Source organism: Bradyrhizobium sp. BR2003, from assembly GCF_009720285.1.
GTDB lineage: Bacteria > Pseudomonadota > Alphaproteobacteria > Rhizobiales > Xanthobacteraceae > Bradyrhizobium > Bradyrhizobium elkanii.
Genome location: NZ_SMYJ01000014.1, coordinates 166917 through 279552, shown reverse-complemented (window position 1 = coordinate 279552; position 112636 = coordinate 166917). Strand labels below are relative to the sequence as shown.

The window sequence follows — 112636 nt, the reverse complement described above, 5'->3', positions numbered from 1 at the left end:
GCCGCCGAAAAAGGCGCTTCGTCTCCCACCATCCCGCAAGGCCTCGCAATGACAACGACATCGAAGCAGGACCGGATCGCCGGGCTGATCCGTCAGGCCACCGTGATCCCGGTGCTGACCATCGAGCGGCTCGAGGACGCGGTGCCGCTGGCGAAGGCGCTGGTCGCCGGCGGCGTGCGGACGCTCGAGGTGACGCTGCGGACGGCGGTCGCGGTCGACGCGGCCAGGGCCATCATCGCCGGTGTGCCGGAGGCGATCGTCGGGATCGGCACGATCCTCAATGGTGACGACCTGGCGCGCGCCGAGGCGCTGGGCGCCAAATTCGGCATCAGCCCGGGGGCGACGCCCGAGCTGTTGACGGCGGCAGCCTCCAGCCGGCTGCCCTTCGCGCCGGGGATCGCAACCGCCTCCGAGCTGATGCAGGCGCTGGCCCACGGCTTCGACGTCGTCAAATTCTTCCCGGCCGAGCAGGCGGGCGGTATCAAGGCACTGCGGGCTCTGGCCGGACCATTTCCGCAGGTCAGGGTGTGCCCGACTGGTGGGGTCAGTGAGGTCAATGCGGCGACCTGGCTCGCCGAGCCGAATGTGCTGGCGGTCGGTGGTTCCTGGTTGTGCCCGGCGGCCGATATCCGCGCCGGCAACTGGGCCGGCATAACCGCCATGTGCGCGACGGCGATGAAAACGCTGAAAGCCGCCTGAAGATACGCTACATAAACCTCCGAACAGGAACAGGGAGATACAGCCATGACCGCCAGCATCGTGGGTTGGGCGCACACGCCATTCGGAAAGTTCGACGCGGAGACCGTCGAGGGTCTCGTGGTCAAGGTCGCCAACGAGGCGCTGGCTGACGCCGGCATCGCTGCGTCCGATGTCGACGAGATCATGCTCGGTCATTTCAACGCCGGCTTCTCGCCGCAGGATTTTACGGCCTCGCTGGTGCTGCAGGCCAATCCGGCGCTGCGCTTCAAGCCGACCACCCGCGTCGAGAATGCCTGCGCCACGGGCTCCGCCGCCGTGCATCAGGGCATCCGCGCCATCGAAGCCGGCGCCGCGAAGATCGTGCTGGTGGTCGGCGTCGAGCAGATGACGAAGACGCCGGGCCCGGAGATCGGCAAGAACCTGCTCAAGGCCTCGTATCTGCCAGAGGACGGCGACACGGTCGGCGGCTTCGCCGGCGTGTTCGGCAAGATCGCGCAGGCCTATTTCCAGAAATACGGCGACCAGTCCGATGCGCTGGCGATGATCGCCGCCAAGAACCACAAGAACGGCGTCGCCAATCCCTATGCGCAGATGCGCAAGGATTTCGGCTTCGAGTTCTGCCGCGCCGAGAGCGACAAGAACCCGTTCGTCGCCGGTCCCTTGAAGCGCACCGACTGCTCGCTGGTCTCGGACGGCGCCGCCGCGCTGGTGCTGACCGATGCCGAGACCGCCAAAACCATGGGCAAGGCGGTGAACATCCGGGCCACCGCGCATGCGCAGGATTTCCTGCCGATGTCCAAGCGCGACATCCTGCAGTTCGAAGGCTGCACCACCGCCTGGCAGCGCGCGCTGCAGAAGGCCGGCCTGCAGCTCTCCGACCTGTCCTTTGTCGAGACCCATGACTGCTTCACCGTCGCCGAGCTGATCGAATATGAAGCGATGGGCCTGACGCCGAAGGGACAGGGCGCGCGTGCGATCATGGAAGGCTGGACCCAGAAGGACGGCAAGCTGCCGGTCAATCCGTCCGGCGGTCTCAAGGCCAAGGGCCACCCGATCGGCGCCACCGGCGTCTCCATGCATGTGATGAGCGCTATGCAGCTCACGGGGCAAGCACCCGAGGGCATGCAGCTCAAGAACCCGCAGATCGGCGGCATCTTCAACATGGGCGGCGCCGCGGTCGCCAACTACGTCTCGATCCTCGAGCCGGCGAAGTAGCTTGAACATTGCCGAATGGCTGGCGGCGACGGCACGGGCGCGTCCCGACGCGCCGGCGCTGCTGACCGGATTCGATCTCGACGCCGACTACGCCACCTTTGCCCGCCGCGCCGCCTCGATCGGGGCGGCGCTGGCACGCGATCACGGCATTGCCGCCGGCGACCGCATCGCGCTGTTTGCGTCGAACTGCACGCAATATCTCGAATGCCTTTACGGCATCTGGTGGATCGGCGCCGCCGCGATCCCGATCAACGCCAAGCTGCACGGCCGCGAGGCGGCGTGGATTTGCGGCAATGGCGGTGCCAAACTCGCCTTCGTCTCCGATGACACGATCGATGCGTTGAACGAGGCGAAGGACGACTGCCCCGCCGGCATGACCACGCTGTCGGTCGGCAGCGACGCCTACAAGACGATGCGAGGCGGCGAGGGACCACCAGCGCCGCTGCCGCGCGAGAGCAATGATCTCGCCTGGCTGTTCTACACATCGGGCACCACGGGCCGTCCCAAGGGCGTGATGCTCAGCCACGGCAATCTGGTCGCAATGTCGCTGTGCTATCTCGCCGACGTCGATCCGGCGACGCCGCACGATGCCTCGCTCTATGCCGCGCCGATCTCGCATGGCGCCGGCCTCTACAATTTCCCGCACGTCCGGATGGGCGGCCGCCACGTCGTGCCGGAGTCCGGCGGCTTTGATCCGGATGAGGTGCTCAACCTCGGCCGCCAGCTCGACAATGTCGTGATGTTCGCGGCCCCCACCATGGTGCGCCGCCTGGTCGATGCCGCCAAGAGGGGCGGTGAGAACGGCGAGGGGCTGCGCACCATCATCTATGGCGGCGGTCCGATGTACACGGCCGACATCCTTGATGCGATCGCGACGATGGGCCAGCGCTTCGTTCAGATCTACGGCCAGGGCGAGTCGCCGATGACGATCACGGCGCTGTCGCGCAGCTGGTACGCCCGGAGCGATCATCCGCGCTATCTCGAACGGCTGGCCTCGGTCGGGCTGGCACAGAGCGTCGTCACGGTGCGCATCACCGACAAGGACGGTAAGCCACTGCCTGCCGGTGAGACCGGCGAGATCGAGGTCAAGGGCGCGACCGTGATGCTGGGCTACTGGAACAATCCGAAGGCCAATGCCGAGACGCTGAAGGACGGCTGGCTGCGCACCGGCGATGTCGGCCGGCTCGACGCCGATGGCTTCCTCACGCTGTCGGACCGCTCCAAGGACGTGATCATCTCCGGCGGCACCAACATCTATCCGCGCGAGGTCGAGGAAGCCCTGCTGACCCATCCCGATGTCCGCGAGGTCTCGGCCGTCGGTGTGCCGGATCCGGAATGGGGCGAAATCGTCGTCGCCTGCGTCGTGCTCGCGGACGGCGCCGCCGCTGACGACGGCAGGCTCGACGCGCATTGCCTTGCCTCGATCGCCCGCTTCAAGCGGCCGAAGCGCTATGTCTATCTCGATGCACTGCCGAAGAACAATTATGGCAAGGTGCTGAAGACCGCGCTGCGGGAGATGCTGGCCAAAGGCATGGGCTAAATCGCGGCGAGGCTGGGTTGGATCGAAAACATCGAAAACAACCCCATGCACAGTAAGGATTGGGGCCACCAGAGCGGTTAAGGGATAGGCCGCCGCCTCCCGCCGCGCTAAGCTGCCTGCGCTTGTCACCGGGAGAACGGACCATGGGAATCGAGACGTCTCTGTCGCTGTCGGAAGTGAACGATCGCATCGCGATCCTCCGGGACAATATCAGGCAGCTGATCGAGCAGGCCGCGGGCGCAGCCGGCGCCGAAGTCGAGGAGCGCATTGCCGAGCGGCTCGAGCAGCAGAATGCGGAACTGGAAAAGCTCCTGAAGGCGCGCGAGGTGATGACGGGGCAGTCGCCGGCATAGGGGCGGCGGTGAATACGCTTCGTTTGCTCGCCCCGCGTTCCGCCGCACGGAAGCGGCCCGGCCGCCGCCATGCATACGCCCATACGCCCGGTGCAGCTTGATCTCTTTGAGAAGCTCCCGTTACTAGCTCCATAACCACGACATCCGGGAGCGAACAGGACGATGGGACCACTGCAGGGTATCAAGGTCGTCGACATGACGACCGTGCTGATGGGACCCTACGCCACGCAGATGCTTGGCGATTACGGCGCCGACGTCATCAAGGTGGAATCGCCCGATGGCGACGTGACGCGTCAGATCGGCCCGACACGGCATCCCGGCATGGGACCGGTGTTCCTCAACACCAACCGCAGCAAGCGCTCGATTTGCCTCGATCTGAAGAAGCCGGCGGGGCGCGAGGCGGTGCTGCGGCTGATCGCGAAGGCCGACGTGCTGGTCTACAATGTGCGCCCGCAGGCGATGGCGCGGCTGCAGCTCGGCTATGACGTCGTTTCCGAGGTCAACCCGCGGCTGATCTATGCCGGCGTGTTCGGCTTCGGCCAGGAGGGACCTTATGCTGCCAAGCCCGCCTATGACGACCTGATCCAGGGCGCGACCGCGTTGCCCGCGCTGATGGCGCAAACCTCGGACGGCGTGCCGCGCTATGTGCCGAACGCGCTGGTCGATCGCATCGTCGGCCTCACCGCGGTCGGCGCGATCTGTGCGAGCCTCGTGCATCGCGACCGCACCGGGCAGGGCCAGCGCGTCGACATTCCGATGTTCGAGACCATGGCCGGCTTCGTCATGGGCGATCACATGGGCGGCCTGACCTACGATCCGCCGCTCGACAAGGGCGGCTATGCGCGGCATCTGTCGCCCGACCGGCGACCGTACAAGACGCTCGACGGCTATATCTGCGTGATCGTCTACAACGATAAGCAGTGGGAGAATTTCTTCAAGGCAACCGGCCGCGACGATCTGCGCAGCGATCCGAAATTCGCGACCTTCGCCGGCCGCGCCAGCAATATCGATGTCGTCTACGCCGAGCTCGCACGTATTCTCCAGACCAGGACCACTGCCGAGTGGAACGCGATCCTCGAAAAGGCCGACGTGCCCGTGATGCCGATGCACGATCTCGAGAGCCTGCTCGAGGACCCGCATATGGTCGCGACCGGCGTCTTCCCCGTGGTCGATCATCCGACCGAAGGCCGGATCCGCAGCATGACGCCGTCGGCGCGCTGGTCGGAGACCAGGGTCGAACCAAGCCGGCTGGCGCCGCGGCTCGGCGAGCACAGCGAAGAGATCCTGCGCGAGGCGGGTTTCTCCACCGAGGAGATCGCGGCGATGCTGCGCGACGGCGCGGCCAAGGCGGCGAACGCATAGGAGACGACAGATGGACTTCGCACTGTCCGCCAATCAGGAATCGATCCGCGACGCGGTGGCAAAAATCTGCTCGCGCTTTGACGAGGCCTACTGGCTGAAGAAGGACAAGGAGGGCGGCTATCCGGCCGACTTCCACCGCGCGCTGGCCGATGCCGGCTGGCTCGGCATCTGCATTCCCGAGGAGTATGGCGGCTCCGGGCTCGGCATCACCGATGCCGCGATCATGATGCGCACGATCTCCGAATCCGGCGCCGGCATGTCCGGCGCGTCCGCGGTGCATATGAACGTGTTCGGGCTCAATCCGGTGGTGGTGTTTGGCACCAGCGAGCAGTGCCAGCGCATGCTGCCGCCGATCATCGACGGTCGCGACAAGTCCTGCTTCGCGGTGACCGAGCCCAATACCGGCCTCAATACCACGCAGCTCAAGACCCGCGCGGTGCGCCAGGGCGACAAATACATCGTCAACGGCCAGAAGGTGTGGATCTCGACCGCGCAGGTCGCCAACAAGATCCTGCTGCTCGCGCGCACCACGCCGCTGGAGGAGGTGCGCAGCCCGACCCATGGCCTCAGCCTGTTCTACACCGATTTCGACCGCAAGCGCGTCACCGTGCACGAGATCGAGAAGATGGGCCGCAAGCCGGTCGATTCCAACGAGCTGTTCTTCGAGAATTTCGAGATCCCGGTCGAAGACCGCATCGGCGAGGAAGGCCGCGGCTTCGAATACATCCTTCACGGCATGAATCCGGAGCGCATCCTGATCGCGGCCGAAGCGGTCGGCCTCGGCCAGATCGCGCTGAAGCGGGCGTCGGAATACGCCAAGGGCCGCATCGTGTTCAACCGGCCGATTGGCATGAACCAGGCGATCCAGCATCCGCTGGCGAAGTGCTGGATGGAGCTGGAGGCTGCCTGGCTGATGGTGCTGCGCGCCGGCTGGCAATATGACCAGAACCTGCCGTGCGGCCCCGCGGCGAACTCGGCAAAATATCTCGCCGCGGAAGCCGGCTTCCATGCCTGCGAGCAGGCGGTGATGACCCACGGCGGCTTCGGTTACGCCAAGGAGTATCACGTCGAGCGCTATTTGCGGGAATCGCTGATCCCACGCATCGCGCCGATCAGCCCGCAGCTGATCCTCAGCTTCATCGGCGAGAAGGTGCTCGGCCTTCCGAAGTCGTATTGATGTTAAGCCGTCATTCCGGGCGCATCAAACATGCGAGCCCGGAATCTCGAGATTCCCCGGTTCGCAATTGCGCACCTGCGGTCTGGTCCTACGGTCCATCCCGGAATGACGTGGAAAGAGAGAGTACGCTGACATGAGCTTCGTCACCGGCGTCGGCCTCACGTCCTACGGCAAGCATGAGGGCCTGTCCTCGCTCGACCTGATGAGCAGGGCGGCCCAGCTTGCGATCTCGGATGCCGGGCTGAAGCGCTCCGACATCGACGGCATCCTCTGCGGCTACTCCACGGTCTCGCCGCACATCATGCTGGCCACGGTATTCGCCGAGCACTTCGGCATTCGCCCGTCTTACGCGCACGCCGTGCAGGTCGGCGGCGCCACCGGCCTTGCGATGACCATGCTGGCGCATCACCTGGTCGACGCCGGCGTCGCAAAGCACGTGCTGGTGGTCGGCGGCGAGAACCGGCTGACCGGGCAGAGCCGCGACGCCTCGATCCAGGCGCTGGCGCAGGTCGGGCATCCCGATTACGAGGTGACGCTGGGGCCGACGATCCCGGCCTATTACGGCCTCGTCGCGACGCGCTACATGCATGAATATGGCGTCACGCAGGAAGACCTTGCCGAGTTCGCGGTGCTGATGCGCAAGCACGCGCTGACGCATCCCGGCGCGCAATTCCACGAGCCGATCACGGTTGCCGACGTGATGGCCTCCAAGCCCGTAGCGATGCCGCTCAAGCTGCTCGACTGCTGTCCGGTGTCGGACGGCGGCGCGGCGTGCGTGATCAGCCGCGAGCCGACCGGCGAGCGGCAGGTCCGCGTCCGCGGCTGCGCCCAGGCGCATACCCATCAGCATATCACCGCCGCGCCCGCGCTCAGCGAACTCGGCGCCGAGATTTCGATCGCGAAGGCGAAAGAGGTGTCGGGGATCGCGATCCCGGACGTGCGCTACGCCGCGGTCTATGACAGCTTCACGATCACGCTCGCGATGCTGCTGGAGGATCTCGGCCTTGCCGGACGCGGCGAGGCGGCGGCGCGGGTGCGCGCCGGCTATTTCAATCAGGATGGCGAGATGCTGCTCAACACCCATGGCGGCCTGCTCAGCTATGGCCATTGCGGCGTCGGCGGCGCGATGGCGCATCTGGTCGAAACCCATCTGCAGATGACCGGCCGCGCCGAAAATCGTCAGGTGCGCGACGCCTCGGTCGCGCTGCTGCACGGTGACGGCGGGGTGCTGTCGTCGCATGTCAGCATGTTCCTGGAGCGCGTGCGATGAGCGGACCGATCGTGGACTGGACCAAGGCCACTGAAGCCATCGTCTACCAGACCTGCAACGGCTGTGGCGCGCGGCAATATTTCCGCCGCAGCTTTTGCGCCGCCTGCGGTTCGCCCGATCTTGCCGAGCATCGCGCGAGCGGGGCAGGGACGGTGTATGCGACCTCGCTGGTCTGCCGCGCCGCGACGCCGGAGACGCGGGCGCATGTGCCGTACAACATCGTGCTTGTCGATGCCGACGAGGGCTTTCGCATGATGGCCCATGGCGACAACGACCTCGCCATCGGCGACAAGGTCGCGGCGCGCTTCACGCAATTCGCGGGACGGCTGGTTCCATATTTCGCAAAGGCGAAATGAGGGGCTGAACGATCCAATCAGAACGCGAGACCAGGCTGAACTGGTTCGCTCTTGCCCCTCATAGTTTGCGGATACTAAAGCGCGATGAGATTAGGCTGAATCATCATCGCGCTTTAGCACCTTGTTTGAGCATGATCTTTTCGGAAAACCGCTTCGCACTTTTCCGGATCATGCTTTAGTGCCAATAAAAGATGACGCTGGCGATGACGAGCATCGCCGTCACCGCCAGCATTTGCGCAAGCGCTTCCGAGGCCGCCCTCTTGGTGGCTTCTTTCATGCGTTTCCCCTAGACTTGGGCGTGACTCATCGTTGCGCGAATTGCGCGCAAGACGGCCGGATTTTTTACTCGGAACACCCCGCGTCGAGCATTCGCTTTGACGAGTCCCCACTCAGCGAATATCGACTGTGACAAGGTTGTCTGGGAATGCGGCGGCAATTTGACTCGCGCGTGTTGCTCCTGCGACAGCAGCCCGTACAAAGCGTTTTCGAGCGAAGTGGATACCGGTTCGCGTGAAGAAAACGCGTCAAAACAAAGATCTAGAGCCCCGTTCCGATTTCATCGGAACGGAAAAGGCTCTAGTGTTTCGGAACCCGACAGAAACGACAGCAAGATCAAGGTTAGGAAATGGCCCGTATCGACTACTCCGATCCCGCGAAGGCAAGCCCGCGTACCCGCGAGATCCTCGACAAGAACCGCAACGCCAACATCTTTCGCATGATGGCGCATTCGCCAAGCTACTTTGAACAGTACTGCCGGCTCGGCGGCGCGATCCGCCACAAGGGCGAGCTCGATCCCGTCGTCCGCGAGCTTGCGATCACGCGCACCGGCATTCTCTGCGAGGCGCCCTACGAGATCGTCGCGCACAAGCGCATCGGCAAGAATGTCGGCGTCACCGACGAGCAGAACGCTGCGCTCGAAGACTGGCAATCGGCGACCTGCTTCAACGAGGTGCAGCGCGCGGCGCTCGCCTTCACCGACGAGATCGTCAAGCTGAAGAAGCCGACCGACGCGACCTTCAAGACGATCGCGGCGAAGCTGACGCCGGCCGCGCTGATCGAGCTGCAGCTCTCGGTCGGCTTCTACATCATGACGTCGAAATTTCTCGAGACCTTCGAGATCGACTTGCAGCCGGTGACGGAAGTGGTGAGCTAGGCGCGAGCACGACACTCGAGCCTGTCTCCACTTGCATTGTTGCTAACATTGCTGGACTAGCGCTTACCGCACGTCATGGCCGGGCTTGACCCGGCCATCCAGGCCTTTCTTCAAGAGGAGGACAAGACGTGGATGCCCGGGTCAAGCCCGGGCATGACGAGTTGCGAGAGCGAGACGAGCTCACAAGCGTCCTCGGACGAGAAGACCTACCCCGACGTCAACAGATCCACCTTGGCATTCGCCACGATCAGCCGATCGGCGAGGATCTGCGCGAGGTTGCGCATGATCCGCTCGCCGGCGCGCGGGTGCTGCTCGCGGAAGCGCTCGAAATCCCTGATCGCGAACTCATAGGCGGTCGCCGACATGTCGGCGAGCACGTCCGCGGAGCGCATCGGCTCCAGGAGCGCCATCTCCCCGAATGCCATGCCGGCCGTCAGCGTCGCGAGCCGGATGCCGTCGGGCAGGGTGACGTGAACCACGCCGCTGCGCAGGAAGAACAGCGAGGTCGCCTCACTCCCCGCGGCGATGACCTTTTCATTCTGCTGGTAGGTCCGGACGGTGCAGAGCGCGGCGAGATCGGCGATCTCGGCTTCGCTCAATCCGGCGAGCAGCGGCTGCTCGGAAAGCTCCGTGGTCTCGAGGAAGTCGATCGAGCCGCCATAGCGGTAGACGATCTGGTCCTCGGCCCACTCGATCGCGGTGTCGAGCAGATAGAAATCCCTGATATTGCCGAGCCGCCTGGTCCACTCGCTGATCGTCGCCCATGCGCGCGAGGTCCGTTTGATGCCGGAGAGGATCACCGTGACGCCGAGCTCGGCGAGCTCCTGGAACGCCTCGGCCACCAGCCTTGCACCCGCGCGGGTCGTCGCGGTGACGCGGCGCAGATCGAAGATCACGAATTCGGGCCGCGGGCTTCCGGCGAGGCGGCGCGAGACATAGTCGACATTGGAGAGCGACAGCGTGCCGACCAGCTCGATCACGCGCACCTCCTGGAAGTGCCTTGCCAGGATCTCCTGCTCCTGCGGCCGGCGCACTCGCCGCGACGGGTTCTTGCCGATATTGTAGTCGGCGATGATGCTGTGGCGGGCGTCGTCGCTGCGGTTCAGTATATGCAGGTCGTAATGCGCCGACAGCGTCTCGCACACCTTGATGCCGCGCACGCTGTTGCCGTGCTTGTCGAGTTTTGGCGAATAGCTGCCGAGCCCGAGCCGCGCCGGCAGCGCCGCCAGAATGCCGCCGCCGACGCCGCTCTTGGCGGGAATGCCGACGCGGTAGATCCATTCGCCGGCGTAGTCGTACATGCCCGACGAGGTCATCACCGAGAGCGTGCGCGCGATCGCGTAGGGCGTCACCACCTGCTCCTCGGTCAGCGGGTTGATGCCGCGGTTGGCGAGCGTCGCCGCCATCACGGCGGTGTCGCGCGCGGTGACCAGGATGGAGCATTGCCGGAAATAGACGTCGAGCACCGCAGGCACGTTCTCGGTGATCACGCTGTTGGTGCGCAGGAGATAGCCGATCGCCCGGTTGCGGTCGCCGGTGGCGCTCTCGGAAGCATAGACCGCCTCGTCGACATCGAGCTCACGCCCGGCGAAGCGGCCGAGCGCCTGGCGGATATAGTCGAACGCGCCGTCGCCCTTGTCGGTGTGGAGCAGGCCGGAGCAGGCGATCGCGCCGGCATTGACCATCGCATTGAACGGGTGGTTCTCGGCATTGAGCCGGATCGAATTGAAGGGGTCGCCGGACGGTTCGACGCCGATCACGCTTTCCACCCGTTCGGCGCCCAGCGTGTCCAGCGCCAGCGCGAACACGAACGGCTTCGACATCGACTGGATGGTGAACGGCACTCTGGTGTCGCCAACCTCGTAGACGTGGCCGTCGAGCGTCGCCAGGCTGATACCAAAATGGGCAGGGTCGGCCTTGCCGAGCTCGGGGATGTAGTCGGCAACCGCGCCGGCGGCCTCCGGCAGGAAGTCTGCGTAACAAGTGTGCAGAAACCGCAGCAGCGGCGGCTTCGAGCTGGACCAGGCCGTGGTGGTGGCGGTGACGGGAGGAGGCGATCGTTTCATCGCCTCTTGTTGTGCAACGCAATCAGGGCGCGCGCAACTGGTTCGGAACCAGCGCCTGACGGCGGACCAGCACCAAGGCGATCAGCACCGTCGGGGCGAGGATCGCGAGCCCCAGCAGCGATACCTGCAGCTGCGACAGCGGGTTGATGCCGCCGCCGGGCGTCGCGAGCACGAAGCCGCCGATCACCAGCAGCACCCGGAGCGGCCATTCCAGGGCGCCGGCGCCACGGAGGTCGCCGACGAAGGCCTGGTAGCCCTGGATGCCGCCACAGATGAACAGCGTGCCGCACGCCGCGAGCGCCATCAGGCCGAGGCCGGCGAGATAGGGGCTCGGCCCCTGCATCACCAGCGCGGGGTTCAGCACGAAGAAGAACGGGATGAAATAGATGATGCTGCCGACCCACATCGATTCCCACCCGGTCTTCATCGCGGGCGAGCCGGCGATACCGGCCGCAGCGAAGGAGGCGATCGCGACCGGCGGCGTGATCGACGACAGCATGCCCCAATAGAAGATGAACATGTGCACCGCCATCCGGTTCAGCCCGAGCTTCTCCAGCGCGGGCGCAACCAGGATGGCGAGGAAGATGTAGCAGGCGGTGGTGGTCAGCCCGAGGCCGAGGATCAGGCTGGTCAAGGCGCACATCGCGAGCAGCAGGAGCGCGTTGTCGCCTGCCAGCGTCAGGAGGTCGTTGGCAAGGCTCGAGACCACGCCGGTCATCGAGAACGCCCCGATCAGCAGGCCGCAACCGGCGAGGATGCCGACCAGCTCCACGAAGGTGCGGCCGTTGACCTCGAGGAATTTTCCGATCGTCCCGAGCGTCCAGCGGCTCTCCTTGGAGAAGATCTGGTTCAGCACCAAGAGCAGCGCGGTGGCGTAGAACGGCGCGTGGCTCTCGCGCTTGAAATACAGCAGCATCACGATCAATAGCGCGATCACGAAGACGTAGTACCAGCCGTTCTTGATCGTATCCATCACCCGCGGCAGCTCGGCGCGCGGAATGCCCTTCAGCCCGTGGCGCGCGGCGTAGGAGTCCACCTGCATGAACAGGCCGACATAGTAGAGCGCCGCCGGGACGATCGCGGCCACCGCGACCTCCGCGTAGCTGATATTAAGGAACTGCGCGATCACGAACGCGGTGGCGCCCATCACCGGCGGCGCCAGCACGGCGCCGGTCGAGGCACAGGCCTCGATCGCGCCGGCATAGGAGGCGCGGAAGCCGCTCTTCTTCATGACCGGGATCGTCATGGTGCCGGCGGTCAGCACGTTGGAGACGATCGAGCCCGACATCATGCCGAGCAGGCCGGAGGCGAAGATGCAGACCTTGGCGGCGCCGCCGCGGAACGTGCCGCACAGCGCGAAGGCGAGGTTGATGAAGAATTTTCCGGCGCCGGTCATCATCAGCGCGGTGCCGAACACCAAAAAGCCGATCACGGTGTCGGCGAAAGCCTGGATCGGAATGCCGAGCAGGCTCTCGCCGGACAGCACGTGATAGGCCGTGGTCTGGTCGAGCGTCAGCTGCGAGCCGCGGAACGGGCCGAGCCAGCTGGCCTCGGCGAACAGCGGATAGACGGTGAAGGGCAGCACGCTGAGCAGGAGGCTCCAGCCGCCGGTCCGGCGCAGCGCCTCCATCAGCATCACCCACATCACGAGGCCGGCAATGATGACGTTCCTCGGGGCGCCGTCGGACTCCCAGCCATATTGCGCCGCCTTGCGCACGTTCAGCATCAGCCAGATCGAGGCGGCGAAGGTCGCGACGGCAAGCGCGAAATCATACCAGGGAATGCGGTTCAGCGGCGCGCGCTCCGATCCGGGGAAGATAAGGAACGTGAAGGGCAGCATCAGCGCGATCAGCAGGTAGAAGTACTCGGTGTTGAGCTGGGTGTAGTCGATGAAGAAGCGCAGCGAGAACTGCTGGTTGATGCAGAGCAGGATGGTTGCGGCGGTTGCAACCACCAGCGCCCAGCGCCACACGCCGCGCAGGGTGCGCACGCGCGTGACCTCGGCTTCCTGCAGATTGTCGAGGCCGGCATGCGGATCCTCAAACTCGATTCTTTTCGCAGGCGCAGCCGCGGCGTTCTCGGGCATTACGCATCCCCCAATGTTGTCCGTTTTGCCCGTAGCCTAGAGCATGATCCGGAAAAGCGCGAAGCGGTTTTCCGGAAGCACCATGCTCAAACGGGCGGAAGCGCGATGACGATCAACCCGATCTCATCGCGCGTTGGCGGGTCTCACTCAAAGCCGTTGGGCATATTGGCTTTCGCAAGCGCGGCCGCGCGTGCCTTCATCCAGCCATCGAGGAAGGCCTTGTCATCCGACGGCGGGTTCGACTTGCCGTAATCCGCCCAGGCGGCGGCCAGCACCTCCTGGCGCTTGTAAAGCGCGTTATTGTGCGCCTCCTGATCGTCGCTCCAGTGGCCGGCTTCCTTGAGCGCCTTCACCGCGCCGGGATGCACGGGGACGACCCAGTTCTTGGTCTGCCGGTCGGCGCCGAGCCCGGCGGCGCCCGGCGCCGAGTCCTTGTAGGCGTCGTAGTTGACGATCATCGCCTTGGTGATCGCATAGATCTGGTCGGCCGGCTGCGCAGCATAGGCGACGAAGATCGGATAGGGGTAATTGCCGAGCTGGATCGGCTTGTCCGGCGAGATGCCGGCGCCGCATGTTGCGGTTTGCGGGAAGAAGAACGAGCCGACCTTTTTCACCCGTGCCCAGCCTTCCTTGTCGTCGGCGGGCAGCGGCGGCCACATCAGGCCGCGCGGCGAGGTCTCGGCTTCCTTGGCGGGGCCGGTGATCGTGGTGCCGAAGGCGGCATCGGTGTCGTTGTTGATCAGGCCTTTCCACATCGCGCCGTAGCTTGCGAACTCGACGATCTTGACGTCCTTCTGGGTGAGGCCGCCGAACGCGAGCATCGCGAGCGAGTTCTGGTTCAGCGCCGGCGAACCGACCACGAAGCCGACGCGCTTGCCGCGAAGGTCCTTCATTTCCTTGACGCCGGCATCGGCTGCCACGCCAAGCGCGCCGCAGTTGCAGTCCACCGACGACAACATGAGCTGCAGCGGCTGCGGGCCCCATTCCTTGGCGCCGAACTCGAACACGCCTTCCTGCGCGAAATAGGTGCCCGATCCCATCGCCGAGGAGACCGCGCGCTTGGCGCGCAGCGGTGCGAGCCGGGCGACGTCGTTGCCGGCCGGCAGCACGCGGACGTCGGTGCCGTATTTGTCCTTCATCATCTTGCCGACGCCGACCGCGATGTTGAAGCCGGCGGTGCCGGTGTCGTAGGCGGTCACCGCCATGGTCGGCGGCAGCTTGATGTCCTCGGCCGAGGCGGGCAGGGCAGCGAAGATCGAAATGCCGGCAAGAGCGGCGGGCGCGAGCGCCATCAGCCGATGGATCATAATTCCTCCCTTTGTTTCGCTGTGCGAAACTTTTGCGGGCGGGATGATTGCATCGTGATCCGACGATGGCAACGCTACCTCCGGCGCAAGCCGGCGATTTCGGCCGCTACATCACCGGACAGATTGTCGCGGCCGGACGGCAGGGGTGGGATCTCAGGTCTCGACGATCGCGACCGCCTGGCCTTCGGCGATGACATCGTCGATCTTGACCAGAATCGACTTGATTTTGCCTGCTGTCGTCGACGTGACCGGTATTTCCATCTTCATCGCTTCGACGAACGCAATCTCGTCGCCATTGCCGATGCTGCTGCCGGTCTCGACAGGAAGCGCGCAAACGCGCCCGGCAACTTCGGTCACAACCTTGATCTCTGGCATTCCACTCTCCGATACCGTCTTGCGGAAATTTCATCCGGCGAACGGCTTTTTGTTGTGGCGGCAGATTGCCTGAGGTAGATTCTTCTGCAAGTGGAATTTTATTCCGCAAGACGGAATGGAGCCAAATAGATGGGAAGGCGCTCGGAACGGCTTAGCAGGCAGGGAATGCTCGCCAGCGAGACAGGCGATGGCGATGTCATCCAGGTGGTGTCGCGCGCCTTTGACGTGTTGCGGTGCTTCGAGGGACACGAGGCCCGGCTCGGCAATCTCGAGATCTCGAACCGCTGCGGCCTGCCGCGTTCAACGGTGTCGCGATTGACGCACACGCTGACGCGGATGGGACAGCTGGTCTATCTGCCGCGCGACCAGAAATATCGCATCGGCCCGAGCGCGGTCGCGATGAGCACCACGATGATGAAGGGGCTGCAGCTGCGCAATCTGATCCGGCTGCGCCTGCAGGATGTCGCCGATCAGTTGCCCGGCACGGTGGGCTTCGTCATCCCCGACCGCTTTCATCTGGTCTATCTGGAGTTCGCCCGCGCGGCCAACGCGCTCGGCCTGCATGAGGCCACCGGCAGCCGGATCTCGATGGCGACCACCGCGGCCGGCCACGCCTATACGGCTGCGCTCGATCCCGCGGTCGGCGACGCGCTGATCGCGGAGATGGAAGGCGAGCTGCCCGACAGCGCCAAAATGCTGACGCCGCGCATCGAGGCCAACCGCCGGCATTTGCAGGAGCACGGCTACGTCGTCGCCTGCGGCCTGTGGAGCCCGCACATCAACGGCGTCGCGGTGCCGCTGTGGTCGCCGCAGTACCAGACCTATGTGGTCACCACGATCGGCCTGCTCTCGGCGATGTATGACGAGGCGCGGCTGCATCGCGAGGTCGCACCGCAAATGGTCGAGCTCGCCGCCGCACTCGGCAGCCTGCTCGAAGGCGCCGACGGCGACATCTTCAGCAATCGGATCGAACGCAAGTCGCTTCCGGTGACCGCCCATAACAACAACAAAATCCTCAAGACGGGAGCAGTGAATGAACTGGAAGCCGGAACTCGACGACCTCGCCCGCCGCGAAGCGTTCGCGCGGGAGATGGGAGGCGTTGACAAGGTCAAGCGGCAACGCGACCAGGGCCGGCTCACGGTTCGTGAGCGTATCGACAAGCTCGTCGACCAGAACAGCTTTCACGAGGTCGGTGCCATCTCCGGCATCGCCGAATACGACGAGAACAACGAACTCAAGCAGCTGACGCCGGCGAACTGCGTGTTCGGCCGCGCCAGGGTCGACGGCCGCACCGTGGTCGTGGTCGGCGACGACTTCACCGTGCGCGGCGGCTCGGCGGATGCATCGATCTCCACCAAGCCGCTGATGGCGGAGGAGATGGCGCATGACTTCCGCCTGCCGATCGTTCGCATGATCGAAGGCTCGGGCGGCGGCGGCTCGGTGAAGACGATCGAGACCAGGGGCGCGGCCAATCTGCCCGGCGGCGTCGGCGGCACGCGCTGGTACTGGTACACGACCGCCAATTTGGCGCGCGTGCCGGTGGTCGGTCTCGGGCTCGGCTCGGTCGCGGGCCTTGGTGCCGCGCGGCTTGCCGCCACGCATTACTCTGTCATGACCAAGAGCTCCGCGATGTTCGTCGCCGGCCCGCCGGTGGTGAAGCGCCTGGGGCAGGATCTGACCAAGCAGGAGCTTGGCGGCGCCGACATCCAGACCCGCGCCGGCGCGATCGACCAGGCCGTCGAAACGGAAGAGGATGCGTTCGATTACGCGCGGCGTTTCCTGTCCTATCTGCCGTCGTCGGTCTACGACCTGCCGCCGACCGTTCCCTGCACCGACGACCCGGAACGTGCCGAGGAATCGCTGCTGAAAGCCGTGCCGCGCAACCGCAAGCAGGTCTACAAGATGCGGCCGATCATCGATGCCGTCGTCGACAAGGGCTCGTTCTTCGAGGTCGCGAGCAATTTCGGCCGGCCTGTGATCACCGGGCTGGCGCGGCTCGAGGGCAGGGCGGTGCTGCTGCTCGCCAGCGATCCCTTCCACTATGGCGGCTCGTGGACCGCAGACGCCTGCCAGAAGGTGGTGCGCTGGGTCGACTTCGCCGAGACCTTCCATCTGCCGGTGGTCTATCTGATGGACTGCCCCGGCTTCATGATCGGGCTCGAGGCGGAGAAGACGGCGACCATCCGCCATGGCGTGCGGGCGATGGCGGCGGTCAACCAGAGCACGGTGCCGTGGTGCACCATCATCATCCGCAACGCCTTCGGCGTCGCCGGCGTGGTGCATCAGCCGGCCAACCGCTTCTCGATGCGCTATGCGTGGCCGTCGGCCTATTGGGGCTCGCTGCCGCTCGAGGGCGGCATCGAGGCGGCCTATCGCGCCGAGATCGATGCGGCCGCCGATCCCGCCGCCAAGCTGCGCGAGATCGAGGATCGCCTCAACAAGCTGCGCTCGCCGTTCCGCTCGGCCGAGAAGTTCTGGGTCGAGGAGGTGATCGACCCGCGCAAGACACGCTCGCTGCTCTGCGAGTTCGCGCGCCTCGCCGAACCGATCCGCACGGCCGGGCCGCCGAGCAACATGTCGACGCGACCATAAGGGCTCCTCAGACTCAACGCGTCATGCGCGGGCTTGACCCGCGCTCCATCGAATGAGCCATTCTAAGCGGATGGATTGCCCGGTCGAGCCCGGCAATGACGGCCTTGTCCTACTCCGCTTCCCGATGCACGTCGTGGATCACGATGCCCATGCCGTTTTCGGGCATCTTGATCCATTCGCGCCGCTTCAGCGAGCGCTTGGTGTCCTCGTGCCCGCTCACCCAGTGCTCGCGCATCGAGGTGCCGGAGAATTCGTGGTCCTTGGCGTCGCCCTCATATGCCTTCTGCTGATAGATCAGCTGCAACAGCGTGATGCCCGGCAGCCGGGCGTTTGCCTTCTTGAGCTGGCGCTCCTCGTCCGAGAGCTGATCGTCGGGGATTTTTCCCAGCGCGTTGTGCAGGGCGGTGCGCAGATTGTAGGTCTTGCGATAGACGTCGGTGTTGTAACGGGTACGCGACGAATACATGATGTCCTTGTGCCTGGCCATCACGTCCTGGATGTCGCGCGGCAGCGCGCCGCGCGCCGAGAACAGGTCGACCTGGAACACCAGCGAGTTCATGTTGTCTTCCTGGTCGAGCAGATGCTGCAGCGGCGTGTTGGAGACGATGCCGCCGTCCCAGAAATGATCGGTGCCGACCTTCACCATCGGCAGTGCCGGCGGCAGTGCGCCGCTCGCCATGATGTGCTCGGGAATGATCTCGTCATGGGCATTGTCGAAATAGATGAAGTTGCCGGACAGCACGTTCACCGCGCCGACCGCAAAGCGCATTGTCTTGGAATTGATGCGGTCGAAATCGACCAGCTCGAGCAAGGACTCGCGCAGCGGCGTGGTGTCGTAGTAGCTGGTGGCGGTGCGCGCGCCGGCCAGGCTGAACCACGGATTGGTCTGATGCGGGGTGAAGAAGCCGGGCTGCCCCAGCGTCGTCGTCAGCCATGAGCTGGTGAGATTGCGCGCCTTGCGGAAGATGTCGCCGTCCGGCGTGTAGTGCCAGATCTTGCGGTTGGTGATGCGATCCCAGAATGTGTGCAGCCGCTCCAGCCGCTTTTCGGGCGGATTGCCGGCGATGATCGCCGAGTTGATTGCGCCGATCGAGACGCCGCACACCCAGTCGGGCTCGATGTTGGATTCATGCAGCGCCTGATAGACGCCGGCCTGATAGGCACCGAGTGCGCCGCCGCCCTGCAGGACCAGGGCCACGCGATCGCAGCCTTCCGGACGCCAGCCGGGCGTCGCGTGATCGATATCGTCGAAATGTGGGGTTCGCGCGTCCATATCAGACACTCCAAAAATTCGCGGCGAGAATTCAGCGTGCCGATGACGCGGTGATGACAATTGCGGCGCTCACGCTCGGCGCATCCGGCATGCCTGCCTGCATGGTTAGCGTTGGCCTCGGCAGCGCGACCCGGGTCAACGCAAGCGCAACCTGGGTCACGCAGGCGTAACCTGGGTCACGCAGGCGTAACCGAGGTCATGCACCTGACGGAAATCCCTCACATCGCTGTCAATCTCGGCCGTTAGCTTCCGGGCAAATTTTTCAAACAGGGGGTTATTGCGATGCGCAGGGAAGATCTGCTCAAGCTTCCGTCGATGCCGGCCGCCGGCCCGAGCTATCCCGCCGGTCCGTATCGCTTCATCGATCGCGAATTCCTCGTCATCACCTATGAGACCGATCCGGAGTTGATCCGCGCCGGTCTGCCCGAGCCGCTGGAGCCGATCGAGCAGGCGATCGTGCATTACGAATGGATCAAGATGCCCGACAGCTCCGGCTTCGGCAGCTACACCGAGTCCGGCCTCGTGATCCCCGCGCGCCTGCATGGCGAAGAGGTCAACTTCGTCTGCCAGATGTATCTCGACGATGATCCGCCGATCGCGGCCGGCCGCGAGATCTGGGGCTTTCCGAAGAAGTACGCCCATCCCAAGCTCGAGATCGTCAAGGACACGCTGACCGGCACGCTGGAATATGCCGGCCAGCTCGTTGCGATGGGCACGATGGGCTACAAGCACGAGAGCATGGCAGGCAATGGCGACGTCACCCGCGCCACGCTTTCGAAGACGCAGGTTAATCTGAAGATGATCCCCGGCGTCGACGGTCATCTCGAGGTCTGCCAGCTGGTCGCGATCAACCTGACCGACATCGTCGTCAAGGGCTCCTGGATCGGACCGGGCCGGCTGCATCTGGTGCCGCATGTCAATGCACCGGTCGCCGATTTTCCGGTCAAGCGTGTCGTCGGCGCGCATCACTTCCTCGCCGATCTGACGCTGCCGTTCGGCCGCGTCGTGCACGACTACAACAAGGAGGCCGCGGAGGCGGCGGCGCCGACCGGTCTTGCGGCAGAGTAGGGCGGTCGCTGACATAAAACTGTAACAGGCGCGTCCTCCTATGTTGCGTCGAAGGGACGCGCTTGCTCAGCGTTGCGCGTGGGCGAGGTTTTGAAGATGTCATGTCGCGCGGTTGCGTCGTCGATTGCCCTGGGGGCCGGCCATGCTGGCTGACCCACCTCCCGCTCCGGTCGGGGCGCTGCTGACCCGCGAGGCGGTCCCCGGTCTGGTCTGGGCGTTCCGCCTGCATCACGACGGCCGCGCCGAGGCGCTTCCGATCGATGCGCCGATCGAGCCGAGCCATGACGGAAGGCTGTGGCTGCACTTCAACCTGACCGACGTCCGCACCCGGGCATGGCTCGCCAATATGCACATCCCGCAGCTCGCGCGGGACCTCTTGCTGTCGAATGACAATTTCCAGCAGATCCACGTCGTCGACAATTGCGTCTACGGCGTGTTTTCCGACCTGGTGCGGGATGTTGAAGCCGCGACCCGCGAGACCGGCTTCCTCCGCTTTGCGATGACCGAGCGTCTCCTGATCAGCGGCCGTCATCAGGCGTTGTGCTCCGCCGATGCGACGCGCCGCGTGCTCGAGGGCGGCCATCGCGTCGGCAGTGTCGCGGCGCTGCTGGAGAAGATCGTCGACGAGATCGCCGACACCATGGACCGCATGGCGGACAAGATCGGCACCGATATCGACGCGATCGAGGAGCGGGTGCTCGCCGAGGATACCGGATCCGAGCTGCGCAAGAATCTGAGCCGAATGCGCCGCACCTGTGTGCGCCTGCATCGCCAGCTTGCCGGCCTGCGCGTGCTGTTCCACCGGCTCGAGCAGAAGAATACCGACAATCTCAGCCCGGCGCTGCGGCTGCAGGCCGGCAAGCTCGCGCAGCGGCTCGACGGCCTCGACCACGACATCGTCGAACTGCACGAACGCAGCCGCCTGCTGGAGGAGGAGCTGCGCTTCAAGCTCGAGGAGGAGAGCAACAAGCACCTCCACGCCTTGTCCGTCGTCACCATGATGCTGCTGCCGCCGACGCTCGTCACCGGCATCTTCGGCATGAACACCAAGGGATTGCCGCTGACCGACGTCGACAGCGGATTCCTGGTCGCGGCCGGCCTCCTGGTCGGGTCGGCGCTGCTGGCCTATCTGCTGATGCGGCGGCTTGGCATCGTCAAATAGCGCGAGCGCACCGCGGCAATCCCGATGTGCAGAGCTATTTCCCGCGCGATGTTGGTGGCCGCGGCCCTCGCGCTCGGCGCGCCGGCGCATGCGGAAGACAAGCCCGTCGCCGATCGGATTGCGGATACGCGGGCTGCCCTCGAGGAGGCCGGCTACCAGTTCAGCCTGACCTATATCGGTGAGGGGTTTTCCAACGTCTCCGGCGGCGTCAGCAATGGCGCGGCCTATACCGGCCGTCTCGATCTCGGCACCACCATCGACCTCGAGAAGGCGATGGGCTGGACCGGCGCGACCTTCCACGCCAACATGTACCAGATCCACGGCGATGGGCTGTCGCGGAGCTATGTCGGCAATTTGTTCCTGGTGTCCGGCGTCGAGTCGCTGCCGGCGACGCGGCTCTATGAATTTTGGATCGAGCAGAAGCTGCTCGGCGGCAAACTCTCGGTGCGCGTCGGCCAGCAGGGTTCGGACGTCGAGTTCATCGACAGCCAGTACGACGACATCTTCATCAATTCGGCGCTGGGCTGGCCCGGCATTGTCGGCACCATTCTGCCGGCCGGCGGACCGTCGCCGCCACTTGCCGTGCCCGGCATCCGGATCAAGGCCAATCTGTCCGACCGCATCACCGCCTATCTGGCTCTGTTCGACGGTTCGGCTTCGCCGCCGCAGGGGACCGACGATCCGCAGATCTTGAACGCCCACGGGCTGAATTTCCGCGTCAACGATCCGCCATGGTGGATCGGCCAGCTCAAATACAAGCTCGAGATCGGTGAGAGCAGGCTGCCGGCGACCATCACCGGCGGCGCCTGGTATCACATGGGCTCGTTCGCCGACCAGCGCTTCTCGGCCGACGGGCTGTCGCTCGCCGATCCCGACAGCTCCGGCGACACGCGATGGCTGCGGCGGGACAACGGCATCTTCATGGTCTATGAGCAGCTGCTTGCGCGCGCCAGGCCGGACGCTGACAAGGGCGTCGCGTTCTTCATGCGCGCCTCGGTCAGCCCGTCGGACCGCAATCTGATCAGCACCTATGTCGACGGCGGCTTCCTGTTCTCCGGCTTCAGCGAGACCTATCCGGACGATCGGTTCGGCATCGCCGCGATCTATGCCAGGATTTCGGACGCCGCGCGCGCGCTCGACCGCGACACCCAGATCTTCACGGGCACGCCGTATCCGATCCGCGACTACGAGGCGATCCTCGAAATCACCTACCAGCACGTGGTGAACCCGAATTTCACCATGCAGCCGATGTTTCAATATATCGCCCATCCCGGCGGCGGCGCCGTCGATCCCAACGATCCGACGCAAACGCATCGGATCAAGGACAGCATGGTGTTCGGGATGCGCACCATCCTGTCGTACTGACCGGCGCACGCAGCGCAGGCAGCGGCCTCAGGCCGCGACCGGCTTCGGCTCCGCCACCGATTTCGGCTGCGGCCGTGCGATCGCCAGCGCGATCAGCGCGGCAAAGATGCACAGCGCACCGGCAATGAAGAACGCCGGCAGGTAGCTCTGATAGATCGTGCGCGACAGTCCGGCGCCGAACGCGGCGGCGCCGGCGCCGAGCTGGTGGCCGGCGAAGATCCACCCGAACACCAGATTGGCGCGCTCGGCGCCGAAGCGCTGCGCGGTGAGGCGCACCGTCGGCGGCACCGTCGCGATCCAGTCGAGGCCATAGAACATCGCGAACAGCGACAGCCCGTAGAACGTGAAGTCGGAGAACGGCAGGAATAGCAGCGACAGGCCGCGCAGGCCGTAATACCAGAACAGCAGATAGCGGTTGTCGTAGCGGTCCGACAGCCAGCCCGAGACGATGGTGCCGAAGAAATCGAAGATCCCCATCGCGGCGAGCAGGCTTGCCGCCTGCACCTGCGGGATGCCGTAGTCGAGGCACATCGGGATCAGGTGGACCTGGACCAGGCCGTTGGTCGAGGCGCCGCAGACGAAGAAGGTCGCGAACAGGATCCAGAACACCGAGGATTTCGCGCAGTCGCGCAGCGTGCCGAGCGCGGCGGTCACGATCGGCGCATTGGCCGGCGGCGGCGCGGGAAGCGGCGCGGTGCCCTCATCGCCGAACGGACGCAGGCCGACGTCGCTCGGCCGGTCGCGCATCACCATCAGCACGGCAAAGGCGGCAACGGCGAGCATGACGCAGACCAGCCCAAGCGCGACACGCCAGCCGAAGCGCTCGGTCAGCGTCGCGAGCAGGGGCAGGAAGGCGAGCTGTCCCGTCGCGACGCTCGCCGTGAGGATACCGACCACGAGGCCGCGTCGCGCCACGAACCAGCGCGCCGCGATGGTCGCGCCGAGCACCAGCGCGGTCATCCCGGTGCCGATTCCGATCACGACACCCCACAGCAGGATGAGCTGCCAGACCTGCGTCATGGCGAGCGAGGCCAATAATCCGGAGACCACGATCAGCTGCGCCGCCAGCGTCACGTTACGCAGGCCGTAACGGTTCATCAGCGCGGCGGCGAACGGCGCCATCAGCCCGAACAGGATGAAGCGGATCGACAGCGCGGAGGAAATCTCGGCGGTGGACCAGCCGAACTCCTTCTGCAGCGGCACGATGAACACCCCGGGCGCGCCGACGGTGCCGGCGGAGATCAGCGCGGCAAGGAAAGTCACGGCCACCATCACCCAGCCGTAGTGGATGTTGCGGCGGGCGAGGGTGGAAGCAAGCCAGTTCGAGATCATTGTGTTCCGGATCGATTGCGGTGAAAGCTTTGCGTGATGCGCAATATGGCACAAGGGAGCCATGGCTAAAATGCCATAGTTCCCTCGTTTTAGGACTCATGTAGCGGGTTAGTGCGCGACCCGCTCGACGGCGATCGCGGTGGCTTCGCCGCCGCCGATGCACAGCGCGGCAACGCCGCGCTTCAGGTTCTGCGCCTCCAGCGCGTGTAGCAGCGTCACGATCAGCCGCGCGCCGGTGGCGCCGATCGGATGGCCGAGCGCGCAGGCGCCGCCATTGATGTTCAGCCTGTCCCTGGAAATCCCGAGGTCGCGCTGCGCCGCCATCGCGACCACCGCAAACGCCTCGTTGATCTCGAACAGGTCGACATCGCCGACGCTCCAGCCGACCTTGTCGAGCAGTTTTCTGATCGCCGGGATCGGCGCTGTCGTGAACCACTGCGGCTCCTGGCTGTGGGTGGCGTGGCCCTTGATCTCGGCCAGAACGGGCAGTCCATCGCGATCGGCGAGCGAGCGCCGGCTGAGGATCAGCGCTGCCGCGCCGTCGGCATTGGCGGAGGAGGCGGCCGGCGTGATGGTGCCGCCCGCGCGGAATGCCGGCTTCAGGCCGGGGATTTTTGCCGGATCGACCTTCAGCGGGTGCTCGTCATTGGCGACGATGCGCGGGCCGGCCTTCTCGGCGAGTGTGATCGGCGCGATCTCCGCCTTGAAGGCGCCGCCCTCGACCGCCTTGCGGGCACGGCTCAGCGTCTCCATCGCGAACGCGTCCTGGTCGGCACGGGTGAACTGGTAGGCCTCCGCGGTCGCCTCGCCGAAATCGCCCATCGAGCGGCCGGTCTCGTAGGCGTCCTCGAGCCCGTCCATCATCATGTGGTCGATGATGCGGTCGTGGCCGGCGCGATAGCCGCCGCGCGCCTTCTGCAACAGATACGGCGCATTGCTCATGCTTTCCATGCCGCCGGACAGCACGATCTCGGCCGAGCCGGCCTTGATGATGTCGTGGGCCAGCATGGTCGCCTTCATGCCGGAGCCGCAGACCTTGTTGACGGTGGTGGCGCCGGTGGCGTCCGGCAGTCTGGCGCCGCGGGCGGCCTGGCGGGCAGGGGCCTGGCCCTGGCCGGCGGGCAGCACGTTGCCCATGAACACCTCGTCGATGCGCTCGGGCGCGAGTTTTGCGCGCTCCAGCGCAGCCCCGATCACGTGCGAGCCGAGCTTGTGCGCCGGCAGCGGCGCGAGCTCGCCCATGAAGCGGCCGAGCGGGGTGCGGGCGGCGGAGAGGATGACGACGGGATCGGTGCTGGTTGCCATGGCAGGAGTCCCTTTTTATGTCTGGGATTTGATTGAATTATTGTCATCATATGATGCAATGCAAAAAATGCAACTGCGGCTCTCATGACAAAATGTCGTGTTCGCATGAGTTGGGCCGGGATCGTTCCACCCTAACCAATGTCGCCCTGGCGAAAGCTAGGACACACAACCACTGCGTTCAGTGATGAACCGGATCGCGACCCCAGCGTCGCGCAACAACGGAGATTTGGGGTAATAGGTCCTGGCTTTCGCCGGCGAAGGCCGGGACCCATACGCCGCGGCGAATGTTGTAGGTGGGACTCGTCGTTGCAATCGTGCTTGAAATTTGCATCGGTGCTGGTTGCCAACAATCCGACGCGTTGAGGCAAGCTTCTAAGCACTTGAAGAGGCAAGCCGGTCTAGACGGCGTTGCATTAATCTTAGGAGCGCCAATGACCACGCTTCGAATCCATGACGATCGCAATGGAGCCCTCGCGCTTGATCTTCGCGATCTGATTGATCTGCTTGCTCCGCGCTCGCTGCAAGCCAGCTGGATGGTTTCGCCGGTCGTGCTGCATCAACCGGTGCTCGACCGCGCCTTTGAAGAATTCATGGTCGCCGGGGAAAACCAGCTCGCGGTGTTCGCAGCCAGCGGTGCGCCGGTCAGTGGTGCAGCGCTCTCGAAAGCCGCGCACGAAGCATCCCAGGTCATTTGGGGGCAGTTCGTCGGCACTCTCCAGCAACAGGACGGCACATGGATCATGATCCGCGCGGTCGACAGCACGTTCTACGAGGTCACGTCCTCTGATGAAGAGGTGCTCAGCGCCATCCGCTCGGCCTACAAGGACGTGCGAATTGCGTCCGGTCCGGTCACGTCAACACCGATTGCACCGGTTTGATGCAGTGTCGGCGTCGATCCATTCGCTCGCGCGGCTGACCTAATCCGACCGCCAGGCGCCGAGCAGAAATCGTCGCTTCGGCGCGGAGCCCGCTTGTTTCTGCAGGTCCGGCAGGTCGACGGCATGGCGCTGCATCAGCAGCCGGATTGCGACCGCGATGATCACAAAGGGCGTCAGGTAGATCGCGAAAACTTCGAAGGCGTTCATGTCGTCCTCCGCGGCTTCGGAACAGGCATGCTAGCACGATCATCTCGCGCGGGCGCCTAAAACTGTACCGGCGCCGCTGAGTTGGCGTTAACCGAATTCCCGAACGTCGATCAATTCAAGGTTGCGGAATACGGGTCTGTTTACCGATCCGGCGCTAGGGCTGGCGGATTGTGCAACAGTCCCGCCGCAATGTCCGTGATCGCCGTCGCTGCTGATTTCCTGCTACTGTTCCTGGTCTGGCGGCTCGGCTATGACCAGCGCGCGCTGATCGCCTGGAGCGTGCTGGCATGGGCGCTGCTGCTGACCTGCTACTTTGTGATGCCGGGACCGCGGCAGGACCTGGGCATGACCCCGGTCAACATCAACTACGTCTTCGGCACCAGCGACAGGGCGGCGCAAGGCTTCGTGCCGCCGCTGGTATGGCTGGCCGGCCTGATGATCGGCCTGCCGCTGCTCGCTTTCATACCCACCCATTTCATGCTGCGGCGCGCCGTGCCGCCGATGTAGGGCCTGCGACTCGCGAGGCTACGCCATCCCGTCGTTGCGGATACCATCGCGCATGGCCGCATGCGGCGGCTTCGATTGACACCAATCGGCTCGGCGCTACGCTGCTAGAACAGGGCATTTTCCTAAGCGACTCAAGACAGATTCAAAGCGCCGCAAGCACGACCAAGAACCAGAAGAACAAGGAAAAAGGGCAGGACACGCCGTGACACGCGTCATCGCGTCTTGAGCGGGGCCACGCGGACCTCCGCGCTCGCGCCGTTTCGTATCCGCAGCTATCGCTTTCAATGGCCGTCCGATCTGCTCACCTCCTGGGCGTTCGAGGTCGAGACGCTGGTGCTCGGCTGGTACATCATGGTCGAGACCGGCTCGGTGCTGCTGCTGACCGTGCTGGCGTCGCTGCAATATGTCGGCACGCTGGTCGCGCCGGTCGTCGGCATGATCGGCGACCGCATGGGGCACCGCGATCTCCTCGCCGTGATGCGCTTTGCCTATACGGCGCTCGCCGGCACCATCATGACGCTGGCGCTGACCGGGCATCTCGCCCCGCTGAACGTCATGATCATCGTCGCGATCATGGGCGTGATCCGCCCGTCGGATCTCGGCGTGCGTGGCGCGCTGCTCGCCGATATCATGCCGCCGGAGCAGCTGGTCGGCGCCATCAGCCTGGCGCGAACCACGCAGGACTCGGCGCGCATCGCAGGAGCCCTGACCGGGGCCGGATTGTTCGCGGCGCTCGGCATCGGCTATGTCTATGTCGGGATCGCCGGCTTCTATTTCGTCGCCGCCATCCTGATGCTCTGCATGAGCCGCCCGAAGTCGCACGGCGCGACCGATCTCGCGGCCGACGCGCCGGGTTCGAAGCTGCTGCGCGACCTCAAGGAGGGCATCGTCTATGCCTGGAGCGGCCCGGGGATGCGCGCCGCGCTCTGCGTCGCGTTCCTCGCCAACCTCACCGCGTTCCCGCTCACCAATGGTCTGTTGCCCTATGTCGCGCGCGACATCTTCCATACCGACCAGACCGGGCTCGGCTATCTCTCGGCAAGCTTCGCGGTGGGCTCGCTGATCGGCTCGATCACGCTCAGCATGGCCGGCGGGGTACGCATCGCGCGACTCCTGATCGGCGCGACGCTCGCCTGGTACGCCATGCTCCTGGTGTTCGTCGAGCTCCGGACCATGCCGGTGGCGATGGCCTGTCTGCTGCTCGCCGGCATCGCGCAGAGCATGTCGATGATTTCGGCCGCCGTGATGCTGATGCGCAATGCCAGCGCGCATCTGCGCGGCCGCGTCATGGGTGTGCGCATGATGGTGATCTACGGCCTGCCGCTCGGGCTGCTCGCCGCCGGCAGCCTGATCGACCTGATCGGCTACACCGCGACCGGCACGCTGCTCGCCGCCGCCGGCTTCATCGCCATGCTGGCGATCGCGCTGCACTGGCGCGCCGACCTTTGGCCGACCCACGCCCCGGCCAACGCAAGGTGAGGGGCGCGGCGCGATGCCGCGCCGCGGTCGCCGACGCGCCAAAAGGACGCGACAGCGCAGGCAAGCTGTCGTAGATCATTTTCAACGCTCCCATTCCAGCACCAAGACCTTTCATACTTTAGTACCGTAATGCTCCGTCTTTTGACCCGCCTTGGACTGCGCTTCGACGACATCGTCGAGGAGCGCCGATTTGTCGACCAGTACGTGAGGGGCAATATCGGCTGGACCCAGGTCGCGATGCTGCTCGGCGCTTTCACCTATGCCGGATATGCGTTCTGGGATTGGGTGCTCTATCCCGACGTCGTGGCGACCACGCTGGCAATCCGCGGCGGGGTCGCCGTGCTGGTCCTGCTGCCGCTCACCGCCTTGCTCTCGCTGCCCGCGATGAAGCCGTGGGCCGAGACGATCTTCCTCGTCTATTGCGTCATTCCAGGCTGCGTGCTGCCGAGCGTCTACCTCGTGCTGCCCTCGGGATTCACCTATGCGGCGCCCGGCATGATCATGGTGATCCTGTTCGTCTCGACCATGCTGCCGCTGCGGATCGGGCCGCTGGCGGTGTTCTGTCTCACGACATGGATTGCGCTGTGCACCGCTGAATCGCTCGGGCCTGCGTTGCCACCGGGCTTGCGCTTCATCAATCATTCGCTCGTCATCAACGCCTATGCGCTGTCGCTCTACGCCGTCGCCGCCCGCGAGTTCCGCGCGCGCCAGCAGTTCCGGACGGCGCAGGCGCTGAAGCAGGAAAAGGAGCGCTCGGAAGCCTCGTTGCGCGATTTGCACGCGACGCAATCGCACCTCGTGCAGGCCGAGAAGCTGGCCTCGCTCGGGCAACTCGTCGCCGGTGTCGCACACGAGGTCAGCACGCCGCTCGGCCTCGCGCTGACCACGTCAACCACCATGGAGGCGGACCTTCGCGCGATGAGCGAGGCGCTGAACGGCACCGCCGTCCGGCGCTCCGACCTGACAAGGGGCATTGCACGGATCGGGAACGGCCTTCGGCTGACCTCGGAAAACCTGCATCGGGCATCCGAGATGGTGCACAGCTTCAAGCAGGTCGCCATCCATCAGGCCGACGAGGAGCGTCACACGTTCGAACTCGGCGGCTGGCTCTCTGATCTGATCTCAAAGCTTGGGCCGCTGCTGTCCCGTCAGGGATTGGTCGTCGAAGTCACGTGCCCGCAAGGCATCATCCTCAACAGCTATCCCGGCGCGCTGGCGCAGGTGATCAGCAACCTGGCGTTCAACGCGGCGGCGCACGCCTATCCCGACGGCGGCGGCGGACGCTTCACCATGACGGTGACGCAGCCGGATCAGGCGCTCGCCCGGATCGCCTGCGCCGATCAGGGCGTCGGCATCCGCGAGGATTTGCAGGCCCGCGTGTTCGATCCGTTCTTCACCACCGGGCGGGAGCGGGGCAATATCGGGCTCGGTTTGCACATCGCCTTCAATACCGTGGTGTCGTCGTTGAGCGGCCGGATCGCGCTGGAGAGCGAGCCGGGCCGCGGCACGCTGGTCCTGATCGAGATCCCCGTCTCGAGCTGAGCGGGCCGCCTACCGCTTCCGGTCCAGGAATCCCTGCAGCAGCCGCTGCGGCTCGCCGGTCTGGAACGACTTTCCGAACACGCCGACGCTGACGTTGACCGATTCGGTCAGCGGCAGCTCTTCCCATTGCCGCAGCAGGTCCTTCTGGATCCGCAGCGCCTCGGGGCCGCATTCGAGCAGCGCCTTGACGGTGTGCTCGACGGCGTCGTCAAGGCCGCCGGGCTTTGCCACCGTGTCGACCAGGCCCCAGGCGAGTGCGGTTTGGGCGTCGATGTTCTCGGCGGTCATCATCAGCCAGCGGGCGCGGCCCCAGCCGATCAGGCGCGGCAGCAGCGCGGCGTGGATCACCGAGGGGATGCCGACGCGCACCTCGGGCATGCCGAACATCGCGTCATGCGCGGCAACGCGGACGTCGCAGGCGGCCGCGACCTCGAGGCCGCCGCCGAGGCACCAGCCGGGCAGGCGGGCGATCACCGGCGCCGGGAATTTGCGCACGGCCTCGCAGAGGTCGCGCAGCCGGCTGATGAATGCTTCAGCGGATTTTTGGTCGAGCGTCGCCATTTCCTTGATGTCGGCGCCGCCGATCATGCTGCGCTCGCTTTCGCCGGCGAGGATCACGACGCGGATGTCGCGGTCGGCGGCCACGTGCTCAAAGCCCTCACGCACGCCGTTGGTGACGGCTGAACTCACGATGTTCAGCTTGCCGGCGTTGCAGATCGTGAGGCGGACGACGCCTCTGGAGTCGCGGTCGATGCCGCAGTGGGGATTGAGCATGTCCATGGGTTGGTCCCGGCGCAGGAATCGATCGCGCCATGTCCCGGACAAAGCAGGTCGCTGTCAAGCGCCGGTCCTGCGGTTGCGCGGCGCGGTACGGACATATAGAATTATATTCATCATATAAATGGAGCCGTCATGACCGCCGCCGAAAGCATCGATCTTCATTCGCCCGATCTGCTGCGCGTCCGCATGGTGGAATGGCAGGCGCCCGGACCGGTGGCGAAGGCGGCGGCGCCGATGTCCGGGATCGAGGCGATGCGCGCGATCCGCGACGGCCGGTTGCCGCCGCCGCCGATGGCCAAACTGATCGGCTTCCGCATGGCGGTGGTCGACGAGGGCCGCATCGTGATGGAACTCGAGCCGCATGAGAGCCTCGAGAACACCGTCGGCCTGCTCCATGGCGCGACCGCCGCGGCGCTGCTCGATACCGCGATGGGCTGCGCGATCTCGACCATGCTGCCGGCGGGGCAGACCTCGGTCACGCTCGACCTCAAGCTGACCTATCTGCGGCCGCTGTCGGCGCGTTCGGGCACCATCAGCGCCGAAGGCAAGGTGATCAAGCTCGGCCGCCAGACTAGCTACACCGAGGGCTTCGTGCGCGACGGCAGGGGCAATCTTGCGGTGCACGCGACCGCGATATTCTCGATGCTCGGTGGGGAACCCAAAATGGCCGACACGGTGAAATAACTGCAGCATTCCGGCCGCAAATCTGCTATTATATGATTAGAAACATTCCATGAGACTGGCATGCGCTACTCGAAAGAACACAAGCAGGAGACCCACGCGCGGATCGTCAAGAAGGCCGCGACGCGGCTGCGCGAGCGGGGCGCGCACGGCATCGGCGTCGCCGACCTGATGAAGGACGCCGGCCTGACCCATGGCGGCTTCTACGCGCATTTCGATTCGCGCGAGGCGCTGGTGATCGAGGCCTTCAGCTACGCGATGGACCGCGCCATCGAGCGCTGGCGCAAGGTCGCCGCGGACACGCCGCCGGAGAAGCGGCTTTCAACCATCATCGATGGCTATCTTTCGGCGATGCACCGCGACGATCCCGGCCAGGGCTGCGCGATCCCGGCGCTCGGCGCCGAGATCGCCCGCGAAAGCCCGAAGACCCGCAAGGCGTTCGCCCTCAAGCTCGACCAGATGATCGACATGATGGCCGACCAGATCCTCGACGTGCCGCGCAAGGCCGCCCGCAAGCAGGCGACGGCGACGCTGGCGACCATGATGGGCACCATCGTGATGTCGCGCATCGCCGGCAGCGGCGAAATGTCCGACGAGATCCTGTCCGCGGGCCGCGAGGCGGTGCTGGCGCGTGCGACGGCCGCGAAGGCGCCGGCGAAGAAGAAGGTGAATTAGCCGCGATCTTTCCCTATCGTCGTCCCGGCGAAGGCGGGACCCATTACCCCAAGTATCAGTTGTTTGACCTCGCTGGTGCCGTCATGTCGCCAACGATGCGCACTCGTGGTTATGGGTCCCGGCCTTCGCCGGAACGACGGAGAGACTACATCCCGCTGAACAGCGCGCGCTCGGCTTCCACCGTCTCGTAGATGTAATCCGCCACGGCGCGGATGCGGGCGAGGTCCTTGCTGTCGGCGTGCATCAGGAGCCAGAAGGTGCGGGAGATACGCACCTCGTCCGGCAGCACCGGCCGCAACTCGGGGTGGGCTGTAGCCATGAAGTGCGGCAGCACCGCGATGCCGAAGCCGGCGATGGTGGCGTTGAGCTGCGCGATCAGATTGGCGCTGCGGAATTTCGCGGAGATCTTTGGCGAGACCTGCGGCAGGTAGTCGAGCTCCGGCGTGAACAAGAGCTCCTCGATGTAGCCGACGAAGCGATGCCGCGGCAGGTCGGCGCGTGCGGCGATGACAGGCGCCTGGGCGAGATAGGCGGGTGCGGCATAAAGCCCGAGCGTGTAGTCCAGGAGCTTGCGGCCGACGATGCGGCCTTCCTTCGGCATCGTCAGGCTGATCGCGATGTCGGCCTCGCGCTTGGAGAGCGAGAACAGCCGCGCGGTGGCGACGAGCTGCAGATCGAGATCGGGATACCGCTCGGTGAACTTGACCAGCCGCGAGGCCAGGAAGTGACTGCCGAAGCCGTCGGGCGCGCCGATCCGCACGGTGCCGGTAAGATGGGCGCGCGAGCCGCCGACCGCCTCCTGGTTGGCGACGATGGTGGATTCCATCGCCTCCGCGCTGTCGGCGACGCGCTGGCCGGCCTCAGTCAGCAGATAGCCGGTCTTGCGCCGATCAAACAGTTTTGCGGAAAGGTGGCGCTCCAGCCGGTCGACACGGCGGATCACTGTGGCATGATCGACGCCGAGCTGCTTGGCGGCAGCTGAAACCGACCCGCCGCGCACGATTGCGAGCACGAAACGGAAGTCGTCCCAGTCGATTGTGCCGCCGCCTTGATCCAGCATTTCCGCACATCTATGGTGCAATTTATCGGACTTGAATCCCATAAAATGCAGGGTCAATAGGGTTTGTAAAGCGATCCTGCCGCGAGGAGCGGCGATTCAGGTGCTTCAGGGAGGTTTTTCCATGCGCTCAATCGGACATTTCATCGGTGGCGAGGAGGTCAAGGGCACGTCGGGCCGCACGGCTGACGTCTTCGAGCCGATGACCGGCGAGGTCCAGGCCAAGGTGGCGCTGGCCTCCAAGGCCGAGCTCCGCGCCGCGGTCGAGAACGCCAAGGCCGCGCAGCCGGAATGGGCCGCCACCAACCCGCAGCGCCGCGCCCGCGTCATGATGCGGTTCCTCGAGCTGGTGCAGCGCGACTACGACAAGCTCGCCGAGCTGCTGGCGCGCGAGCACGGCAAGACCGTTCCCGACGCCAAAGGCGACATCCAGCGAGGCCTCGAGGTCGCCGAGTTTGCCTGCGGCATCCCGCATTTGATGAAGGGCGAGTACACCGAGGGCGCCGGCCCCGGCATCGACATCTATTCGATGCGCCAGCCGCTCGGCGTGGTCGCCGGCATCACGCCGTTCAATTTCCCGGCGATGATCCCGATGTGGAAGTTCGCGCCGGCGATCGCCTGCGGCAACGCCTTCATCCTGAAGCCGTCGGAGCGCGATCCCGGCGTGCCGATGGCGCTCGCCGAACTGATGATCGAGGCGGGCCTGCCGGCCGGCATCCTGAACGTCGTCAACGGCGACAAGGAGGCGGTCGACGCCATCCTCGACGATCCCGATATCAAGGCGATCGGCTTCGTCGGCTCGACCCCGATCGCGCAGTATATCTACGAGCGCGCCGCGCAGACCGGCAAGCGCTGCCAGTGCTTCGGCGGCGCCAAGAACCACGCCATCGTGATGCCGGATGCCGACATGGACCAGACCGTCGATGCGCTGATCGGCGCCGGCTACGGCTCCGCCGGCGAGCGCTGCATGGCGGTCTCGGTCGCAGTCCCCGTCGGCAAGACCACCGCCGACCGTCTGATGGAGAAGCTGATCCCGCGCGTCGAGTCGCTCAAGATCGGCACCTCGGTCGATCCGTCGGCCGATTACGGCCCGCTGGTGACCCGCGAGGCGGTCGAGAAGGTCAAGAACTACATCGACATCGGCATCAAGGAAGGCGCGACGCTCGCGGTCGACGGTCGTGGCTTCAAGATGCAGGGCTACGAGAAGGGCTTCTATCTCGGCGGTTCGCTGTTCGACAACGTCACCAAGGACATGCGGATCTACAAGGAAGAGATCTTCGGCCCGGTGCTCTCGGTGGTGCGCGCCCACGACTATCACGAGGCGCTGGCGCTGCCGTCCGACCATGACTACGGCAATGGTGTCGCGATCTTCACCCGCGACGGCGACGCCGCGCGCGACTTCGCCGCCAAGGTCAATGTCGGCATGGTCGGCATCAACGTGCCGATCCCGGTGCCGATCGCCTATTACACCTTCGGCGGCTGGAAGAAGTCCGGCTTCGGCGATCTCAACCAGCACGGTCCGGACTCGATCCGCTTCTACACCAAGACCAAGACGGTGACCTCGCGTTGGCCGTCCGGCGTCAAGGAAGGCGCGGAGTTCTCGATCCCGACGATGAAGTAGACTCGTCCCGAGAGGCGAAGCATGCAGTTCGCTCTCAACGAGGACCAGATCGCGGTTCGCGACATGGCGCGGGCGTTTGCGGCGGAGAAGATCGCGCCGCATGCGCTCGAATGGGACGAGACAAAGCACTTTCCGGTCGACGTGATGCGCGAGGCGGCCGGCCTCGGCATCGGCGGCATCTATATCAGGGACGATGTCGGCGGCTCGGCGATGACGCGGTTCGACGCCGCGTTGATCTTCGAGGCGTTGGCGACGGGGTGCCCGACCACGTCGGCCTTCATCTCGATCCACAACATGGCGTCCTGGATGATCGATGCCTATGGCAACGACACCCAGCGCCACACATGGCTGCCGAAGCTCTGCACCATGGAACTGATCGCCAGCTACTGCCTCACCGAGCCGGGCGCCGGCTCTGACGCCGCTGCGCTGCGCACCCGTGCGGTACGCGACGGCGATCACTACGTGCTCAATGGCCAGAAGCAGTTCATCTCGGGCGCCGGCAGCACCGACCTGCTGGTGGCGATGGTCCGCACCGGCGGCGATGGTCCGGGCGGCGTCTCGACGCTGGTGATCGACGGCAAGACGCCGGGCGTGTCGTTCGGCAACAATGAGCGCAAGATGGGCTGGAATGCGCAGCCGACCCGCGCCGTGATGTTCGAGAACGCGTGCGTGCCGGTCGCGAACCGGCTCGGCGAGGAGGGCATCGGCTTCAAGATCGCGATGGCCGGGCTCGACGGCGGCCGGCTCAACATCGCGGCGTGCTCGCTCGGCGGCGCGCAGGCGGCGCTCGACAAGGCGCTGGCCTACATGAGGGACCGCAAGGCTTTCGGGAAGCGCCTCGACGAGTTCCAGGCGCTGCAGTTCAAGATCGCCGACATGGCGACCGAACTGGAAGCCGCGCGCACCTTCCTGTGGCGCGCGGCCGCGGCGCTCGACCGCAAGGATCCGGACGCTTCCATGCTGTGCGCGATGGCAAAGCGGTTCGGTACCGACGTCGGCTTCGAGGTCGCCAACCAGGCGCTGCAACTGCATGGCGGCTACGGCTATCTCAGCGAATACGGCGTCGAGAAGATCGTGCGCGATCTGCGCGTGCACCAGATCCTTGAAGGCACCAATGAAATCATGCGGCTGATCGTGTCGCGCAAGTTGATCGAGGGCGCGCGATGAACGATGCGGCAGCGGCCGAAGGCGATCTGATCGCGCGCAAGGAAGGTTCTGCCGGCATCATCCGGCTGAACCGGCCGAAGGCGATCAATGCCGTGACGCTGGAGATGTTCCACGACATCGACAGGGCGCTCAACCTGTTCGAGGCCGATGGCGATGTCGCTGTCGTCGTGCTGGAAGGCGCCGGCGACCGCGGCCTGTGCGCCGGCGGCGATATCCGCGCACTCTGGGAAAGCTCCAGGGTCAAGGGCGATCTCGGCAAGATCCTGTGGCGCGACGAATACATCCTCAACGCGCGGATCAAGAAATTCCCAAAACCCTACGTCGCCTTCATGGATGGCATCGTGATGGGCGGCGGCGTCGGGCTGTCGGCGCACAGCCGCCACCGCGTGGTGACGGAGCGGACCAAGCTCGCGATGCCCGAGGTCGGGCTCGGCTTCTTCCCCGATGTCGGCGGCACCTATCTGCTGTCGCGCTCGCCCGGCGAGATCGGCACCTATTTCGGGCTGACCGGCACCACCATGAACGGTCCCGATGCGATCTACGCCAAGTTCGCCGATGCAGTAGTGCCGAGCGCGAAGCTGCCGGCGCTGCGCGAGGCGCTGACCAAGGTTGCGCCGGGCACGGGTTCGGCCGAGATCGACCGGCTGATCGGAGGCTTTGCCATCGGCGAGACGGCTGGCCCCGTCGCCGCGATGCAGGCCAGGATCGATGGCTGGTTCGCGCGCGGCCGGATGCAGGACGTCGTCGCCGCGCTGACGGCCGACGGCTCCGACATGGCACGGGGCACGCTGAAGACGCTCGGCGAGAAGTCGCCGCGCGGCATGGTGGTGACGCTGAAATTGCTGCGGCTCGCGCGCGAGACCGCGACGCTGGAGGAGTGCCTGGTGCGCGAATATCGCGCCGCGCTCGAAGTGTTCGCGAGCGACGATTTCCGCGAGGGCGTGCGCGCCGCCGTGATCGACAAGGATCGCAATCCGACATGGTCGCCGCCCCGGATCGAACAAGTGACGCCTGAGATGGTCGCGCCTTACTTCGCCGAGATCGGCGCCGACGAATTGAAATTTCCAGACAGCAAATAGAAACGTCGCAAGCGGAGGACTTCCCATGGCAAACGTCGCATTCATCGGGCTCGGCAATATGGGCGGGCCGATGGCGGCCAATCTGGTCAAGGCCGGCCACAAGGTGACCGCGTTCGATCTGGTCGCGGCATCCCGCGATCAGGCCAAGAGCGACGGTGCCGCGATCGCCGAGAGTGGCGTCGGCGCGGTGAAGGGCGCCGATGTCGTCATCACCATGCTGCCCGCCGGCAAGCATGTGCTCGGCGTCTGGAACGAGGTGCTTCCGGCGATGGCCAAGGGCGCGCTGATCATCGACTGCTCGACCATCGACGTCGAAAGCGCCAAGCAGGCGCATGCGCTGGCTGCCAAGCACGGCATGGCCTCGGTCGATGCGCCGGTCTCCGGCGGCACCGGCGGCGCCAAGGGCGCGACGCTGACCTTCATGTGCGGCGGCGAGCCGAAGGCATTCGCGGCGGCCCAGCCGATGTTGGCCAACATGGGCAAGAAGATCGTGCATTGCGGCACGGGCGGTGCCGGGCAGGCGGCCAAGATCTGCAACAACATGATCCTCGGCATTTCCATGATCGCGGTTGGCGAAGCCTTCGTGCTGGCCGAAAAGCTCGGCCTGTCGCATCAGGCGCTGTTCGACGTCGCCTCGACCTCGTCGGGACAGTGCTGGTCGCTGACCACCTATTGCCCGGTTCCCGGTCCGGTGCCGACCTCGCCGGCCAACAACGACTACAAGCCGGGTTTTGCTTCGAACCTGATGGTCAAGGACCTGACCTTGGCGCAAGACGCCGCCAATGCCGCCGGCGCGGTCACACCGCTCGGCAAGCACGCGCAGGAGATCTATAAGACCTTCGACGCGTCGGGCCACGGCGGGGTCGACTTTTCCGGAATTATCCAGCACGTTCGCAGCCTCGCTGGAAAGTAGCTGTGCACTCGTAGCCCGGATGGAGCGCAGCGAAATCCGGGACTGCTTTATCGACTGGCGCGACCGCCCCCGGATTGCGCTTCGCTCCATCCGGGCTACGCTTGACGGTGACGCTGGTTGCCAATCAACGGGCTCGGAAGAAGATGACCACATTTCAGGACGCACGCGCCTTTCTGCTCAAGCACCGCACCGAGTACGATGCCGCGGTGAAGGGATTTCGCTGGCCCGATCCGGTGCCGTTCAACTGGGCGCTCGACTGGTTCGACGCCGAGCTGGCGCACAATGCTGACAGCCGCGACCGGCCGGCGCTCTGGATCGTCGATGCCGCCAGCGGCAACGAAACCAAGCTTTCCTTCGCCGAGCTGTCGCGCCGCTCAAACCGGGTTGCGAATTTCCTGCGCGCGCAGGGGCTGAAGCGCGGCGATCATCTGTTGCTGCTGCTCGGCAATGTGGTACCGCTATGGGAGACCATGCTGGCGGCGATGAAGCTCGGCGTCGTCGTGATCCCCGCGACCACGCTATTGACCGCGGATGAGTTGCGCGACCGGCTCGACCGCGGCAAGGCGAGGGCGGTGGTTGCGACCCAGGATCAGGTCGCGAAGTTCGCAGGCCTCGGCAGCGACCAGTTCGTCCGCATCGTGGTCGGCGCGACGCAGGCGCAGGACGGCTGGCTGCCGTTTGAGGATGCCGCCAGGCAGTCCGATGCATTCGCGCCCGATGGCCCGACCGGGGCCGACGACCCGATGCTGCTCTATTTCACCTCGGGCACCACGGCAAAGCCGAAGCTGGTGCGGCACAGCCAGCGCAGCTATCCGGTCGGCCATCTTTCGACCATGTACTGGATCGGCCTGCAACCCGCCGACATCCATCTCAACATCTCTTCGCCCGGCTGGGCCAAGCATGCCTGGAGCTGCTTCTTCGCGCCGTGGAATGCCGGCGCTGCGATCTTTATCGCGAACCAGCCGCGCTTCGAGGCGAAAGGATTGCTCTCGATCATTGGCCGCTGCGGCGTCACCACGCTGTGCGCGCCGCCGACGGTGTGGCGGATGTTCATCCAGGAGGATCTCGCGAGCTTCAAGGTCTCGCTGCGCGAGGTGTGCGGCGCCGGCGAGCCGCTCAACCCTGAGATCATCGATCAGGTCAAATCGGCCTGGGGCCTCACCATCCGCGACGGCTACGGCCAGACCGAAACCACCGCGCTGGCCGGCAACTCGCCGGGACAGAAGGTGAAGGTCGGCTCGATGGGCCGGCCGCTGCCGGGTTATCGCGTGCAGGTCACCGACAATGACGGCCACGCCGCGAAGGAGGGCGAGGTGACCTTGCTGCTCGGCGCAGACCGGCCCGCGGGCCTGATGCAGGGCTACCAGGGCGACGACGGCAAGCTGATCGGCACCGACGGCGAAATCTATCGCAGCGGCGACGTCGTGTTCACCGATGACGAGGGCTATCTCACCTTCGTCGGCCGCACCGACGACGTGTTCAAATCCTCCGACTACCGCATCTCGCCGTTCGAGCTGGAAAGCGTGCTGCTCGAGCACGACGCGGTGGCGGAAGCCGCCGTGGTGCCGAGCCCGGATCCGATCCGGCTCGCGGTTCCCAAGGCCTATGTGCTGCTGGTGTCGGGTGTCGAGCGCACGCCGGAGACCGCGCTGTCGATCTTCAAACATTTGCACACGCGGCTCGCACCGTTTAAACGCATCCGCAAGCTCGAACTGGTCACCGAACTGCCGAAGACGATTTCTGGAAAAATCCGTCGCGTGCAGTTGCGCCGGCTCGAACATGACGATGTCAGAAGCGATGCGTTGCGCGGGCTCGAGTTCCGCGAGGAAGAATTTCCGGAGCTGCAGAAGGTGCGGACCTCCGGTTAGCAGAGGTTAGCCAATGAACGAAGTCTGGAAGAAGCCGCCGGTGTCGCTGGAAATCTACCAGGGCATGGTCGGCAAGGAGATCGGCGTGTCCTCGTGGCATCTGCTCGATCAGGGCCGCATCGACACCTATGCCGACGTGATCGAGGATCACCAGTTCATCCATGTCGATCCCGAGCGCGCCAGGAAGGAGACCGCCTTCGGCACCACGATCGCCCATGGCTTCCTCACGATGTCGCTGATGTCGATCATGTCCTACGAGGTGATGCCGGTGCTCGAGGGCACCGCGATGGGCGTCAACTACGGCTTCGACAAGCTGCGCTTCATCTCGCCGGTGCGGTCCGGAAAACGTGTTCGCGGCCGCTTCGTGCTGGCCGAAGCCACGCTGCGCAAGCCGAAGGAGTTGTTGTCGCGCACCAACGTCACGGTCGAGATCGAAGGCGAGGAAAAGCCCGCGCTGGTCGCCGACTGGCTCGGCCTGATCTATTTCAGCTGAGGGTCGCAAGACGCGGTTGTGTTGCAACCGCGAAGGGTTGCGCCACCTCTCCCGCAAGCGGGGGAGGTGGAGCGAGCCACCCCCATCTGTTTTTTGAGCGGTGCGCTGCTCTGGTCTATGTAGCGGATTGACGGCTGTGTTCCCTGGTGTCCATGATGCCCGCTTTAGGCGGTGCGGTCCCGGGAGTGGCAGCCATGGTGCAAAACATCGTCGCCGGAATTGTCGTAGTCGCTTTGATTGTGATCGGTGCGATTAGCTACGCTCAAGAGCATCACGAGTGCTGGAGCGGGCATCTGCTCAAAAGCCTGAAACCCTGCGGGTCGATGACCCCTTCGGTCTAGCGCGCCCGGTGGCCGTGCCTGGCTGCCCCGGCCGGGCTTGACCCGGCCATCCATCGCTGCTCAAAAGTACCCAACCTTTTCATGCCGCTCGGGCGTGCACGCTCTCCCCTTGTGGGAGAGGGTGGAGAAATCGAGCGGAGCGAGATGAAGCCGGGTGAGGGATCTCTCTCCGCGTGCTCATCCGTGGAGAGAGCCCCTCATCCGGCGCGCTCGCCGCGCCACCTTCTCCCACAAGGCGAGAAGGGAAGTCAGAGCAGGAATGCAAGCATGGCAATCAGGTTTGACGGACGCGTCGCTATCGTCACCGGCGCGGGCAATGGTCTCGGACGGGCGCATGCGCTGGGGCTCGCCAGCCGCGGCGCCAAGGTCGTGGTCAACGATTTCGGCGGCGCGCGCGACGGCACCGGCGGCTCGCTGTCGCCGGCCGAGACCGTGGTCGAGGAGATCCGCAAGGCCGGCGGCACCGCGATGGCCGACGGCGCCGACGTCTCGAACTTCGAGCAGGTCACCGCGATGGTCGAGCGCGCCACCAAGGAGTGGGGCAGCGTCGATCTGTTGTGCGCCAATGCCGGCATCCTGCGCGACAAGTCGTTCGCCAAGCTCGAGGTCGCCGACTGGGCCAAGGTGCTCGACGTGCATCTCACCGGCAGCTTCTACTGCTGCAAGGCGGTCTGGGCCGGCATGCGCGAGCGCAATTACGGCCGCATCGTGCTGACCACTTCGTCGTCCGGCCTGTTCGGCAATTTCGGCCAGACCAATTACGGCGCGGCGAAGGCCGGTATGGTCGGCCTGATGAACGTGCTCGCCGAAGAGGGCCGCAAGAACAACATCAAGGTCAACACCATCTCGCCGACGGCTGCGACCCGCATGACCGAGGAACTGCTGCCGCCGCAGGCGCTGGCGCTGATGAAGCCGGAAGCGATAACGCCCGCGGTCGAATTCCTGCTCTCGGAGGACGCTCCGACCCGCACCATCATGGGCGCCGGCGCCGGCTCGTTTGCGGTGATCCGCGTGCTGGAGACCGAAGGCGTCAACCTGCCGCAGTCCGAATGGACGCCGGACGGCGTCGCCGCGCACTTCAATGCGATCAGCGACATGTCGACCGCGAAGGCGCTGCAGGGCGCGTTCGAGCAGACACAGAAGTATGTCGCCCAGGCCGCCGCGCGGGCCGGGATCAAGCTCTGAGCATGGTCGTCGCCGTCATCGGAGCCGGTCCCGCCGGCCTGATGGCGGCGGAGGTGCTTGCGCAGGGTGGCGCTGAGGTCACCGTCTACGACGCGATGCCGTCGGCCGGCCGCAAGTTCCTGATGGCCGGCCGTGGCGGGCTCAATCTCACCCACTCCGAGCCGCTGCCGGATTTCCTTGCGCGCTATCGCGAGGCGATGCCGCATCTGAAGGCTGCGATCGAGGCATTTCCACCCGATGCCTTGCGCGCCTGGAGCGAGGTGCTGGGGCAGCCGACTTTTGTCGGCAGCAGCGGCCGGGTGTTTCCAAAAGCGTTCAAGGCATCGCCATTGCTGCGTGCCTGGCTACGGCGGCTCGATGCCGCGGGCGTCGCGTTCGCATTCCGGCATCGCTGGGTTGGATGGGACGCCAATGGTGAACTGCTGTTTGAGACGCCGGACGGTCCGCGCGTGGTCAATGCCGATGCAGCCGTGCTCGCGCTTGGCGGCGCGAGCTGGCCCCGGCTCGGCTCCGACGGCGCCTCGGCGGATATCCTTGCCGCGAAGGGCATTGCGGTGGCGCCGATCAAGCCAGCCAATTCCGGCTTCACGGTTGCCTGGTCCAATATCTTCCGCGACCGGTTCGAGGGCCAGCCGCTCAAGGGCGTCGCGCTCACGATCGGTTCGCATACGGTGCGCGGCGAGGCCATCGTCACCCGCTCCGGCATTGAAGGCGGCGCGATCTACGCATTGTCGGCGGAATTGCGCGAGGCGGTGCTAGCGAAGAGGGCGGCGGTGCTTAGCGTGGCGTTGCGGCCCGATGCTGCGGGCGACGAATTGGTCGCGCGGCTGTCGGCGCCGAAGGGCAAGCAATCCTTTTCCAATTTCCTGCGCAAGGCCGCGCAGCTCTCGCCGGTCGGCATCGGGCTGTTGCAGGAGGCGGCAGTCGCCTCCGGCCGGTCGCTGGCCGCGCTGCCGCCGGCCGAATTGGCCGAACTGATCAATGCGGTGCCGATCAAGGTGTCAGGCGTGGCGCCGATCGCACGCGCGATCTCGAGCGCCGGCGGGATCAGGTTCGACGAACTCGACGCGCAGTTCATGCTGCGGCGGCTGCCCGGCGTCTTCGCCGCCGGCGAGATGCTCGATTGGGAAGCGCCGACCGGCGGCTATCTGTTGCAGGCGTCGTTTGCAATGGGCGTCGCCGCCGGGAAGGGCGTGTTGAGCTGGCTCGCGCAGCAATCGTAGGATGGGTAGAGCGCAGCGAAACCCATCAACTTCTTTCCGCGCGGAGACATGATGGGTTTCGCTGCGTTCTACCCATGCTACAGGATACGGCTCATTCCGAGCCCGTCCTCGTCGCAAGATCGGTGATCAGGCCGAGCACACCGAACGCCGCGGCCACCGCGCAAACTGCGGTCCAACCACCAAAGCTCCACGCCGCGGATGCCGCTGCCGCGCCGACCGCGCCGCCGATGAAGAACAGCGCCACGAACAGGCCGTTGATCCGGCCGCGCGCCTCGGGCCGCAGCAGGTTGACGGCGCGGCGGCCAAGCGTCTGGTCGGTGGTGATGCCGAGATCGAGCAGGATGGTGCCGAGGCTCAGCACGACGAGTGCCGCCATCCGCGACTCCAGCACGCCGGCCCAAGCGCACAGCGCGAGCGATGCAATGATCAGAATGTGCGAGCCGATCAGCATCGGCCGCGCCAGGCCGCGGTCGCCCCAGCGGCCGGCCAGGGGTGTTGCGACAGCGCCGGCGACGCCGATCAGTGCGAACAGCGCGATGCCCCCGGCGTCGAGCTTGAACGGCGTATCCGGCAGGCGTAGCGCAACGGCGGCCCAGAACGCGGTGAACGAGGCCATCACCAGTGCCGCGGTCCAGGAGCGAACGCGTAGCACCGGCTCCTCGCGCAGCAGTGTCGGGAACGAACGCAGCAGCGCGCCGTAGCTGACCTTCGCCGCCGGCTGCAGCGTCGGCAGCGCGCGTGCCAGCGCTGCGGCGAGCACCGTCATCAGCACGGCCGAGGTGACATAGTAGCCGCGCCAGTTCCAGCTGTCCGCGATCAGGCTCGCCATCGGCCGCGACAGCAGGATGCCGATCATCAGGCCGCTCATGACATCGCCGATCGCCTGCCCCCGGCGCTCCGGCGGCACCATCGACGCCACCAGCGGCACCACCATCTGGATCGCGGCACACGACGCGCCGAGGATGAAGGTGGCGGCCAGCAAGATCAGCGGCGTCGGCGCCATTGCGGTGCCGATCGCCGCCACGATGGCGCAGGCCAGCGTGCGCAGGATCAGCCGCTTGTTCTCGACGAGGTCGACCAGCGGCACCAGCAGCAGCAGTCCGAGTGCGTAGCCGAGCAGGGTCAGCGTCGAGATCAGGCCGGCCTGCAGCGCGGTCATGCCGAGCGAGCGGCCCATCAGACCAACGAGGATCTGCGGCGCAAACAGATTGGTGACGACGGTGCCGGTGGTGATGGCGCCGATCCAGATCAGCGGACGCACGGCGATGGTGCGCGCCGGGGAGAGTTTGGTGGCTTCGGAGATGGTCATGGGGCCTCGCGATGGAGTGGCGAGGCCCCCTTTAGGGGATCGGCCTAATATGCTACAATTCAAATAAGATGATGAAGAATATGCGAGATTGTTATGAATACCCATGACCTCGTGGCGTTCGTCGCCGTGGTCGAGACCGGATCGATCGTCGCGGCCTCGGCGCGGCTGAACCTGACCCAGCCCGGCGTGACGCGGCGGATCCAGAATCTCGAGGAGATGCTCGGCGCGCAGCTGCTCGACCGGCTCTCGAAGCCGCTGAAGCCGACGGCGGCGGGAATCGAGGCCTATGAGCAGGGCCGCCGGCTGCTGCGCATGCTCGACGACCTCAAGTCAGGCGTCGCCAATGACGGCGTGGTGCGCGGCGAGTTCAGGCTCGGCCTGACGCCGTTCTTGTCGGAGGCGGGGCTGACCGGTCCGCTCGATGCGGTGCGCGGCGAATTTCCGGCGCTGGCGGTGCGCGTCGTCTCGGGCTGGTCGCCCAACCACATGGAGCGGGTCAGCCGCAACGAGCTCGATGCCGCGGCGATCTGCCTTCCTGACGGCACCGCGCCGCCTGACGATCTCGTGGCCTCCGACCTCGGCGCGCAGCCGGTGGTGTTCGTCGTCGCGCGCGACATGAAGACGCCGAAGTCGGTCGACCTCGAATGGCTGTCGCGGACCGGATGGGTGATCAACCAGGACGGCTGCGGCTTCCGCCAGACGCTGAAGCGCCATTTCGATGCGGCGCATCTGCCGTTCAACATCGCCGTCGAGGCGCTCGACAGCGAGCTGCGCCTGTCGCTGGTGGCGCGCGGGCTCGGCATCGGGCTCGTGACGCCGGTGGCGCTGAAACGAAGCCCGATCCGTAGCCGGCTCAAGGCCGTGAAGATCGCGGATTTCAATCCCGCGGTGCGCGCCTGGATCGTGCATCGCCCGCCAGCCGGCCGCCTGGCGCGGCCGATCGAGGTGTTTCGCGCGGCCCTCGACCGCGAGCTGCAGGCGCTGATGCATGGGTAGCGAGGCTCCTGTGCTTCGCGACCTTTAGCCCGCCGCCGTCCTTCGAGGCTCGCTCTGCTCGCACCTCAGGGTGACGGCCAGAGAGAGCGTGATCGGGCGGTCGAGAGAGCGTCATCCCGCGCAAAGGCTTCGCCTTTGTCGCTGGAGGTGCGAGCCGAGCCGCGCAATTGCGCTGCTCGGGGAGCCTCGAAGGATGCGCGGGCGTACGCCTAGCGCAGCTTGCCCCGCGCGGTCACCGGCAACGCACCGATGATCTCGTCACCGCGCACCATCACAACCTCTTCCATCATGTTGACGACGACGCAGACGTGATTGGGCACGATCCGCACCACGTCGCCGACATTGGGCCGCGTGTTGCTGCGGGAGAGGTCGAGGAAGCCATGCTCCTCGGCAAAGCGCGCGATCCTGGCCTCGGGATGTTCGAGGATCAGGCCGTGACCTTCGAGGCCGCCGGTGTCCGAGGTTAGCGTCTTGGAGCCGGCGTCGAGGATGCCGCGCTCGGGGCCGGCGCGGCTGACGACGGTAGAATAGATGTGCAGCGCGCAATCGTCCCAGGTGGCGACGCCGGCCGCGACCTGCATGCGGTCGTTGTAGATGTAGGTGCCGAAGCGATGCTCGGTGCCACCCTTCAGCTTGCCGAGGTTCTTCAGGTTCGGCGTGCCGCCGGTCGAGACGATTGTCGCGTCGAGGCCGTGGGCGCGAACGCCGGCCAGCGCCTCGTCGTAGAATTTCTGCGCCTCCGCCCAGCCGGTCTCGGTCGGATACAGCATGAAGCCCGCGAAGGCGAGGCCCTTGGAGGTTGCGATCTCGCGCGCCAGCGCGATCGCCTCGGCCGGGGTCTCGACGCCAGCGCGCTTGCGGCCGGTGTCGCATTCGACCACGACCGACAGCGGACGGCCGGAAGCGGCTGCGGCCTTCGGCAGGTCGGCTACGACGACGGAATTGTCGGCGGCGACGGTAACGTTGGCCTTGCCTTGCAGCGCGCCGAGCCGCGCCATCTTCTCGTCGCCGAGCAGATTGTAGCTGATCAGGATGTTGTCGATCCCGGCGTCCGCCATGATCTCGGCCTCGCCGAGCTTCTGGCAGGTGATGCCTTTGGCGCCGGCCTTGATCTGCAGCTGCGCCAGCATCGGGTTCTTGTGCGTCTTGATGTGCGGACGGTTGGCGACGCCGGCCTCGTCGCAGGCCTTCTGGATGCGCGCGATGTTGCGCTCGACCCGGTCCATGTCGATCACGGCGCAGGGCGTGCCGTATTCCTTGGCGATCTTGGCGGCGAGGGGCGTGGTCATGGTCTGTCCTTCTTACCCATCCTACAAATTATGCCTGTTCGATCTCTTCGCGCAGCACTTCGAGCTCGAGCCAACGGTCCTCGGCGGCGGCGAGCTCTTGCTGCGCCTTTGCGATCGCGGCCGAGGCAGCGTCGAATGTCTTGCGATCCTTGGTATAGAGATCGGGATCGTCGAGCAGCTTCTGCTGCTTGGTGATTTCGGCATGCAGCTTGTCGATGGTCTTCGGCAAGGTTTCCAGTGCGTGCTTCTCGTTGAAGCTCAGCCGGCGCCTCGGTGCTGCTTCGGGCGCGGCGGCCCTGGCTTCCGTCTTCTCTTCGGTCGGGGCTTCGGCCTTCACCGTCTCGCGCTTCACGTCGGCGCCGCGCTGCGCCAGCATATCGGAGTAGCCGCCGGCATATTCGATCCAGCGTCCCTGGCCTTCGGGCACGATCACCGACGTCACGACGCGGTCGAGGAAGTCACGGTCGTGGCTGATCAGGATCACCGTGCCCTCGTAATCGCCGAGCATGTCCTCGAGCACGTCGAGGGTTTCGAGATCGAGGTCGTTGGTCGGCTCGTCCAGGATCAAGAGGTTGGACGGCTTGGCCAGCGCGCGCGCCAGCATCAGGCGGCCGCGCTCGCCGCCGGAGAGCGCCTCCAGCGGCGTGCCGCGCTGCTCCTGCGCGAACAGGAAGTCCTTCATGTAGCCGATCACGTGCTTCGACTTGTCGCCGACCATGACGTGATCGCCGCGGCCGCCGGTCAGGGCTTCGGCCAGCGTCAGCTTCGGGTCGAGGCTTTCGCGATGCTGGTCGAGCGTCGCCATTTCGATATTGGCCCCGAGCCGCACCGAACCGGAGTCGGGCGGATCGTTGCCGATCAGCAGATGCACCAGCGTGGTCTTGCCGGCGCCGTTCGGACCTACGATGCCGAGCCGGTCGCCGCGCTGGATCCGGGTCGAGAAGCCGTCGACGATCTTGCGCTCACCGAACGATTTCGCGATGTTCTTGGCCTCGATCACCAGCCGGCCGGATTTCTGGGCCTCGGCGGCGGCGAGCGTGGCATTGCCGGTGGCGCCGCGATAGTTGCGGCGCTGGTCGCGCAGCGCGAAGAGATTGCCGAGCCGCTTGACGTTGCGCTTGCGGCGGCCGGAGACGCCGTAGCGCAGCCAGTGCTCCTCGTTGACGATCTTGCGGTCGAGCTTGTGCTGCTCGCGCTCTTCCTCCGCCAGCACCTCGTCGCGCCACGCCTCGAAGGCGCCGAAGCCGCGCTCGATCTGCCGGATCTGGCCGCGGTCGAGCCAGGCGGTGGTGCGCGACAAATTGGTGAGGAAGCGGCGGTCGTGGCTGATCAAGACCAGCGCGCAGCGGCGGCTTTCCAGTTCGCCCTCGAGCCATTCGATAGTCGGCAGGTCGAGATGGTTGGTCGGCTCGTCCAGCAGCAGGATATCGGGCGAGGGCGCCAGCACGCGGGCCAGCGCCGCGCGGCGCGCCTCGCCGCCGGAGACATGCGCCGGATCTTCCTCGCCGCTGAGGCCGAGCTGTTCGAGCAGATAGCGCGCCTGGTAGTGGTCGTCGCCGGGGCCGAGGCCGGCCTCGACATAGGCCAGCGTCGTCTTGTGGTCGCCGAAGTCCGGCTCCTGCGGCAGATAGCGGATGGTGGCGCCGGGCTGCACGAAACGGCTGCCGGCATCGGGCTCGACCAGGCCGGCCGCGATCCGCAGCAGCGTCGACTTGCCGGAGCCGTTGCGGCCGATCAGGCAGACGCGCTCGCCCGCGGAGACCGACAGCTCGACGCCGGTCAATAGCGGCGTGCCGCCGAAGGTCAGGCTGATGTCCTTGAGCTGGATGAGAGGAGGCGAAGCCATCGCGCTAACCCTGCTGGCTCGCCGGCGCCTGCTCGGCGCGGCGGCGCTGGATGCGGCGGATGGTCTGGTCGAGCGTCGACAGGAAGGTCGAGCGGTCGCGCGGCGAGTATGATTTCGGCCCGCCGGTGATCTCGCCCGACGAGCGCAGATCGGTCATCAGATTGCGCACCGCGAGCGTCATGCCGATCGACTGTTCGGTGAACGGCTTGCCGTTCGGCGCGATCACATCGGCGCCGGCCTTGACGCAGCGGCTCGCCAGCGGAATGTCCGCCGTGATCACGATGTCGCCTTCACGCGCGCGTTCCGCGATCCAGTCGTCGGCGGCATCCATGCCGGAACCTGCGGCGATGCGCTCGATCAGCGGATCCTGCGGCACGCGGATGAAATTGCCCGCGACCACGCTGACGGGCACGCCGTGCCGGATCGCGACGCGATAGATCTCGTCCTTCACCGGGCAGGCGTCGGCGTCGACATAGATGCGGGTGGGGGCAGGGGTTTCAGTCATCGATTCCAGGGTTGGCAGGGGCGGCCTGCGTGTACTCCATCGGGCGGAAAATTGCGAGCAGAACGAGAGGCTTGTCAGGCTGACCGGTTCGACTACGATTGCCCGAGAAAAACAACGGAAATAAGGGGAAACCCCATGGATTCGAAGACGGCTTCGCTGACCTACCGCGTCTCGGCCTACAACACGTCAAAGCTCTCGGAGAACAAGATCCACGACGACACGGTGGCGCGGAAGTTCGGCTTTTCCGGTGGGCTGGTGCCGGGCGTCGACGTGATGGCCTACATGATGCATCTGCCGGTCGAGAAGTGGGGCCGCGATTTCCTCGCGCGCGGCCTGATCGAGGCGCGCTTCGTCAAGCCGGTCTATGACGGCGAGATCGCGGAATTGACCGGTCAGGAGACCGGCAATGGGCTGACGATCGAGCTCCACAGCCGCGGCGAGCTCTGCGCCACCGGCACCGCATCGCTGCCGGCATCCGCGCCGAAATTCGTGCTCGACGACTACAAGCAGGTCGCCGCGGTCGCCGAGCGCAAGCCGGTCAGCGCGTCGTCCTATGAAGAGGGCAAGTGGCTCGGCACCATCCCGCGCGACTGGTCCGGCGATGCCGCGAAAGAATATCTCGCCGATATCCGTGAGACCGACCCGATCTACTTGCGCGAAGGTCTCGGCCATCCCGGCCTGCTGCCGCGGGTGATGAACAAGGTTCTGGTCGACAATGCGATCCTCGGGCCCTGGATCCATGTCGGCACCCGCATGCAGCTGCTGTCGGCGGGCAAGATTGGCGACGAGCTGACCGCGCGCGCCAAGGTGACCGGCAATTACGACAAGAAGGGCCACCGCTTCGTCGAGCTCGACGCGCTGGTGCTCGGTAACGGCGTGCCGCTGGCGCATTGCTGGCACATCGCGATCACCCAGCCGCGCGAGCAGGCCGCGGCGTAACACGATCCGTCATTGCCGGGCTTGACCCGGCAATCCATCGCTGTTCGGAAAATTCTTGCGCAGATTGATGGATGCCCGGGTCAAGCCCGGGCATGACGAGTGGAGATTTGAGCTAGGCTCTTGCACCACCCGCAACTGTCATACCCCGCGCATGCGGGGTATCCAGTACGCCGCGGCTTGTCTGCTTAGCCACAGCTGTCTCTGGAGTACTGGATCACCCGCTTTCGCTGGTGATGACAGCGGTGAGTGACGATGAAGCGGCGACCCTACGCCGCCTTCGCCTTGGCGTCCTGGATCGCGCGCCAGACGCGTTCCGGCGTCAGCGGCATGTTGATGTGCTTGATGCCGTATTCCGACAGCGCGTCGACCACGGCATTGACGATGCAGACGAGGCTGCCGGCGCAGCCGGCCTCGCCGCAGCCCTTGGTACCGAGCGGGTTGGATTTCGCCGGCGAGGGGTGATCGCCGACCAGCATCGACGGCACGTCGCCGGCACGTGGCAGCGCGTAGTCCATGAACGAGCCGGTGATCGGCTGGCCGGAACCGTCGTAACTGATTTCCTCCATCAGCGCCTGGCCGATGCCCTGCGCGACGCCGCCGTGCAGCTGGCCGGCGACGATCATCGGATTGACCACGACGCCGAAATCATTGACCGCAGAGTAGCGCACGATCCGCGTCACACCGGTGTCGGGATCGATCTCGACCTCGGCGACGTGGCAGCCGTTCGGGAAGGTCGACGCCGTCTCCTTGGTGGCGTGATCGACGTCGAGCGTCTCCGGCGTGCCCTCGGGCATCTTGCCGGCGCGCATCCGCTCGGCGAGCTCCATGATGCCGATCGAGCGGTCGGTGCCGGCGATGGTGAAGCGGCCCTGGCCGAATTCGATGTCGGCCTCGGAGGCCTCCAGGATATGCGCGGCGGCCTTCTTGCCCTTCTCGACCACCAGCGCGGAAGCCTCGACGATCGCTTGGCCCGTCGCGGTGATCGAGCGCGAGCCGCCGGTGCCGTTGCCGAAGCGGACGAGATCGCTGTCGCCCTGTTCGAGCGTGATCTTCTCGAAGGGGACGCCGAGCTGGTCGGACAGCACCTGCGCGAACGGCGTGGCGTGGCCCTGGCCGTAATCCAGCGTGCCGGTGGTGAGCTTCACCGAGCCGTCGGGCTCGAAGCTGATCTTGCCGAGCTCGCCACTCGGCGGCGCGGTGACCTCGAGATAGGAGCCGACGGCGATGCCGCGCAGCTTGCCGCTCTTTTTGCTTTCCTTCTTGCGCTTGGCGAAGTTGTCGTAGTCGGAGATCTCCAGCGCCTTCTGAAACACGCCGGCGAAATCGCCGCTGTCATAGGTGACACCGGAGGCCGCCGGGAAGGGCAGCTGCGACGGCTTGATGAAGTTGCGCTTGCGCAGCGTGAAGCGGTTGATGCCCATCTCGTCGGCGGCGGCGTCGATCAGCCGCTCCATGTAGTAATTGGCCTCGGGCCGGCCGGCGCCGCGATAGGCGCCCATCAGCGTGGTGTTGGTCAGGACCGTCTTGATGTCGACGCCGAGCAGCGGCGTGCGATAGACGCTGGCGAGGTTCTTGCCGGTGTTGAGCGACAGCGGGCCTGGCGCGACGCCGGTGATATAGGCGCCGAGATTGCCGTAGCCGGACAGCCGCACCGCGAGGAACTTGCCGTCGGCATCGAGCGCGAGCTCGGCGTGGATCAGCTGCGCGCGGCCCTGGCTGTCCGAGAGGAAGCTGGTCGAGCGCTCGTCCAGCCACTTCACCGGGCGGCCGAGCTCGCGCGCCGCATGCGCGATGCAGGTGTATTCGGGATAGTTGAGGTTCTTCATCCCGAACGAGCCGCCGACATTGCCGGTCAGGATGCGGACCTTGTCGGCGGGCACGTTGAGCAGGCGCGCCAGGATCGCCTTGTTGCCCGAGACGCCTTGGGTCGGCACCTGCAGCGTGAAGCGTTCGGTCTTCTTGTCGTAGTGGGCGAGGGCGACGCGCGGCTCCATCGAGACCACGGCGACGCGGGTATTGACGATGTCGAGTTTTGTGACGTGCGCCGCGCCGGCGAACGCCGCCTCGATCTTGGCGGTGTCGCCATAGTGATAGTCGAGCGCAACGTTATCAGGAATGTCGTCATAGAGCTGCGGGGCGCCGGGCTTGGCGGCTTCGGCCGCGTCGGTCACCGCGGGCAGGGGCTCGATATCGACCTCGACGGCCTCGGCGGCATCGCGCGCCTGCGCCGCGGTCTCTGCGACCACGAAGGCGACGGGATCGCCGACGAAGCGCACCTTGTCGGTCACCAGCGCGGGGCGGTTGGTCTGCTTGAGTGGCGAGCCGTCGCGGTTCTTCAGCGGCAGGCCGCAGGTGAAGGGGTTGTAGCCAGCGGCCGCAAGGTCGGCGCCGGTCCACACCCCCAGCACGCCCGGCATCGCCTTGGCGGCCGCCGTATCGATCCCCTTGATGAGTCCATGGGCATGGGAGGAGCGGACCATCCAGCAAGTGGCCTGGCCGGGCAGCGAGAAATCGTCGGTGTATTTGCCCTTGCCGCGCACCAGGGTGTCGTCCTCCTTTCGTCGAACAGGCTGTCCGACGCCGTGTTTTTGCAGTGCGATAGCGTTTTCGAGGGAGGCAGGCGGCGTGTGATCTTGCATCGAAAATGACCTGAAATGCCCGGATTTGCTGGCGTTTGGGGGCGCTGAGGAGATAACGCACACCCCCCTTAACGACAACGCCCGATTGGGCATGGAGCCAATGTGAACGGAGTTTGCGTAGAGCTTTGACGCTGCTAAAGTTTCCGTGAACGATAATTATTCGGCGGGCCTTTTGGTCCCGCGGAAAGACAGTTTTGATGAACGACCATGTGCGGCTTTGCGACGGCCCCCCGGCCAGCGAAGCCCCGCCAGGGTTGGTTGCGGCAGCGGCGGAAAGTGGCGTCTACGCCGCGCTCGACCTTGGCACCAACAATTGCCGGCTGTTGATCGCCTGTCCCACCGGCGACGGGTTCCGCGTGGTCGATTCCTTCTCGCGGATCATCCGGCTCGGCGAGGGTATCGCCGCCACCGGCTCGATCAGCGAGGCCGCGATCGAGCGTGCGATTGCCGCGCTGGCCATCTGCAGCGACAAGATCCGCTATCGCAAGGCGCGCCGGCTGCGGCTGATCGCCACCGAGGCCTGCCGCGCCGCCGGCAACGCCGAGAGCTTTCGCGCGCGGGTCGCGGCCGAGACCGGCATCAAGCTCGAGGTGATCGATCGCGAGACCGAGGCGACGCTCGCCGTGATCGGCTGCTCGCCGCTGCTCGATCCGAAGGGACGGGGCGCCATCCTGTTCGATATCGGCGGCGGCTCGACCGAGCTGGTGCGGATCGAGCGCGACCCCGCGGCGCCCGACGCGCCGCCACGCATCAAGGCGTGGATGTCGATCCCGCTCGGCGTCGTCACGCTGGCCGAACATTTCGGCGGCAAGAACGTCACCAGGGATTTGTACGCGCAGATGATCGATGAGGTCGCGCGGCACGTCGCGCCGTTCGCGGCCGAGCACGGCAAGGATCTGCGCGACATGCACATGCTCGGCACCTCGGGCACCGTGACCACGCTCGCCGGCGTGTTCCTCAACCTGTCGCGCTACGACCGTCGCCGCATCGACGGCATCTGGATGAACGATTGCGACGTCACCGCGACGATCCAGAGGCTGCTCGGTATGAGCTATGAGGCGCGCGTCAACAACAACTGCATCAGCGTCGAGCGCGCCGATCTGGTGCTCGCCGGCTGCGCGATCCTCGATGCGATCCGCAATGCGTTCCCGATGCCGCGGCTCCGCGTCGCCGATCGCGGCCTGCGCGAGGGCATGCTGGTCGAGATGATGCGCGAGGACGGCGCGCTGCGGGCGTGCTAGAGCTTCTCTTGCCTCGCCCCGCTTGCGGCGAGAGGCCGGATTGCATGTCAATGCAATCCGGGTGAGGGGGACTCTCCAGGAGCGCATCTCTCACCTTCATTGCGGAACCAGCCCCTCACCCCAACCCTCTCCCCGCAAGAGCGGGGTGAGGGAGTAGAGAAGCAGTATGGCGAAAGACACCACCGGGCGGCTGCACGTCACGGTCAAGAGCGGCGGCAAGCGAAAGCTGTCGTCAAAACTCTGGCTCGAGCGCCAGCTCAACGATCCCTATGTCGCCAAGGCCAAGGCGATGGGCTACCGCTCGCGCGCGGCGTTCAAGCTCACCGAGATCGACGACAAATATCGCCTGCTCAAGCCCGGCATGACCGTGGTCGACCTCGGTGCGGCGCCCGGCGGCTGGAGCCAGATCGCGGCCAAGCGTACCGGTGCTGCCGACGGCAAGGGCAAGGTGGTTGCGATCGATCTGCTGGAGATGGGCGAGATTCCCGGCGTCGCCTTCGCGCAGCTCGACTTCCTCGACCACGACGCGCCGGAAAAACTGATCGCGATGATGGGGGGGCGCGCGGACATCGTGATGTCCGACATGGCCGCCAACACCACCGGCCATCGCAAGACCGATCAGCTGCGCATCATCGGCCTGGTCGAGACCGCCGCGCATTTCGCCGGCGAGGTGCTCAATCCCGGCGGCACGTTCCTGGCAAAAGTGTTCCAGAGCGGCGCCGACGCCGAGCTGGTGGCGCAGCTGAAGCGCGATTTCGCGACCGTCCGCCACGTCAAGCCGGCCGCCAGCCGGCAGGATTCGTCGGAGCGTTACGTGCTGGCGACGGGATTCCGGGGACAGCAACAGCCGTCATCGCGCGGGGAGTAGCAACGACGCGTTCGCCGAAGCCTCCGCTAAGGCAAGCCATGATGCTCATAGGGGCCGGCGGGAGCGCCGTCCCGGTACGCGAGCGCGTCGCGGTCTGACCTGAATCCATTGGAACTCTTCCCGTTACGGCGTATTCTACCTTTCCGGCGCGGTCAGTTCGTTGCGTGTTTCGGCCTGGCGCCACGGCAGGTTTGTGCAGCGAGCCGCGCCTCCGTCTTGCGGAGCTCTTCCGTGATGGAACGCAGGTCGAGCATGGGTAATCGCCTTCTGGCGGCCTTGCCGCCCGCCGATGTTGATTTGCTTGCGCCTCATCTCCGCAAGGTATCGCTCGAACGCGACGCCGTGCTGGTGCGGTCGGGCGACCTCGTCGAACAGATCTATTTTCCCTGCACGGCATTGATCGCGTTCGTCATGGACATGCCGAACGGACAGGCCGTTGCGACGACAATGATCGGCAACGAGGGCGCCGTCGGCATCCTGTCGACACTCAGGTCGATACGCTCGCCGATGACCGCGGTGGTTCGCGTCGCGGGCACGACGTGGCAGATTTCGCCGGCACGATTTCACGCCGCACTCGCGCACAGTCACGCGCTTGCCAGTACGGTGCAGCTCCATATGCGGTCGTTGCTGGTCCAGTTCCAGCATATCGCGGCGTGCAATGCGCTTCATTCCGTGGAGGCCCGCCTGGCCCGGTGGCTTTTGCAGGTTCACGATCAGATCGGTGACGACACGCTGCCGCTGACGCAGGAGACGCTGTCGGAATTGCTGGGTGTGCGACGAACGACTGTGACCCATGTCGTGCACAAGCTTCGCGCCTCGGGCGCAATCCGCTCCAACCGGCGGAGCTCGATCGAGGTCGACAGGCCGCGGCTCGAAACTGCGGCCTGCGAGTGCTACGAGATCATGCGCGGCAGGATCGACCGCATCGTATCCGCGGAGGGGATCAAGTCGTCCGGTCGCGGCGCGCCGCCACATGGACCTCCGCGTTCGCACGCCCGGCCGTGGACCAATGGCGACAAGGTTCATGCACATGCGCGCGGCGCGGGTGCTGAGCGATCACGAAGCCATTGAATGCAGTTGCAACGCAGACGCAGGTGTCAGGACGCCTTGCGCAATTCCTGCTCGGGTTCGTGGACCCACGCCTCCCTGGCGAACCATTCGTGATTGGTCCGACAGCTCGTGCAATAGCTGCGCGAAAAGAATACGGTGCTGCGCCGGAACGTCTCGCGGTCGGATTTCATGCCGGTATTGATCGCACGTCCCGTCCGCGGGCATTTGATCATGATGACGCCCATCTCGGTCCTCCTCCAATGTCAGGGATTGCTGGTCCCGCACACCGTCGGCCGGACCGCGCCCCTTCTAATCGGAGACGCTTGGTCCAGCCGGCCTGGGGGACTCCTCAGGAAGGTGTTTTCAGGGCCTTTGCGAAGCTCTTCTTGATCGGCTCGGAGGTCTCGGTCGCGACCTTCTTCGCGATCTCCCAGAGCTCCTTGTTCTGCGCGGTCGTCACTTCGAAGGCCTTGCGGCCGTGATCGGCCGAAAGCTGGATGGCTTCCGACAGCGACCTGGTGCCGGCGAGCTCGGATATGAAAGCCAGGGCCGAACTGGCGTTGATATGCGAGATATCGATCACCTTGGCTGCGTAGTCCGCGGCGCCCTTGGCGTTGACCGCGTATGCTTCCTTGAGCAGGACAGAGATTTCCTCCGAAGCTTCCTTGGCCTTCTCGAACTGTTCTCGGGCACGCCTCGCATTTTGTTCGGCGATACCTTGAAAGGCCTGAGGCAACGCGAACAGGGGCAGGCCAGAGCCGCCGGCTTTCGGATTATCGTTCACTTCATTCGTATGGACGTCAGTCACTGGCTCTGATCCTTTCAAGCGAAACCAGATCAAGGAAAATCCGCGCCTCGCGGTGCACGGACGCTGGGGGAAGCGCACCTGGAGCGCTTCCTTCCCACATGGCTTTTTGCTGAATGCCGGGTCACCGCGGGCCCGCTTGAGCCGGACTATGCAGGATCGGCGGCGTAGCTTCCGTTCGCTTTCTGACTCTCGCGGAGATTTTTTCCGGGACGAAGCGGCGGCGATTCATCGAACACATCTCGACCGATTGCGCCAGGAGAGCCTGGCCGGGCGCGGTCCCGGTCGCGACACGCGCACGAAGGCAATTCAGCACGACCGGTTGGAACCTCGGCGCGCGGCCGGAGTCGATTCCGTTGCTCCCGGCCAATGCCCCCCAAGCCCACCGGGAGAAAACCCGCACTGGGTTGGCGGCCTTGGTGTAGCGAAGGTTTCGCGCACTGGGGCCGTTTCTTGCAGGACTGGAAAACCGGGCGACGCAAGCGCATATTTCTCAGATGGCGACCATTGTTCAATGCAATTGCGGCGCCGAGTACAGACGCACCGAAGAGAAGTTCTTGGTGCCGCATACGGGTGATGCGATCTGCACGGTCTGCGGAGCAGCGTTGGAATCGTGGCTGGAAGCGACCCACGTTCCCACATACGAACTTATCGAACGTCCGGATCGAACACAGCCAGGCGGAATGACCGGCCACCCCTGATGGCCTGGTCGTGACCTGACGGCGGCTCGCGGTGTCCGCGCCTCGGGAACGGCCGGTTCGGTCGACTAGCCGAGCCGCTGATCGCGCGCGTTCTGGGTGTCCTCGGTGGCGACCTTGACAGCTTCGGCGGCGGCGCGTTTCTCGGCGCCCTTGCGGCTCGAGATGTCGATCGCCTTACGGCCGGCGATCTCGTTGCCGGCCTCAGCCGGCATCTGCCAGAAGAACCAGGCCGAGGCCGCCGAGATCAGCGACACCACGATGAAGGCCGGCGCGAACACGTCGGCGGAAAGCTCGGTCTGGTGATGCAGCGCCAGCGTGGTTTCGACCGAGAACGCGCCGACCGCGACTCCCGCGGACACCGCGAGCTGCTGATTGACGCTGACGAGGGTGGTGGCCCGGCTCATCTGCGGCGCCTCGACCTCGGCATAGGCCACGGTGTTGATCGCGGTGAATTGCAGCGAGCGGAAGAAGCCGCCGACCACCAGGATGGTGAAGATCAGCATCAGCGGCGTCGAGATCGTGAACAGCGCGCAGGCGGCGAGGAAGGCCGAACTGACCACGGCGTTGACGGTCATCATGTTGCGGAAGCCGAAGGCGCGGATGATGCGCGCCGCCAGCGTCTTCATGCCCATGGCGCCGACCGCCGACGCAAAGGTGACGAGACCGGACTGGAACGGCGACAGGCCGAAGCCGACCTGCATCAACAGCGGCAGCAGGAACGGCAGCGCGCCGATGCCGAGCCGGAACATGAAGCCGCCGACGATCGACGCGCGCATGGTCGGCAGCCGCAGCAAGCCGAAATCGAGCACCGGCGAACCGGTCCGTCGCGCGTGGATGACGTAAAGCGTCATCGATACCGTGCCGACCCCGACCAGCGCGGCGACGATCGGCCACGGCAGCAAATTGAGCCCGGCTACCGACAGCCCGAAGGCGATGCCGGCGAGGCCGATACCGGCCAGCACCAGCCCCACGAGATCGAAGCGCTCGGGATCCTCGCTCTTGATCGGGTCGATGTATTTCAGCGCCAGGAAGATGCCGAGCAGCCCGATCGGGATGTTGATCAGGAAGATCCAGTGCCAGGAGAAATAGGTGGTGATGAAGCCGCCGAGCGGCGGCCCGATCACCGGGCCGATCAGCGCCGGGACCGTCACCCAGGCCATCGCGTTGACCAGCGCGCTCTTGTCGACCGAGCGCAGCAGCACCAGCCGCCCGACCGGGGTCATCATCGCCCCGCCGAGGCCCTGCAGGATGCGGGCGAACACGAAATCGGTCACCGAGGACGACAGTGCGCAGCCGATCGAGCCCAGCATGAACACGCCGACGGCGCCGGCAAACACGATGCGGGCGCCGAAGCGGTCCGCAGTCCAGCCACTCGCCGGGATGAACACCGCGAGCGACAGCAGGTAGGAGGTGATCGCCAGTTTCAGCGTCAGCGGGCTGGTGCCGATATCGGCGGCGATCGCGGGCAGCGAGGTCGCGATCACTGTGGAGTCCATGTTCTCCATGAACAGGGCGGTGGCCACGATGAGCGGAATCAGGCGTTGTTTGTTCATCAAAACAGGACAGCTGTGCTGAAAAAGGCGGGCGAGGGGGCCATATCATCCTGCCCAGGGCCACGCTATTGCGGAACCGGCCAAACGCCCTAAATCCTGCGTGACGCTGGTATGCATCCGCCCGTGTCCAAAGGTTCGCCGTGATCTACGTCCTTGCCGCTCTCTTGCCGCCGATCGGACTGCTCCTGAACGGACAGCCGTTTTCGGCCATCTTCAATCTGGTCCTGATCGTGTTTTGCGCGGTTTTCGGGCTGTTTTTTCACGTGTTGCTGCTGGTGCCGTCGGCCCATGCCGTGATCGCGGTCCACATGAAGCGCGAGGACCGGCGCCATCGCGAAATGGTCGAGGCGATCCGTCGCCATGGGCCGCCGCCGGGTTACTGGGCGCCCTGAACCGGCCCCTAAAAAGGCCTGTGCATGGCTGGCAAACGCTTTGATTCGTCATCCCGCCATGCTATCGACCAGCGTCAACCCCACCGATGGGCGCCGATTCGACGGTGACGCAGCGAGCGTCGCCGCAGGCGGCGTTCATCCGTAAGACCATCGCGGCTGGGCCGCAGATAAAGGAGTTGGCAATGGCCACGGGATTTCCGGCTATCCGCGAAGCCTTCACGTTCGACGATGTGCTGCTGAAGCCCGGTTTGTCCGACGTGCTTCCCTCGGAAGTCGATATTCGCTCGCGCGTCACCCGCGCAATCTCGCTCAATATCCCGATCATGGCGTCCGCGATGGACACCGTCACCGAGGCGCGGATGGCGATCGCGATGGCGCAGGCCGGCGGTCTCGGCGTCATTCACCGCAACTTCGATCCGGAAGGCCAGGCCGCGCAGGTGCGGCAGGTCAAGAAGTTCGAGTCCGGCATGGTGGTCAATCCGCTGACCATCGGCCCCGACGCCACGCTGGCCGATGCGCTGACCCTGATGAAGGAGAACGGCATCTCGGGCATTCCGGTCGTCACAGGTAGCGCCAAGAACGTGCCGGGCAAGCTGGTCGGCATTCTGACCAACCGCGACGTGCGCTTCGCCAGCGATCCCCGGCAGAAGGTCTCGGAGCTGATGACGCACGAGAACCTCGTCACGGTGCGCGAGGGCGTGGGCCAGGACGAGGCGAAGCGGATGCTGCACAAGCATCGCATCGAGAAGCTGCTCGTCGTCGACGACCAGTATCGCTGCGTCGGCCTGATCACCGTGAAGGACATCGAGAAGGCAGTCGCCCATCCGCTCGCCTGCAAGGACGAGCACGGCCGTCTGCGCGTCGCCGCCGCCACTACGGTCGGCGAGACCGGCTATGAGCGCACCGAGCGGCTGATCGATGCCGGCGTCGACGTCGTCGTGGTCGACACCGCGCACGGCCATTCGCGCCACGTGCTCAATGCCGTCAACCGCATCAAGCGGCTCTCCAATGCGGTGCAGGTGGTGGCCGGCAACGTCGCGACCGAGGGCGGCGCGCAGGCGCTGATCGATGCCGGCGCCGACTGCATCAAGGTCGGCATCGGCCCGGGCTCGATCTGCACCACGCGCATCGTCGCCGGTGTCGGCGTGCCGCAGCTCACCGCGATCATGGACGCGGTGGCCGCGGCGAAAAAGGCCGACGTGCCCGTGATCGCCGACGGCGGCATCAAATATTCCGGCGACCTCGCCAAGGCGCTCGCCGCCGGTGCCGACATCGCCATGGTCGGCTCGCTGCTCGCCGGCACCGACGAGACGCCGGGCGAAGTCTTCCTGTGGCAGGGCCGCTCCTACAAGGCCTATCGCGGCATGGGCTCGGTCGGCGCGATGGCGCGCGGCTCGGCCGATCGCTACTTCCAGCAGGACATCAAGGACACGCTGAAGCTGGTCCCCGAAGGCATCGAGGGCCAGGTGCCGTACAAGGGGCCGGTCGGCAATGTGATGCACCAGCTCGCCGGCGGCCTGCGCGCCGCCATGGGCTATGTCGGCGCCAAGGACATCAAGGACTTCCACGACAAGGCCGAATTCGTCCGCATCACCGGCGCCGGCCTGCGCGAGAGCCACGTCCACGACGTCACCATCACGCGCGAAGCCCCGAACTATCCGGGCGGGGTGTAAGCCCAAGCATCCGTCGTTCCGGGGCGGTCCGAAGGACCGAACCCGGAGTCTCGGGATTCCTGGACGCCATTATCTCCTAGGCGAGCCAGCGCTTGCGTCGCTTGTAGTGCTTCACATCGCGGTATGATTTTCGCTTTTCCCCGGCGACGCCAAGATAGAACTCCTTGACGTCCTCGTTTGCCGCAAGGGCGTGCGCTTCGCCGTCCATCACCACGCGGCCGTTTTCGAGGATGTAGCCGTGGCTTGCATATCTGAGCGCCATATTGGTGTTCTGCTCGGCGAGAAGAAACGATACGCCTTCCCTGGCGTTGAGATCCTTCACGATCTCGAAGATCTCTTCGACGATCTGCGGCGCGAGGCCCATCGATGGTTCGTCGAGCAGGATCAACTTCGGGCGCGACATCAGCGCGCGGCCAATCACGCACATCTGCTGTTCGCCGCCCGACGTATAGCCGGCGGTGGAACTGCGTCGCTCTTTGAGGCGGGGGAAATAAGCATAGACACGTTCAAGGTCCTGCGCGATCGCGAGCTTGCCGTCCGTCCGCGTAAAGGCGCCGGTCAGGATGTTCTCCTCGACCGTCAGATGAGGGAAGGCACGCCGACCCTCCATCACCTGGATGCAGCCGCGTCGCACCACCTCGTTTGGCGACAGGGACTTCACCTCGACGCCGTTGAACAGGATCGAGCCTTTGGTGACCTCGCCACGCTCCGCGTGCAGCAGGTTGGAGACCGCCTTCAGCGTCGTCGTCTTGCCGGCGCCGTTGGCGCCGAGAAGCGCAACAATGCCGCCTCGCGGGACTTCCAGCGAGACGCCCTTCAACACAAGAATGACGTGATCGTAGACAACCTCGATATTGTTGACCGATAGAATCAGCGCTGCCGCTTCCGTCGCAGCGGTGATCACCTTGGCGATTGACATGCGCAGACCTCCAAGCCGAGCAGGGGCCGGGATCCGGGAGCAGGCAAACCTGTCTCCCGGATCACTCGCACGGGGTCAGGTTTCTTTCGCGCAGTCGCGCGGCTTGATCTTCTTCTCCGCGGCATACTTCGCGGACACATCGGCGACGAGCGGTTCGATGAGCGATTCGTCAGCCGTGTACCAGTCGGAGATCACTTTCCAACCCTTGCCATCCCATTGCTGGACGCGCCCGTAGCGCGCGCCTTCGTGGTCGGAGCAGGAAATGCTGACCGGCTTCAACATTCCCTCAAAACCGAGCTCCTTGATTCGTGCATCGGTGAGTATCAAGTTCTCAAGGCCCCAACGGACCTGCTCGCCCGTCAGCGGTTGCTTGCCGAATTTTTCTTGCGCCTTGCGGATCGCCTCTACGCCGAGCATGGCATTCGCCATGCCGCGGTTGTAGAGAACTTCGCCGATCTTGCCAGGTTCTGTCGAACCCTTTCCCTTGGCGTAGACGTACTTCTCTATGTCGGCGTGCGCGGGGAATTTTCCTGCGCCATGCTGAAGCATCAACGATTTGTAACCGCTGGCCTGATCGCCCGCCGGCGTCACATCGGGCTCTGCGCCCGACCACCAAACACCGATCATCTTGTCGCGCGGATAGGCGACGGCGGCTGCCTCCTTGATTGCCGTGCTGTTCATGACGCCCCAGCCCCAGACCAGGACATAGTCCGGCCGATGCTGGCGGATCGCCAGCCATTGCGACTTCTGCTCGACGCCGGGATGCGTGACGGGAATCGGCGTGAACTCAAAGCCGTACTTCTGCGCCAGCACCTGCAGCATCGGAATTGGTTCTTTGCCATAGGGGCTGTCATGGTACAGCAGCGAAATCTTCCTGCCTTTCAGCTTGTCGAAGCCGCCGAGTTCCTTGGCGACGTGCTGGATCGCGATATCGGCCGCGGACCAATACGTGCCGAGCAATGGAAAATTATACGCGAACACCGCGCCGTTCTTGGAATCGGCACGGCCATACCCCATCGTAATGATCGGGATCTTGTCAGCCGTGGTCTTTTCGGTGAGTGCGAAGGTGATCCCGGTCGACAGCGGATTGATGAAGGCCGCGCCGGTTGGTCCTTTGCTCTTCAGACGCTCGTAACACTCCACTCCCTTGTCGGTCGCGTACCCCGTCTCGCATTCCTCGATCAGAATCCTGACGCCGTTGATGCCGCCGTCACGTTCATTGACCAGGTTGTAATAGTCTACTACGCCGTTTGCGTAGGGCGCGCCGTTCACAGCGTACGGTCCGGTCCGGTAGGACAGAATTGGGATGAACTGTTCGTTTTGCGCTGCGGCCGGTGCGCTAAGCGCCGCGCCGGCCAAGGCGGTCGCGAGTATCAGTAACCTGCGTGCAATACTTGCCATATCGATATCCTCCTTCATAAAGCGCTCTTTCCCGTCCGCGGTACTTCCTTCCTGTCCGTTGTCAGCGGCCGCATTCCTCAATAGGGAAACGGCCAAAGTCTGAGCTTCTCCTTGCCGATCGATATCAGCCGGGCGAAGCCATGGGGTTCCTTGATGAGCAGATAACAGATCAAGGATCCGAAGATGATGAACTGGAGGTGAGTGATCGTTTGCGTCGACAGTGGCAGGCCGAGCTTGGTCGGAATCACATTCAGCATGATCGGCACGATGAGGATGAAAGCTGCTCCGATGAACGAGCCCATGATCGAGCCGAGCCCGCCGATGATGACCATGAACAGAAGCTCGAGCGAGCGATCGATCGAGAACGCAAGCGGCTCCCATGAACCAAGGTAGACGAACGCCCAGAGCGCACCAGCCACCCCGATGATGAACGAAGAGACCGCGAAAGCCGTTAGTTTTGCATAGAGCGGCCTGATGCCGATCAGCTCGGCGGCGATATCCATGTCGCGGATCGCCATCCATTGCCTGCCGAGATTGCCGCGCACGAGATTTTTCGCCAGCACCGCCATCACGGTCACGACGGCCAGGCACAGCAGGTAACGCTCGACCGGCGAGCGAACGACCATACCGAAGAAATCCAGTTCCGGCGCATTCACTGATCCCGACGGGGCGTAGTTGGTGAACCACGGGATCCGCAGGAACGCCCAATCGAAGAAGAACTGCGCGGCGAGCGTTGCGACCGCCAGGTAGAGACCCTTGATCCGCAGACTGGGAATGCCGAACAGGATTCCGGCACCCGCCGCCATGAGCCCGCCAAGCAGAATGGATGCCAGCACGGGCAACGGTGGGATCGCGATCGCGAAGCCAAGCCAGGCAAGCGGGATATGAACGCCGGTCGCCAGCTTGTAGGCGGAATAGGCGCCGATGGCCATGAACGCGCCGCTGCCGAGCGAGATCTGGCCGCAATAGCCGACGAGGATGTTTGTCCCGATGGCGGCGAGCGCTAGGATGAGGAAGGGCAGCAGGATGGCCCACAACAGATAGTCGGTGCCGAACGGCCAGATCCGGAAGGTGGCCAGCAGCGGCACGCCAATGAACGCAATTCCGAGCAGGACAGCGAGAGCAATACGATCCTGCCGGATCGGGAAGATCGCCATATCCTCCGCATAGGTCGCCTTGAACTGGCCGGCTTCGCGATAGAGCACAACGACCTCCTTGCCTCAGACGCGTTCGATGATCCGCTCGCCGAACAGGCCCTGCGGCCGCAAGAGCAGCACCGCCAACGCCAGCACGTAGGCAAACCAATATTCGATGCCGCCGCCGATGGATGGCCCGAGATATACCTCTGCGAGCTTCTCACCCGCCCCGACAATGAGCCCGCCGACGATGGCCCCGGGAATCGAGGTGAGGCCGCCGATGATCAGGACCGGCAAAGCCTTCAGCGCGAGAAACGTGATGGAGAACTGCACGCCAAGCTTGGTCCCCCACACGGTCGCCGCGACGAGCGCAACGAGGCCGGCAACGAGCCAGACCACGAACCAGATCCAACTGATTGGAATCCCGATCGAGTGCGCGGCCAAATGGTCGTCGGCCACGGCTCTGAGCGCGCGACCGGTCTTGGTACGCTGAAAGAAGACCGCGAGGCCGGCGACCAGGATGCCCGCGATCAATGCGCCCCAGACATCCAGCTTGTTGACCAGAATCCCGCCCGGGAACAGGCCTTCAAACAAGAACCAGGCGTCGGTCGGGAACAGCCGCAATGGGTAGACATCCGATCCGAAGATCATCTCCGCGGCGCCCTCGATGACGAATGTCACGCCGATCGTCGACATGAACAGCGTCAAGCCGTCCTGGTTGACCAGAGGTCCGATCACGAACCGCTCGATGAGCCAGGCGGTTGTCGCCATGATCACGGCGGCAAAGCCGATAGCGAGGATGACCGCGACCCAAAGCGGGAGCCCGTTGGCGACCAGGAGGTCGAGGGCGCGAACCAACGCCAATCCCGCGAGCAAGACCATTGCTCCCTGCGCATAGTTGAATACGCCCGATGCCTTGAAGATCAGCACGAAGCCGAGCGCGACCAGCGAATAGAGCACGCCGGACATCAATCCGCCGATAAGGACCTCGAGAAACTGACCCAGTGCGATCATGGACGCACCTCAATGCGCGACGCCAAGATATGCGTCGATGACGGCTTGACTTCTCTTCACTTCATCAGGCGTGCCGTCGGCGATCTTCACGCCGTGATCAAGCACCGCTACGCGGTCCGAGAGATCCATGACCACGGCCATGTCGTGCTCGATCAGGGCAATGGTCGTGCCGTAATGGTTGTTCACATCGATGATGAACCGCGACATGTCCTCCTTCTCCTCCAGGTTCATGCCTGCCATCGGCTCGTCGAGGAGCAGAAGGTCGGGCTCCATCGCCAGGGCGCGACCGAGTTCGACACGCTTCTGCAAGCCGTATGGCAGACGCCCGACCGGCACCTTGCGGATTGTCTCGATTTCCAGAAAGTCGATGATCTCCTCGACCTTGCGCCGATGCTCGATCTCCTCTGCGAGGGCAGGGCCATAACGCAGCAGCTGCCACAACAGCCCCCGGCGCACCTTCAAGGTGCGGCCTGTCATGATGTTGTCGAGCGCGCTCATGCCCTTGAACAGGGCGACATTCTGAAAGGTGCGCGCGATGCCGCCGCGCGCCGCTTCGAAGGGCTGCATTTTGGACCGGGTGCTTCCCTTGAAGGTGATGGCGCCATGGTTAGGATGATAGAAACCGTTGACGACGTTCAGCATTGAGGTTTTGCCGGCGCCGTTGGGGCCGATGATGGCGCGAATTTCGCCTTTTCTGACGTTGAACGAGACGTCCCGCAGCGCCTTGACGCCGCCGAAGGCCAGTGCCACGCCCTCGACCTGCAGCAGGATTTCGTTGGTGTTGGGCGCTCTCATGCTGCTCTTCCCAGCGTCTCTGCCGGACCGATGATCTCCATGTCGCGAATCTTGACTCGTGCCGCGATCGTGCCCTTCCGGCCGTCCTCAAACGTCACTTCCGTGGAAATGTCGGCGTCATGCGCTCCGTTGTAGAGTGCCGTGACCAACGACGCGTAGCGTTCGGCAATGAAGCGGCGGCGCACTTTCTGCGTGCGTGTCAGCTCGCCGTCATCCGCGTCGAGCTCCTTGTGCAGAATGAGGAAGCGGCGAATCTGGGCGCCCGCAAGCACCCTTTCCCCGGCCAGGGAGCGGTTCACCGCGGCAACGTCTTTGGCGACCATGTCGTAGACCAGCGGATGCCCGGCAAGCTCCTGATAGGACCCGTAGGCGACGTTGTTGCGCTCCGCCCAATTCGCGACCGCGACCGGGTCGATGTTGAGCATGGCGCATACGAACTCTCTCGAGTCGCCGAACGTGATCGCTTCCTTGATATTGGGATAGAACTTCAGTTTGTTCTCGAGGTACTTGGGAGCAAACATCGTGCCGTCACCCAATCGACCGACGTCCTTCGCACGATCGATGATCTTCAGATGCCCGGTCTTGTCGTCGAAAAAGCCGGCATCGCCGGTCCTGACATATCCATCGGACGTCATCGCTTCCGCGGTCTTTGCCTGATCCTTGAAGTATCCGAGGAACATGCCAGGCGAGCGAAATTGCACTTCGCCCGATTCCGCGATGCGGATGTCGACGTTGGGCGCCGGCGGACCGACCGTATCCGGGTAGATCTCGCCATCGGGCTGACACGTTACATAGAGGAACGCTTCGGTCTGGCCGTAGAGCTGTTTCAGGTTCAGTCCGATCGCGCGGTAGAACGCGAACAGATCCGGACCGATAGCTTCACCTCCGGTGTATGCGACGCGCACCTGAGACAGGCCAAGAACGTTCTTGAGAGGCTCGTAGACCAGCCAGCGTCCGAGCGCATAGAGCAATCGGCCTGACAGCGGCACCGGACGTCCCGTCAAGACTTGCTCGCCATACCGCCGCGCAACGTCCAGAAAGTAGGCGAACAGTCGCCGCTTGATCGGCGCTGCGTCCTCCATCCGGACCATCAGCCGCGTCAGCATGGCCTCGAAACCGCGTGGCGGAGCCAGGTAGAAGGTTGGTCCTATCTCATGCCGATCCTGCTCGATTGTGTTGCTGCTCTCGGGGCACGCCATGCAGAATCCGGCCACCAGGCCTTGCGCATAGCTGACGTAATGATCGCCCGCCCAGGCCAGCGGCAGATAGGCCAGCACCACGTCCTTGTCGGTCAACTTGTCGAACCGCGTGGTGTCTGTTGCAGCATCGATGCAGCCTCGCGCCGACAGCATGACGCCCTTGGGCGCGGCGGTCGTTCCCGAGGTGTAGAGGATGACCGCGATGTCCGAACCGTTGCCGGCCCGGATGGATTGATCGATACGTTCGCCAAGCGCTGGGTCGGCTGCAAGCGCGGTGCGGCCGTCATTGATGATATCGCCGATTGCGATCAGTCGACCGTGGTCGTAGCCGTCGATTCCGCGCGGTTCGTCGTAGATAATCCTGTTGAGTTGCGGCAGTCGGTCGGACACCGACAGGACCTTGTCGACCTGCTCCTGGTCCTGCGCTGCGACCACCGTCGCCTCGGCGTGAGCGAGAACAAAAGCAAGCTCATCAGCCACTGCATCGGAGTAGACGGGAACGGGGATTGCGCGCAGCGTCTGCGCTGCCATCATGGTCCAGTAAAGCTTGGGCCGATTGGAGCCGACTACCGCGATTGTCTCGCCCGGCCGCAAGCCAAGGCGATGCAGGCCGGCGGCGTAGCTACGTACGATCTCGGCAACCTCAGCCCAGGTCCAGCTCTGCCAGATGCCAAGATCCTTGTGCCGGAACGCTGGCCGCGTGCCAAATTGTGCCGTGTTTCGCAGCAGCAATTTGGGAAACGTGTCATACGATCCGCCGCCGGCCATGTCGGTCTCGATCCAAAAACCGAAGCGTTGGTTCGCTCCTGTTATGGTGATGCCTGCTCCATTTTTGGGTAGCAGACATGCGAGTGCCGCATGGTGCGAGATTACAGCGAATCGCAAGTCCGACAAGTGCCAGATTGATAGGTCGCGTTTTTGCCGCGGGCGCGCGCGGCAGAGATAGGTCTGCCTGCTGCCAATTCGCCGAAGGTGAATCCGGCCGCCAGCAGACCGACATTGCGGCGCGAAGACGCTGATCGGCCCTCAAGAGGTAACCCCAATGCCTCGGAGAGCCTCACGACCGCCGGGCGCTCCCGCGAAGCGGACCGAAGTCCTGCGCCACTCAGGTTTCGAGGGCGACCGGAAACCGATTGCCGATTTGCCGCGCGGCCGCCCGCGTTGCGACCCTTGGAGGGCAGCCTGACCGCTTTGACTCCGCTGCCGGATGGCGAGGTCGGATGAGGCGACTTGACCATGGCCGCTTCGTTTGCCGGTGGCGCCCCGTGACACTGCCGCCACCAGGGGCGCTGCGAACCGCCCCGACATGACAGTATCGCGTTGCCGCCAATGTGCCTGGCATGACAGCCGTCATTTCAAACAACATTTCAAACAGGGCTGCGCGAAAGAGCAAATCCATCTCCCTTGCGGGGAACTGGATTGCATGACTACGTGTCCGCCACGAACCAATCACCTCAAGAGGAAATCAACATGTCCCAAGGAAAGCGCATCGTTCTGGCTTCGCGCCCGCACGGCGAGCCCACGTCCGCCAATTTCAGGCTCGAGGACTACACGCCGCCGACACCGGGTGCGGGCGAGGTGCTGCTGCGCACCATCTGGCTGTCGCTCGATCCCTATATGCGCGGCCGCATGGCGGACGGTCCGTCCTATGCCGCACCGGTGCCGGTCGGCGGCGTGATGGAAGGCGGCACGGTGAGCGAGGTGATCGCCTCCAACAATCCCGGCTTTGCCAAGGGCGATATCGTGCTGTCGCGCGCGGGCTGGCAGACCCATGTGCTGTCCGACGGCAAGGGCCTCGCCAAGATCGATCCGAAGATCGCGCCGATCTCGACCGCGGTCGGTGTGCTCGGCATGCCCGGCATGACCGCCTATACCGGCCTGCTCGAGATCGGCAAGCCGCAGGCGGGCGAGACGGTGGTGGTCGCGGCCGCGTCCGGCGCGGTCGGCTCGGCGGTCGGCCAGATCGCCAAGATCAAGGGCGCGCGGGCGATCGGCATTGCCGGCGGCAAGGACAAGTGCGCCTACGTCAAGAACGAGCTCGGCTTCGACGAGTGCCTCGATCACCGCGATCCCAATCTCGCGGCGAAGCTGAAGGAAGCCTGCCCGAAGGGCATCGACGTCTATTTCGAGAATGTCGGCGGCGCGGTGTTCGACGCGGTGTTTCCACTGCTCAATGCGTTCGCGCGCATCCCGGTCTGCGGCCTGATCGCGCATTACAACGACACTGAAGCGCACGCCCCGAAATGGGCCGGCGCGATGATGCGCAACATCCTGACCAAGCGGCTGACCTTCCGCGGCTTCATCGTCAGCGACTTCGCCGCCATGCATGGCGACTTCCTCCGCGACATGTCGCAGTGGGTGCGCGAGGGCAAGGTCAAGTACAAGGAGTTCGTGACCGAGGGCCTGGACAGCGCGCCGGAGGCCTTCATGGGCCTGCTCAAGGGCGCCAATTTCGGCAAGCAGCTGGTCCGGGTCGGGCCGGACAAGGCCTGAGTTAAGGGCCCGGAAGCTCCCATTCCGCGCAACAAAGTATCAAATGCGCCACAATGGCGGGGATTTGGGGGCCTTTTGGCCCCCATTCGCTTGACGGAAACCCGCGGCAGTTGATTCAATATGGCTATATTTCAGGTGTAGCCATGGTTTTTGAACTTATTGTTTTCGGAGTCATTCTCCTCTCCGTCGGCTATTGGGCGACGATGTTCGTCATGGGCCGCCGCGACGACGTCTTGCATGGAAAATTCGTCGAGGAGCAGCCGGACACGGAGCCGGTCCGCTTCGTGCCGCAGGTGCCTCGCGTGCGGCGCCCGCCGCCGGCGCCGCAGCCGAACAAGGACTCGCTGCAGGCGCTGCTCACGGTGATCAAGCGGGACCTGAACGACGCGGCGCGGAGCTGACGCGGCTCAGGCCGCCGGCTCCTTGCCGAGCAGCATCTCCAGGTCGACATCGACCTGGCCCTTCGCCCTGACGTGGCGGACCTCGAAACTGTCGGGCTGGAAGCGGTATTCGACGAGACCAACTTCCTTGATGCCGATCACCTCCTGCCGCGCGTCAGAGATGATGAAGCCGGCCGAGGGCGCCCAGATCTGTCTGACATGCTCGAACGTGTAGTCGCGGCGCTGGTGCACATGGCCGCTGCCGACCAGACGCCAATCGACCTTGCCGAACATCTCGATCAGGCGGCGGCGCGCCGGCTGCGGGACGAAGCGGATCGCGGTCTCGGCGCGCTCGGCATCGTAGGGCAGGTCGAGATAGAGCGGCTTGTGCAGGAACAGCGCGACCGGCCTGCCGACGGCTTTGTCGAGCGTGCCTGCGAGCCAGTCGAATTGCTCGGCCTCGCTGTCGAGGCCGGTGTTCATGATCAGCGAATTCAGCCCGATGAAGCACCAGCCGGCAGCGTCGAAGTGCCAACGGTCCTCGCCGAGCACCGAGGTGAAGGCGCCGCGCGTCTCCTCGGTCGGCAGTTGCGTCGGTGGCGCGCCGACTGCGGTCGGATTGTCGCCGATGTCGTGGTTGCCCGGCAGATAGAGGCAATCGACCGGCAGCGCGTTGTGCAGCTCCTTGGCGAACGCCAAGTCGTCGCGACTGGTCGGCCCGTCGAACGAGACGTCGCCGGAGTTGAGCACGAGATCGGGACGCGTCGCGTCGATGTGCTCGCTGACGCGATGAAAGTTGTCGATGAGCGGCCTGAAGCGGCGCGCGAGATGGGTGTCGGAGATTTGTGTCAGGCGAAATTGGGGCATGCATCGCTCCTTTCGGCCGGAGCATAGGTCGGCGCGAAGTCGGAACGATGACGATTTTGCCGTCTTGTTCGATGCCTCGTTTGAAGCCCTGTTTGATGTGTTGTTTGGTTTTGCGTCTTTGGTGCCGTCGCTGGATCGCCAGTTGCCGCACCGACGCCGGCGAGCCCCGCCGTCACCATGCCGGGCACGTCGCTGCCCGGGGCCGCGCTGTCGAGTATCGGGGTGATGATGCTGATCGCGTCATCCGTGAGGGGCTGAAACCGCTATTGGTCCTGGGAGTTGGTCATCCGGGCTCGGGTGATGTTTCAACGGGTTACCCGGGCGCCTTATTGGGCCGCTTCATTGGGCGCTCATTGTCTTGGGGGCGAGCGGCGGCTAAGAGGGCGGCAGGGCGCCCGCGGCTGAGGGAGATTTTTGATGTCGGTTCAAATGGTTCTGCTGCCGGTCTTCATCCAGATCGGGCTCGCCTTCGCGCTGTTGTTCGCCATGGCGACGACGCGTACAAGGGCGCTGACGAGCGGCGAGACCAAGATCGGAGACATCGCGCTGCGCGAGCCGAACTGGCCGGCCCAGGCCACCAAGTTCGGCAACTGCTTCGCCAACCAGTTCGAACTGCCGATCCTGTTCTATGTCCTGATCGCTATTGCGCTGCCGCTGCGGCGTGCCGATCTGTTCATCGTGCTGATGTCCTGGGTGTTCGTGGTGACGCGGTTTGCCCATGCCAGCGTGTTCGTCACCTCCAACGACGTGCGGCCGCGCTCGCTCGCCTGGTTCGCCGGCGCGCTGGTGCTGGCGGCCATGTGGCTGTATTTCGCGCTCAGACTGCTGCTGATCTGATGCGCCCAACCGAAAGAGATCAATGACCCCCGCTGCCCGGCTTTCCGCCGCGATCGAGCTGATCGCCACCATCGACGCACAGCGCGTTCCCGCGGCGAAAGCGCTGAAGGAATGGGGCACCGCGCACCGCTATGCCGGCTCCGGCGATCGCGCCGCGATCTCCGGCCTGATCTGGGACGTGCTGCGCCGGCAATCCTCCGCGGCCTACTTGATGGATGACGCCAGCGCCCGGTCGCGCGTGCTCGGCATGCTCAAGCTCGAGCGCGGCATGGATATTGCCACGATCCAGGCGCTGTGCGACGGCGGCCGGTTCGCGCCCGATCCGCTGACCGCGACCGAGGAGGCGGCGCTGGCCTCGCGTTCGCTCAAGGAGGCGCCGGCGCATGTCGCGGGCGACTATCCGGACTGGCTCGACCCGCATCTGGCAAAGGTGTTCGGCGACGACCGCGCGGCGGAAGCGACCGCGATGGCGAGCCGCGCGCCGCTCGATCTGCGCGTCAACACGCTGCGCGGCAAGCGCGAGAAGATCCTGCCGCGGCTGTCGCATCTCGGCGCCAAGGAAACGCCGTGGTCGCCGCTCGGCCTGCGCATCGAGCTCGGCGCCGACGCGCGCAATCCCGGCATCCATGCCGAGGAGGATTTCATCAAGGGCGCCATCGAGGTTCAGGACGAGGGCTCGCAGCTCGCCGCGCTGTTCTCGGCGGCTAAGCCCGGCGAGCAGGTGATCGACCTCTGCGCCGGCGCCGGCGGCAAGACGCTGGCGGTGGCAGCAATGATGCAAGGCAAGGGCCGGCTGATCGCGACCGACAGCGACAAGCGCCAGCTCGCGCCGATCCATGAGCGGCTCTCGCGCGCCGGCGTGCACAATTGCGATGTGCGCACGCCGCGCGGCGAGGAGGAGGTGCTGTCCGACATCAAGGCCTCCGCCGACCTCGTGCTGATCGACGCGCCGTGCACCGGCACCGGCACCTGGCGCCGCAATCCCGACGCCAAATGGCGCATGCGCCCCGGCGCGCTCGAGGTGCGGCTGAAGGATCAGGCCGAGGTGCTGGCGCGCGCCGCGCCGCTGGTGAAGGGCGGCGGCCGGATCGCCTACATCACCTGCTCGGTGCTTTCGGAAGAGAACGGCGAGCAGGTCAGGGCCTTCATCGCGCGGCATCCGGAGTTCTCCGTGCAGCCGCCCGAGCAGACCGCAGCGGTGCTGTGGGACAAAGCCGAGGCGTTTGCCGAGGCCGCGCTGCTGTCGGCGGAGGGCCTGCTGATGACGCCGCGCCGCACCGGCACGGACGGGTTCTTCGTCAGCATCCTCAAGCGCCAGGCGTGATCCCGGCCCAACGGCTTGCCGTTGTCGCCGGCGCAACGGCTTGCCGTTGTCGCCTGAGGTGTGCGCCGAGCGATGCGCGAGCAACGCTCGGCGAGCCTCGAAGGATGGGGATGGACGCGGGCCGTCGCTCTTCGAGACGCGGGCAAGAGCGCTCCTCAGGGTGACGGGACGGTGCAAACGCTCTGCGCCGCGGGCGTCCTGCTCACCACGATCACCCAGTACAGCAGCGCGCAGGCGCTGATCGCAGCACCCAACACGCAGACGCCGGGCCAGCCAGCGGCCGCGTAGGCCATCGTCGAGCTGATCGCGCCAAAACCTGTTCCGATCGAATAGAACACCATGTAGCCGCCGACCAGCCGGCTCGCCGCCTCGGGGCGCGCGGCGACGATCAGGCTCTGGTTGGTGACATGGATCGCCTGCACGGCGAAGTCGATCATCAGCACGCCGGCCACGACCAGCCACAACGAGGTGTTGAGGCAGGCGATCGGCACCCAGCCGGCGAGCATCAGCAGCAGCGACAGGCCGGTGGTGCGCTGCCCCCAGCCGCGGTCGGCGAGCTGGCCGGAATTGCGTGCCGCCAGCGCGCCGGCGAGGCCCGCGATCCCGAGCATCCCGATCGTGGTGTGCGACAAGGAGAGCGGGGGTGCCGCGAGCGGCAGCACGACCGAGCTCCAGAACACGCTGAAGCTCGCGAAGATCAAAAGCGCGAACACCACGCGTTCGCGCAGGACCTGCTCCTCGACGAACAGCGCGACCGTCGAGCGCAGCAGCTTTGCGTAGGACGATCCGGCCATCGGCTGCGGTGCATGCCGCGGCAGCGCGCGTGCCAATAGCGCCGCCAGCACCAGCGTCAGCGCGGCCGAGGTGAGGTAGACCACGCGCCAGCCGCCGAGATCGGCCAGCGCGCCGGCGGCAAAACGTGCCAGCAGAATGCCCGAAACCACGCCGCTGGTGACGGTGCCGATGGTGCGGCCGCGGTCGGCCGGCGCTGCCAGCGTCGCGGCGTAGGCGACCAGCACCTGGATCACGACGGCGAGCAGTCCGACCAGCACCATGCCGGCAAGCAGCACCGCGGCGTTCGGCGCGGTGCCGACGATGGTGAGCGCGATCGCCGACAGCACGGTCTGGCCGACGATCAGCCTGCGGCGGTCCCAGAGATCGCCGAGCGGCACGATCAGCATCAGGCCGACGGCGTAGCCGACCTGGGTCAACGTCACGACGCCGCCGATCACCGCCGGCGTGATGGAGAGATCCTGCGCCATAGTGTCGAGCAGCGGCTGCGCGAAATAGATGTTGGCGACGCTGAGGCCGCAGGCGACGGCGAACAGCAGCACGACGGCGGGCGACAGCGCGCGAGCCATGGTGTCGCCGGACTTGTTGTGCGTCTTGTGAGCGCCCTCGGCCGGCCGGGCCTCAGCCATGGTCTGGTTCGTCATCTTGCCTCCGCTGCAATTCGCAATCTGGTCTCATCATGAGACCAGTTGCGCCGGACGCTGTCTAGTCCTATTTTAAGACCAGTTCGGAATCGTGATCGAGGGAGGCGGAGTGCGATGAAGCGGACCGCATTTGCAAAAGCGGAATGCCCGGTGGCGCGCGCGCTGGACGCGATCGGCGACTGGTGGTCGCTGCTGATCGTGCGCGACGCGTTCGACGGCCTGCGCCGGTTCGGCGACTTCCAGAAGAATCTCGGCATCGCCAAGGGCATGCTGACGACGCGGCTGCGCACGCTGGTCGAGCTCGGCGTGCTCGAGCAGGTCGCGGCCTCCGACGGCAGCGCCTATCAGGAATATGTGCTGACCAGGCGGGGCCACGACCTGTTCCCGATCGTGGTTGGTCTCAGACAATGGGGCGAGGCGCATCTCTACGCGCGCGGCGAGCCGCATTCGGTGCTGCTGGACCAGGCCGGGCAGGCGGTCGGGCAGCTCGTGTTGCCGTCGAAGAGCGGCAGGCCGCTGAGCTGGGCGGACACGAGGGTAAGGAAGGTTGCGGCGCGGAGGCGGTGAGCGCCGCGCTCCCTCCACGTCATCGCGAGGAGCGAAGTGACGAAGCAATCCATAGTTCCGCATCTGCGGACAAATGGATTGCTTCGCGGTGCCTGTCATCCGGCGGCGCTTCGCGCCGACCGGGTGGCTCGCAATGGCGGCTGAGAAGCAATCTCAACCCACCAGATGGTTCGCCGAGCCCTGCCGAATTTTCCCCTCGGCATCCAGCCGCAGATACTCGCAGATCTTCTTGCCGCGTTCGTTCTGGTAGAACACGACGACGCTGTCGGGCGAGACATAGAGGTCGATCAGCTCGAAATGCAGTTCGGGCAATTTCGCCAGCGCCGCGCTCCAATAGGCCCGCAAGCTCGCCTTGCCGCGCACGGTGCCCGATGCGCCGAAGCCGAGCGCCGGGATCCGGTCCGAGGTCATCTCGGCATCCTCGGCATACATCGAAAGCACGCGCTCGAGGTCGCGCGCATTCCAGGCGGCGATCCAGTCGCGGCCGAGCGCCGTGAGGCGCGATGGGTCGTGAAAATCCGGCATTGGTTCCTCCATGTGGCTCATGGCCAAATTAGGTCAATAATACTGACCTATATGGATTTGTCCATGCCCAAAGAAGAATGTGGGCGCCCCTTCGAGCGCGGTTGCGGGGGCGGGCGCCGTCGCGTATCTGCTTGCCATGACAGCCCAGAACACAGCCCAAAACTCGTCGACGCCTTCCGTGGCCTCGGCGCATGACAAGATTCTGATTGTCGATTTCGGCAGCCAGGTGACGCAACTGATCGCCCGCCGCGTCCGCGAGATGGGCGTCTATTCCGAGATCGTGCCGTTCCAGAAGGCCGAGGCCGCCTTCAGGGAGATGAAGCCGAAAGCGGTGATCCTCTCGGGCGGCCCCGAGTCAGTGCACGAGACCGGCTCGCCGCGCGCCCCGCAGCTGATCTTCGAGTCAGGCGTTCCGGTGCTCGGCATCTGCTACGGCCAGATGACGCTGGCTGCCCAGCTCGGCGGAGAGGTCGAGGGCGGCCACCACCGCGAGTTCGGCCGCGCCGATGTCGAGGTGCAGACCGATAGCCAGCTGTTCGACGGCATCTGGAACCACGGCGAGAAGCACCAGGTGTGGATGAGCCATGGCGACCGCATCACCAAGATGCCGCCCGGCTTCTCGGTCGCCGGCACCTCGCCGAACGCGCCGTTCGCGATCATCCAGGACGAGACGCGCAAATATTACGGCCTGATGTTCCATCCCGAGGTGGTGCACACGCCCGACGGCGCAAAGCTCTTGCGCAACTTCGTGCGCAAGGTCGCTGGTCTCACCGGCGACTGGACCATGCGCGCCTTCCGCGAGGAGGCGATCGAGAAGGTCCGCGCCCAGGTAGGCTCGGGCAAGGTGATCTGCGGCCTCTCCGGCGGCGTCGATTCCGCCGTTGCGGCGGTGCTGATCCACGAGGCGATCGGCGACCAGCTCACCTGCGTGTTCGTCGATCACGGCCTGCTGCGGCTCGACGAGGCCAAGACCGTCGTCGACCTGTTCCGCAACCATTACAACATCCCGCTGGTCCATGTGGACGCGTCGAAGCAGTTTCTCGGCGAGCTCGAGGGCGTCACCGACCCCGAGGTGAAGCGCAAGACCATCGGGCGGCTGTTCATCGACGTGTTCGAGGCTGAGGCGAAGAAAATCGGCGGCGCGGAGTTTTTGGCGCAGGGCACGCTCTATCCCGACGTGATCGAGAGCGTCTCCTTCACCGGCGGCCCGTCGGTGACCATCAAGTCGCACCACAATGTCGGCGGCCTCCCGGCACGGATGAACATGAAGCTCGTCGAGCCCTTGCGCGAATTGTTCAAGGACGAGGTGCGCGTGCTCGGCCGCGAGCTCGGCCTGCCCGAAGTGTTCGTCGGCCGCCACCCGTTCCCGGGCCCCGGCCTCGCCATCCGCTGCCCCGGCGACATCACAAAAGAAAAGCTCGACATCCTGCGCAATGCGGACGCGGTCTATATCGACCAGATCCGCAGGCACGGCCTCTACGATGCGATCTGGCAGGCCTTCGCCGTGCTGCTGCCGGTCAAGACCGTCGGCGTGATGGGCGACGGCCGCACCTACGAATACGTCGTCGGCCTCCGCGCCGTCACCTCGACCGACGGCATGACCGCGGACTTCTACCAGTTCGACATGAAGTTCCTGGGCGAGACCGCGACGCGCATCATCAACGAGGTGAAGGGCGTGAATAGGGTGGTGTACGACGTGACGTCAAAGCCGCCGGGGACGATCGAGTGGGAGTAAGCGAGGTCTGCCAACATGGGCGTTTGGCAACCTCTTATCGATAACCAGGCCGGCTTTCTCTCCGGCCTCAGCAATTCAATCTCGATTATAGAAGCGGAAAACCCCGGCTTGCTGGCGCCTGTCGCGACCGGCACCATGATTGTAGCCAGTGATTATTCGGGGCAGCACAAAGAGGCTATCGACAACGTGCATCAGAGGTGGACGGCTCGGTCTTATTGGCTATTACATTTGTCCAACCATCGTCAGGCGCGCGACGAAATGGGCAAGTTGCACTGGCGATTTGAATAATCACTTTCAGCATCATGGCGGGGCGGGATTTCATGCCTTGGGTTTCGATCCATCGAAGGACTTGCGCCAAGGGCTTCTAACTTTCATGTTGGACGATAGCGCTATGAAGTGCTCGGAGGCTGCGGTCCTTGAGCAACTGCCTCGGATGATACATGCCGCGAATCGTGATGGTGCAGGTCTTCTCGTTGAGGAGCTTTTTGCGGGCAATTGTAGCGACACGCCTGTTACGTCCGATATTCTCGCTCGGCAGTTGATACTCCTTCGTGACGAAGGTGAACTCCTGATCGTGTCGCCAGACGGCTCGAAAAAGCCCAGGACAAAAAATTTAGGCTGGGAAGATCGCTTGATTCTGCCATCTGAGAGATCGCTCTTCAGCCGCTTAGGTTGGTGATGGAGCGCTGCTTAGAGAATGAGTTCCGTTACGTTCGATGAAGAGCGCGAGGACATCCGCGAACCCTCTCTCGCAAGCGTGTGAGCCTGTCCGCTACTTCGACCATGTCGGTTGAATGGCTGATTTGTCTCGCCGCAAATCAAATCCCACTCCACGACCTGCGACAAATCACCCCGACGGGCAACTCACTAAAACCCGTCAATCCCCGAATAAGAAAATATTCCGCTTGGCGTTTGACCCAACTCAGATGTTCAATATGCGCGTCCCACCCAACACGAGGGGCGCTTCGCGATCGTCACGAGCGTGGTGTGGGATGCGGTGGACGCTGAGCGCGCAGTTGACGAACGCGCATGAAGCGGACGGTGAAGTCGTGTGGTCCTGACGCCCTAACGGCAGGTGTCTTTTCGCATTGCGCGGTGCGCGTGCGAGGGCGGTGACAAAAAAGCCTGGTCTCGCCGGGGAGAACACGAAGTAAGCCGCACAACCATCGCGCAGGGAAGGCCGGGTTGTTCCCGGTTACACCTGTGGTCCTACCCCCGAGCTTCCCTACCCATTGCTCGGGGCCCATGGGTGCGATCGGCACCCGGTCTTCCCTGCGCCCTCTCTGCGAAGAGGGTGAAACCAACAGCAAGGCTCGGACGATGATCGTCGCGAGAACGCGTTGTCATATCTGATGCTGTTTGAAACCGTTGAACCGAACTGCACGCTGTTGATCCCGCGCGGCCTGGGTGTCTCCCCGCTGTTCGAACGGCGCCCGTGCGCCGATTACCGCTCCTTCTTGAACAAATCCTGGACGAAGAGCTGGCCCCAAACGCGGCCGCGTGCATGCACCAGCGAGCGTAGCCCGGATGAGCCAACGGGTCGCGCGAACGCGCGCCCGATGACGGGCTCCGCGATATCCGGGGCACTTCCTGTCAGCGTGTCGTGTGGCGTCCCGCATATCGCTTCGCTCATGCGGGCTACTCGCTACTTTGGCCTAGAACGATCGAATGGGAGTAGGGCGTCGCCGCCTCATCTCGATCTGACATCCGGGCCGTCTATGCCGGCAGAAGACCCGCGGCGCGATAGCTGTCGATCATCGAGTCGTAGAGCGAAATGTCGGAGCGGCTTCTGGCGATGAGCTGCGCGCCGGCGACGGCGGCGAAGATGGCGCGGGCCCGCTGTTCGCTCTTTCTCGAACTGACCACGCCCGCAGCCACCAACAGCTTGCTCAGCCACGCCACGTTGACGTCGGCGAAGGTCTGGACCTCCTTCTTCACTGCGTCCGGCAGGTGGTCGACTTCCGCCGACATGAAGCTGCAGAGGCACATGCGATTGTTGCTCTCGAGCGCTTTGCGAAACACGTCGGGATATCGACGCAGGCAGCGGACAGGATCGGTCGTTTCTGCCAGCATCGACTCGAGTTGGGCGGCAGTGTCCTCCCAGTAGCGCCGCGCGACGGCGACGCCGAGATCGGCCTTGCTCGGGAAATGGTGATAGATGCTGGCGGCCTTGATCCCGACTTGGTCGGCGAGATCGCGGAAATTCAAGCCGCCATAGCCGCGCGCCTGCGCGGTCCGCTTTGCTGCCGCCAGGATGGCTTCCCGAGAGCTTGAACTCACTTCATCGCCTCACTGCTTCGTTATCTACCAAGTGACAGATAGGCGTTGACCGGCCGGATTGAAAGGTTTCATATGCAGTCTACCAAGTGATAGGTAGACTCAGGAGTCATGATGAAGATTTACGATTGGCCGACTGGCCCGTATCCCGCCCGCGTTCGCATCGCCTTGGCCGAGAAGAGCCTGCGGTCGCAAGTGGAGTTCGTAGTGGTCGATCTCTACAAGGGCGAGCACAAGCAGCCCGAATTCCTCGCCAAGAACTACTCCGGCACGCTGCCGGTGCTCGAACTCGACGACGGGACCTTCATTGGCGAGTGCACGGCCATTACCGAGTACCTAGACGCGCTCAATGGACCGCCGACGCTGACCGGCAGGACGCCGCGCGAAAAGGGCGTGATCCACATGATGAGCAAGCGCGCCGAACTGGAACTGCTCGATGCCGTCAGTGTCTATTTCCACCACGCCACGCCGGGTCTTGGGCCTCATGTCGAGATCTATCAGAATCCCGAATGGGGATTCCGTCAGCGCGACAAGGCCCTCAGGGGGATGCGCTACTTTGACGGCATTCTGAAAGGACAGCCGTTCGTCGCCGGCGACGCATTCACGATGGCCGATATCACCCTCATAGGCGGCTTGATATTCGCGGGACTTGTGAACGTGCCGGTGCCGATGGAGTGCGAGGCTCTTTTGGCATGGTATGCAGCGATGCAGGAGCGCCCTAGCGTCAAGAACAGGATAGCGATGTCCGAGCCGGTCGAGGCATCTTGATTGAGATCGTCGTTTGCGAACCGCTCTCGTGAGACTTGCGCGAGAGCGGATCGGCAAGATCGCAAGCGCAGCCCGGATGAGCCAACGGGTCGCGCGAACGCGCGCCCGATGACAGACTCCGCGATATCCGGGGTTTTCGAAGGGGCGCAGATCCGTTACTGCTCCTTCTTGAACAAATCCTGGAAGATGAGCGGCCCCCACACGCGACCGCGTGCGTGCACCAGCGCGCCACCTTCGTTGAGCTTTCCCAGCTTGACGGGTGCGAACCCGAGCTGTTTGGCCAGGGCCGCCACCGGAGCGATCGCGTCCTCGTCGTCACCAGACAGAAAGATCACACGGTGGCCGCCCTCGACGATCGGATCGGCAGCCAGCTTGGCTGCAACCAGGTGATTGAACCCTTTCACGAGCTTGGCACCGGTGAACGCCTTCGCGACAAAGGCGGAGGACGGCAGACCGTCGAGCTCCTCAAGAGGAACCAACGCATTCATCGCGTCGATGACCGTCTTGCCTTTCCAGCTCGGCAGCGCCTTCGCGACCTCGCGACGTTCCCCGAACGGCACCGCCAGGATGATTGTGTCGGCCTCGAGTGCATCCCGCAGCGACTTGGCGACGACCGTGGGTCCGATCGCCCGAGCCTGCGGCGCCAACGCCTCGGGCGGCCGGCGGCTCGCGACGGCCACCTTGATGTTCTTACGGGCAAAGGCGCGGGCGAAGGCCTGTCCTACCGCACCGAATCCGACAATCGCATAGCTCATGATCCTTCTCCGATCCGTGTTGATATTGATTCCCCGGCCTTTCAGATCGCCGAGAAGCCGCCGTCGACAGACAACTCGACCCCATTCACGAAGCTCGAATCGTCTGAAGCAAGAAACAGCGCGGCCGCCGCAATTTCCTCGGGACGCCCCATCTTTCCGCGCGGGATCAGGGATTCGAACATCCGCTTCGCCTCCTCGGTGAGAACCTGGTCCTGCATCGGCGTGGCGATCGGCCCCGGGCTCAGCACGTTCACCCGGATATTCCGGCCCTTCAGTTCGTTGAGCCACGTGCGTGCGAATGAGCGCAACGCCGCCTTGCTCGCCGCATACACGCCGTAACCAGGAAAGCCTTTCACCGACGCAACTGACCCGGTCATGAAGATCGAGCCGCCATCGCTGAACAGCGGCAACGCCTTCTGAACCGTGAACAGCGTGCCGCGCGTATTCAGGCCGAAGGTCGCATCGAAATGCCGCTCGGTAATCTCGCCGAGCGGGACGGCTTCGCCGATGCCGGCGCTTGCGTACAGGACGTCGATCTTGTGCTTTTCCCGCCTGACTGTATCGAACAGGCGGTCGAGGTCGTCGAGATTGGCCGCGTCGCCACGCACGCCGGTCACGTTGCGGCCGATCAGCCTGACGGCCTCGTCGAGCGCTTCCTGCCTTCGGCCCGTGATGAAAACATAGGCGCCTTCTTCAACGAACCGCCTGGCGCTCGCCAGCGCCATGCCGCTCGATCCACCCGTGACGACTGCAACCTTACCCTCAAGCTTTCCCATGACTTCTCCTTTCGTCGTGTCGGACAGCGTCTCTGGTCCCATTTGCGAGATGGCCCCCGAGAACCTCGACGTAGCTCCGCCGGCGTCGGGCGTTGAGTGCGGAAGCGCGCACATCGGTGGTGCGAAATCGATCCGGCTGGACGACTGACGTCAGCCGCGACGATCGGTGTCCGCCGGTCGGAATTGGGCCGCGTTTGTCGGCGTGGCTATTCGGCTTGGGCTATCATGATCGCCCGTGCTACCCACATCAGAGATGCTGTTCGACGGATTGGACACGGGCTTTGGAAGGCGCACCCCAGCGGTGCCGGATTGCACCATGATCGACTGGGATGACGTTCGCTACTTTCTCGCCGTCGCGCGCGGAGGCTCGGTGCGGGCTGCCGCCGAGCACCTCGGGGTGAACCACTCGACCGTGCTGCGACGCGTCGCCCAACTGGAGGAACGGCTCGGGGCGCAGATGTTCGAGAGGCTGCCTTCGGGCTACCGCCTGACGGCTGCGGGGGAGGAGGTCCTCGAGCTCGCGGAACAGATGGAAGCGTCGGCGCACCAGCTGGAGACGCGCGTCTTCGGCCGCGACCAGAGCGTGCGCGGGCGTCTGCGGGTGACGCTGGCACCGCCCCTCGCGACACACCTGCTCATGCCGGACTTCGCCGATTTCGCGCGTCTGCATCCGGACATCGAAATGGAAATCCTGTCGTCCGGCGAGCTGGCAAATCTGACCAACCGGGAGGCCGACGTCGCGATCCGCGTCGTCTACGACCGCAAAACCCTGCCGCTCAATCTTCACGGCCTGAAGGGGCCGGAGCTGTTCGGAGGCATCTACATATCCCGCGATCGACTGGCCGCATGGCGTGCGGGCGCGCCTGATCCCGTCCGGTGGATCGTCATAAGCATTCACGGAATCCCGGGCTGGGCCCACGAGGGCGAGGTTCGCGCCGCCGAGGTTCCGTTCAGAGCCACAGATGCCGAGGCACAGATCGTTGCGGTGCGGCAGGGGCTCGGGATGACGACGCTGCCGTGCTTCGTCGGAGATGCCGACCCCCTGCTCGTGAGGGTGCCGGGCACCGACCTTCACATGTACGGGACGCTCTGGCTCCTCACACAGGGGGAGACACGCAAGACGAAGCGCGTGCGGCTCTTCACCGAGTTCGTATCCCGCAGGCTCACCGCGTACGCGCCGCTTCTCGCCGGACTGTCCGTATCGCGCGACTGACGCGCGGCGGGAGTCAAGACGAAGAAACGTTCTGCAACGACAAATCGACTCATTGGCGCAATGAGAACGATAGAGCAAGCGTTGCCCGGATGAGCGAAGCGATATCCGGGGCATTGCTATCCGCAAGTCGCGTGGTGTCCCGCATATCGCTGCGCTCAGGCGGGCTACTCGCTGTTCAGCGTCGCGATGGCGCAGCGCGCCGGTCAAGCGGCTAGGGGGCAGCCCGACCGATCGATGCGCGCGGAGCGATCAATATAGACCGGGCTCACAGGGGACGTTGTTGCCGGTCCAGGGCGCAGTGGCGAATGAACCGACGCGCGGCGCCGGAATGCAGGCGCGACCGTCGACATAGACGGGCTCGGTCGGCGCGGCGGCGCTCGCCTCCGCGACGTGGCGGGACACCGCGTGGGTCTCACGCGCCATTGCCGGCGACGCGATCATGGCAACCGCGATCAAAGCAGCCGACAGGAGTTTGACGTTCGTCATTGAGTTTCTCCGATATGTTTATGGGGCCAAGGAGTCTGGCCTCGTCAGATATTTGTGCGCAGCAACGGCGGACTTAAATGCAATCATCACTCACGCCGGCTCAACGCTGCGTGAGCAATGAGGTCCTCGCAGTTGTGTTGCGCGATGCAGACCATCACCGAGAGGCCGGATGAACGAAGCGTAATCCATCACGTCCTCGCGTGATGATCGTGAGGGCGCGTTACGTCGGCCAAACTCTGTCACGGCGCGAGCTCTGCTCGGACCTCGCCGAGCAGCGCCGTGCCGCCGAGCCGGCCGAGTTCGTCCGAACATTTTGCGCTCTTGCCGTAGCAGCAGAAGGCAACCGTGACGCGCTCCGAAAGCGGTCCGATGCAGGGCAGGCCGCTGTCGCCGAAGGTGGTCATGCAAGGCACGACGCGGCGCGGGGTACGCGGCGCTAATCCGCCTTGCGATATCAGCCAGACTTTTCGCGACTGCCGGGCGTCCGCGTAGGCCCGCGTCTGATGATGCTGCTTTCCGCACGAACGTTCCACCGCCCCAACTTGAAACGGCAGTCACGGTGATTTCACTCGCGCTGAACGGCGTTCTATGAGATGGTGCAACCAAAGGTCAACATCGTACATTGTCACCGGCAGGAGGGCGAAATGAGCGACCAGATGATCGATGCGACGACAAGTCCGGCACAGATCGTTCAGGAGGCGGCCAAAAAATATCTCGGCATCAGCAACGCACCTGGCTGCTGCATCGCTGTCTATGACGAAAAGTCGTTCGGCACCAAGGGCTACGTCTACCCCAAGGGCCTGTCAGGCGTGGCGGGCTCTTCGCCTGCGCCATTCAGTGTCACGACCGACACGGTGTTCGAGATCGGATCAGTGACCAAGGTGTTCACCAGCACGTTGCTGGCGGTGGCGGTCAAGGCGGGTGGGCCTTCTCTTGACGACACGATCGGCCCTTATCTGAACCTCTTCAACGCGAACACTGTGGGAACACCGGTGCTTGACGCGATCCAGCTCGTGCAATTCGCCACCCATACCTCCGGCATGCCGGAGCAGCCGGGGGACGGCTTGACTGGCTACAGCGAGCAGCTGTTTGCGGACGAGCCGCCCTCCAGTGAACTCATCAAATGGTGGAATCAATATGATACGCCGCCGCAGGGCTGCTGGCAGTATTCCAATATCGGTTTCGTGACCCTGGGCTTTGCGGTCACGCAGATGTTCGCGAAAGACAAGGGCCATAACTACAACGAGATTCTGGCCGAATACGTCACCGGTCCACTCGGCATGAAGCAAACCGGGGCCGTCGTCAATTCATCATGGAAGATTGCGCAGGGATGTATCGGGCATTGGAGCAAGAGTTCTGAGCCGCCATACCGGATCGTTTTCGACCGCAACACCCCGACCGGCGGCACAGCCTTTGATCTGAAAACCACCGGCGACGATATGATCAGGTTTCTCGCGGCGCAGATCGCGGCCCCGAACGGGGTGCTCGGGTCGCAAATCGCGCTCACGCAGCAGAACCAGGGGACATTCCCGGTTTGCGGGGAGAAGACCAGCGTCACCATGGGCCTCGCCTGGCAGATCACCACGGACACGCAGGGCCATACCGTTTTCACAAAGAACGGCGCGACGAGCAGAGGCGGATTCGAAGCGATCGTGATCGTCGTGCCGGAATTGCAATGCGGTGTCGCGGTGCTGAGCAACCAGTATTTCGATGCGTCGGGCGTGCACCCCGCGGGGATCGCACCCGGCCGCACCGCACTAGAGATTATTTCGCAGCTCCATCCAGGATTCGAGCTGACCGAACCGCTGCCAGAACACGATCCTTTCGACTAGCAAACCTGGCCTGGATGGGCGCAGCGACGTCCGGGGCTTTGCCATCTGCGCGAGGCCTGTGCCTGATGTCGTCAACCTCATCCGGGCGATTGCTTCCCCGTGTTAACCGCCAGCTGCGCGGCGAAGGCGCACTGGTAAGCCGGCCGGGCTTCGCCGCGGGCGACATAGGCGGACAGGCTCGGAAATTCGTCGAGAATGCCCGATGCTCTCAGCCTGAGCAGCACCGACACCATCATCAGGTCGCCCGCACTGAACGCGCCGTCGAGCCAGTGGGCCTCGCCGAGGTGCGCCGACAGTTGCTTCAGCCGGTCGCGGATGCGATCCATGATCAGAGGCAGGCGCTCTTGGGTCCAGGGCCTATCGCTCTCCAGAATCCTGGCGGTCATGAGTTCGAGGATCGGTGGTTCCACCGTGTTGACCGCGGCAAACATCCAGGTGATTGCGCGGGCGCGAGCATTGGCGTCGCCGGGCAGCAGGCCCGCATGGCGCTCGGCGATATGGAGCACGATCGAGCCAGTCTCGAACAGCGCGAGATCACCTTCCTCATAGGTCGGAATCTGGCCGAACGGATGCAGCGCCAGATGCGCGGGCTCCTTCATCGCCTGGAACGAAACAAGGCGAACCCCGTAAGGCTGGCCCGCTTCTTCCAGCGCCCAGCGAACCCGCGTATCGCGCGCCAGCCCCTTGCCGCCGTCGGGCGACCGTTCGAAGGCGGTAATGATGGGGGTCATCGTTTGCTCCATGTCCTTGCGTCCCGAGGACGAGCGGGCGGCGCGTGCCCCGACAGCCGATCCCGGATTCTTTTGGCCAAGCGTAGCCCGGATGAAGCGAAGCGAAATCCGGGACCGGTCCTGCCAAAGGCGAGAACCCCGGATTGCGCTACGCTCCATCCGGGCTGCAGGCTCGTGCATGCGCGTCACGCGGTCGAGACCACAAGCAGCGCAACACACTCAGCGTCGTCCTGGCGGAAAGCCAGGACCCAACCCCGAATGGCAATTGGCTATGCAACGCCGGGGCCATGACCTCGCTCATCAAATTCGGTGGTTATGGTCCGGGCTTCCGCCGGGACGACGGTGGTGTTTGTGGAGGCGGTGTTGTGACAAATGCGGTTCCGCAAATATTTTTCATCAGCCTGCTGCCGCGATGTCGGCTGCCGCCGTCGCCAATCGTCCTTTGCGCGCAAACAAGGAGACTTGCAAATGACCGATCTCGTCACATGCCTCTGGTTCGATCAGGGAAAGGCGCGTGAAGCCGCGGAATTTTATGCGGCGACGTTTCCCGACAGCCATGTCGGCGCAGGCCATCAATCTCCGATACCGGGCATCGGGCAGGGCGAGGAACTCACGGTCGAGTTCACCGTGCTCGGCCGCCGCTTCGTGGGGCTGAACGGAGGCTCCAACTACACGCCGAACGAGGCGGTCAGTTTCATGGTGCTCACCGACAGCCAGGAGGAGACCGACCGCTACTGGAATGCGGTCACTTCCAACGGCGGCAAGGAATTGCCGTGCGGCTGGTGCCGGGATCGCTGGGGCTTTGCCTGGCAGATCACGCCGCGGCGGCTGCTCGAGCTCGTCAACAGCGCCGACCGCGCCGTCGGCAAGCGCGCGATGGAGGCGATGATGACGATGAAGAACATCGACATCGCCGCGATCGAGCGCGCGGCGGCGGGGTAATCCGCGTGCCGGAATGATTTGGCCCGGGCTCGATAGTCGGGTGTCCGATCGAGCTGGTATGTGCGGCGCGCGGCCATTCGCGTTGCGGCGTGCGCTCGCCGCGACGGTCACCCCGGCGCAAACGCGGGATGTGCCTGGTGCTATCGCGTGATACGAAATTCGCATTCGCAGCTCTGGAGCCAGCCCTCATGTCCGTCGCAGCCGCCGCCGCCAATCAACAGCAAAATCTCACCGCCGCCGAATCCGATCCGCAAATGCTTGGCTGGATGCAAGGCTTTCCGCCGCCGCAGGACAGGACCATCACCTTCCAGAACGGCTCGTTCCGCAGCTTTCCCGAATTGCGCTGGGCCTGGAGCAACATCCGCCAGCTGGTGCCGACCGTGAATGTCTGGCGCGGGGCTGGGCCGGCGTCAGTGCTGCCGCGCGAAGACCATGATATCGGCGCGTCGGCATCGGTGACGATGGACAGCCGTCCGATGACCTTCGCGCGCATGCTCGAGGAAACCTATGCCGACGGCGTTGCCGTGCTGCACCGGGGCAAGCTGATCTACGAGCGCTATTTCGGCGCCTTGAGGCCGCACAAGCCGCACATCGCGATGTCGGTGACGAAATCGTTCACCGGCACGCTCGCCGGCATCCTGATCGCCGAGGGCAAGATCGATCCGCTGGCGCCGATCACCGATTACGTGCCGGAGCTGAAGGCAAGCGCGTTCGGCGATGCCCGCGTGCACGAGGCGATGGATATGACCACCGGCCTCAAATACACCGAGGTCTATACCGACAAGAATTCCGACGTGTGGGGGCTGCGGCGCGCCAACGGCATGGCGCCGATCGAGCCGGGCTATGAGGGCGCGACCAATATCTTCGATTTCCTCTGCGCGCAGCAGAAGCAGGGCGAGCACGGCAAGACGTTCGCCTACAAGACCGTCAACACCGACGTGCTGGCCTGGATCTGCCGCCGTGCCAGCGGCATGACCTTGTCGGACCTGCTTTCTGAGCGGATCTGGGCGCCGATGGGCGCCGAGGAGGATGCGCATTATCACGTCGACCGCATCGGCACCGAAAGCGGCGGCGGCGGATTGTCGACGACGCTGCGCGATCTTGCCCGCTTCGGCGAGACGATCCGCAACCACGGCCGCTTCAACGGCCGCCAGATCGTGCCGTCTCAAGTGGTCGAGGACATCGCGCGCGGCGGCGATCCCGCGAAATTCAAGCCGGCCGGCTACACCACACTGCCTGGCGCCTCCTACCGCAATCAATGGTGGGTGACGCACAATGCGCATGGCGCCTTCATGGCACGCGGCGTTTATGGCCAGGGCCTCTATATCGATCCGAAGGCCGAGATGGTGATCGCGCGCTACGCCTCGCACCCTGCGGCAGGGAATGCCGCGAACGATCCCGTGACGCTGCCGGCCTACATGGCGCTGGCGAAGGATCTGATGGCGGGAGGGTGAAGTCGGGTTAGGCCCGCGACAGCTTCTCATATCGCTTGATCAGGCGCTCCCGCTTGATGCGGGACAACCGCCTGATCCAGAACATGCCGTCGAGCTGATCGATCTCGTGCTGATGGCACACGGCGCGCAGGCCGTCGGATTCCTCGGTCTGCATGTTGCCGTCGAGATCCTGATAGCGGATGCGGACCCGCGCATGGCGCTCGACCTCGTCATTGACCCCGGGCATCGAGACGCTGCCCTCCTTGTGCAGGATCATCTCGGGCGAGGTCCGGATGATCTCTGGATTGACATAGGTCCGCGCGCCCTCGCGGGCATCGAGCTCGAGCACCACGACGCGCAGGGACACGCCGATATGCGGCGCGGTGATGCCGATGCCCGGCGCCGCATGCATCGTCTCGAGCAGGTCCTGCGCCAGTTCGCGCAGCGCGTCGTCGAACATGGTCACCGGCTCGGCGGGCAGCGCAAGGCGCGGATCGGGATAGCGCACGATGCGGCGAATGGTCATGCCCGAGTCTTAGGCCAGTGCATCGCGCCGGACAACATGCCGATGCGGGCGCCGCGTGCGGCGCGCCGTTCAGAGATGCTTTTCGAAGAACAGATCGGGGTAGGGGTCGTCGTTGAAGCGCGGGATCTCGGTCCAGCCCGTCCTGCGATAGAGCTGGCCGGCTTCCGGCAGCGCGCTGTTGGTGTCGAGCCGCAACACCGTGATGCCGAGCTCGCGCGCGGCGCGTTCAGCCGCGTTCATCAGGCGGCGGCCGAGGCCGAGGCCGCGCGCGTCAGGTGCGACCCAGAGCCGCTTGATCTCGGCGAACCCGCTGCTGCTGCCCTTCAGCCCGACGCAGCCGATCGGCAGCCCGTCCGACATCGCCACGATGAACGTGCCGCGCGGCCGCACCATGTCCTTGGCCTCGGGGTCGCGCGACAGCCTGACGTCAAAGCCTTTCTCAAAGCGCCGCGCGAGCTCGGCGTAATATTCGCCGAGGCAATAGCGCGCCTCGTCGCTGCGCGGATCCATCTCGTCGAGGGCGGTGCCGTCGCGGCCGAGCGCCGAGGCGATCAGGTCCATCGCTGCGAGCAGCGCCTCGCGTTGGCTGTGGTGGGCGAGAAGGTCCTTGGCCTGCCGGTTGGAGATCGCCTCATAGGCGTTGAACTCGCGCTTGCCCACTGTCGTCAGTCGGGCGATGCGGCGGCGAGCATCGTCGGCATGCGCCGTGGTCTCGATCAGTCCCTCGTCCTCGAGGCTGCGCAGTAGGCGGCTCATCAGCCCGGAATCGAGCCCGAGATAATCCCTGATCTCGCCGACATCGGCGCGGCCATGCCCGATCGCGTTCAGCACCCGCGCCGCGCCGAGCGGCCGGCCGCGCCCCAGGAACGAGGTGTCGAGCGCGCCGACCGCAGAGGTCACGGCACGGTTGAAGCGGCGGACGCGGGAAACGGGATCGAGCATATGTCTGACTTTAGTCAGATATTGTCGCCGCGTCAATCGGCCGGCGATCCGGACCGAATGGAGCCTTGCCGCCTGGTGCAGGTGCCATGCGATAGGCGACGCGCATCAGCCCGGGACGCAGTGGCGCGAAGTCGGCCGCTGCGTCGTCTCGTGCGATTTCCGCGGTCACGCGGCGGCCATCCTGGCCTTGATCACTTGCGGATCGACGAAGCCGCCAAAGCCGACCGCGATCCGGTTCCAGCCGTTGATGATGTTGATCAGCAGGGTCACCTTGACCTGCTCCTCCGGCGTGAAATGCGCCTTCAGCGTCTCGTAGGCCGCGACATGGGTATGCTGCTCGCAGATCCGCGTCAGGGCCTCGGTCCAGCCGAGCGCCGCGCGCTCGCGATCGGTGTAGCAGGGCGCTTCGCGCCAGGCCGACAGCAGGTAGATGCGCTGCTCGGTCTCACCCTCATCGCGGGCGAACGTCGTGTGCAAATTGATGCAATTGGCGCAGCCGTTGATCTGCGAGGCACGGATTTTCACGAGTTCGGCGAGCTTCGGCTCGAGGCTGGAGGCGATCGCGGCCGACGCGTCGAACCAGATCTTCATGATCTTAGGGGCGGCGGCGAGGGGATCAAGTCTGACAGTCATGGTCGGTTCCCTGTGTTGGTTGACGACATCATGACGAACGAGGAACGGCGAATGTGACATGCCGGCGCGATATTTTCATCTGCCGCGGCGGGGGCGGCTATTGCAGATAGCCGACGATCAGGCGTGTGGTCTCGTCGACCAGCGTTCTGACCTCCTTGTCCGAGAGCTTCTCGGGGCGATGCAGGACCGCGGTATGCGCCAGCGCCTCGATCGACGTCACGCACATGAACGCCGCGAGGGCGGGATCGATGGCGCGGATCTCGTCGCGGTGACTTTCGAGATAGGACCTGAACATGGCATGGGCTTCGCGGTTGAGGGATGGACCTCCAATGATGACAAGCCGAGCTGGCAGAGCCAATGCATCAACCGCCTGCTGCGGCTCTTTCCGATCGAGCAGCGGCCGGCCTCCCACGAGCCCGACGGGCTGGGCCGTGGCGTTGACGTGGTGTTGACGCACGTTGCCGGCTGGCCGGTCTACCGCACGGCGCCCTCTGCGAGCCCTGACGACGGCAACTACGTGATGTTCCTGCATGGCGGCGACTATATCCACGAGATCGTCCGCGCGCATTGGCGTTTTATCGGCGACCCGAATCGCAAGGCAGGCGTCCGCTGCGTCGTTCCGATCTATCCGCTGGCTCCGCGCGCCACTGCACGGGATGTCGTGCCTGCGACCGGCGAGTTGCTGCGCCGGCTATTGGACGAGACCGGATCCGCGAAGCTCACGGTGGTCGGCAACTCGGCGGGCGCCGGGCTTGCGCTGGCCGCGGCGCAATGGCTGCGCGATCGCGGCCACCGGCAGCCGGACGGACTGGTGTTGATCTCGCCGGGCGTCAACGCCGCGGTCGATCGACCAGAGCAGGTGATGGCGGCCGCGCGCGATCCGATCCAGGACATCCCGGGCATTCGGGAGGCAGGACGCCTTTACGCCGGCGCTCTCGATATCGCCCATCCCTTTGTCAGCCCGCTGAACGGCGACTTTCACGGCCTCGCGCCGATGATCGTGTTCTCGGGGACGTGCGACCTGCTCTATGCCGACAGCATCGATCTGGCCGCAAAGGCGCGCGGGGCGGGCGTGCCGGTCGAGCTGCACTTGCGTGAAGGCCAGCCGCACAATTATCCGGCCATGCCGACGCCGGAAGGCCGGCAGGCACGCGCGATCATCCTGCGCGCTGTCGCAAGTGGGGAGATCGGATCATCGTGACTATCAAGAGCGAGATCAAACAGGATTCAAGCCCGCGCCAGCACCAGCACGTTGCCGGCAAGGATCGCGGCGGCGCCGGCAAGCACGGGCCAGCCCAGCGCAAGGTGCTCGAACAGCGCGGACAGCATGAGCGCGACGAGCGGCACCAGCGCGAGCGTATAGGCCGCGCGGCCGGGACCGAGCCGGCGCACCAGCTCGAAATAGAGCATGAAGGTGATGCAGGACGCGGCAATCGCAAGATAGAGGAAGCTCGCCACGTAGGAGAGCGACATGTCGGCGGCAAACGGCGTGCCGGTCGCGACGGCCCACAGCGCGCTCGCCGCCGCGCCGACGAACGCACCCCAGCCGAGCACCGAGACGACGGGCAGCCCGGCGCGCTGGTTGCGCGCGCCGACCGTTGTCCCGGCGCCGGTCGCGATGGCCGCAGTGAGCGCCCAGGCAAAACCCGCAAGCGGCGCGGCTCCCTGCGCGGCGGCGCCGGGCAGGAAGACGATTGCGAGGCCGAGGATGCCGCATAGCGCGCCCCACACGAATCCGGAAGAGATCGGCACACCGAGTGCGGCGCGCGCGATCACGGCCGCGAACAGCGACGATGTCGACAGCACGAGTGCCGCAAGCCCGCTCGGCATGCGTGCGGTCGCCTCATAGAACGCGATGAAGGCGATGGCGAAGAACAGCAGGCCCTGCAACGCGACCGCCGGTCGATCCTTGCGCGGGATCGCAAGCGGCACGCCGCGCATCCGGCCGTAGCCGAGCAGGATGACGCCCGCGAGCACCATGCGCAGCGCGACCGACCACGGCGCGGGCGTCACGCCGGCCTGCATCGCCGTTGCCAGCGCGCCGCCGCCCCAGAGCAGCGCGGTCACCGCGAACAGCAGGGCGGTCATGGCGCGCCGGCGTCATCACGCAGTGCGCGCCAGCCCTCTGCATCGATCCGCGCGCTTTCTCCCTCAAGCCGGGTGAGGGCGGAAGCGAGCGTGACGCGTTCGGTCTCTGACAGCCGCGCCAGCAACCGCGCCTCGATCGCGCTGCCGAGTGTGGCGATCCGGTTGAATGCGGCCCGGCCGCTGCGGGTGATGCTGACGGCGGCGAAGCGCCGGTCGGACTTGCCGGGCCGCCGCACCGCGAAGCCGAGATCTGCGAGCTGGCCGATGCCGCGACTGACCGCAAACGGGTCGAGGGCGCAGGCGCGGCCGATCTCGGAGGCGTTGGCCGCGTCGCGCTCGGCGATGACGGCGAGGATGCGCCAGCCGGCCTGACTCAATCCGAACGTCTCGGCGTAGAAGCGCTCGAGCGGTCGGGCGACCTGCGCCGCGACCAGGAACAGGCGGTAGGGCAGCCAGGCACTGAGCTTCAGCCCATCGTCGGACGCAGGCGCGGTCTGTTTCATAGGGCCAGAGGCTCGCACAGGTAATTGCAAAGTGCAAGCATATCGCAAAGACAGGTTGCGACCCGGATCGCATGCGTGAAAATCCCGACACACTTGTCACTCCCACTCGCTGCTGCCGCGGCGCCAGATTGGGGCATGACCAACGGCGAACGGCGGGCGGCGATGGAACCGCGCTGGAGTCCCGGAGTTCGTCCAAATCGGAGATGGAGAGACCATCATGAATAAATCAGCTGAAAACGATCGCGGCGGACTGGCGGCGATGCAGACACCGCCGGTGGTGTCGCGCGAGGCGTGGGAGGCGGCGCGCCTGGAGATGCTGGTGAAGGAAAAGGCCGAGGTGCGGGCACGCGACGCGCTTGCGGCGGAGCGGCGGCGAATGCCCTGGATGGCGGTCGAGAAGCCGTATGTCTTCGAAGGACCGAACGGCAAGGCGAGCCTGCTCGACCTGTTCGAGGGCCGCCGGCAGCTGATCGTCTACCGCGCCTTCTTCGAGCCCGGCGTGTTCGGCTGGCCGGATCACGGCTGCCGCGGCTGTTCGCTCGGCGCCGACCAGGTCAGTCATCTCTCCCATCTGAATCAGCGCGACACCACGCTCGCTTACGCCTCGCGCGCGCCGCAGGCCGACATTGCGCGGCTGAAGGCGCGGATGGAGTGGGACATGCCGTGGTACACGATCACCGACAGTTTTGACGCCGACTTCGGCGTCGCCGAGTGGCACGGCCACAACGTGTTCATCCGCGACGGCGAGCGGATCTTCCGCACCTATTTCGTCAACAGCCGCGGCGACGAATCGATGGGTACGGTTTGGAGCTATCTCGACATCACGCCGCTCGGCCGCCAGGAGCTCTGGGAGGACTCGCCGAAGGGTTATCCGCAGGGCCCGACCTACAAATGGTGGAACTGGCACGACAATTACGAGGCCGAGGCCACGCCGAACGCAAAATGGGCGGCGGTGACCGATGCCGGCGAGGCCGCGTTCCGAAAGATCGCGGAGCAGGAGCGCAAGGCGACGTAAGGGGGTAGAGCAGGGGAGAACGCGCGGCGTGCTTCCAAGGGCTTCGGTTTTGGATCAGAACCGAAGCTCTCGCTTCTCGTCTTGGCTGCTTTCCCGACGCGGACCGGCGTCCACTTCGCTCGACGCTCTAGCGGCCATTGTCCCTGGCCGAGAGTGCCTTCAGCGCCGACAAGGTCTGCCGCAGCCCGCGATCGAGGCGCTTGTCGCGGCGGATCACCACCGCTAGCCGGCGGTAGAGCTTTGGTGACAGCGACCGGACGATCAGGTCGCGCTGCTTGGTGCTGGCGGGAACGGCCATGCCGGGCAGCACCGCGCAGCCTAGCCCGGCGCGCACCATCTCCTTGATCGCCTCGACGCTGCCGAGCGACATCAACGGCTTCAACGACACGCCGCCGCGGGCCAGCCACTCGTCCGCGGTGCGTCTGGTGTTGCCGCCCGGCTCGAACAGCAGCACCGGCCTGGTCGCCAGCACCTCCGGCGTGATCCGCGCCGGAAGTTTCATGTCGTGGGGCGCGATCAGCATGAACTCGTCGTTCACGACCGGCGTGATCTCGAAGCTGCGCCCCGATACCGGCAGCGTGACAAGCGCGATGTCGATGGTGTTGTCCTCGACCGCTCTTGCAATCTCTGCGGTGTTGCCGGTCGTGACCGTGATCTCGAGCGAGGGCAGCGCGGCGCGCAACTCCTTCAGGATCGGCGGCAACAGGAAGATGCAGGCGGTCGCACCGGTGCCGAGCCGCACGCGGCCTGCCGTTCCAGTTGTCTGCTGTGTGACGGCGTCGACCGCCGATGCCACCGCCGCATTGATCTGATGCGCGTGCGAGAGCAGCGCGACGCCGGCGGCCGTCGGTCTCGCCCGTCGTCCGACCCGCTCGATCAAGGTCGCATTCAGGCTGCGCTCGAGCTGGCGCACCTGCAGGCTCACCGCGGGCTGCGTGAGTTGCAGCCGCTCGGCCGCCGCCGAGAAACTGCCGCAGTCGATCACGACAGCGAAGCTTTCGAGATAATCCAGGTTGAGGTTCTTCATCAAAGTATCTCTTATGCCGCGCATAAGTCGTCAAAGCTTCACTTATATAACGCCGCGGCGCATAGTCCGGCAAGCGACGGCTTCGGCAGACCGGGAGCAGGCATTGTCCGGCCTCAAGTCCATTGGCGGTGTCATCGTCGAGTTGGGGCGCTATCTTGCGGTCTCGCCGCATTCGCGCATCCGCCGCCGGCAGGCGCTGCGCGAGCTCGACGACCGCCTGCTGGCGGATATCGGACTGTCGCGCAGCGATGTCGAGATGAGCCCGTGGTGCCTGCAGCACGCACCGACGCGCCGTCGAAGCACAGCCATGATGCCGCAACACGAGGGAAGGATGAGCGACAACGAAGACACCGTGATCCGCGACGCCACAGAGGTCGACATGGCGGAGGTGCAGCGCATCTACGCGCACCACGTGCTCAACGGGCTGGCGACCTTCGAGGAAGTGCCGCCGACACTCGACGAGATGCTCGGGCGCCGTGCCGCCGTGCTGGCCGCGGGGCTGCCGTATCTCGTGGCCGATATCGACGGACGAGTGGCCGGCTACTCCTACGCGACAGCGTACCGGCCGCGGCCGGCCTATCGCAACACCATTGAAGACTCGGTCTACGTGTCGGAAGCCCTGCGCGGCCGTCGCGTCGGCGCGACGCTGCTGCGGGCGCTGATCGAACGGTCGGAGGCGGGACCCTGGCGGCAAATGATCGCCGTGATCGGTAACAGCGGCAACGCCGGATCGATCGCGCTGCACCGTCGCATGGGCTTCGAGATGGTCGGGACGCTGAGGTCGGTCGGCTTCAAGCTCGGGCAATGGGTCGACACCGTGCTGATGCAGCGGCCGCTGGGGCCGGGCGCTTCCACGCTTCCCTCAGACAAGGAAGCGTTCCGGTGATCGCACGCCGCGTCGTGGTCGCGCTCGGGCTGGCGCAACTGATATCATGGGGCGCGACCTACTATCTGATCGGCGGCTTCGGCGAACAGATCGCCGCGGACCTGGGCTGGAGCCGCGACATTGTCTACGGCGGATTTGCCGCGGCGCTGCTGGTGATGGGGGTGACGTCACCCCTTGCGGGCAGGTGGGTGGACAGAAGTGGCGGCCGGCAGGTCATGGTGGCGGGCGCCGTGATCAACGCGCTCGGCTGCGCCGGTCTTGCGGTCTCGCACCAGATCGGTAGCTATTTCGCATCCTGGATCGTTCTCGGCCTCGGCATGCGGCTGACGCTGTACGATGCCGCCTTCGCGGCGCTGGCCCGGATCGGCGGGCCGGAGGCGCGCCGCGCGATGTCCGGGATCACCTTGCTTGGTGGCTTGGCCGCCACCGTGTTCTGGCCGCTCGGCCACACGCTCTCGGACCATTTCGGCTGGCGCATCGCGGTGCTGACCTATGCCGGCATTGCGCTACTCACGATTCCGCTGCATCTGATGATTCCGAACCAGCGATTTGCCGGCGTGCCGGGCTCTGCTGCGGCGGCATCGAGGCAACCGCGCGTGGTGGGGCGGCGGCAGTTTGCAGCGGCGAGCGGGCTCTATGCCGTGATCATGACCGGGGCGAACTTTTTGAACGCCGGCATGTCCGCGCACATGATCGCGGTGCTCACCGGCCTTGGGCTCACCGTAACCGTTGCAGTCTGGATCGCAACGCTGCGGGGGATCGGGCAATCCGCCGCGCGTCTCTGCGAAGTCCTGTTCGGCGGACCGCTCGATCCGCTCGCGCTCAACCTGATGGCCTGCCTGATCATGCCGCTCTCCTTCATCGCCGGCCTGTTCAGTGGATCGGCGCGGGAGATGGGGATCGCGTTCGCGCTACTCTATGGTGCCTGCAACGGCATACTGACCATCACCAGGGGAACGCTGCCGCTCATCCTGTTCGATCACCGCAGCTATGGCACGCTGGTCGGCCGGCTCATTGTCCCGAGCTTCATCCTGCCGGCGGCGGCGCCGCTGATCTATGCAATCGTGATCGACCGGTTCGGCGATGCGAGCGCGCTCTATCTCTCCACCGGTCTCGCCCTGGTGACGCTGCTTGCCGCGATCCTGCTCAAGCTGCTGTTTCCGCCGCCGCTCGTGGCCGCCAAGCGATAGCCGTGTCGGCGGTGTCGATCTCAACCCGCCGCCGGCTCGAGCGGCAGCCACAGCGATAGCCAGCCGCCGAGCGCCAGCAGCGCGACGTTGCAGCCGAGCGCGATCGTGAAGGCGTGCGCGTAATCGTCGGCCCGCGGATGCGGCCCGAGCAGGCTGTAGAAGACGCCGCCGATAACCGCGACGCCGAGTGCCGCGCCGATCTGGAAGGTCGAGATCATCATGCCCGATGCCAGCCCGGCATGGCGCGGATCGATGCTGCCGATCACGGCCTTGATCACCGAGGGCATCACGGTGCCGAAGCCGAGCCCACCGCAGATCAGGCCGAATTCCAAGCTTTGCGGAAGCGCGCCGCCGACCGACAGCATCACGACACCGAAGCCGATGACCTGGAGCGCAAAGCCCAGCGTCAGCGTGCGCGGGCCGAGCCATTGCATGACCAGCGACGACACCAGCGAGCTGACGAAGAAGCCGGCGGCAAAGGGCAGGGTGGCAAGGCCGGCTTGCAGCGGAGATTGGTGCAGGCCACTTTGCAGGTACACCGCGAAGGTCAAGTAGAACGACGACAGCATGTAGAAGGCAAGCGCCATCACCAGCCCGATCACGAAATCGCTGTTGCGCAGCAGATGCAGCGCGACCAGCGGGTCGCCGCCGCGGGCTTCGAGGCGCGCCTCGAAGCGGACGAAGCCGGCGAGCATCAGCGGAGAGGCCAGCAGCATCGCGACGATCCAGATGGGCCAGCCGGATTCCCGGCCCTCGATCAGCGGATAGACCAGAAGGCCGAGCGTGAGCGACAGCAGGATGACGCCGCCGACGTCGAGCCGCTGCGCGTGCGCAGCGCGCGAGTCGGCGAGGTACAGCAGGCCGCCGACGAAGGCGGCGAGGCCGATCGGCACGTTGATCAGGAAGATCGCCTGCCAGGCCAGTCCGAACGGATGCGCCGACACGAGCACGCCGCCCAGCAGCTGGCCGCAGATATTGGCAAGGCCGAAGGTCGCGCCATAGAAGCCGAGCGCGCGGCCCTGTTCGGCCGCCGGAAACAGCACGCGGATCGAGGCGAGCACCTGCGGCGCCATCACGGTGGCGGTGAGGCCCTGCAGGATCCGTCCGGCGACCAGCACGGCCGGTGACCATGCGATGCCGCACAATACGGAGGCGATCGTGAAGCCGGCGACGCCGGTCAGGAACATACGCCGCCGTCCCAGCAGGTCACCGAGCCGCCCGCCGGTGATCAGGAACACGGCGTAGGTCGCTGCATAGGCCGAGATCACGAACTGCACCTCGCTTGGGCTGGCGCCGAGATTGTCGCTGATGGCGGGGAGTGCGAGGTTGACGACGTTGAAGTCGAGGATCGGCAGGAAGGCGCCGGTGAGCAGCACCGGCAGCGCCAGCCATCGCCGCGGGTCGACCGTCGCCGGCCGCGCGGCGTGCAATTGCAGCGTCTCGGTGGTCTCGCTTGTCACGTGCCAGCTCCTCTCGGCAATCGACGGCGGGCCGTACGCGGGGCGTTCGTCGGTCGAATGTCCGGGAAGATGGCCTGTCCTTTTGTGATAAGATATTATTCAAACATGCGAAGTGAGTTTGCAAAAATGCACAACGCCATCGACTGGAATGACCTCGAGCTTGTCCTTGCGATCGCGCGGGAAGGCAGCCTCTCGGGGGCGGCGCGCCGGCTCGGCGTCACGCATTCCACCGTGTTTCGCCGCCTTGGCGCGATCGAGGACGCGATCGGAACGCGGCTGTTCGAGCGTTTCCGCGACGGTTACGCGCCGACACCGGCCGGCGACATCGCGGCGGCGTCGGCGGCCCGGCTCGAGGACGAAGTGCTTGCCCTCGAGCGCAAGCTGGCGGGACGGGACCTCAGGCCGTCGGGGCCGGTGCGGATCACGACGACGGACACGCTCGGTGCGGTGCTGATGCGGCATCTGCCGGCGATGCGCGCCGCGCATCCGGAGATCCAGCCGGAGATCACCATCTCGAATACGATGGCGAACCTGACGCGCCGCGAGGCGGAGATCGCGATCCGCCCGACACCGGCGCCATCCGAACTGCTGGTCGGGCGGCGCATTGCCGATATTGCCCATGCGGTCTACGGATCGCGCGCCTATCTCGCCCGCCGCAGTGACAGAGATCTGTCTGTGCACGACTGGATCGGGCTCGACGATGCGTTGGCGGGGACCGTCATCGCCGGCTGGATGCGCGAGAACGTGCGTTCGGCGCGGACCACGTGCCGGGTCGACGCGCTTCCGGCGCTGCGCGATGCTGCGGCAGCGGGACTGGGGCTTGCCCTGCTGCCTTGCTATGTCGGCGATCTCGCGCCCGCGCTGCGCCGCCTGACGCCGAAAGCACTCGCGGAGCCGCGCTCGGCACTGTGGCTATTGACCCATGACGATCTCAAGCGCACCGCGCGCATCCGCGCGACGCTCGATTTTCTCGCCGGGGCGCTCACCTTGGAGCGCGCGCTGTTCGAGGGAAAGCGCGCCGGAAGCGCGCGCCGGTAGTCGGCCGGCGCGCAGATCACTCAGGAGCCGACAACTTCCGTGACGGTATGGATTTCCTCTGCCGCGCGGCTCGCAGGCATCCGATGATGCTCGCGAAAGGCGCCAACGATCGTCTTCAGGACAGCGCGTGATTTTGCATCTGACAGCGCTGACAGCAGCATGATCTCGGACGGCGGTAGCGCAGGCAGGCCGAGCCGCCGGCTGACCTCGATCGTCCCGGCCGGGGCGAGCCGGCGGGAGAACACCGAAGTCGCGAGGCCTGCGGCGACCGCATCGGCGACGGCAAAGGACCCGCAGCCAAGGAAGCTTTCCGTCCACGGGATGCCCGCCGCCGCCAGCGCGCGCGTCGCGATGTTGAGCACGCCGCAGGACGGCGAGGAGGCGGCGAGCCGCAGCGGCTCGCCCGCGCGATGGACGAAGTCCGGCATGGCGAACCAGCCGTAGTGATCCGTCGCCAGCATCTCGCCGTCGCGGCGGTCGTCCTCGCGGCGGATGATGGCGGCGTCGATCTCGCCGCGGTCGAAGGCATCGAGCAGGTCGCGGGAGTCCTCGAGCCGGACTTCGATGGTGAGCGCCGGGTCGTGCGCGTGCAGCCGCGCCAGCAAGGTCGGGACCTCCGCGCCTCCGACATGGGTGGCGATGCCGAGCGAGAAGCGACGCGGGCGCACCGGCGACAACGCCGCGACGGCGCGATCATGCGCGGCCAGCAGTTCCTGCGCGGGGGCGAGGAAAGCCGCGCCCTGCGCCGACAGGCGCACCAGGCGCGGTGTCCGTTCGATCAGCCTGTGGCCGAGCTGGCGTTCCAGCCGCTTCAGCTTGACGCTGATCGCGCCCTGCGTGGTGCCGAGTGTTTCGGCGGCGCGCGTAAAGCTCTTGAGATCGGCGATGGTCACGAATGTCTTCACGGCGTCGACGTCGAGCGTGGTCATGTCAGTCATCCGGATTTGTTGTCTCTGAAATATCTAGTCATCCAATTCACCAATGCTCAAGCCATGACTAGCTTTGGCTGTGAAGCGCTGCGGCCACCCGATTCCTGCCGCTGCTGCCTCAATACATCGTGAGTCGATCGACCGACGCTGCTGCCAGCACCCTGGCAACAGCGTGCGGTACTCCGTCGGCTTGCCACAACAAAAGGCCTGATCATGTCACCTGAACTGAGCCGCCGCGGCACTGTCGTGTTGTCCGCCGTATGCCTTGCCTGTCTGATGTTCGGATTGGAGATTTCCAGCATCCCCGCGATCCTGCCGACGCTGGAGCGGGTGCTGCATGCCGACTTCAAGGCGCTGCAATGGATCATGAATGCCTACACGATCGCGGTCACCACGGTGCTGATGGCGATCGGGACGGTGGCGGACCGCTACGGTCGCAAGCGCATCTTCCTGGTCGCGATCGCCGCGTTCGGCATCACCTCGCTGATCTGCGGCGTTGCCTCGAGCGTCGAAATGCTGATCCTCGCCCGGTTCCTGCAGGGCCTGAGCGGCGGCGCGCTCTTGATCTGTCAGATCGCCGTGCTCTCGCACGAGTTCCAGGGCGGCCGGGTGCGCGCCGTCGCCTGGGGCTGGTGGGGCGTCATCTTCGGCATCGGTCTCGGCTTCGGCCCGATCATCGGCGGCGCCGTCGTCGCGGTGCTGAGCTGGGAGTGGGTGTTCCTCGTCCACGTGCTGTTCGCGGCCGTGGCGTTCGTGCTCACGATCGGCGGCGTGCATGAATCGAAGGATCCGAAGGCGCGCAGCCTCGACGTCGCCGGTATCGTGACGATGTCGCTCGCCGTGTTCTGCCTCGCCTTCTACATCACGCAAGGGCCGGATCTCGGCTTCGTCAGTCCGAAGGGGCTTGCGATCCTCGGCGTCTCTGCCGGGAGCTTCATCGCGTTCCTGGTTGCCGAGAAGATCAGCCGGCGGCCGATGTTCGACTTCTCGGTGTTCCGGATCCCGGCGTTCTCCGGTTCGATCGTCGGCTCGGCGGCGATGAACCTCAGCTACTGGCCGTTCATGATCTACCTGCCGATCTGGTTTCATGCCGGCCTCGGCTATGACAGCGTGTCCGCGGGTCTTGCGCTGCTTGCCTACACGCTGCCGACGCTGGTGATGCCGCCGTTCGCCGAGCGACTGTCGCTGCGCTATCAACCGGGCCTGATCATTCCGGTGGGGCTGTTCACCATCGGCGCCGGATTCATGCTGATGAAGTTCGGCAGCGCCGCCGCGCAGCCGGACTGGTTGACGATGCTGCCGGGCTGCCTGCTCGCCGGAATTGGTCTTGGCATCACCAACACGCCGGTCACCAATACGACGACCGGCTCGGTCTCGAGCGACCGCGCCGGCATGGCCTCGGGCATCGACATGAGCGCGCGGATGGTTTCGCTGTCGGTCAACATCGCGCTGATGGGCTTTATCCTGGCGAGCGGCGTGCTGGCGCATCTGAAGGCGGTGCTGCCGGCGCTGGATGGCGCGCAAGTTCGTACCATCGCCGAGCGGATCGCGGCCGGCGACGTCGCATCCGCGCCGGAGCTGACCGGCCCGGTCGTGCATCAGGCACTGGCGAGCGGCTTCGGCTGGGTGATGCTCTATGGCGGCATCGGGGTGTGGATCATGGCCGCGCTCAGCTTCCTGATCTTCAACGCGCGACCGGTGCGGCAGGCCGAGGCTCACGGCACGAAGTGAACACGATGTCGCCGTGCCTGCCCAGGCGCAGGGGCGGGCAGGCGGGATCGGTCACTTCACGAGGGTCAGCAGCGGCTTGTCCTTCTCGACGATGTAGGTCGCAAGCTCGCTGGCGGTGACGTCGCCGACATTCCTCGCCGCATGGACCGTGCCGGCGGGAATGAACAGCACGTCGCCGGCCCTCAGCCTCGCCGGCGGCTTGCCGTCGACGTCGTATTCGAGCGTGCCGGTGAGCACATAGATGATTTCTTCGCCCGGATGCGTATGGCGGCCGAATGCCTTGCCCGGCGCGATGTCGACACGCACCTGCACGGCTTCACGCCCGGACGCGCTGAGGTCGTGGCGCTGCAGGTCGGTTCGCGCGAAGCCGGCCGGCTGCTGTGCCTGTGCGCTCGGAATTGTCAGGAGGCTTGCGGTGAACAAGGCCGTCCTTGCGAGGAGGCGCGTTGCTTTCATCAGCTTGCTGGTCATCTTGAACTCCAGGATCTGCTTGCTGACCTTGTCCGATCGCGAGCCGGCAAGCGCCCGGCCCGCGTCGGAGATCGTCATGTGCTCGTTTCAGACGAGGGTGGTCGTGACGGCGATGTTGCCGTGAACCGCCTTGGAGTAGGGGCAGATGCCGTGCGCGGCTTCGATCAGCTCCCGCGCGACCTCGCGCTCGACGCCGGGGACGTGGACGCTGAGGCGGGCGCTCAGGAAGAAGGCGCTGCCGGCCTGGTTCAGATCGATCTCGGCGTCGACCTCGGGCTCGCTCGCGAGCTTGACCTTGCGCTGACCGGCGGCGAGCTGGATCGCGCCGATGTAGCAGGCCGACCAGGCGGCCGCGAACAAGTTTTCCGCGGCGGGGTGCGGCTGCGGCAGCTTGACGTCGAGGAAGCCGTCGCGCGAGCGGGCGGCGCCGTTCGGGCCGGCGGTGACGTGGGTCTTTCCGGTGACGAGAACCTTTGCATTGGCGGTCATGGCGAGCTCCTTTGGGATGAATATATATCGTATCCGATCTAATCGTGTACGCGTCGAAATAGGCCCTGGGCTTGATCGTGTCAAGCACTTCCGATTTAATCGGATGCGATTTATATGCACCGCGACATCACAAACTCCGGAGACGTCCGTGACCCGCTCCTCCAAGGCCGAGACCAAGGGCCGAAAACTCTCGAATTTTCTGTGCTTTGCGGTCTATTCGGCCAATCTGGCCTTCGGCCGCGCCTACAAGCCGATCCTGGACGCGATCGGCCTGACCTACACCCAGTACATCGCCATGGTGGCGCTGTCGGAGGCGGACGAGCAGACCGTCAGCGCGCTCGGCGAAAAGCTGTTTCTGGAATCCAACACGCTGACGCCGATCCTCAAGAAGCTGGAGCAGAGCGGCTATATCAGCCGCATGCGCGATCCCGCCGATGAGCGGCAGGTTCGCGTGAGCCTGACGCCGGCCGGCCGACGCCTGCTCGACAAGGACATCAATGTGTCCCTGGTCGAGGCCACCGGGCTCGGGGATGAATTTCCCGTCGTGCAGAAGACCGTTGCGAGGCTGCGCGATAATCTGCTGCGTAACACACGCGCCGATCCAAAGAAGGGCTGATCCCGCGGGCCAAATTGTAACGCGCTGTATCCGCGCCACGCCCTTCCGCATTTTCGCCACGGCGCGACCGACGACTCCGCGCCGCTTCGGGATGACGCGGAGGAGAGATCGATTTGCGCAGACAGTTGCTGTCCATCTGCGGGATGATTGCGGTGATGAGCGGGCTTTCCGCGCCATTTCCATTCGCGGCGGCGCAGCCGGCTTCATCTGATCAAGAGCCGCATCCGCAATCTAGCGGAGACCGCTCACCGGCGAGCGCGGCCGAGATCTGGGACGACAATCACGACGGCGTCTACACCTGCGACGAATGGAAGGCCTATCTCGGCCGGCTGTTCGATCGCGCCGACCGCAATCACGACGGGCGACTCACGCCCGCCGAGTTCGAAGCGGTTCGCCGCGCCGGCAGCGCGCTCGCCGATGCCGACTTCGGCTATTTCGACGAGGACCGGGACGGCAAGGTTACGCGCGGGGAGTTCGTCGACAAGCCGAGTTCATCCTGCGATTCGAAGAACGGCGACTGCCGCGTCACGCCGGACGAACTGAAGCAGTCCGGGTCCGATCAAAAGCGGCCGGGCGGCAGGGCGAGCGATTCTGAACCCGATCCTGAAGCTCCTCTAGCCAACGAGCTCAGGAACTGGGGGACGAGACGCGCTCGCCCCGCTCCGATCCGATCCGAGGTGCACGGGCCCTGGCAATTTGATGCGGACAAGAAGGCCGTGCGGCGCGTTGTCGTGCAGCGACAGCTCGCCGCCATGCCCGCACACCATGGCCTGAGCGATCGAAAGGCCAAGTCCGAACCCGCTTTTCTCGTCCATGGTGCGGGCCTCGTCGCCCCGGACGAATGGCTTCAGCATTTCGGCCCGGCGATGCTCCGGAATCCCCGGACCGTCGTCCGAGACGTCGATGATGGCCTGATCAGTTGACGCGGTCAGCCGGATATCGACTTCGCTACCGAACCGCAGGGCGTTCTCAACCAGGTTGGTCACGGTGCGGCTGATCTCGCTGGGGCGGATCAGGAGCGAAGCCCTGATCGGGCCTTGGTAACGCACGACATGACCGCAATCGGAAAATTGCTCGCAGATCGTCTGCAGCAGGGCGGCGACGTTCACGAGCGTCGGCTTCGCCGCGCCGCCGCCGCTGAGGAATGACAGCACGGATTCCAGCATCGCCTGCATCTGATCGAGGTCGTGCAGCGTCTCCGCGCGCTGGGCATCGTTTTCGATATATTCGGACCTGAGCCGCAGCCGGGTGATCGGCGTGCGCAGGTCGTGACTGATGGCGGCGAGCATGCGCGTGCGGTCATTCATCAGCGTCGTGATGCGTTCGCGCATGCGATTGAGCGCGACCGCCGCGGCGCGGATTTCCTCCGGACCGGTCTCCGGCAGCGGCGCGGCCGCCTGGCTGATGCTGAAATTCTCGGCGGCGCGGGCAAAAGCGGAGAGCGGCGCGCTGAGCGCGCTGCCGGCCCACACGCCGAGCAGCGTGACGCTGACGAACAGGAACAGGAACGTGCTGACCCAGAACCCGCCGAAGAACGGCGGCATTTTCGTCGGGCCGATCGTCGCTTCGAACAGGGCTCCGTCCGGCAACCGAACCGCCGCCGGCGCGGTCTTCGAGGAAAATTCATCGACGTCGTCGACGCCAGGTGCTTCGGACGAAGCACCGTCAGACGAGCCCGGACCTGCGTCGCGCAATGTGAGGTGCAGACGGGGAAAGGCGCGATCGGCCGCGCGCAACAGCGTTGCGCGATCGGCCGCGGGGGCCTCGGCCAGAAGCCTGGCAACCAGCTGGAACTGATGGACCGGCCTGTCCGCAAACGATCTCGGCTTCTGGCTGACGAAATAAAGCCCGATCAGCGCATGGATGAGCACCAGCGACAGCAGGATCAGCGCGGCGATCTGGCCACTGATCCGGTGGAAGCTGAAAAGCGCGGCAATCCTGCGGGTCCAGCTCATGCGTCCTCCACATGCGGCGTGAAGATGTAGCCGCCGGTGCGAACCGTCCGGATCACCGACGATCCTTCGCTCGTATCGAGCTTGCGGCGAAGCCGGCTGACCAGCACGTCGATGCTGCGCCCGAACGGACTGGCCGGCCGGCTGCGCGTCATGGTCAAGAGGCCGTCCCGCGTCAGGATCCGGCCGGGCCGCTCGCAGAACACCTGCAGCAGGTCGAACTCCGCGCTCGTCAACGGGACCTGGGCGCCGTCGGGATCGCGCAGTTCGCGCAGGCGCAGATCGATGGTCCAGTCCTGGAAGCGCAGGCGCGCAGCGCTCTGGCCCGAGCGCCCGGCAAGGCCGGCTTGCGCCTGACGGCGCAGCACGGCGTTGATCCGCGCCAGCAACTCGCGCGGATTGAACGGTTTGGCGAGATAGTCATCCGCGCCCATCTCGAGCCCGAGGATCCGGTCGAGGTCCTCGCCTTTCGCCGTGAGCATGATGATCGGAATCGTCGAATCGCCGCGCAGGCGTCGACATAGGGTCAGTCCATCCTCTCCGGGCAGCATCAGATCGAGCACGACGAGATCGAGCGAATGCCCGGCAAGGTAACGATCCATTTCCCTGCCGTTCGAGACGGTGGCCACCAGGCAGGATTTGTCGCGCAGGTAGCGGGCAATCAAGTCTCTAGTCTGCAGATCGTCCTCGACGATCAGGATCTTCGGAGTGTTTGCAAGCATGATCCGCGACTGGGTCCTCATCATGACGTCATTGGCGCGCGTTCCAGCGCGCTCAGCCACCAATTGACCAGCATACGCGTCGCTTGTGGGCGGCATTGCGCCTTTTCGTAAGCATAGTGTTTCTGAACTGTAAGCGTCGCGCGCAGCCCGAAACAATTCGCGATGCCGGCCGCGTCGCGTCGCGCTAACAGTCCCAAACCACTGGAAATAGTCCCGCAATCCTGCAGCCACACCGCAGCCATCACCATCCCGTCACAACGGGGTTCTTGTTCGCGAGGTGTGGAATGAAGACGTGGCGGGGCTATGTCGCGGCGATCGTGCTGTCGGGCTTTTCGATCCCGGGGACGCCGGTGATATGGCCATTGTTGGCTCCTGTGGCGGCCCAATCGGTTGATGCGATCACGGTCGAAGGCAACCGGAGGGTAGAGGCGGAGACCATCCGCTCCTATTTCAGGCCCGGGCCCGGCGGCCGTCTCGATCAGGCTGCCGTCGACGACGCCCTCAAGGAGCTGGTCGGGACCGGGCTGTTCCAGGACGTCAAGATCAATCACGCGAGCGGCCGGATCGTCGTTTCGGTGATCGAGAATCCGGTGATCGACCGCGTCGCGTTCGAGGGCAACAAGAAGATCAAGGACGAGCAGCTCTCTGCCGAAATGCAGTCCAAGCCGCGGGGTACCCTGTCGCGGCCGATGGTGCAGTCGGATGCACTGCGGATCGCCGAGATCTATCGGCACTCAGGCCGCTACGACGTGCACGTCACGCCGGAAATCATCGAGCGCTCGAACAACCGCGTCGATCTCGTCTTCACCGTCGACGAGGGAGCGAAGACCGGCATCAAGACCATCGAGTTCATGGGCAACAACAGTTTCTCGGCGGCGCGCCTGAAGGACGTGATCAAGACCCATGAGACGAACTTCCTGAGCTTTCTCGGCAATGCCGATATCTACGACCCGGATCGGGTCGAGGCCGACCGTGACCTGATCCGCCGCTTCTACCTGAAGCACGGCTACGCGGACGTCCAGGTCGTAGCTGCACTCGCCGAGTATGATCCGGAGCGCAAGGGCTTTCAGGTGACGTTCAAGATCGATGAGGGGCAGCAGTACCGCGTTGCGACGGTCAGTTTCCGCTCGAGTATAGCGGGCTTCGATCCGACGACGCTGCGTTCATTGTCGCGCGTCGGCGAAGGCTCGCTCTACAATGTCGAGGCGGTCGAGAAGTCGGTCGAGGACATGCAGATCGAAGCGTCGCGCCGCGGCTACGCCTTCGCGGTGGTCCGTCCGGACGGCGCCCGGAATTTCGAGGCCCACACGGTGGGGATCGTGTTTCGCGTGGAGGAGGGGCCGCGCACCTATATCGAGCGGATCGACATTCGCGGCAACGGCCGCACCCGAGACTACGTGATCCGGCGCGAGTTCGATCTCTCCGAGGGCGATGCGTATAACCGTGCGCTGGTCGATCGCGCCGAGCGGCGGCTGAAGAATCTCGACTACTTCAAGACCGTCAAGATCACCACCGAGCCCGGCTCAACGAGCGATCGCGTGGTGTTGGTTGTCGATCTGGAGGAAAAGTCGACCGGCGACTTCTCCGTCTCGGGCGGTTATTCCACAACGGACGGCGCGCTTGCCGAGGTCAGCATCTCCGAGCGAAATCTGCTCGGCCGTGGCCTGCTCGCCAAGGCAACGGTCAGCTACGGCCAGTACTCGCGCGGCCTGTCGATGTCCTTTGTCGAGCCGTATTTACTCGACTATCGCGTCGCGCTCGGGCTCGATGCGTATTACAAGGAGCAGCTGCCGACGGACTACACGACCTATGGCGTGAAGACGATCGGGTTCTCGCCGCGGCTGGGCCTGGCCTTGCGCGAGGACCTGACCCTCCAGCTGCGATATTCGCTCTATCAGCAGGAAATCTCGCTCGATAGCGCCTATGCGAACTGCAACAACAATCCGTCCAACCCATCGCTCGCATTCAATCCGACACCCGCCTACATCCAGAGTGTGCTCGGCGGCGTCGATCCCACCAACTCGGTCTCGTCAGGGCTCTATGGGTATGGCTGCTACGGCGACGGCGAATCCACTTTGCCGGTGCGCAAGGAGCTTGCCGCAGGGGCGACCTGGACCTCGCAGATCGGCTACACGCTGACCTACAACATCCTCGACAACAACAAGAACCCGACCGACGGCCTGCTGATCGACTTCAAGCAGGATTTTGCCGGCGTCGGCGGCGACGTGACATATCTGAAGAGCGCGGTCGACGCGAAATACTATACGCCGCTGGTGTCCGACCTGATCGGACTGATCCACCTGCAGGGCGGCCTGCTCACCAAGGTCGGCGACAACGATCTGCGCATGCTGGACCATTTCCAGATGGGGCCGAACCTCGTGCGCGGCTTTGCCACCAACGGCATCGGGCCGCGCGACATCAGCTATGCGAGCTTGGGTGCGGTCGGGGATGCGCTCGGCGGCACCAAATATTGGGGGGCGTCGATGGAGCTGCAGATGCCGTTCTGGTTCCTGCCCTCCGAGGTTGGCTTGAAGGGGGCCGTCTATGCGGACGCCGGCTCGCTCTGGGGTTATGAAGGCCCGACGTCGTGGGCCGCGACCGGCGAGGTGAATACGGCTGCTTGCAAATGCGGCCTCCAATACGACGATGGGAACGTGGTGCGAACCTCGGTTGGTGTCGGCCTGATCTGGGCCTCGCCGTTCGGCCCGCTGCGCTTCGATTACGCCGTGCCGATCACGAAGGGCAAATACGACATCGTGCAGGAGTTCCGGTTCGGAGGCGGGACGTCATTCTGAGGTGACAATCGTCGTGCCTGCGGCGCGTGTCCTCGCCGGCGCCGACCTGTCGCGATACTTGGCATGCCGCCCTGCGGCTTGCGATATCAGGCGAAGCGGGGCAGCCTGCGTTGGTTCAATTCCGATCCGAGGCAATCCATGTCACGCGTATCAATCAAGACCAAGAACGACCTGCCGGGAGAGCTCAAGCCGCTGTGGGACAAGTGACCACCTATGGCGCGTTCGAGAACCAGGCCGGGGTCATGGCGCAGCGCCCGCCGATCTTCAAGCACATGTGGTCGCTGCTGGTCGATCTCGCCGACGAGGCGGTGGTCTCGAAGCGGCATCTCGAGCTCGCGCTGGTGACGGTGTCGCTGCTCAACAAGTGCGACTATTGCGTGTCGCACCATGCGCCGAAGCTCGCGATCCAGGGTGTCTCGGAGGCGGGCGCCGAGCGGCTGCTCGAGTATCGGGATCATCCCGAGCTCGATGCGCTCGACAAGCTCGTGGTCGAATATGCGATCGCCGTCACCAACAACTGGAACAAGACCCGCGACGAGATTTTCGCACGCCTGCGCGAACACTTCTCGGAAGCGCAGATCGTCGAAATGACCTGGCGGATCGCGCTGTGCGGCGCCTTCAATCGCTTCAACGACATCTTGCAGCTCGACGTCGAGCAGGGCGTGCCGCAGCGCGAGGCCGCGGAGTGACGGTTTGATCAAGCCGTCGGGATGCCGCCGCCGCCGAGCGTCGTCAGCACGAAATCGGCGCGAGCGGATGGCGATAGCTTCGGCAGGTTGATGACATCGTAGCCGAGCATGGGAAGCGTCTCCATCAGCCGCTGATACTCCGCCGTCGCTGCCTCGAAGCCGTGCCGACGCTCGGAATCGGTGACGTAGATTTCGGGCCACGGCGGCGTCACGAACACGCGCCGGTGGTAGCGATGTGCCGAGCAGATCGGGCCCAGCACCGGCTCGCCCGTCAACGCCTGTAGTGCCGACGCCGCGTCGACGACGCCGCGATCGAAGAACACCCATCCGGAGTGAGCGCGGGCCGCCGTCATATCGTTTACCGCGACGTCGATGGCGCGCCGCAGGAAGGGCGCCGGATCGACCCAGGGCAGGGCGTTGCCGCCGGATGCGAGCTCATCGGTGACGATGCGGCGGCCGGGCTCCTCGACGACCGGATAGCCGCGAGCGGCTAGTTCAGCAAGCAGCGTCGATTTTCCGCCGCCGGAGCAGCCGGAGATCAGGACGAAGCGGTTTTGCAAGAGGTGTCCTTTCATTGGTCAGGGCAAGGCGCGAGTCGGCATTCCGCGGATACGGGTTGCCTAGCCAGAAGCCTTCGGGAAGGTGGCCCGGAGATGTCTCGACGGGCGCGGTGAGCATAGCCTCGATTGTGACGCAAGCACGGCGCGTTTGACGAATTCTGCAATCCCGCACGGATACTATCGAGCAAGCATGGTCCTGCTCGAAGGAATGACGCACATGGCATCACGCTCGATCATCTGCATGACGTTCGCGCTGTTGGCCTGCGGCGCGCTGCTCCAGCCTTCGCGCGCTGCTGAACCCGCCGAACCGATCCGGGTCGGCGCGGTGCTGCCGTTTTCCGGCGGGGTCGAGCTCTACGGTCAGCAGGCGAAACTTGGGCTCGATCTCGCCGCCAGGGACATCAACGCGGCCGGCGGCATTCTCGGCCGGCCGCTCGAGGTGATCTATGCCGACGACAAGACGCGGCCGGAGGCGGCCGCTGAGGCGATGCGCTCGTTGGTCGAGAAGCAGGGCGTGCTGGCCGTGGTCGGTCCGATCACCTCGCGTAATCTGAATGCGCTGGTGCCGATTGCCGAGAGCTCGAAGACGCCGCTGCTCTACGCCACCAATTACGAGGGCGGCAAATGCAGCCGCTATCTGTTTTCGTTCGGCGCGTTGCCGAACCAGGAGCTCGGCCAGCTGCTGCCCTACATGACCCGGACGTTCGGCAACACCTACTTTCTGCTCGGTGCCGACCGGGTCTGGCCGCATCAGATGTTCGGCATCGCACAGCCCCTGATCGAGAAGCTCGGCGGCAAGGTGGTCGCGACGAAATACACGCTGGGGACCGAGACCGACTTCTCACCGCTGATCAGGGAGATCGCGGCGAGCAAGGCCAAGGTGCTGCTGTTCGCGTTGAAGGGCGACGGGATGGATTTCATCCGGCAGGCCGACGAGGCCGGGCTGTTGAAGGACATCACCGTCGCGTTCCTCGGATTGTCGGAAGTCGACCTCGGCATCTTCCGCGGCAAGGGCCAGAACATGGTGACCGTGGTGCCGGCGGTCGCGGCGAGCGAGGATCCTGCCATCAAGGCGTTCGTCGCGAAGGCCCGCGCCGCCGCGGAGCCGGGTGTCGCGGTGTCGAACTATGTGATGACGCATTACAACACGCTGATCGCGCTCAAGGCGGCGGCCGAGAAGGCCGGCAAGCTCGACAAGGAGGCGATCATCGACGCGATGGCGGGCCTCGCCATTCCGTCGCCGACCGGCCCTGTCGCGCTCGGTCAGGATCATCACGCGGCGATGAGCATGTTCATTGCCAGGACGCAGGGTTCGGACCTCGTGCAGGTCCGGGCACTCGGCGAGATCGCGCCGGAGCCGGGGTGCAGTCTGGCTGGCCGCTGACCAGGAGGGTAGCGGCGCTCGAGGCCACCATGCTCGCAAAAAAGTGAGCTGGCGCGCGCGTCGGTTGTCGGTTCCAGTCCGGCCCGTTCGTCTTCCAGCCAGAACGAACTGCATCGGAGTTCCGGAATGACCAATTCGACCTATCGCTGGGTGATCGTCGCGGCCGGCGGCCTGCTCGGCTGCGTCGCGATCGGCGGCATGTTTTCGCTGCCGGTGTTCCTCCAGCCCATGGCGCACGAGACCGGCTGGTCGGTGACCGGCATTTCCAGCGCGATGACGATCGGCTTCCTCGCGATGGCCTTCACCAGCATGATCTGGGGCACGCTGTCCGACCATTTCGGGCCGCTGCCGGTGGTGCTGACCGGATCGGTCGTGCTGGCAGCGAGCCTCGCGCTGGCCAGCCAGGTGACATCGCTGCTGGCCTTTCAGTTCGTGTTCGGCGCGCTGGTCGGCGCGGCAACGGCGGCGATCTTCGCCCCGATGATGGCCTGCGTCACCGGCTGGTTCGACACCCATCGAAGCCTCGCCGTCTCGCTGGTGTCGGCCGGCATGGGCATGGCGCCGATGACGATGTCGCCGCTCGCAGCCTG

Annotated in this window: 107 protein-coding genes and 1 pseudogene (2 of these 108 only partly in view); 61 read left to right on the top strand and 47 right to left on the bottom strand. The window is 65.1% G+C overall.

Annotated features, from left to right (window positions below; all coding sequences use genetic code 11):
* From E2I15_RS09775 to E2I15_RS09725, 10 genes are all read left to right on the top strand, one after another.
* Positions 1-52: the final stretch of a sugar kinase gene (locus E2I15_RS09775; protein ID WP_137479643.1), read on the top strand. 905 nt of this gene lie to the left of the window's left edge; the window shows 52 of its 957 coding nt (coding positions 906-957); the start codon falls outside the window, past its left edge; its stop codon occupies positions 50-52.
* Positions 49-699, top strand: coding sequence for a bifunctional 4-hydroxy-2-oxoglutarate aldolase/2-dehydro-3-deoxy-phosphogluconate aldolase (eda, locus tag E2I15_RS09770; protein WP_137479644.1), 651 nt, complete (start codon positions 49-51; stop codon positions 697-699). The genes E2I15_RS09775 and eda overlap by 4 nt, the downstream gene beginning before the upstream one ends.
* Before the next feature lie 45 nt (positions 700-744).
* Positions 745-1914: an acetyl-CoA acetyltransferase gene (locus tag E2I15_RS09765; protein ID WP_028344634.1), complete on the top strand. Its 1170-nt coding sequence runs from the start codon at positions 745-747 to the stop codon at positions 1912-1914.
* Between the two features lies 1 nt (position 1915).
* The gene (locus tag E2I15_RS09760; RefSeq protein ID WP_137479645.1) at positions 1916-3454 is read left to right on the top strand and encodes a class I adenylate-forming enzyme family protein; all 1539 of its coding nucleotides are present in this window, start codon (positions 1916-1918) and stop codon (positions 3452-3454) included.
* Positions 3455-3597: 143 nt separating this feature from the next.
* The gene (locus E2I15_RS09755; protein WP_057019739.1) at positions 3598-3807 is read left to right on the top strand and encodes a hypothetical protein; all 210 of its coding nucleotides are present in this window, start codon (positions 3598-3600) and stop codon (positions 3805-3807) included.
* A 162-nt stretch (positions 3808-3969) separates the two neighbouring features.
* Complete coding sequence (locus tag E2I15_RS09750; protein ID WP_137479646.1) at positions 3970-5169, top strand: CaiB/BaiF CoA transferase family protein; 1200 nt, start codon at positions 3970-3972, stop codon at positions 5167-5169.
* Positions 5170-5179: 10 nt separating this feature from the next.
* Positions 5180-6346, top strand: a complete 1167-nt coding sequence (locus E2I15_RS09745) for an acyl-CoA dehydrogenase family protein (RefSeq protein ID WP_137479647.1) — start codon at positions 5180-5182, stop codon at positions 6344-6346.
* Between the two features lie 133 nt (positions 6347-6479).
* Positions 6480-7616, top strand: coding sequence for a thiolase family protein (locus E2I15_RS09740; protein WP_137479648.1), 1137 nt, complete (start codon positions 6480-6482; stop codon positions 7614-7616).
* Complete coding sequence (locus tag E2I15_RS09735) at positions 7613-7972, top strand: Zn-ribbon domain-containing OB-fold protein (protein ID WP_137479649.1); 360 nt, start codon at positions 7613-7615, stop codon at positions 7970-7972. The genes E2I15_RS09740 and E2I15_RS09735 overlap by 4 nt, the downstream gene beginning before the upstream one ends.
* A gap of 625 nt (positions 7973-8597) precedes the next feature.
* Positions 8598-9125 (top strand): carboxymuconolactone decarboxylase family protein, encoded by a 528-nt coding sequence (locus tag E2I15_RS09725; protein WP_016847181.1) that lies wholly within the window; start codon positions 8598-8600, stop codon positions 9123-9125.
* Between the two features lie 206 nt (positions 9126-9331).
* Here the strand turns inward: E2I15_RS09725 and glsA are convergent, their stop codons facing one another.
* From glsA to E2I15_RS09705, 4 genes are all read right to left on the bottom strand, one after another.
* Complete coding sequence (gene glsA, locus E2I15_RS09720) at positions 9332-11191, bottom strand: glutaminase A (protein ID WP_137479651.1); 1860 nt, start codon at positions 11189-11191, stop codon at positions 9332-9334.
* Positions 11192-11213: 22 nt separating this feature from the next.
* Complete coding sequence (locus E2I15_RS09715) at positions 11214-13277, bottom strand: TRAP transporter permease (RefSeq protein WP_137479652.1); 2064 nt, start codon at positions 13275-13277, stop codon at positions 11214-11216.
* Positions 13278-13420: 143 nt separating this feature from the next.
* Positions 13421-14584, bottom strand: coding sequence for a TAXI family TRAP transporter solute-binding subunit (locus tag E2I15_RS09710; RefSeq protein WP_137479653.1), 1164 nt, complete (start codon positions 14582-14584; stop codon positions 13421-13423).
* 153 nt (positions 14585-14737) lie between these two features.
* The gene (locus tag E2I15_RS09705; RefSeq protein WP_076826552.1) at positions 14738-14959 is read right to left on the bottom strand and encodes an acyl-CoA carboxylase biotin carboxyl carrier protein subunit; all 222 of its coding nucleotides are present in this window, start codon (positions 14957-14959) and stop codon (positions 14738-14740) included.
* Between the two features lie 129 nt (positions 14960-15088).
* Between E2I15_RS09705 and E2I15_RS09700 the strand changes: the two genes are divergently transcribed.
* Positions 15089-16063: an IclR family transcriptional regulator gene (locus E2I15_RS09700; protein ID WP_057019748.1), complete on the top strand. Its 975-nt coding sequence runs from the start codon at positions 15089-15091 to the stop codon at positions 16061-16063.
* Positions 15993-17552, top strand: coding sequence for an acyl-CoA carboxylase subunit beta (locus tag E2I15_RS09695; RefSeq protein WP_137479654.1), 1560 nt, complete (start codon positions 15993-15995; stop codon positions 17550-17552). Before E2I15_RS09700 ends, E2I15_RS09695 begins: the two co-directional genes overlap by 71 nt.
* A 109-nt stretch (positions 17553-17661) precedes the next feature.
* Here the strand turns inward: E2I15_RS09695 and E2I15_RS09690 are convergent, their stop codons facing one another.
* Complete coding sequence (locus E2I15_RS09690) at positions 17662-18825, bottom strand: patatin-like phospholipase family protein (protein ID WP_137479655.1); 1164 nt, start codon at positions 18823-18825, stop codon at positions 17662-17664.
* 282 nt (positions 18826-19107) lie between these two features.
* Here E2I15_RS09690 and E2I15_RS09685 point away from each other — a divergent pair, with 282 nt between their 5' ends.
* The 3 genes from E2I15_RS09685 (at position 19108) to E2I15_RS09675 (ending at position 22420) form a co-directional block, all read left to right on the top strand.
* Complete coding sequence (locus tag E2I15_RS09685) at positions 19108-19893, top strand: acetoacetate decarboxylase (RefSeq protein ID WP_018271149.1); 786 nt, start codon at positions 19108-19110, stop codon at positions 19891-19893.
* A 142-nt stretch (positions 19894-20035) separates the two neighbouring features.
* The gene (locus E2I15_RS09680; protein WP_137479656.1) at positions 20036-21055 is read left to right on the top strand and encodes a transporter; all 1020 of its coding nucleotides are present in this window, start codon (positions 20036-20038) and stop codon (positions 21053-21055) included.
* 48 nt (positions 21056-21103) lie between these two features.
* Complete coding sequence (locus E2I15_RS09675; RefSeq protein ID WP_137479784.1) at positions 21104-22420, top strand: carbohydrate porin; 1317 nt, start codon at positions 21104-21106, stop codon at positions 22418-22420.
* A gap of 27 nt (positions 22421-22447) precedes the next feature.
* On the opposite strand, the gene E2I15_RS09670 is transcribed toward E2I15_RS09675, so the two are convergent.
* Both E2I15_RS09670 and E2I15_RS09665 read right to left on the bottom strand, forming a co-directional pair.
* On the bottom strand, positions 22448-23752 hold the full coding sequence (locus E2I15_RS09670; protein ID WP_137479657.1) for an MFS transporter: 1305 nt from the start codon (positions 23750-23752) through the stop codon (positions 22448-22450).
* A gap of 108 nt (positions 23753-23860) precedes the next feature.
* Positions 23861-25057: an acetyl-CoA C-acyltransferase gene (locus tag E2I15_RS09665; RefSeq protein WP_137479658.1), complete on the bottom strand. Its 1197-nt coding sequence runs from the start codon at positions 25055-25057 to the stop codon at positions 23861-23863.
* A gap of 431 nt (positions 25058-25488) precedes the next feature.
* Between E2I15_RS09665 and E2I15_RS09660 the strand changes: the two genes are divergently transcribed.
* Complete coding sequence (locus E2I15_RS09660) at positions 25489-25935, top strand: hypothetical protein (RefSeq protein WP_137479659.1); 447 nt, start codon at positions 25489-25491, stop codon at positions 25933-25935.
* 39 nt (positions 25936-25974) lie between these two features.
* Here E2I15_RS09660 and E2I15_RS38705 read toward each other — a convergent pair whose 3' ends face one another.
* The gene (locus tag E2I15_RS38705; RefSeq protein WP_170991575.1) at positions 25975-26142 is read right to left on the bottom strand and encodes a hypothetical protein; all 168 of its coding nucleotides are present in this window, start codon (positions 26140-26142) and stop codon (positions 25975-25977) included.
* Positions 26143-26331: 189 nt separating this feature from the next.
* On the opposite strand from E2I15_RS38705, the gene E2I15_RS09655 reads away from it, so the two are divergent.
* The 3 genes from E2I15_RS09655 (at position 26332) to E2I15_RS09645 (ending at position 29670) form a co-directional block, all read left to right on the top strand.
* On the top strand, positions 26332-26649 hold the full coding sequence (locus tag E2I15_RS09655; RefSeq protein ID WP_196238895.1) for a hypothetical protein: 318 nt from the start codon (positions 26332-26334) through the stop codon (positions 26647-26649).
* A gap of 222 nt (positions 26650-26871) precedes the next feature.
* Positions 26872-28128 (top strand): MFS transporter, encoded by a 1257-nt coding sequence (locus tag E2I15_RS09650; RefSeq protein ID WP_137479660.1) that lies wholly within the window; start codon positions 26872-26874, stop codon positions 28126-28128.
* A gap of 129 nt (positions 28129-28257) precedes the next feature.
* On the top strand, positions 28258-29670 hold the full coding sequence (locus E2I15_RS09645) for a sensor histidine kinase (protein ID WP_137479661.1): 1413 nt from the start codon (positions 28258-28260) through the stop codon (positions 29668-29670).
* Positions 29671-29679: 9 nt separating this feature from the next.
* Here the strand turns inward: E2I15_RS09645 and E2I15_RS09640 are convergent, their stop codons facing one another.
* A complete protein-coding gene (locus E2I15_RS09640; RefSeq protein WP_137479662.1) occupies positions 29680-30450 on the bottom strand; it encodes an enoyl-CoA hydratase in 771 nt (256 codons plus the stop codon).
* A gap of 132 nt (positions 30451-30582) precedes the next feature.
* Between E2I15_RS09640 and E2I15_RS09635 the strand changes: the two genes are divergently transcribed.
* Both E2I15_RS09635 and E2I15_RS09630 read left to right on the top strand, forming a co-directional pair.
* On the top strand, positions 30583-31134 hold the full coding sequence (locus E2I15_RS09635) for a PaaI family thioesterase (RefSeq protein ID WP_137479663.1): 552 nt from the start codon (positions 30583-30585) through the stop codon (positions 31132-31134).
* 60 nt (positions 31135-31194) lie between these two features.
* Positions 31195-31806, top strand: coding sequence for a TetR/AcrR family transcriptional regulator (locus E2I15_RS09630; RefSeq protein WP_137479664.1), 612 nt, complete (start codon positions 31195-31197; stop codon positions 31804-31806).
* A gap of 145 nt (positions 31807-31951) precedes the next feature.
* On the opposite strand, the gene E2I15_RS09625 is transcribed toward E2I15_RS09630, so the two are convergent.
* Entirely contained in the window at positions 31952-32866 is a 915-nt protein-coding gene (locus E2I15_RS09625) for a LysR family transcriptional regulator (protein ID WP_137479665.1), read from the bottom strand.
* 121 nt (positions 32867-32987) lie between these two features.
* Between E2I15_RS09625 and E2I15_RS09620 the strand changes: the two genes are divergently transcribed.
* From E2I15_RS09620 to E2I15_RS09580, 9 genes are all read left to right on the top strand, one after another.
* Entirely contained in the window at positions 32988-34484 is a 1497-nt protein-coding gene (locus E2I15_RS09620) for a CoA-acylating methylmalonate-semialdehyde dehydrogenase (RefSeq protein ID WP_137479666.1), read from the top strand.
* A 21-nt stretch (positions 34485-34505) separates the two neighbouring features.
* Entirely contained in the window at positions 34506-35651 is a 1146-nt protein-coding gene (locus tag E2I15_RS09615; protein WP_137479667.1) for an isobutyryl-CoA dehydrogenase, read from the top strand.
* Positions 35648-36730, top strand: a complete 1083-nt coding sequence (locus tag E2I15_RS09610; RefSeq protein ID WP_137479668.1) for an enoyl-CoA hydratase/isomerase family protein — start codon at positions 35648-35650, stop codon at positions 36728-36730. The genes E2I15_RS09615 and E2I15_RS09610 overlap by 4 nt, the downstream gene beginning before the upstream one ends.
* Before the next feature lie 25 nt (positions 36731-36755).
* Positions 36756-37643, top strand: coding sequence for a 3-hydroxyisobutyrate dehydrogenase (gene mmsB, locus E2I15_RS09605; protein WP_137479669.1), 888 nt, complete (start codon positions 36756-36758; stop codon positions 37641-37643).
* 143 nt (positions 37644-37786) lie between these two features.
* Positions 37787-39511, top strand: a complete 1725-nt coding sequence (locus tag E2I15_RS09600; RefSeq protein WP_137479670.1) for an AMP-binding protein — start codon at positions 37787-37789, stop codon at positions 39509-39511.
* A 13-nt stretch (positions 39512-39524) separates the two neighbouring features.
* The gene (locus E2I15_RS09595; RefSeq protein WP_137479671.1) at positions 39525-40004 is read left to right on the top strand and encodes a MaoC family dehydratase; all 480 of its coding nucleotides are present in this window, start codon (positions 39525-39527) and stop codon (positions 40002-40004) included.
* A gap of 194 nt (positions 40005-40198) precedes the next feature.
* Positions 40199-40345, top strand: a complete 147-nt coding sequence (locus E2I15_RS09590; protein WP_225159189.1) for a hypothetical protein — start codon at positions 40199-40201, stop codon at positions 40343-40345.
* A gap of 267 nt (positions 40346-40612) precedes the next feature.
* Positions 40613-41530, top strand: coding sequence for an SDR family NAD(P)-dependent oxidoreductase (locus tag E2I15_RS09585; protein WP_137479672.1), 918 nt, complete (start codon positions 40613-40615; stop codon positions 41528-41530).
* 2 nt (positions 41531-41532) lie between these two features.
* A complete protein-coding gene (locus E2I15_RS09580; protein WP_137479673.1) occupies positions 41533-42753 on the top strand; it encodes a BaiN/RdsA family NAD(P)/FAD-dependent oxidoreductase in 1221 nt (406 codons plus the stop codon).
* A gap of 91 nt (positions 42754-42844) precedes the next feature.
* Here the strand turns inward: E2I15_RS09580 and E2I15_RS09575 are convergent, their stop codons facing one another.
* Positions 42845-44062 (bottom strand): MFS transporter, encoded by a 1218-nt coding sequence (locus E2I15_RS09575; protein WP_137479674.1) that lies wholly within the window; start codon positions 44060-44062, stop codon positions 42845-42847.
* Positions 44063-44155: 93 nt separating this feature from the next.
* Between E2I15_RS09575 and E2I15_RS09570 the strand changes: the two genes are divergently transcribed.
* Positions 44156-45058, top strand: coding sequence for a LysR family transcriptional regulator (locus E2I15_RS09570; protein WP_137479675.1), 903 nt, complete (start codon positions 44156-44158; stop codon positions 45056-45058).
* Between the two features lie 209 nt (positions 45059-45267).
* On the opposite strand, the gene E2I15_RS09565 is transcribed toward E2I15_RS09570, so the two are convergent.
* From E2I15_RS09565 to E2I15_RS09555, 3 genes are read right to left on the bottom strand one after another with little or no spacing between them, the layout of a single operon-like run.
* Positions 45268-46347, bottom strand: coding sequence for an alanine racemase (locus E2I15_RS09565; RefSeq protein WP_137479676.1), 1080 nt, complete (start codon positions 46345-46347; stop codon positions 45268-45270).
* A 28-nt stretch (positions 46348-46375) separates the two neighbouring features.
* Entirely contained in the window at positions 46376-48193 is a 1818-nt protein-coding gene (locus E2I15_RS09560) for an ABC-F family ATP-binding cassette domain-containing protein (protein ID WP_137479677.1), read from the bottom strand.
* Positions 48194-48197: 4 nt separating this feature from the next.
* Entirely contained in the window at positions 48198-48698 is a 501-nt protein-coding gene (locus tag E2I15_RS09555; RefSeq protein WP_018271171.1) for a YaiI/YqxD family protein, read from the bottom strand.
* A gap of 135 nt (positions 48699-48833) precedes the next feature.
* Between E2I15_RS09555 and E2I15_RS09550 the strand changes: the two genes are divergently transcribed.
* Positions 48834-49637 carry a hotdog family protein gene (locus tag E2I15_RS09550; protein WP_137479678.1) on the top strand — a complete coding sequence of 268 codons (804 nt, stop codon included), beginning with the start codon at positions 48834-48836 and terminating at the stop codon, positions 49635-49637.
* A gap of 266 nt (positions 49638-49903) precedes the next feature.
* Here E2I15_RS09550 and E2I15_RS09545 read toward each other — a convergent pair whose 3' ends face one another.
* Positions 49904-52276 carry a xanthine dehydrogenase family protein molybdopterin-binding subunit gene (locus E2I15_RS09545; RefSeq protein ID WP_137479679.1) on the bottom strand — a complete coding sequence of 791 codons (2373 nt, stop codon included), beginning with the start codon at positions 52274-52276 and terminating at the stop codon, positions 49904-49906.
* A gap of 197 nt (positions 52277-52473) precedes the next feature.
* On the opposite strand from E2I15_RS09545, the gene E2I15_RS09540 reads away from it, so the two are divergent.
* The 3 genes from E2I15_RS09540 to E2I15_RS09530 all read left to right on the top strand — a co-directional run bounded on the left by E2I15_RS09540 (position 52474) and on the right by E2I15_RS09530 (position 55456).
* On the top strand, positions 52474-53517 hold the full coding sequence (locus tag E2I15_RS09540) for a Ppx/GppA phosphatase family protein (RefSeq protein ID WP_246668150.1): 1044 nt from the start codon (positions 52474-52476) through the stop codon (positions 53515-53517).
* 166 nt (positions 53518-53683) lie between these two features.
* Positions 53684-54385 (top strand): RlmE family RNA methyltransferase, encoded by a 702-nt coding sequence (locus tag E2I15_RS09535; protein WP_137479681.1) that lies wholly within the window; start codon positions 53684-53686, stop codon positions 54383-54385.
* A gap of 252 nt (positions 54386-54637) precedes the next feature.
* Positions 54638-55456 (top strand): Crp/Fnr family transcriptional regulator, encoded by an 819-nt coding sequence (locus E2I15_RS09530; protein WP_246668151.1) that lies wholly within the window; start codon positions 54638-54640, stop codon positions 55454-55456.
* Positions 55457-55482: 26 nt separating this feature from the next.
* Here E2I15_RS09530 and E2I15_RS09525 read toward each other — a convergent pair whose 3' ends face one another.
* The 3 genes from E2I15_RS09525 to E2I15_RS09515 form a co-directional block, all read right to left on the bottom strand.
* Complete coding sequence (locus E2I15_RS09525; RefSeq protein WP_028344673.1) at positions 55483-55680, bottom strand: hypothetical protein; 198 nt, start codon at positions 55678-55680, stop codon at positions 55483-55485.
* A gap of 104 nt (positions 55681-55784) precedes the next feature.
* The gene (locus tag E2I15_RS09520) at positions 55785-56276 is read right to left on the bottom strand and encodes a phasin family protein (protein ID WP_155262291.1); all 492 of its coding nucleotides are present in this window, start codon (positions 56274-56276) and stop codon (positions 55785-55787) included.
* Positions 56277-57006: 730 nt separating this feature from the next.
* The gene (locus E2I15_RS09515; protein WP_018271176.1) at positions 57007-58494 is read right to left on the bottom strand and encodes a DHA2 family efflux MFS transporter permease subunit; all 1488 of its coding nucleotides are present in this window, start codon (positions 58492-58494) and stop codon (positions 57007-57009) included.
* A 140-nt stretch (positions 58495-58634) separates the two neighbouring features.
* Here E2I15_RS09515 and E2I15_RS09510 point away from each other — a divergent pair, with 140 nt between their 5' ends.
* Together E2I15_RS09510 and guaB are read left to right on the top strand one after the other, a co-directional pair.
* Complete coding sequence (locus tag E2I15_RS09510; RefSeq protein WP_137479684.1) at positions 58635-58886, top strand: hypothetical protein; 252 nt, start codon at positions 58635-58637, stop codon at positions 58884-58886.
* A gap of 182 nt (positions 58887-59068) precedes the next feature.
* Positions 59069-60559, top strand: coding sequence for an IMP dehydrogenase (gene guaB / locus E2I15_RS09505; RefSeq protein ID WP_137479685.1), 1491 nt, complete (start codon positions 59069-59071; stop codon positions 60557-60559).
* A 76-nt stretch (positions 60560-60635) separates the two neighbouring features.
* Here guaB and E2I15_RS09500 read toward each other — a convergent pair whose 3' ends face one another.
* The 6 genes from E2I15_RS09500 to E2I15_RS09475 form a co-directional block, all read right to left on the bottom strand.
* On the bottom strand, positions 60636-61478 hold the full coding sequence (locus E2I15_RS09500) for an ABC transporter ATP-binding protein (protein WP_137479686.1): 843 nt from the start codon (positions 61476-61478) through the stop codon (positions 60636-60638).
* 75 nt (positions 61479-61553) lie between these two features.
* Positions 61554-62897: an ABC transporter substrate-binding protein gene (locus tag E2I15_RS09495; RefSeq protein ID WP_246668152.1), complete on the bottom strand. Its 1344-nt coding sequence runs from the start codon at positions 62895-62897 to the stop codon at positions 61554-61556.
* Positions 62898-62956: 59 nt separating this feature from the next.
* A complete protein-coding gene (locus tag E2I15_RS09490) occupies positions 62957-64084 on the bottom strand; it encodes a branched-chain amino acid ABC transporter permease (RefSeq protein ID WP_137479687.1) in 1128 nt (375 codons plus the stop codon).
* A gap of 15 nt (positions 64085-64099) precedes the next feature.
* The gene (locus E2I15_RS09485) at positions 64100-65029 is read right to left on the bottom strand and encodes a branched-chain amino acid ABC transporter permease (protein WP_137479688.1); all 930 of its coding nucleotides are present in this window, start codon (positions 65027-65029) and stop codon (positions 64100-64102) included.
* 9 nt (positions 65030-65038) lie between these two features.
* The gene (locus E2I15_RS09480; protein ID WP_137479689.1) at positions 65039-65824 is read right to left on the bottom strand and encodes an ABC transporter ATP-binding protein; all 786 of its coding nucleotides are present in this window, start codon (positions 65822-65824) and stop codon (positions 65039-65041) included.
* Positions 65821-67791 carry an AMP-binding protein gene (locus E2I15_RS09475; RefSeq protein ID WP_137479690.1) on the bottom strand — a complete coding sequence of 657 codons (1971 nt, stop codon included), beginning with the start codon at positions 67789-67791 and terminating at the stop codon, positions 65821-65823. Before E2I15_RS09475 ends, E2I15_RS09480 begins: the two co-directional genes overlap by 4 nt.
* Before the next feature lie 702 nt (positions 67792-68493).
* Here E2I15_RS09475 and curA point away from each other — a divergent pair.
* Both curA and E2I15_RS09465 read left to right on the top strand, forming a co-directional pair.
* The gene (gene curA / locus E2I15_RS09470; RefSeq protein ID WP_028344684.1) at positions 68494-69516 is read left to right on the top strand and encodes an NADPH-dependent curcumin/dihydrocurcumin reductase; all 1023 of its coding nucleotides are present in this window, start codon (positions 68494-68496) and stop codon (positions 69514-69516) included.
* A 110-nt stretch (positions 69517-69626) separates the two neighbouring features.
* On the top strand, positions 69627-69917 hold the full coding sequence (locus tag E2I15_RS09465) for a hypothetical protein (RefSeq protein ID WP_422109852.1): 291 nt from the start codon (positions 69627-69629) through the stop codon (positions 69915-69917).
* 6 nt (positions 69918-69923) lie between these two features.
* Here the strand turns inward: E2I15_RS09465 and E2I15_RS09460 are convergent, their stop codons facing one another.
* Positions 69924-70763 (bottom strand): metallophosphoesterase family protein, encoded by an 840-nt coding sequence (locus E2I15_RS09460; protein ID WP_137479691.1) that lies wholly within the window; start codon positions 70761-70763, stop codon positions 69924-69926.
* 417 nt (positions 70764-71180) lie between these two features.
* Between E2I15_RS09460 and E2I15_RS09455 the strand changes: the two genes are divergently transcribed.
* Together E2I15_RS09455 and E2I15_RS09450 are read left to right on the top strand one after the other, a co-directional pair.
* Positions 71181-71600, top strand: coding sequence for an MAPEG family protein (locus tag E2I15_RS09455; RefSeq protein WP_170991576.1), 420 nt, complete (start codon positions 71181-71183; stop codon positions 71598-71600).
* A 22-nt stretch (positions 71601-71622) separates the two neighbouring features.
* Positions 71623-72924 (top strand): RsmB/NOP family class I SAM-dependent RNA methyltransferase, encoded by a 1302-nt coding sequence (locus E2I15_RS09450; protein WP_137479692.1) that lies wholly within the window; start codon positions 71623-71625, stop codon positions 72922-72924.
* Between the two features lie 155 nt (positions 72925-73079).
* Here the strand turns inward: E2I15_RS09450 and E2I15_RS09445 are convergent, their stop codons facing one another.
* A complete protein-coding gene (locus E2I15_RS09445) occupies positions 73080-74360 on the bottom strand; it encodes an MFS transporter (protein ID WP_137479693.1) in 1281 nt (426 codons plus the stop codon).
* 114 nt (positions 74361-74474) lie between these two features.
* Here E2I15_RS09445 and E2I15_RS09440 point away from each other — a divergent pair, with 114 nt between their 5' ends.
* Positions 74475-74927: a winged helix-turn-helix transcriptional regulator gene (locus E2I15_RS09440; RefSeq protein ID WP_137479694.1), complete on the top strand. Its 453-nt coding sequence runs from the start codon at positions 74475-74477 to the stop codon at positions 74925-74927.
* Between the two features lie 153 nt (positions 74928-75080).
* Here E2I15_RS09440 and E2I15_RS09435 read toward each other — a convergent pair whose 3' ends face one another.
* Entirely contained in the window at positions 75081-75452 is a 372-nt protein-coding gene (locus E2I15_RS09435) for a nuclear transport factor 2 family protein (RefSeq protein WP_137479695.1), read from the bottom strand.
* 136 nt (positions 75453-75588) lie between these two features.
* On the opposite strand from E2I15_RS09435, the gene guaA reads away from it, so the two are divergent.
* Positions 75589-77187 carry a glutamine-hydrolyzing GMP synthase gene (guaA, locus tag E2I15_RS09430; RefSeq protein ID WP_155262290.1) on the top strand — a complete coding sequence of 533 codons (1599 nt, stop codon included), beginning with the start codon at positions 75589-75591 and terminating at the stop codon, positions 77185-77187.
* Between the two features lie 15 nt (positions 77188-77202).
* The gene (locus E2I15_RS09425; RefSeq protein WP_137479697.1) at positions 77203-77475 is read left to right on the top strand and encodes a hypothetical protein; all 273 of its coding nucleotides are present in this window, start codon (positions 77203-77205) and stop codon (positions 77473-77475) included.
* Between the two features lie 1428 nt (positions 77476-78903).
* Here E2I15_RS09425 and E2I15_RS09420 read toward each other — a convergent pair.
* Positions 78904-79467: a TetR/AcrR family transcriptional regulator gene (locus tag E2I15_RS09420; protein WP_137479698.1), complete on the bottom strand. Its 564-nt coding sequence runs from the start codon at positions 79465-79467 to the stop codon at positions 78904-78906.
* 111 nt (positions 79468-79578) lie between these two features.
* Between E2I15_RS09420 and E2I15_RS09415 the strand changes: the two genes are divergently transcribed.
* The gene (locus E2I15_RS09415; RefSeq protein WP_137479699.1) at positions 79579-80232 is read left to right on the top strand and encodes a glutathione S-transferase; all 654 of its coding nucleotides are present in this window, start codon (positions 79579-79581) and stop codon (positions 80230-80232) included.
* Positions 80233-80387: 155 nt separating this feature from the next.
* Here E2I15_RS09415 and E2I15_RS09410 read toward each other — a convergent pair whose 3' ends face one another.
* Positions 80388-80987, bottom strand: a complete 600-nt coding sequence (locus tag E2I15_RS09410; protein WP_137479700.1) for an NADPH-dependent F420 reductase — start codon at positions 80985-80987, stop codon at positions 80388-80390.
* A gap of 41 nt (positions 80988-81028) precedes the next feature.
* Positions 81029-81763, bottom strand: a complete 735-nt coding sequence (locus tag E2I15_RS09405) for an SDR family NAD(P)-dependent oxidoreductase (RefSeq protein ID WP_137479701.1) — start codon at positions 81761-81763, stop codon at positions 81029-81031.
* A 316-nt stretch (positions 81764-82079) separates the two neighbouring features.
* On the opposite strand from E2I15_RS09405, the gene E2I15_RS09400 reads away from it, so the two are divergent.
* Positions 82080-82976, top strand: coding sequence for a LysR family transcriptional regulator (locus E2I15_RS09400; protein WP_137479702.1), 897 nt, complete (start codon positions 82080-82082; stop codon positions 82974-82976).
* Between the two features lie 249 nt (positions 82977-83225).
* Here the strand turns inward: E2I15_RS09400 and E2I15_RS09395 are convergent, their stop codons facing one another.
* Both E2I15_RS09395 and E2I15_RS09390 read right to left on the bottom strand, forming a co-directional pair.
* Positions 83226-83462 (bottom strand): hypothetical protein, encoded by a 237-nt coding sequence (locus E2I15_RS09395; RefSeq protein ID WP_137479703.1) that lies wholly within the window; start codon positions 83460-83462, stop codon positions 83226-83228.
* Between the two features lie 239 nt (positions 83463-83701).
* Positions 83702-83866: a hypothetical protein gene (locus E2I15_RS09390; RefSeq protein ID WP_155262289.1), complete on the bottom strand. Its 165-nt coding sequence runs from the start codon at positions 83864-83866 to the stop codon at positions 83702-83704.
* 240 nt (positions 83867-84106) lie between these two features.
* On the opposite strand from E2I15_RS09390, the gene E2I15_RS09385 reads away from it, so the two are divergent.
* Entirely contained in the window at positions 84107-85294 is a 1188-nt protein-coding gene (locus tag E2I15_RS09385; RefSeq protein ID WP_170991578.1) for a serine hydrolase domain-containing protein, read from the top strand.
* Positions 85295-85371: 77 nt separating this feature from the next.
* On the opposite strand, the gene E2I15_RS09380 is transcribed toward E2I15_RS09385, so the two are convergent.
* On the bottom strand, positions 85372-86025 hold the full coding sequence (locus E2I15_RS09380; RefSeq protein WP_137479788.1) for a glutathione S-transferase family protein: 654 nt from the start codon (positions 86023-86025) through the stop codon (positions 85372-85374).
* A 468-nt stretch (positions 86026-86493) separates the two neighbouring features.
* On the opposite strand from E2I15_RS09380, the gene E2I15_RS09375 reads away from it, so the two are divergent.
* Together E2I15_RS09375 and E2I15_RS09370 are read left to right on the top strand one after the other, a co-directional pair.
* Positions 86494-86967 (top strand): VOC family protein, encoded by a 474-nt coding sequence (locus tag E2I15_RS09375; protein WP_137479705.1) that lies wholly within the window; start codon positions 86494-86496, stop codon positions 86965-86967.
* Positions 86968-87155: 188 nt separating this feature from the next.
* Positions 87156-88421 carry a serine hydrolase domain-containing protein gene (locus E2I15_RS09370; RefSeq protein ID WP_137479706.1) on the top strand — a complete coding sequence of 422 codons (1266 nt, stop codon included), beginning with the start codon at positions 87156-87158 and terminating at the stop codon, positions 88419-88421.
* 7 nt (positions 88422-88428) lie between these two features.
* Here the strand turns inward: E2I15_RS09370 and E2I15_RS09365 are convergent, their stop codons facing one another.
* The 4 genes from E2I15_RS09365 to E2I15_RS09350 all read right to left on the bottom strand — a co-directional run bounded on the left by E2I15_RS09365 (position 88429) and on the right by E2I15_RS09350 (position 90796).
* Positions 88429-88926: a peptide deformylase gene (locus E2I15_RS09365; protein ID WP_137479707.1), complete on the bottom strand. Its 498-nt coding sequence runs from the start codon at positions 88924-88926 to the stop codon at positions 88429-88431.
* Between the two features lie 69 nt (positions 88927-88995).
* Complete coding sequence (locus E2I15_RS09360; RefSeq protein WP_137479708.1) at positions 88996-89868, bottom strand: bifunctional helix-turn-helix transcriptional regulator/GNAT family N-acetyltransferase; 873 nt, start codon at positions 89866-89868, stop codon at positions 88996-88998.
* 165 nt (positions 89869-90033) lie between these two features.
* Positions 90034-90501 carry a carboxymuconolactone decarboxylase family protein gene (locus E2I15_RS09355; RefSeq protein ID WP_137479709.1) on the bottom strand — a complete coding sequence of 156 codons (468 nt, stop codon included), beginning with the start codon at positions 90499-90501 and terminating at the stop codon, positions 90034-90036.
* A gap of 97 nt (positions 90502-90598) precedes the next feature.
* The gene (locus E2I15_RS09350) at positions 90599-90796 is read right to left on the bottom strand and encodes a hypothetical protein (RefSeq protein WP_137479710.1); all 198 of its coding nucleotides are present in this window, start codon (positions 90794-90796) and stop codon (positions 90599-90601) included.
* Between the two features lie 3 nt (positions 90797-90799).
* Between E2I15_RS09350 and E2I15_RS09345 the strand changes: the two genes are divergently transcribed.
* Entirely contained in the window at positions 90800-91702 is a 903-nt protein-coding gene (locus tag E2I15_RS09345) for an alpha/beta hydrolase fold domain-containing protein (RefSeq protein WP_137479711.1), read from the top strand.
* A gap of 26 nt (positions 91703-91728) precedes the next feature.
* Here the strand turns inward: E2I15_RS09345 and E2I15_RS09340 are convergent, their stop codons facing one another.
* On the bottom strand, positions 91729-92589 hold the full coding sequence (locus tag E2I15_RS09340) for a DMT family transporter (protein ID WP_137479712.1): 861 nt from the start codon (positions 92587-92589) through the stop codon (positions 91729-91731).
* Positions 92586-93092 (bottom strand): MarR family winged helix-turn-helix transcriptional regulator, encoded by a 507-nt coding sequence (locus E2I15_RS09335; protein ID WP_137479713.1) that lies wholly within the window; start codon positions 93090-93092, stop codon positions 92586-92588. Before E2I15_RS09335 ends, E2I15_RS09340 begins: the two co-directional genes overlap by 4 nt.
* Before the next feature lie 217 nt (positions 93093-93309).
* Here E2I15_RS09335 and E2I15_RS09330 point away from each other — a divergent pair, with 217 nt between their 5' ends.
* Positions 93310-94107, top strand: coding sequence for a DUF899 domain-containing protein (locus E2I15_RS09330; RefSeq protein ID WP_137479714.1), 798 nt, complete (start codon positions 93310-93312; stop codon positions 94105-94107).
* 127 nt (positions 94108-94234) lie between these two features.
* Here E2I15_RS09330 and E2I15_RS09325 read toward each other — a convergent pair whose 3' ends face one another.
* Positions 94235-95134, bottom strand: coding sequence for a LysR family transcriptional regulator (locus tag E2I15_RS09325; protein ID WP_137479715.1), 900 nt, complete (start codon positions 95132-95134; stop codon positions 94235-94237).
* A 103-nt stretch (positions 95135-95237) separates the two neighbouring features.
* Between E2I15_RS09325 and E2I15_RS09320 the strand changes: the two genes are divergently transcribed.
* Positions 95238-96020, top strand: coding sequence for a GNAT family N-acetyltransferase (locus E2I15_RS09320; RefSeq protein ID WP_137479716.1), 783 nt, complete (start codon positions 95238-95240; stop codon positions 96018-96020).
* Positions 96017-97210, top strand: a complete 1194-nt coding sequence (locus tag E2I15_RS09315; protein ID WP_137479717.1) for an MFS transporter — start codon at positions 96017-96019, stop codon at positions 97208-97210. The genes E2I15_RS09320 and E2I15_RS09315 overlap by 4 nt, the downstream gene beginning before the upstream one ends.
* Before the next feature lie 20 nt (positions 97211-97230).
* Here the strand turns inward: E2I15_RS09315 and E2I15_RS09310 are convergent, their stop codons facing one another.
* Entirely contained in the window at positions 97231-98670 is a 1440-nt protein-coding gene (locus E2I15_RS09310) for an MFS transporter (RefSeq protein WP_137479718.1), read from the bottom strand.
* Between the two features lie 126 nt (positions 98671-98796).
* On the opposite strand from E2I15_RS09310, the gene E2I15_RS09305 reads away from it, so the two are divergent.
* The gene (locus E2I15_RS09305; protein WP_137479719.1) at positions 98797-99708 is read left to right on the top strand and encodes a LysR family transcriptional regulator; all 912 of its coding nucleotides are present in this window, start codon (positions 98797-98799) and stop codon (positions 99706-99708) included.
* Positions 99709-99728: 20 nt separating this feature from the next.
* Here E2I15_RS09305 and E2I15_RS09300 read toward each other — a convergent pair whose 3' ends face one another.
* Complete coding sequence (locus E2I15_RS09300) at positions 99729-100637, bottom strand: LysR family transcriptional regulator (protein WP_170991579.1); 909 nt, start codon at positions 100635-100637, stop codon at positions 99729-99731.
* A 213-nt stretch (positions 100638-100850) separates the two neighbouring features.
* Between E2I15_RS09300 and E2I15_RS09295 the strand changes: the two genes are divergently transcribed.
* Entirely contained in the window at positions 100851-102368 is a 1518-nt protein-coding gene (locus E2I15_RS09295) for an MFS transporter (protein WP_137479721.1), read from the top strand.
* A 51-nt stretch (positions 102369-102419) separates the two neighbouring features.
* Here the strand turns inward: E2I15_RS09295 and E2I15_RS09290 are convergent, their stop codons facing one another.
* Positions 102420-102824, bottom strand: a complete 405-nt coding sequence (locus E2I15_RS09290; RefSeq protein WP_210241893.1) for a cupin domain-containing protein — start codon at positions 102822-102824, stop codon at positions 102420-102422.
* 102 nt (positions 102825-102926) lie between these two features.
* Entirely contained in the window at positions 102927-103328 is a 402-nt protein-coding gene (locus E2I15_RS09285; RefSeq protein ID WP_155262288.1) for an Ohr family peroxiredoxin, read from the bottom strand.
* 148 nt (positions 103329-103476) lie between these two features.
* On the opposite strand from E2I15_RS09285, the gene E2I15_RS09280 reads away from it, so the two are divergent.
* Together E2I15_RS09280 and E2I15_RS39825 are read left to right on the top strand one after the other, a co-directional pair.
* Entirely contained in the window at positions 103477-103944 is a 468-nt protein-coding gene (locus E2I15_RS09280) for a MarR family winged helix-turn-helix transcriptional regulator (RefSeq protein WP_137479722.1), read from the top strand.
* 143 nt (positions 103945-104087) lie between these two features.
* Positions 104088-104411 (top strand): annotated as a pseudogene (locus tag E2I15_RS39825) (EF-hand domain-containing protein); the annotation flags it as partial.
* Between the two features lie 147 nt (positions 104412-104558).
* Here E2I15_RS39825 and E2I15_RS09270 read toward each other — a convergent pair.
* The gene (locus E2I15_RS09270; protein ID WP_137479724.1) at positions 104559-105899 is read right to left on the bottom strand and encodes an ATP-binding protein; all 1341 of its coding nucleotides are present in this window, start codon (positions 105897-105899) and stop codon (positions 104559-104561) included.
* Positions 105896-106618: a response regulator gene (locus E2I15_RS09265; RefSeq protein ID WP_137479791.1), complete on the bottom strand. Its 723-nt coding sequence runs from the start codon at positions 106616-106618 to the stop codon at positions 105896-105898. Before E2I15_RS09265 ends, E2I15_RS09270 begins: the two co-directional genes overlap by 4 nt.
* 284 nt (positions 106619-106902) lie before the next feature.
* On the opposite strand from E2I15_RS09265, the gene bamA reads away from it, so the two are divergent.
* Both bamA and E2I15_RS09255 read left to right on the top strand, forming a co-directional pair.
* Complete coding sequence (gene bamA / locus E2I15_RS09260) at positions 106903-109413, top strand: outer membrane protein assembly factor BamA (protein ID WP_137479725.1); 2511 nt, start codon at positions 106903-106905, stop codon at positions 109411-109413.
* Positions 109414-109607: 194 nt separating this feature from the next.
* The gene (locus tag E2I15_RS09255; RefSeq protein ID WP_246668153.1) at positions 109608-110102 is read left to right on the top strand and encodes a carboxymuconolactone decarboxylase family protein; all 495 of its coding nucleotides are present in this window, start codon (positions 109608-109610) and stop codon (positions 110100-110102) included.
* 8 nt (positions 110103-110110) lie between these two features.
* Here the strand turns inward: E2I15_RS09255 and E2I15_RS09250 are convergent, their stop codons facing one another.
* Complete coding sequence (locus E2I15_RS09250; protein ID WP_137479726.1) at positions 110111-110677, bottom strand: AAA family ATPase; 567 nt, start codon at positions 110675-110677, stop codon at positions 110111-110113.
* A gap of 202 nt (positions 110678-110879) precedes the next feature.
* On the opposite strand from E2I15_RS09250, the gene E2I15_RS09245 reads away from it, so the two are divergent.
* Both E2I15_RS09245 and E2I15_RS09240 read left to right on the top strand, forming a co-directional pair.
* Positions 110880-112046, top strand: a complete 1167-nt coding sequence (locus E2I15_RS09245; protein ID WP_170991580.1) for an ABC transporter substrate-binding protein — start codon at positions 110880-110882, stop codon at positions 112044-112046.
* Positions 112047-112172: 126 nt separating this feature from the next.
* On the top strand, positions 112173-112636 hold the beginning of the coding sequence (locus E2I15_RS09240) for an MFS transporter (protein ID WP_137479728.1). It continues 754 nt past the right edge of the window; the window shows 464 of its 1218 coding nt (coding positions 1-464); it begins with the start codon at positions 112173-112175; the stop codon falls past the right edge of the window.

Coding starts and splice junctions, on each gene's coding strand:
- E2I15_RS09695 (WP_137479654.1), top strand. CDS start 15,993: ATGAACTGGAAGCCGGAACTCGACGACCTCGCCCGCCGCGAAGCGTTC.
- curA (WP_028344684.1), top strand. CDS start 68,494: ATGTCCCAAGGAAAGCGCATCGTTCTGGCTTCGCGCCCGCACGGCGAG.
- E2I15_RS09330 (WP_137479714.1), top strand. CDS start 93,310: ATGAATAAATCAGCTGAAAACGATCGCGGCGGACTGGCGGCGATGCAG.
- E2I15_RS09705 (WP_076826552.1), bottom strand. CDS start 14,959: ATGCCAGAGATCAAGGTTGTGACCGAAGTTGCCGGGCGCGTTTGCGCG.
- E2I15_RS09755 (WP_057019739.1), top strand. CDS start 3,598: ATGGGAATCGAGACGTCTCTGTCGCTGTCGGAAGTGAACGATCGCATC.
- E2I15_RS09690 (WP_137479655.1), bottom strand. CDS start 18,825: ATGGACGCGCGAACCCCACATTTCGACGATATCGATCACGCGACGCCC.
- E2I15_RS09625 (WP_137479665.1), bottom strand. CDS start 32,866: ATGCTGGATCAAGGCGGCGGCACAATCGACTGGGACGACTTCCGTTTC.
- E2I15_RS09360 (WP_137479708.1), bottom strand. CDS start 89,868: ATGCTCGATCCCGTTTCCCGCGTCCGCCGCTTCAACCGTGCCGTGACC.
- E2I15_RS09610 (WP_137479668.1), top strand. CDS start 35,648: ATGAACGATGCGGCAGCGGCCGAAGGCGATCTGATCGCGCGCAAGGAA.
- E2I15_RS09630 (WP_137479664.1), top strand. CDS start 31,195: ATGCGCTACTCGAAAGAACACAAGCAGGAGACCCACGCGCGGATCGTC.
- E2I15_RS09435 (WP_137479695.1), bottom strand. CDS start 75,452: ATGCCGGATTTTCACGACCCATCGCGCCTCACGGCGCTCGGCCGCGAC.
- E2I15_RS09270 (WP_137479724.1), bottom strand. CDS start 105,899: ATGAGCTGGACCCGCAGGATTGCCGCGCTTTTCAGCTTCCACCGGATC.
- E2I15_RS09585 (WP_137479672.1), top strand. CDS start 40,613: ATGGCAATCAGGTTTGACGGACGCGTCGCTATCGTCACCGGCGCGGGC.
- E2I15_RS09595 (WP_137479671.1), top strand. CDS start 39,525: ATGAACGAAGTCTGGAAGAAGCCGCCGGTGTCGCTGGAAATCTACCAG.
- E2I15_RS09340 (WP_137479712.1), bottom strand. CDS start 92,589: ATGACCGCCCTGCTGTTCGCGGTGACCGCGCTGCTCTGGGGCGGCGGC.
- E2I15_RS09715 (WP_137479652.1), bottom strand. CDS start 13,277: ATGCCCGAGAACGCCGCGGCTGCGCCTGCGAAAAGAATCGAGTTTGAG.
- E2I15_RS09385 (WP_170991578.1), top strand. CDS start 84,107: ATGAGCGACCAGATGATCGATGCGACGACAAGTCCGGCACAGATCGTT.
- E2I15_RS09325 (WP_137479715.1), bottom strand. CDS start 95,134: ATGAAGAACCTCAACCTGGATTATCTCGAAAGCTTCGCTGTCGTGATC.
- E2I15_RS09425 (WP_137479697.1), top strand. CDS start 77,203: ATGGGCGTTTGGCAACCTCTTATCGATAACCAGGCCGGCTTTCTCTCC.
- E2I15_RS09440 (WP_137479694.1), top strand. CDS start 74,475: ATGAAGCGGACCGCATTTGCAAAAGCGGAATGCCCGGTGGCGCGCGCG.
- E2I15_RS09365 (WP_137479707.1), bottom strand. CDS start 88,926: ATGACCATTCGCCGCATCGTGCGCTATCCCGATCCGCGCCTTGCGCTG.
- E2I15_RS09455 (WP_170991576.1), top strand. CDS start 71,181: ATGTCGGTTCAAATGGTTCTGCTGCCGGTCTTCATCCAGATCGGGCTC.
- E2I15_RS09700 (WP_057019748.1), top strand. CDS start 15,089: ATGGGAAGGCGCTCGGAACGGCTTAGCAGGCAGGGAATGCTCGCCAGC.
- E2I15_RS09600 (WP_137479670.1), top strand. CDS start 37,787: ATGACCACATTTCAGGACGCACGCGCCTTTCTGCTCAAGCACCGCACC.
- E2I15_RS09560 (WP_137479677.1), bottom strand. CDS start 48,193: ATGGCTTCGCCTCCTCTCATCCAGCTCAAGGACATCAGCCTGACCTTC.
- E2I15_RS09390 (WP_155262289.1), bottom strand. CDS start 83,866: ATGACCACCTTCGGCGACAGCGGCCTGCCCTGCATCGGACCGCTTTCG.
- E2I15_RS09245 (WP_170991580.1), top strand. CDS start 110,880: ATGGCATCACGCTCGATCATCTGCATGACGTTCGCGCTGTTGGCCTGC.
- E2I15_RS09475 (WP_137479690.1), bottom strand. CDS start 67,791: ATGGCCGGCGGCGGATCGTATGACACGTTTCCCAAATTGCTGCTGCGA.
- E2I15_RS09670 (WP_137479657.1), bottom strand. CDS start 23,752: ATGATCTCGAACTGGCTTGCTTCCACCCTCGCCCGCCGCAACATCCAC.
- E2I15_RS09305 (WP_137479719.1), top strand. CDS start 98,797: ATGCACAACGCCATCGACTGGAATGACCTCGAGCTTGTCCTTGCGATC.
- E2I15_RS09445 (WP_137479693.1), bottom strand. CDS start 74,360: ATGACGAACCAGACCATGGCTGAGGCCCGGCCGGCCGAGGGCGCTCAC.
- E2I15_RS09380 (WP_137479788.1), bottom strand. CDS start 86,025: ATGACCCCCATCATTACCGCCTTCGAACGGTCGCCCGACGGCGGCAAG.
- E2I15_RS09285 (WP_155262288.1), bottom strand. CDS start 103,328: ATGACCGCCAATGCAAAGGTTCTCGTCACCGGAAAGACCCACGTCACC.
- E2I15_RS09745 (WP_137479647.1), top strand. CDS start 5,180: ATGGACTTCGCACTGTCCGCCAATCAGGAATCGATCCGCGACGCGGTG.
- E2I15_RS09355 (WP_137479709.1), bottom strand. CDS start 90,501: ATGACTGTCAGACTTGATCCCCTCGCCGCCGCCCCTAAGATCATGAAG.
- E2I15_RS09405 (WP_137479701.1), bottom strand. CDS start 81,763: ATGGGAAAGCTTGAGGGTAAGGTTGCAGTCGTCACGGGTGGATCGAGC.
- E2I15_RS09395 (WP_137479703.1), bottom strand. CDS start 83,462: ATGACGAACGTCAAACTCCTGTCGGCTGCTTTGATCGCGGTTGCCATG.
- E2I15_RS09460 (WP_137479691.1), bottom strand. CDS start 70,763: ATGCCCCAATTTCGCCTGACACAAATCTCCGACACCCATCTCGCGCGC.
- E2I15_RS09575 (WP_137479674.1), bottom strand. CDS start 44,062: ATGACCATCTCCGAAGCCACCAAACTCTCCCCGGCGCGCACCATCGCC.
- E2I15_RS09640 (WP_137479662.1), bottom strand. CDS start 30,450: ATGGACATGCTCAATCCCCACTGCGGCATCGACCGCGACTCCAGAGGC.
- E2I15_RS09525 (WP_028344673.1), bottom strand. CDS start 55,680: ATGGGCGTCATCATGATCAAATGCCCGCGGACGGGACGTGCGATCAAT.
- E2I15_RS09535 (WP_137479681.1), top strand. CDS start 53,684: ATGGCGAAAGACACCACCGGGCGGCTGCACGTCACGGTCAAGAGCGGC.
- E2I15_RS09620 (WP_137479666.1), top strand. CDS start 32,988: ATGCGCTCAATCGGACATTTCATCGGTGGCGAGGAGGTCAAGGGCACG.
- E2I15_RS09400 (WP_137479702.1), top strand. CDS start 82,080: ATGATCGACTGGGATGACGTTCGCTACTTTCTCGCCGTCGCGCGCGGA.
- E2I15_RS09550 (WP_137479678.1), top strand. CDS start 48,834: ATGGATTCGAAGACGGCTTCGCTGACCTACCGCGTCTCGGCCTACAAC.
- E2I15_RS09765 (WP_028344634.1), top strand. CDS start 745: ATGACCGCCAGCATCGTGGGTTGGGCGCACACGCCATTCGGAAAGTTC.
- E2I15_RS09265 (WP_137479791.1), bottom strand. CDS start 106,618: ATGCTTGCAAACACTCCGAAGATCCTGATCGTCGAGGACGATCTGCAG.
- E2I15_RS09685 (WP_018271149.1), top strand. CDS start 19,108: ATGCGCAGGGAAGATCTGCTCAAGCTTCCGTCGATGCCGGCCGCCGGC.
- E2I15_RS09335 (WP_137479713.1), bottom strand. CDS start 93,092: ATGAAACAGACCGCGCCTGCGTCCGACGATGGGCTGAAGCTCAGTGCC.
- E2I15_RS09735 (WP_137479649.1), top strand. CDS start 7,613: ATGAGCGGACCGATCGTGGACTGGACCAAGGCCACTGAAGCCATCGTC.
- E2I15_RS38705 (WP_170991575.1), bottom strand. CDS start 26,142: ATGAACGCCTTCGAAGTTTTCGCGATCTACCTGACGCCCTTTGTGATC.
- E2I15_RS09680 (WP_137479656.1), top strand. CDS start 20,036: ATGCTGGCTGACCCACCTCCCGCTCCGGTCGGGGCGCTGCTGACCCGC.
- E2I15_RS09570 (WP_137479675.1), top strand. CDS start 44,156: ATGAATACCCATGACCTCGTGGCGTTCGTCGCCGTGGTCGAGACCGGA.
- E2I15_RS09555 (WP_018271171.1), bottom strand. CDS start 48,698: ATGACTGAAACCCCTGCCCCCACCCGCATCTATGTCGACGCCGACGCC.
- E2I15_RS09565 (WP_137479676.1), bottom strand. CDS start 46,347: ATGACCACGCCCCTCGCCGCCAAGATCGCCAAGGAATACGGCACGCCC.
- eda (WP_137479644.1), top strand. CDS start 49: ATGACAACGACATCGAAGCAGGACCGGATCGCCGGGCTGATCCGTCAG.
- bamA (WP_137479725.1), top strand. CDS start 106,903: ATGAAGACGTGGCGGGGCTATGTCGCGGCGATCGTGCTGTCGGGCTTT.
- E2I15_RS09665 (WP_137479658.1), bottom strand. CDS start 25,057: ATGGCAACCAGCACCGATCCCGTCGTCATCCTCTCCGCCGCCCGCACC.
- E2I15_RS09480 (WP_137479689.1), bottom strand. CDS start 65,824: ATGAGAGCGCCCAACACCAACGAAATCCTGCTGCAGGTCGAGGGCGTG.
- E2I15_RS09415 (WP_137479699.1), top strand. CDS start 79,579: ATGAAGATTTACGATTGGCCGACTGGCCCGTATCCCGCCCGCGTTCGC.
- E2I15_RS09740 (WP_137479648.1), top strand. CDS start 6,480: ATGAGCTTCGTCACCGGCGTCGGCCTCACGTCCTACGGCAAGCATGAG.
- E2I15_RS09290 (WP_210241893.1), bottom strand. CDS start 102,824: ATGAAAGCAACGCGCCTCCTCGCAAGGACGGCCTTGTTCACCGCAAGC.
- glsA (WP_137479651.1), bottom strand. CDS start 11,191: ATGAAACGATCGCCTCCTCCCGTCACCGCCACCACCACGGCCTGGTCC.
- E2I15_RS09675 (WP_137479784.1), top strand. CDS start 21,104: ATGTTGGTGGCCGCGGCCCTCGCGCTCGGCGCGCCGGCGCATGCGGAA.
- E2I15_RS09545 (WP_137479679.1), bottom strand. CDS start 52,276: ATGCAAGATCACACGCCGCCTGCCTCCCTCGAAAACGCTATCGCACTG.
- mmsB (WP_137479669.1), top strand. CDS start 36,756: ATGGCAAACGTCGCATTCATCGGGCTCGGCAATATGGGCGGGCCGATG.
- E2I15_RS09250 (WP_137479726.1), bottom strand. CDS start 110,677: ATGAAAGGACACCTCTTGCAAAACCGCTTCGTCCTGATCTCCGGCTGC.
- E2I15_RS09580 (WP_137479673.1), top strand. CDS start 41,533: ATGGTCGTCGCCGTCATCGGAGCCGGTCCCGCCGGCCTGATGGCGGCG.
- E2I15_RS09515 (WP_018271176.1), bottom strand. CDS start 58,494: ATGAACAAACAACGCCTGATTCCGCTCATCGTGGCCACCGCCCTGTTC.
- E2I15_RS09345 (WP_137479711.1), top strand. CDS start 90,800: ATGGGCTTCGCGGTTGAGGGATGGACCTCCAATGATGACAAGCCGAGC.
- E2I15_RS09530 (WP_246668151.1), top strand. CDS start 54,638: ATGGGTAATCGCCTTCTGGCGGCCTTGCCGCCCGCCGATGTTGATTTG.
- E2I15_RS09615 (WP_137479667.1), top strand. CDS start 34,506: ATGCAGTTCGCTCTCAACGAGGACCAGATCGCGGTTCGCGACATGGCG.
- E2I15_RS09485 (WP_137479688.1), bottom strand. CDS start 65,029: ATGATCGCACTGGGTCAGTTTCTCGAGGTCCTTATCGGCGGATTGATG.
- E2I15_RS09710 (WP_137479653.1), bottom strand. CDS start 14,584: ATGATCCATCGGCTGATGGCGCTCGCGCCCGCCGCTCTTGCCGGCATT.
- E2I15_RS09450 (WP_137479692.1), top strand. CDS start 71,623: ATGACCCCCGCTGCCCGGCTTTCCGCCGCGATCGAGCTGATCGCCACC.
- E2I15_RS09370 (WP_137479706.1), top strand. CDS start 87,156: ATGTCCGTCGCAGCCGCCGCCGCCAATCAACAGCAAAATCTCACCGCC.
- E2I15_RS09300 (WP_170991579.1), bottom strand. CDS start 100,637: ATGACCACGCTCGACGTCGACGCCGTGAAGACATTCGTGACCATCGCC.
- E2I15_RS09540 (WP_246668150.1), top strand. CDS start 52,474: ATGAACGACCATGTGCGGCTTTGCGACGGCCCCCCGGCCAGCGAAGCC.
- E2I15_RS09660 (WP_137479659.1), top strand. CDS start 25,489: ATGACCACGCTTCGAATCCATGACGATCGCAATGGAGCCCTCGCGCTT.
- E2I15_RS09655 (WP_196238895.1), top strand. CDS start 26,332: ATGTCCGTGATCGCCGTCGCTGCTGATTTCCTGCTACTGTTCCTGGTC.
- E2I15_RS09495 (WP_246668152.1), bottom strand. CDS start 62,897: ATGAAGGAGGATATCGATATGGCAAGTATTGCACGCAGGTTACTGATA.
- E2I15_RS09295 (WP_137479721.1), top strand. CDS start 100,851: ATGTCACCTGAACTGAGCCGCCGCGGCACTGTCGTGTTGTCCGCCGTA.
- E2I15_RS09590 (WP_225159189.1), top strand. CDS start 40,199: ATGGTGCAAAACATCGTCGCCGGAATTGTCGTAGTCGCTTTGATTGTG.
- E2I15_RS09410 (WP_137479700.1), bottom strand. CDS start 80,987: ATGAGCTATGCGATTGTCGGATTCGGTGCGGTAGGACAGGCCTTCGCC.
- E2I15_RS09750 (WP_137479646.1), top strand. CDS start 3,970: ATGGGACCACTGCAGGGTATCAAGGTCGTCGACATGACGACCGTGCTG.
- E2I15_RS09500 (WP_137479686.1), bottom strand. CDS start 61,478: ATGTCAATCGCCAAGGTGATCACCGCTGCGACGGAAGCGGCAGCGCTG.
- E2I15_RS09350 (WP_137479710.1), bottom strand. CDS start 90,796: ATGTTCAGGTCCTATCTCGAAAGTCACCGCGACGAGATCCGCGCCATC.
- E2I15_RS09635 (WP_137479663.1), top strand. CDS start 30,583: ATGACCGCCGCCGAAAGCATCGATCTTCATTCGCCCGATCTGCTGCGC.
- E2I15_RS09725 (WP_016847181.1), top strand. CDS start 8,598: ATGGCCCGTATCGACTACTCCGATCCCGCGAAGGCAAGCCCGCGTACC.
- E2I15_RS09645 (WP_137479661.1), top strand. CDS start 28,258: ATGCTCCGTCTTTTGACCCGCCTTGGACTGCGCTTCGACGACATCGTC.
- guaA (WP_155262290.1), top strand. CDS start 75,589: ATGACAGCCCAGAACACAGCCCAAAACTCGTCGACGCCTTCCGTGGCC.
- E2I15_RS09375 (WP_137479705.1), top strand. CDS start 86,494: ATGACCGATCTCGTCACATGCCTCTGGTTCGATCAGGGAAAGGCGCGT.
- guaB (WP_137479685.1), top strand. CDS start 59,069: ATGGCCACGGGATTTCCGGCTATCCGCGAAGCCTTCACGTTCGACGAT.